Here is a 94,459-nt window from a genome sequence, read left to right on the forward strand (position 1 = left end):
GACACGACGTCGTTCAGCACATGCGTCGCCACGCGCGCCGCATGCTGCTCGGCCACATTGGTCACGACCGGGAACAGCTTATGCAGCCGCTGCTTCGTCATGGCCGACAAAAACACGACGGGAGCATAGGTCATAAACAAAAAATGATCGCGGATTTTTTGCGTGAATTGAAGCATCGTTTTATCGTCTTTTTCCACGATATCCCATTTGTTCACAACGAAGATCGCCGCTTTGCCCGCCTCGTGCGCATACCCTGCGACATGCTTATCCTGCTCGATGATGCCTTCTTCGCCGTCGATGACGACCAGCACGACGTCCGCCCGCTCGATCGCCTTCATGGCGCGCATGACGCTGTATTTCTCCGTCGTCTCGTATACTTTGCCGCGCTTGCGCATCCCCGCCGTATCAATAATGACGTACTTTTGTCCGTCCTTCTCAAAAGGCGTATCGATCGCGTCACGCGTCGTCCCGGCGACATTGCTGACGATGACGCGCTCTTCTCCCAAGATGGCGTTGACGAGCGACGATTTCCCGACGTTCGGCCGGCCGATCAAAGCAACCTTGATCACGTCCTCGCCGTACTCTTCCTCGCTCGTGTCCGGAAAATGCTTGATCACCTCGTCGAGCAAGTCGCCGATTCCCGTACCGTGAGAGCCGGAGATGCCGACGACTTCGCCGAAGCCGAGGCTGTAGAACTCGTAAATATCGTCCATCCGCTTCAGATTGTCCACCTTGTTGACGGCGACGATAACCGGCTTTTTCGCCCGGAACAGCATTTCTGCGACTTCGCTGTCTGCCGGCGTAATGCCCGCTTTGGCATCCACCATAAACACGATGACGTCCGCTTCCTCGATGGCAAGCTCCGCTTGAACGCGTACGGACTTCATGATCTGATCTTCCCCGTCGATCTCAATCCCGCCGGTGTCGATGACGCTGAACTCGGTGTCCAGCCATTCTCCCCTGCCGTACAGCCGGTCCCGGGTAACTCCCGGTTTATCTTCCACAATAGCCAGCTTATCGCCGATAATACGGTTAAATACCGTAGATTTGCCCACATTCGGACGGCCGACAATCGCTATGATTGGTCTTGCCATGCACTTCATTCCCTTCTTCGACTACCGCAATGTTGCTTCATGTCTCCCTCCGCCCGTTCGGCCAAGGGACGTTATGTACAAAGACAAGCCTGTATTCAAGGCTTGCAAGCTCTGATATTATATCAAAATCGAATTCACAAGTAAATGAACGAAACGTTAGCGGGCAGCCTTCCAACCGTTAATGCTTCACTAAAATAACGATCCCGTTCTCCAAATCGTGAGCCGCCGAATCCAAAATTTTTTCCAGCTTAAAGGCTACTTGCTGCTGCTGATTGGCATCGTCCGCGATAAAGATCGGAGCTCCGCCCGCCACCGTTTGCCGGTTTGCTTCCGTTGCCACTACCGCCATAATTTGTCCCATAACGCGCTATCCTCCCGCTTTTCCGCCATTTTGCACATGAGCTTCGCTCGGCATCCGCACGGCGCTTTCCAGCACCGGCGAGTTCATCGCGACTTGCCGGGCCTTCTCCGGATCGTGCTCCTGCGGAAGCAGCAGCACCGCGAGCCGTCCGTCATTCATGTTCAGCTTGGCCAACGGAACAAGCGCCGGTTCGCCTTGGTCTCGATGGACGCCCATGATCGTAGACACGTCATGGAGCAGCGCTTGCCGCTGTCCCGGGTTAGCCAAGGTAACCCGGGCATTTTTGTTTTTGGGTACAAGCACGATGCCGATGGCATTCGTCCGGATGACGTTTTGTGTATCGCTTAATCCGACGTTCATGATATAAATGTCGTCTACGAACAGATTGGGCCCGTCCAGCCGCACCTGGCCGATGTTTACATTTGCAATCGCCGACAAGGTTTTGCCTGTCTTAAATATATTGGTGACCAAAATTGCGGCAATACCGGCCACAAACCCCCAGTACCAGGGGAACACGATGCTGAAGAACGCCGTAGCGAACGCGGTAAAAATGACCAAATAGTTGCGGCCTTCAAACACCATCGCAATCCCTTCGATATAGGTCGCGCCACGCGGCACCAGCTCCAGGCCGTCGATCTTGCTCAGCGTCTGGCGCTCCATATTGCGGACGTCCCGGAACTGCTGCGCCGCCATAGCCAAGAACGTCATGGCCGTATAGTTCTTATCCAGCAGCGAAGGGACGGCGACCGAGCCGAGCCCCGCCGCGATGACGCCCAAGGAAAGATGAATGATTTTGCCGTGAGGATAAGTCGGATATTGCCGGTAATCGGTCCGCAGCATCGTCAGCCGTGCCAGCACACCGAACATGACGCCCAATATGATTCCTACGGTATATTTTTGCTCCACCAGCCAAATCCACACGTCGATCGCGTCTCCTTCCTTCCAGAGTGATAGCTTCCATCTGTCAATCGTTCTCCGGCTCACTGTCCGCCCTAATCCTTTGCCGCGCACGCTTAAATGCCCGTTTGGTCCCAGCGACCATCCCTTCCAGCAGTAGAGAACAACCTCGGGCTGCAAAGGCCGTCAGCCACCACGCGTCTTGAAATTCCGCTTGCCCGAGCGTCATCCCCATCTGTTCCCGGTGCGCGCAGGCCAACATGACATCGCCGATCAGCAGTCCGAGCGACAGTCCTGCGATCTGCAGCAGCGGCCATCGCAGCAGCGCCGCTGCCAAAAAACCGACGCTTGCGGCAATGGTCCATTCTGAGCTGAACCAGATGACCGCGGGCATCAGATGCAGCGTCTCCCTCAGGAAGAAATAGACCGACCCGAGCAGCAGGGCGATGGAGAGCAAATGGAACCGATACAAAAAACTTGGCGTGCGGACCATGACCCCGAGCGAAACAGCCAGCAGCAGCAGCGTGCAGCCGTATACCCGAATCCCGCCCCAGTCCGTGCTCCACCGCATAAACAATATCCAAAGCATAAAAAAAAGAAGTAGACTCGTAGGAGTAATACCTCTTAATATGACGTTCTTCCAGCCACTCGCGAACAAAATCAGCGCAACGACGATTAGCAATAAGGACACGTAACCCGCATTCATTCGCTCTCACCCGCAGAAAAAAGCTTGTTCCTCTTTTTCCTTAGTATGGCTTTCTTTATTTAGTTTTAGTCAAGCCTTAAGCATAACCCGATCGCCTTGCGTAGACAGAGACATCGATTCCCCGTACTGAGCACCACTCTGCCGTTTCCGATGTAATGACGACCGGAAGTTCGTGCAAAGCTTCAATTCGGGATGCGCCCAACGCCGTCATCAGCAGCCGGAGCTCGTGATGCCATGACGCGATTTGTCCGATCAACGCTTCGGTCCCCAATGTACGAAGCACGCGCAGCACGGCTCCAGCCATACCGACCGCGGAGGCTCCGAGCGTTAAAGCTTTGCAAATCTCAAGCGCGCCTGTAATGCCGCCTGTCGCCACGACTGCCACGTCCGGCCGCTTCATACGACGTTTAGCCTCCAATACTTCCAACAGCGCGATGCTGGTCTTGCAGCCCCAATCGTTCAGCCAGTCCATCGGAAGATCGCGCCGGGCATTCTCGATTGCGGCGAAATTAGTACCGCCCGCTCCCCCGACATCGATACCTCCAACCCCGCAGCCAATCAGCTTCTCGGCGCTCTCCCGCACCATGCCGAAGCCGACCTCCTTGACGATAACGGGGACGCCCGCCCGTTCGACAATCGTCCGGATTCGTTCGAGCATTCCCTGGAAATCCCGGTCCCCTTCGGGCATGATCAGCTCCTGCATCACGTTGAGGTGGATTTGAAGCGCATCGGCTTGCAGCATATCCACTGCTTTTAACGCCTGCTCCAGCGTCGCTTCGCTGCCGAGATTGCCAAACACGACGCCGTGTGGGTTCGTCTTTCTTACGATACGGTAGCTTGCGTCTGTCTCCGGGTTTTTGATCGCAGCCATCTGCGAGCCTACGGCCATTGCCAGCCCCGTCTCACGAGCGGCGACGGCAAGCTCCCGGTTAATTTCTTCGGTCTCCCGGGCTCCTCCGGTCATCGCATTAATAACAATCGGCGAGCTCAATAGGAGTTCGCCGATTCGGGTATGCAATACTATGGATTCCGAAGAAATACCGGGGAGACAATTATGGACCAGCTTAATGTCGCGGAAGCCCTGCTCGCCGCTTTGCCCAAGCCGGAGCGCATGATGAACATGCTCCATTTTTCGCGGTATGCGCACCCCTGATTCCTCTTTTCGTCTATAGACAGCGGTTTACTTGAATTTGCTCAGCTTGTCGCCAAAACGCTCGCCGAGCGTCAGGTTCAGGCCTTGGAGTTCTTCGTGGGAAACGGATTCCCGTTTCGGTGCACGCTCTCTTTCGGCTCTCGGTTCGCGGGCCGGCGCTTCTTCCGTTTCTTTGATGCTGAGCGAAATGCGCTTCTCGTCCGGGTTCATATCCAACACTTTCACTTGAACCTCTTGACCCTCTTTCAGCACTTCGAACGGCGTTGCGATGTGGCGGTGTGCGATTTGGGAAATATGAACCAAGCCCTCAACACCCGGAGCCACTTCGATGAATGCGCCGAATTGCACGATCCGTTTAACCGTACCGGTAACGATATCTCCGATATTGATCTTGTTTTTCACGGACTCCCAAGGTCCCGGCTGCGTTGCTTTGATGCTCAAGGAGATGCGCTCGTTGGCCGGGTCCAATTTCAGAACTTGAACGCGGACTTGGTCGCCTTCTTTCACAACTTCGGACGCGTGCTCGACATGATGCCAAGCCATCTCGGAGATATGAACGAGTCCGTCCACGCCGCCGACATCGACAAAAGCGCCGAATTGCGTCAAACGTTGAACCGTACCCGTCAGTTCTTGACCGACCGACAGTTTCGCAATCGTCTCTTGCTTTTTCGCTTCGATTTCTTCATCCAGCACGTCTTTTTGAGAAAGAATGACCTTGTTTTTCTCGCGGTCCATTTCTTTTACGCGCAGACGCAGCGTGCGACCTTTGTAATCGCTGAAATCTTCGACGAACGTGCGCTCAACCATGGAAGCCGGAACGAATCCGCGCAGACCTACATCAACGACAAGACCGCCTTTCACCACTTCGGCGACTTTCGCTTCAAGGATCGTTTTGTTTTCCATGTCCGCCGCAAGCTTCTCCCACGATTTCTCGCTGTCGATGGCGCGTTTGGAAAGCACGAGCTTTTCCTTGTTGTCATCGATGGTAAGAACTTTCAGTTCGACGTCTTGACCGACTTGTACGATCTCTTCCGCATTGTCCAATTGGACGGACGAAAGCTCGCGCACAGACACGATGCCGTCGTATTTGTAGCCTACGTCGACAACCGCTTGATCCGCATCCACTTTAATGACTTTGCCGGTAACGATGTCACCTTTTTTAATGATGGTGACATTCGCCATGGACTCTTCCTGAGATACCTCTGCGGATTGAACTTCTTGATCAAATTTCATTTCTTCTGACATGTCCAATTACCCTCCTTAAACAACCTGACAACGTGTAATGTATTTGGATAAAAAATTTACTTCATCATTTTCTTAAGTATGCCACAATTTATCATTTCGATTCGTGCTGCTTGACCATGCTTCGGATCGTGCTCATGATTTTGTCGGTCGCCTGTTCCAAGCCTTCCGAACCGCTGTTCTCAAATTCGCTCAAATCGACTGGCGGACCATACACGACCTTCATTTGCCGAAAAGGCTTATAATTGCCGATAATGGCTGCCGGAATGACTACAGCCCCGGACTTCAATGCCAGGCTGGCCGCTCCCTTTTTACCCATGCCTCCCGCGTTGCTGCGCGTTCCTTCCGGGAAAATGCCCATAACCTCGCCGTCTTTAAGCATCTGCAGCGACAAGCGGATCGACTCTTTGCTGACACCGCCGCGTTTGACGGGAAATGCCGCGATTCTCGGCAAAATGTACCCCAAAACGGGAACGTCGAACAGCTCGGCCTTGGCCATGTAATGCACCTTTCGCTTCAGCGGGCTGCCCATCAGCGGCGGGTCCCAGTTGCTGGTGTGGTTGCCACACAGAACGACGGCGCCTTCGGCGGGAATGTTCTCAAGCCCTTCCGCCCGCAAAAAATACACGGTGCGGAACAAGACCCGAAAAATTCCTCGAAAAAAGACGTACAACATGCTACTGCCCCCCACCGACCTGGAGCTTGCAAAGCTCCAAAATGCGATCCACTACTTGCGGTATCGTCATATCGGTCGTATCCAGCAGCACGGCATCCGGCGCTTTCACAAGCGGCGAAGCCTCGCGCTGCTCGTCCATCCGGTCCCGCTCCGCAATATCGCGCTCCAATCTCTCAAGCGTGATATCCGGCTGCGCATCGCAAATTTCTTTGAACCGGCGCTGGGCGCGGACACTGACGCTTGCGGTCAAAAACACCTTGACCTCGGCGTCCGGCAACACTTGACTGCCGATATCCCGGCCGTCCATGACAATTCCTTTGCTTCGGGCAAATTCCTGCTGTTTGGCGGTAAGGATATTGCGAATTTCAGCGATGGAAGCGATTCTGGAGACGTTTCCGGTCACTTCCGCACGGCGAATCATGCCCGTCGCGTCTTCGCCATCGACAAAGACCATTTGGCCATCGCTGCCCGGTACTAAGCGAATGTCCATACGGCCTGTGAGCGCAATCATGTCCGAGATTTGTTCCGCTTGAAGGCCTTCCCGTAAAATCTTCCAAGTCACGGCTCGGTACATGGCTCCCGTATCGACATAGACGAAGCCGAGCGCACCGGCGACCAGACGAGCGATGGTGCTTTTCCCCGCTCCCGCCGGACCGTCGATTGCGATGTTAAACTTTTCCAAAATGCGGCCTCCTTACAAAATGAAGCGGACGAGCAACCTGAAAAAAAAACAGGCCGAAGCCTCGAACGAAGAAAATTATACCATAGTTTTACCGCGGATTGCAAAGCTCACGTCTCGCCATTATTTTCCTTCCGTGGTCCGAAGCAGGGAGATGGAATAAGGCAGTCCCTCCAGCTGCTCTACCTTGACTAAAGCATAGCGGATTCGCGGGTTAAGAAGCAGCAATTGGGAGAAGACCAAAGCAATGGCGCACCCGGCCAATGCCCAGGAAATCCATCGTTCCGCCCGATGGGCAAACTGCAAAAATAATTCTTCGTACCTACCGTCCGCTTCATTTTGATTCTTTGTATTCATCCGCGGCCACCCGTCCCCTCCAATATTTGGGGGATAGTGTGCCCGTCATGCTAAGTTGCTATGTATTATTTTTTGCGGATTATTTTTTGCGGATATCAAACTGCCGCTCAAAGCAGTACCGGATAATTTTTTGGCGCTCGCGGTCCGTGATCTCCGAAAAGCGCATCATGACCTGCTTTTTCCCCGTCTCCAGCTCTTTGACGCGCACGATTTCGCTCTTGAACGGCACGTGCTCGATCAGACCGCTTTTGAACGGGACAAGCAGCCAGCACTCGACTGTGCAGCCGGTCTCGGCAGGCACGTATTCTTCGCAAAGAAAGGAAATGCCTCCGCCCCCGACATCGTCAGTCTGCGATACGAACTGCAGCTGCTCCGAGAATTTAACGGCAATTTCGAGCACGGCCGGCACTCGCAGAAAGTTGCGCCGCTGCACTTTCGTAATCGATTCCGGTTCGGGCTTTTTGATCAGGACAAGCCGGATCACATCGTCTGAAAATCCGAGTACGGACGAGTTGAAGTAGTTTTTCATGCCGCCCTCGGTTATAAAATAAACGGAAAGCTCGTCGCCCGGATACAAACGCTTCAGCTTCCCCGATTTGTCGTTCATTGGAACTTCCATGCTGATATACGTGTCCGAGACGTCTGCGATCCTCGATTTATACTCCTGCCTCGCCTCTTCGTCATCGATGGAATTGATTTGGATAAAAAGCATCTGGTTTACTTTCGGCAGCAATCGGCTCACCTCCCCGGAGTGTAAACTTCGATAAGTCCAAGCTTTATTATAGCACGTGCAGAGAATATGGGAAGGGGTGAGCGCGTAGCGTTCGGAGTTTCTTCTTTGGAGCGTTGTGGGACGGTGAGAGGAACGGTAGCGCGGCCTGCGGCTCATCACCAAGTACCACCCCGAAACAAAAGAAGCAAAAATGCAAAAAAGCCCGAACGCTTCGGGCTTGGGAGAGGACTAGAAAAAACATAAAACATCAGGTTGGCGTGACGGCGGCGGCTTCTTCCGTGCCCAAGCGGTCGATTTTCTCTTGCGCACCGCTCTCGGCATTAACGTAGATCCGGTACTGCCCGCCGTTGACGCGGCCGATATATTGGTAACAGAGCACCTCTTCGTCGATATCGTTCTTGATCAGCGCCTGATTGACGCTATCTGCTTTAAAATCGGCATTTAGCGTTTTACGGGCTTCGTCCGCCGTCAGCTTCGGCGCTTTGATCTGGCGATCCTTCTTGCCATACACGTAATCGCCCGCTTCCAGTCCCGTCACTTCGCCGTTGTCGAGCGCCACCTGAACCGCAACCTTTTCCACGTAATTGATCACGTTGTTCGTGCGCGGTGCAAACGTCATATGGGCGACGTTGCTGTATTCGTCGTAGCTGACAGCGGTCATGTTCTTGTAGCCGTGCTCATCCAGGAACTGCGCTCCGATGTCACGCGCTTGCCGTAAGTCGAGCTTCTTTTCGGGCACATTGCGGGAAGCCGCGAACCATAGAAGCTGACCGCCTTTTTTCGAATAATCCATATGAGCGCCGTCCGCCGTGCCTTGTTTAGGCGCCGTTACGCTAAAGGACTGGTACTCGGTCCCGGGTCCGTTTTCTACGACCTGAAGCCCGGACGGGTCCTGGAGGCCAAGAAACTGCGCGGCCTTTTGCTTAATTTCGTCGGCATTCGTCTCAGGGCCGGAGAGCATATGCATGTCCCGCTTCTGATACATGCTCATGACCGCCGGACTCCAGTTGATTTCCGGATATTCGCGCACCTTTTTATCTACCGTAGTGAACCCGTCGACGATGACGTTGTCATGCGGCTCCTTCTGCGTAGCCAGCGCCAGCTCGACATCCATCCAGCGCAAGTTGTTCTGGATGACCTTGCTTTGAACCCCGCGCAAATCTTTGGAAACTTCCGCCGAGCGCTCGTACAGCGTATTGAGCGTCTTCATTTCGTTACCGTCCAGCGGATTTTTGGAAAGATCACGGACCGCCGCACGATAGGCAAAATTCGAAATATTAGCCAAAAACTCCTCCGTTTTGTTGAAAGGCAGCAAAGTCAGCGGCAATTGACTGATTTCGTTCTGGGCTTCGCTCGTGATCCGCCAAACGTTGATCAGCCCTTTTTTGTAGGCGTCCTGCGACGTTGAATTCACCGCGAGCGTATTACCAAGCTCCGTATGCAGCTTGTCCACGTGAAACGACAAATCGTGGAACGCCCGTTGATAATGGTTTTCCGCCTTGATCAAGACGGCGTTTTTCTCTTGATGCTCCAAGTAGCCCCAGACCCCGGTGCCGATGAGCGCCACCAAAAGAATCGGAAACATGACGATGCTCAGTCTTTTGTACATGTTCGAGAAATCTCCCTTCATCAGCAAAACTTGGGCTTAGTTTTCGCCTGAAGCGAGGGGGATTATTCACGAAGCGAAGGACATCGCAATCGAGCCGTTCAAAAAAAGAAAAAAGCCGGCGCTTGGCCGACTCTTTCCCCGGACTAGAAATCGAGGGTTTCGATATCGAAATCTTTTTCATTGTTGCATATGCACTGCTTGAACCCGGTATCGATCTTTTCCTTTTCTTTCCGGCCCTTTAAAACGAACTTCTCGCCGCAATGCTTGCAGCGGATGGCGACTTTCACCCGCGGACTAACGACATTCATCATATCCCTCCGGTATGACCTATGGTATCATCATATCCATTATGGTCATTCCGGCTAAATTTTAACCTGATCCTCCCGCGTGGCGACCCTGAGCGGCGATTTGGCATTGGCCCGGTTCACTTTGCGCAGGCTGCGCAGCCACAAGAAGCACATGAGGGGCACCATAAACCATACCCAGTACGCTTGACTTATGAGCAGCGTATAGTCGAACACCCCATGCCAAAATACCGGCAGCGCCAACGCCAATATCAGATGCTTGCGGGTGTGCTTCGGCGTAAACTTGGCTTTTCCAAAATGGTAACCCATCATGACGCCGAACATGGCGTGACCGGATACCGGCAGGAACGCCCGAATCATAAGCGAGGAAAAGCTCGATCCGTTCAAAAACGCATAGAACACGTTTTCGAGCGTGGCGAATCCGAGCGAAACCGCTACCGCGTACACGATGCCATCATATGGTTCGTCAAATGACGCATGCTTGTAGGTAACGAAATAGACCAGAAACCACTTGAAAAATTCCTCCGGCAAAGAAGACGTCAGGAACGAAAAAACGAACGGGTCCTCGCCGAGCCCGTGTACCAGAGCCCGCTGCAGCACCATGACCGGGAATACGATCAGAACGCCGAACAAGAACAGCTTGATTACCAAGGAGATAGGCTCTGTATCGTATCGGTCTTTTAAATAAAAATAAGCCAGCAGAGCGACACCCGGCGCTATAGCCGCCGTCAGGACAGTTAAGACGCTCAAAGTGTCTCCCCTCCATCACAATAAGTTAAACCCGCCCGCAGCAACGGCCAGCCCCCGCAACATTGCGGATGCCGACCGTGATACGGGCAGGCGCTTGTCGATATTTCTTAATCCTATGAATATTATAGACATTTTGAATGGCTTTTTCCATCATTTCTTGGATTCCGGCATTCATTTCCGCTTTCACTCGGCATAAGACGCTTCATTCTTCCGCAAAACGCGCCTGCTGGTCGTAAAACCGGAGCGGAATGGTCGCCAGCGTCCCATTGCGGTGTTTCAGAAGCTGCAAACTTGAGCGTATTCCGTTAGCGGACGTTCCGTTAGACTCCGGCTTCAGCCGCATAATGACGTCGGCTGACGCTTCCGCCCCTTCCGGTAGACGCTCCTCCCCGATATCCGAAGGAACGGCCGCAATAACAGGGCCACCCCATTCCTTGGACCAATGCTTCAGCATATATGCAATCGTCGTCTGATGCTCGGCGGACGAGCGGGGCGGATTGGGCAGTCCGCCTGTCGGGATACGGTTAATATGGTCGATGAATACGACGGGCGTTTTGCCGGACATCCCTGCAATCCGCTCGACATTGGTCATGACGCGGTCGATCGTGGAATCGAGCGAGCATTCGATCGTCCAAAGCATATGGCTGATGGGCATATAACGTTTATTGGCTTCGGCCACTTGCCGCGGCTCGATCTTCCCGCTGAGCACATTCTGCGGCTCGGTGCCGATGAGCCTGGCAATGCTTCGCGCCCAGAGCTCGAATCCCGTCATGTCCCAGGATACGTAAACGACCGGCGTCTGGTGCAAAGCGATATGGTCCGCTATTTGCTTCATCAGCATCGTTTTGCCCGAAGAAGCGGCCCCGGCCAGCAGATACAGCCCGCTTCGAAGCCCGCCGAACAACGCTTCGTCCAGCGCGGCGAAACCGGTCGGGACACCCGATGCTTGTCCGCGATGCCGCTTCATGAATTCTTCGGTATATATGGAAACATTTTTCGTATCGGGAGCAATCGGAAGCAGCATCGTCTCTTCCATCGTTTCATTCAACAGCCGCATGAACGAATCCAGCGGATTTTGCACCCGCACGAAGAAATCGTTGACGTCCCGGATCGACTCGGGCAGCTGCATGATAAACGTTTGCTTTGCCGTCGATTGCAGCAGCGCTTGGATTCTGACGCTTTCCCGCCGCCCTGCCTCATCATTGCCCAGACAGATGAACACCCGCTTGTCCCGCAGCTTGTCCGCATGAATTTCTTTAAAAGACATCCAGATCGGCACACATACTGCCGGCAGGTGCGCCTGAGCCAAGCTGAGCACATCGAACACCCCGCCGCACACGATGACATCCTCCGTCTGCTCCAGGATCTGCTCGTTGAATAAATAGTCAACCACTCCGAGCAGCGATTTGTATTTCGGCTCGCGCTGATCGACCGATCGTCCGATTAAATCGACCGTGACCCCGTCTGCGTTCGTAATCGGAATAATAATACGGTTCTCAAAAAAATCACCCAGCTTGCCCGAGTTGATGTAAAACCCAAACTTGCCCGGTTCAAAGCCGATTCGATAATGCTCCGCCGTCTCCTGATGAATGCCCCGCCGCTCCAAATAAGCATAAGCTTCTTCCTTAAGCTGTTTATGGTAATGGGTGACAAGCTCCTCCAAATCAAACGCGGTCTTGGCTGCGCCAAGGTGTTGTACTTCGCTCATGACGTTCTTCCCCCCGCAAAAAAAGCATTCCGCAAAAACAATGCTGTTTTTGAGAATGCTTACGATTCGTTAAGCTCAACAAGCCTCAATTAAAACTTGGAACAAAGCACCTTCACGGCATCGGATTCAATGACGACCTTTCCGTATTCCTCCAGAACCGCTTGCGTGACGGATGTGGCTTCTCCGAACTCGGACAAGACAGCCACGACCGATTGAAGCCGCTTTTCTTCCATCTCAACGGCATCCAGCAGCAGGACCCATTTATTTTTATAGGAATACAACGTTCCACCGTCCATCAGGAGCGGATTGATGACTTTGGCAAGCCGGAGCAGGTCCTCAAAATCATGAAAAGCGTAAATGATTTCATCGGTCTCATCCATCGTCACTTCAAGCTCGTACACTTCTTCCATTTCGTCCTCTAGCGTATCGTCGCCTTGGCTGAAATTCATTCGGCCGCGTGTGACGATCACCATCATCCCTTGCGCCGGCATGGCGAGGACTTCCACGGCAAGCGGTCCGGTTGCGTCGAAGCCAAGCTCGGCATAGGCTTGGTCCATCATCTCGCTGAACAGCTCGTGAACCTTGGGGATTTCTCTCCACATGTCATCCTTGTGAATCCCGCGCTCCGTTAAGTCATCGAATGTGAGGAAAATCCGTATCTTGTCTTGACTTAAACGCTCCATTTTCATACTGGATTCCTCCCTTGCCGACTAATAATAAATAGCTTATGAAGTTTGGTAAACAAAGGTGAGCCGCGTTCGTTCCGCTATATAAAGGATTCGAAAACGCGTTCAAATGTGCGTCTTCCAGCCTTTCCCCTCGGAAACGGTACAGCTTGTTTGCCATGCTACGTCTATTATATCACAAACTGTGAAGAAAAGAACGGTTGTTGCCTGAAAAAATGCCCTTTTCATACAAAAAGACACATACGCCGCCTTTTGGAGGAGGCGTATGTGTCTTTGCGCGCAAACCGAACGCTTAATGCGCCCGAATTTCGGATTTTTTCCCGTTGCCGGCCAAAATGTCGTCGACTGCGGCCTTAAGCCCCGAATCCTGATTAATCAGCTCCTGAACCTTGCCGAGACCCGCGGCGGAAGTCGCCACGTCGGCCGCGCTCTTGCCGTAATCGGCGTTCGGCTCGGCCGAATCCGTCGGAGCCTTTTCTTTTTTGTCGGACCGATCCGTGACCTGATTCAGGAAACTTCCAATGGCGTCGCTATTCGTCACTGCGGAGAACAGCATCGGTTTTCTTTTGCCCGTTAGTACGACCGCTGCGGTCGCCCCGACAAGCCCGCCAAGCAGAAAAGCACCCCATCTCATGCCAATCCCTCCCGTATTGTTTTCTAATTCGTTGCTATTTTTCGCTATATCCTATGAATCATGCATGATAAAATAAGGAAAAGCCAAAAGATTCAATACCAAACCTAACGAGGGGATTACACATGTCTAAACAATGGATTGCTATTCTGGCCGCACTCCTTCTTCTGACTTCCTGCGGCGCCAAACCGGATGCGTCGCCTGACGCCTCGGCCAAAACGGAGCCGCCTGCTTCGCAGACGGTCTCAGGGGGCGAGAAAACGAAAACCGCAGACGGCGCCTCCGCTTCGAATCAGCCTGCACCGACTCCTGCCAAGGAAGGCAAAGAACCTGCTGCCGCGGACGGTGTCAAAAAACAAGCAAAGCGCTATACGATGAATCCGAAAACGTACGATATCATGCCGATCGATCCGAACGGGGCGCCCAAAAAAGTCGTTCTCCTGACATTCGATGACGGTCCGAAGGACCTTGAGATGAATAAAGCGCTGCTTGATACGCTGCAAAAGCATAAAGCGAAAGCCGTCTTTTTCCTGAACGGCTACCGCGTCAAGCAGAAGCCCGAGCTCGTCGAGCTGCTTGCCTCCAGCGGTCAAACGATCGGCAATCATTCCTGGGATCATATCGATTTGAAAAAGGAAACCAAAGAAAAGGTAAATCAACAAATCGGAGATGTGCAAAAAGCGATCAAAGAGGTGACGGGCAAAGCGCCGGTCTTTTTCCGTCCGCCGTTCGGGTCCGGCAGCGATGACGTTCGGGCCAAGGCCAAGGAGGAGGGACTGCTGTTCATGACCTGGTCCAACGGATCGAAGGATTGGGAAATGACGGTGAAGAAAAACAGCCCCGAGCAAGTGATCAGCAACGTGCTGAGTCAGCTTCACCCGGGGAGCAACATTTTAATGCATGAACTGCCGTGGACCGTGGAGGCGCTGGACAAACTTTTGACACAACTTGAGGAAAAAGGCTACGGATTCGTTGATCCGGAAGACATTGAAATCACATCATGACGAGTTTCCAGCCCCAAACGGAAAGTCCTGCAACAAGGAGTACAAAAATCCATAGCAACGACCGATAAAAATAAGGCAGCCACTTTTCTTTCTCTGTCGAATGCACAGTTTTACGGGGAGGCAGGTAATGATCGTCGAGTCCCTCTTCCTTCGCCGGGTCGGGTTGATGATCGGCCTCTTCCTTCGGTCGGTACAGAGGTTGCAGATACTTGTTGTTCATGATTCTTCTCTCCTGTAACGAAGAATGCAGCCCATGACGAAATCAATCAGGAAATGGGCAATAATCGGTGTTAACAAGGACCCGGTCCGAATATAAATCCAGCCGAGCCCGTAGCTGATGCTGAAGACAAGTCCCGTCATCAGCCAGTGCTGCAAATAGCGAACATGAATGGCCGCGAACAGGATGCTGGTCCAGTACGGTCCCCACCAGGCTTGGATCGCACCGCGGAACAGCAGCTCTTCGCAAAATGCGACAATGAGCGAGATGAGTGCAATATGCCAAAGCGGCCTGTTTTTAAACAGCTTTTCGTTAATGCCCCCGTCGTCCGTTACTTCGGGAGGCACCCATCTGGAAACGAGCAGATCGACGAGCAGAACAGCGACGGCCAAGCCCGCTCCCCATAGTAGGATCGTATAGCCCGACCCCGGGGAAAACATCGCCCGCAGATCCGGTTTCTGAAAAAGCATCAGAACGACGGCTGCAAGGAAGACGAGAAGCTGAGTCACATACAAGTTAATGAGCAGTAAACGCTCGTCGATTTCGTCCGGATTGATTTTTTGCAGCTTGATCCGCTTAAAGTTAATTTTTTTCATACTGATTCCCTTTTTCGACAATTTCACCTATACTATCAGCATAGAATTAAGAAATCTGAGGTGCTCGATCATGGAAAAACGGCTTACCCGAACGGACTACTTATTCGCCGTTACCTTCATTTTCATGCTTGTCCTGGCTACGGGGACCTTCTTCTTCGGTTTAAAAATGGGACAGGATCGTTCTTCGCTGAAATACGAAGATCTGCTCAACAAGCAAAACGAAACGGCCAAGAGCTTTACCGCCTACCATCAGCAGTATCTGGTGTCTTTCTATCATACCATTTATCAGCCATACAGGGAATTTCATAAAAAGTGGTTTGAGAAAACCGATGAGCTGCTGACGAATCGTACGGCCGACGCTTCCTTGATTCTCAAGGAAATGAGCAAGCTCGCGCAGGAAAGCTACGACAGTCTCGGTTCCAAATCGATGCCGGGCTCCTCTCCGCTGCTGCAGGAAGCGCATAAAGACTACATGAAGAGCTTAAAGCTGTTCAGCGAGGGCCTGAAAAGCTATTCGGCCAAGGCAAACGGCATTCCGGCAGCCGAGCTGATCGCGGAGCTTCAAGCTGACCCTTATCTCGGCGAAGCGAAGACATTTGCGCTCAAGGCTGAAAAAAGCTACTACGAATCGATCGACAGATGGTATGCTACGATCAACCCACAATTTAAGCCTGTCGATGTAACCAAGCCGCTCTCTCTGAACGATTGGACGGGCCTGAGCCTGAATATGAAAAACGAATATGTCGCCCAAGTGATGCTTGGCAAAAAGCTGTTTAAGCCGTTCACCCCGCAAGATCTGACCAGTCGGATCGACGAAATGATTCAGTCCGGTCAAACGCAAAAAATGAATTTGAACGATGTGGGGCAAGTCGTTGATGTGCTGATGGCTACCGATGCCGTTCGCAAAAGCGATTTTATCCGCAACAAAGACAAGTATTACGGCAAAGAAACGTTGCCGCAGCTTCCGTTTTTCACTGCCAATTAATACGCAGGCTTCCGAAGCCACGATGTCCGGTCTCGTACTCGTGGCTTTTTGCCGCGCCTGTTAATCGTACTGGAATCCGCGAAGGGCTGCGAGCGCAGCCATGCCGCCCTCGACATTAATGACATCGTCGAAGCCGTTCTGCTTCAAATAGTAGCACACGTTAGCGCTTCGCACGCCGTGGGCGCAAACGACATAAATCGTCCGGTCCAACGGAAGCTCGGCCAGCCTTCCCGGTATGCTGTTCATCGGCATCAGCTGCGCTTGTTCCCAATGATAATACTCCCATTCGTACGGTTCCCGGACGTCGAGCATCAGCGCGTCCCCGAGCTCTCCGTTGTCCATTTTTGCCCGAAACGCCTCGGGCTCTATATTTTCGAACATGATGAATTCCCCTTTCGCTGTACGATAATTTCATGCAGGTCGCACGGTTTATTTTAGCACGGCGAATTTAGGTTTCACAAATATTTCGGATTTGCAAATCGGCGGGCTGCCTATTGACAATGTCGAAATGGTCATGGTACGCTAATGAAAAATTTCACCTGTAACAAACGTTGACGGAGCCAAGCATAACCTGAATCGATCAGAGAGCCGGTGGTCGGTGCGAACCGGACGAATTCGATATGCGGAGCACTCCTGAGTTGTTGTGCCGAACATTACAGTAGGCGCAGCCGGCCGGAAACCGTTATTTTTCCCGGTCTGTCCATCGCAGACCTCATGAGGCTGTTGCGTGTGAGCGCACAGCGAATTAGGGTGGTACCACGAGAATCAGCTCCTCGTCCCTTGTATACGCTAGTCGTGTCGGGGCGGGGAGTTTTTTGTGTTTTTTCGTAATTTACTTCATGGAGGTCTGGGAAAATGTTCAAAGTGCTAGTTATGGATGGAATCAGCGACATGGGGATTCAACTGCTGTATGACGCGCCGGATGTCGAGGTGGAGAAAAAGAACGGATTGTCCGAAGACGAGCTTGTGGCGATCATTGCAGACTATGACGCTTTATTGGTGCGCAGCGCCACGAAGGTAACCGAACGCATTATGGGCGCCAGCAGCAAATTGAAAGTTGTCGGGCGCGCCGGTGTTGGCGTCGACAATATCGATCTGGAGGCGGCGACGAAGCGCGGCATCGTCGTCATCAATGCGCCGGACGGCAATACGATTGCCACTTGCGAATTGACATTCGCGATGATGATGTCCGTCGCTCGTTTGATTCCGCAAGCATACAAGAAAACCGTCGGCGGCGAGTGGGACCGCAAAACGTTCGTCGGCGTGGAGCTTCGCAACAAGGTGCTCGGCGTGCTCGGCATGGGCCGCATCGGCAGCGAGGTTGCCAAACGTGCCAAAGCGTTCGGCATGGAAGTGCTCGGCTATGACCCCTTCCTGACCGAAGAGCGTGCGGAAAAGCTCGGCGTGAAGCTCGGCACCGTCAACGACATTTGTGCCGCAGCGGATTTCATTACGGTTCATACGCCGCTGACCAACGAAACCCGCCACATGATCAGCAAGCCGCAATTTGAGCTGATGAAAAAAGGCGCGCGCATCATCAACTGTGCACGTGGCGGCATTATCGACGAAATGGCGCTTGTCGAAGCTATCGATGCAGGGATCGTCGCCGGAGCGGCGTTCGACGTATTCGAGAAGGAACCTCCGGCTGCCGATCATCCGTTCCTGAACCATCCGAAAATCGTCGTCACACCGCACCTCGGCGCATCGACGGTCGAAGCGCAGGAAAACGTCGCGATCGACGTATCCGAGGAAGTGCTTCACGTTTTGCGCGACCAGCCGTTCAAGAACGCCGTCAACATGCCGCCGGTACCGGCTAACGTGCTCCATGCGCTGCAGCCTTATTTCAATCTCGGTGAGAAGCTCGGCGTCTTCCTCGGTCAGACGATCGACGGGCCGGTCAGCGAAATCGTGGTCAACTATTCCGGCGATTTGACCGACGTCGATACGACGCCGCTCACCCGCTACATCGTCAAAGGCATTCTCGCCAATCAATTGGAAGGCGTGAATATCGTCAATGCGATGCATCTGGCCAAAACGCGCGGGCTCAACGTCGTCATTCAAAAGTCGTCCACAGCGAAGAGCTTTACGAACCTCGTTTCCGTTACGCTGAAAACGAAGCAAGAAGAACGTGTGCTTGCGGGCACTCTGCTTTCCGGCTACGGCGAGCGGATCGTTCAAATCGACCAGTTTCCCGTCGATATCGCGCCGTCCGGCCATCTGCTTCTGATCTCGCATAACGATAAGCCGGGCATCATCGGTAAAGTCGGAACGCTGCTTGGCGACAACGGCGTCAATATCGCGACGATGCAGGTCGGACGTAAAGTGGTCGGCGGCTCGGCGATCATGGTGCTGACTACCGATAAAGAAACGCCGAAGGAAGTGCTCGACCGCCTCATTCAGCTTCCGGAATTGACCCATGCTCGCGAGTTGACGCTCTAACCGGAGATTGAACGTTTCACGATTGTTTCACGAACAACAATAAAAAAGACGTTCGTTCTACAAAAAGAAAGAAGCCTCCGATGACGAATCGGAGGCTTTTGTCTGGGTTTACACCGTTTTGCAGGGAAGCGTGATGGAAAATGTCGTCCCCTGCCCCGGCTGGCTTTTGACATGAACGGTGCCCTCGTGGGCTTCTATAATATTTTTTACGATGGACAGCCCCAATCCCGTTCCGCCGGTAGCTCCGCGTGTACGGGCTTTGTCCGCCTTGTAGAAACGTTCGAAGATGAAGGGCAGGTCTTCCGCCGGAATGCCGTAGCCTTGGTCCGCCACCTCGATCAATACCGCTTCTTCCCCTTTGTACCGCGTCCGTGCCGCGCTCAGCTGAATAACCGATTGCGGCGGCGTATGCCGGATCGCATTGTCCAGCAGATTGGTCAGCACCTGCTCCATTCGGTCTTCATCGGCCTGGTACAGCACCAGCTCTTCCTCGGGCAGGACGCAGGTCATCGTAATGCCGTGTTCCTTGGACAAGCCGGCGAATTTACGGTGTACCCGCTTTAAGAACGTATTCACTTCCAGCTCGCGGAAGTTCAATTCCACATTGCCCGTCTCCATCTTCGCGAGGTCAAGCAAATCCTTGACCAGTCGGCCCATACGAAGCGACTCATCGTGAATGACCTGCGCCAAATCCTTGCGTTCTTCCGGTGTAGCCGCGATGTCGTCGATCAACGCCTCGCTGTAGCCTTGCAGCATCGAAAGCGGCGTGCGCAGCTCGTGAGATACGTTGGCAACAAAATCTTTGCGCAGCTTGTCGAGCCGGAATTCCTCCGTGACGTCCCGCATAACGGCGACAACCCCGCGCACAAGCTCGCGCGAATACAACGGCGCCATCACGATGGACCATACCTCACTCTGGACATGCAGCTTCGCCGTCATTTCCTTCGCCTCGGAGATGACCCCTTGGAACAACGGTTGAAGCGGCTCGGGGACCGTTTCCGCCTTCCGCAACATCTGTCTTTCTTCCTGACCGGACCAGTCGTCCGTCCAATGGATCTCGTTCCAATCCCGTACGACCTTTTCTCCCGGAGGATTGGTCAAAATGACTTTCCCGTCGGCGTCGAACGTAATCACCGCATCCCCCATGCTTCGCAGCACGCTCGCCAAGTGCTCTTTTTCGTGACTTAGCGCTTTGATCGTATCCGACAGCTTCTCTCCCATATGGTTGAACGTTTTGCCCAGCTCGCCCAGTTCGTCGGAAGACGTGATCGGCACGCGGGTATCGTATTCGCCCATCGAGATCAGATCCGCTGCCTTCTTAAGCTGGAGCAGCGGCTGCGTGATTTTGGTCAGCAGGAAGAAGGCGAAGAACGTCGTCATCAGGAAGCCGGCGACGCCGACGACGACGAACAGCTTTTTGACATAAGCCTGCGTCTCCTCCGCCGATTGCGTGAGCTGATATAGGATCAGCGCTCCGGCGGTTTGTGTCTGGCCTTCATTCATATAAGGCACGGCTACGGCCGTGTATTGATTGCTCAAAGGCGCGCGCGGCAGGCCCGAGCTCGTATTGCGGTTATCGACCGACTGCCCGGCGAACGCCTTCTGCATGTCCGCTTTCGTGAAGAAATCGGTATAACGGAACGTCTTGTCCTGCGTCTGCGCAAACGGCGGATCGATCTGCTCGAAATTGGCAGTTACCATCAGAATGCTCGCCCCTTGGGCGCTAAGCAGTTCATTAACAACTTGCAAATACCGCCGTTCTTCCTTGTGCAAGGAAATTTCATTGGCCACCTTGACCGCCAGCCTCGTGAGCGTTTCCGCCTGATCCTTCGACTTGGGGAACGACGTTTCGATATATCGGAACAAAAAAAGGCTGAGCGTCAATAAAACGACAACAACCAGCCCAATAATGGTAATCCACAGTTTACCGACAACGCTTTTTAAAATAAACACGTTATTTCGGGACCTCGAGCTTATAGCCTACGCCCCAAACAGTCGTAATCATGGAGGCGGCGTCCGGCGACACTTTATTCAGCTTCTCGCGCAGCCGTTTCACATGGGTGTCGACCGTGCGCAAATCACCGAAAAACTCGTAGTTCCATACGTCCTTGAGCAACTCCTCCCGAGAAAATACCTTATCCGGCGATACCGCCAAATAATGAAGCAGCTCGTATTCTTTCGGAGTCAATGCCACTTCCTGTCCTCCGGCCGTAACGCGGTGAGCATCGTGCTCGATCACCAGATTGGGGAACACGATATTGTTGCTCGAATTCACTTCTTTGGACAAATACGCGGTGACCGAAGACCTCCGCAAGATCGCCTTCACGCGGTAAATAACCTCGCGGGGACTGAACGGCTTCACCACATAGTCGTCCGCTCCCGACTCGAAGCCTTGGACGCGGTTCGTTTCTTCGCCTTTGGCCGTCAGCATTATGACCGGCGTCGATTTCACCTGGCGCAGCCGGGCGCATACCTCGTTTCCGTCAATGCCCGGCAGCATCACGTCGAGCAGAATCAGGTCGTAATCCTGATCCAGCGCTTTGCGCAGCGCCGATTCGCCGTCCTCGGCTTCGTCAATGCTGTAATTTTCTTTCTCCAAATACATCCGCAGCAGGCGGCGAATCCGTTCCTCATCATCGACAACCAATATGTTCAACTTCGTCTCGATCATGGCTGAACCTCTTTCCAATTGAGATTAACGACCGTTTATTGAAACTCGGCATGCTGTCGCTGTACCGGTTTACGTGCCGGAATACGAATGCAAGCCGGCGATCACCAGGTTTACGCCGATGAGCGTAAACATGACGACGAGAAACCCGATCACGGACATCCAGGCGGATTTTTTGCCCTGCCAGCCGCGGGAAAGACGAAGATGCAGGTACACCGCATAAAACAGCCAGACAATCAGCGCCCACACTTCCTTCGGGTCCCAGCCCCAGAAGCGTCCCCATGCTTCATGCGCCCAAATCATTGCAAAGACGAGCGCTCCCAGCGTGAAGATCGGATAGCCGATGGCGATCGCCCTGTAGCCGATTTCATCCACATCCTCCGAGTCGATCCCTCGGATCGTCGGCTGAAGCGCCCGGCCTAACGGCTTGCGGATCACAAGACGAATCAGCGCGTACAACAAGGCGCCCAGAAGGACCGACCATATTACCGTATTGAGCTTCCGCCCGGCATTCGCGCCCTCCATCCACGACGGAGCTTCGAAGAGCGGCCCGGTCATCCCGAGAAAGGGCTTCATTTCCACCTGCTCGCTCTGATACGGTTTTACAATCGGAGGCAAAACGTACTCAACGTTTTGCTTTACGACCTGTTCGACGTTATTGGTATCGGTCGTCTTAACGTCGCTAACGAATTTTGCTTTATATCCGGCTGCACTAAAGCCGAAAATGGCAACGACGAACGCGATCGTCATAAGCAAGGTAAAAATCGTAAACTCAACCCCGCGCTGCTCTCTGCGGTCCGCTTTGGATGTTCCGGCGAAGTTGACGTTCTGGAGCAGATACATCAAGCCTGCGGCAAACCCGACAGCGAAAAACGCTTCTCCGAGAGCCGCAGTCGTCACGTGGATTTTGAGCCAGTAGCTTTGCAGCGCCGGAATGAGCGGCTGTACTTCGCGCGGGAACACCGAAGCGTAGGCGATGATGATGATCGATACGGGCATCGTAAATACGCCAAGCGTAGGCGTGCGGTAAATCAAGTAGACGACGATAAACGCGAGCACGATCATCATCCCGAGGAACGTCATGAATTCGTACATGTTGCTCGTCGGAATATGTCCGCCTTCCGCCCAGCGCGTAAAGAAAAACGTCACGTGACACAAAAATCCGATTACGGTCAGGATAAAGCTGATGAAGCCCCATCGTCTGGCGAACCCTTCAGGGTCCGCCTCCTGAACCGATTTTTTCCCGGTAACGGCTATGACGAAGCCGAGCAGAGCCAGGGCGTATACGATAAAAGCAATCAGCAAAAACGTGCTGCTCACGTTTCAATCACCTTTCTTTCCAGCGTCTTCGGATCGATGTCGATTCCCGTTTTCGACAAAACCTGGGCCACTTCCTTCCGGATGCCGTACCAGTTCTTGTTCGTATGAGCGCCGAGCGCAAGCTGTTCGTTATCGATGCGCAGCCAGATCCGGCGATGGTGCCAATAAAAGCCCATGATCAAGCCGATCATCGAAATGGCCGCGCCGACCCAGATATACGGCATTGCCCGGTCTACCCGGATATTCAAGTAACTGATATAGTCCGAGATGGCCACATCGGCCATCGAACCAACGGTCAGCTCCAGTTTGGTGCCAAGCGCTCCATTGATTTCGTCTTGACGGAAATTGACCTTATCCACCTGACGCGGGAAGTACATATAAGGCTCCCCTTCCGGCTTCAAGCCCGGTCCCGAAATGGCGAATACGAACGCAGGAGCTTTCGGTTCGTTGGACTTGGTCATCGGTACGCCCTTGTCGTCCAAAGCGAATTCGGGGAAATACGCTTTCAGCTTCAATTGGTAAGGACCTGCGCTATACGTTTCCGCGGGCTTGTGCATCGGCAGCTTGAAGCTTCCGAGCGTCTCGCCGGTTTGTTTGTTTTTCAGCGTCGGCTTGACGGAAATCAGCGTCGGAGACGGCTTGAAGTCGAATTGATACGCGAGTAATCCATTGTACTCCAGCGGCTTGTTCACGACAATATCCTGGCGGTGCACTTCTTCCAGCACCGGTTCCTTCGCCGGATCGTCGCAGTCCGCCTTGCACATGTAGAGCACCGCTTTCGTCTCGAACACCTTCGGAACGTCCTGTCCTTTGGAGCGGAAGCCCTCCGACATTTCTTCCGGCTTGTAAAACTCCAGCGTGAATTTTTCGTTCTTCAAATAATAAGGAGTATCCGGAATTTTGACAAGCTTGCCTTCCGGAAAAGCCATATGCTGATCCATGTGCCACCCAGGAATGCTTCGCATCAATACGGCGCCCAAAAAAATAATCAACCCGATATGATTGATATAAGGTCCCCAGCGGCTGAACCGGTTCTTCTCTGCCAGCAGAGCCGTGCCGTCCGTATGCACGCGATAGCGCTGCTTGCGGAACGCTTCCGCCGCCCGCTCCGTCCAAGCTTCCGGCGTTTGTACCGAGCCCTGGGCAGCGGCCGGAAGCGGTCCGGTAAAGGTCATCTTTTGACGCGTGATGAAGCTTAAATGCTTGCGAATCTGCTGCTTATTGAGCGCCCGGTATAATGGCAGCACGCGGTCCAGACTGCAAACGACGAGCGACGTGCCGATCATGAACAGCAGCGTAATGTACCACCAGGATTCGAACGTATGGGACAGCCCCAACAAATAATAAATGTACCCGATCGTTCCGTACGTTTCTTTATAATACACCGCGGGATCGATGTTTAGAAACGTATTTTCCTGCGGATATATAGTCCCCAGAATCGAGCCCAGCAGCGTAATTGCTATGAGATAAACGGCGATTTTGACGGACGAGAAAAAATTCCACACCCGATCCAGCATGCCGGGATTGGCGCGCTGGGATCGCCGGGCGACCCCGTCGTACCGCATCTCAAGCGGTTCGTTGCCGCCTTCGTCCGAAAGCGGCTTGCCACAGGACTCGCACAGTATGGTGCCGACATGATTCTGATGTCCGCATTCGCATTTCGTATTTTGAATCATGCCTGATCACCCTTGCTTTTGCGGTAATATCGATGTGATGGTCTTTTCAATATATGCCTCGTCCATTTCGCCGATCCGGATGACCTCGACCTTCCCTTCCGGTCCGATGAAGTACGTGGTCGGATATCGAGAAACGCCGTAACGCTTGCGGGTTTCCTCATTCTTATCGAGCAAAATCGGGAACGTAACCTTATATTGGCTGACGAAGTTTTCGACCGCGACTCTGGGCTCGTCCAGATTGAGACCGAGAATCTCGACATTTTTATCCTTCCACTTGGCATGCTGTCTTTCGAGCGCCGGCATCTCGTTGCGGCAGGGCTCGCAGAAGGTTCCCCAAAAGTTGACGACGACGACTTTGCCCCGGTAATCGGACAGCTTGCGAGTGGCGCCATCCAGGCTGAGCAGCTTAAAATCCGGCGCCTCCGACCCTTGCGTCGGTTTCTTGTCGCTCCCGAACAGGTTGCTCGCGAGCGTGAGCGCGCCGATGACGATAATGACAGCAAAAATGGAAATTTGGACCCATCGTCTATGTTTTCCCATATTCTCACACCTTTAAAACGAGAGTTGACTGACAAATGTCACATTTCCATTATATCGAAAATGGTCACTGTAATTATTCGCCTTTTTGAATTTTATGTGACTTGCCTTCTCCCGCTTTAAGCGCTTCCTGGCGAAGCTCGTTGATCTCCTGCGGGGTCAGGTGGCGGAACTTGCCCCGTGGGATGCCGGATAGCAGAAGCGGCCCGAATTGAACCCGTTTCAGCTTGATGACCGGATGATGGATCGCGTCGAACATCCGCCGCACCTGCCGGTTGCGTCCTTCGTAAATCGTTATTTTCACGACGCTTTCGTTGGTTTCCGGACGTACATCCTGATATTCCACCTCCGCGGGCGCGGTCATCCCGTCCTCCAGCTCAATTCCGTTCTTCAGCTTGTCCAGCAAGCTGCCGTGAGGCACGCCTTTGACCGTGGCCAAATAGGTACGCGGCACGTGGTGCTTCGGATGGGTCAGCAAATGGGCGAATTCGCCGTCGTTGGTGAGCAGCAGCAAGCCTTCCGTTTCGTAATCGAGCCTGCCGATCGGGTAGATGCGCTGCTTGATGTTTTTGAAAAACTCCGTCACCGTTTTGCGTCCTTCGGGATCTTGGGCGCTTGTGATGACGCCTTTCGGTTTGTTAAAGATCACATACACTTTCGATTGCCGGCGGATCGGCTTGCCGTCCACTTTAATAAAATCCTGGGAAGGGTCCACCTTCACCCCCAGGGTTGTTACTACCTTGTCATTGACTTCCACACGTCCTGCGGTAATCAATTCTTCACACTTGCGGCGGGAGGCCACACCCGCTTCGGCCAACACTTTTTGCAATCTGTCCATCTGTTGGATTCACCTCAAGCTAATGATACCTATCCTCGGGTGAAATCACAAGCTGCGCCCACGGAAAATCGCCGCCCGGGCACGTCATCGAATGCGGAAAAATATCGTCGGGCTGAAAACCGTACGTTTCCGACAGCCGAAGAATCAGCTTGTTCATCAAAAACAGCTGCTCTTTTTCCGCGGGAGTGCGGACGGTGCGCGGCCCGGAGAAGTCCCCTTCGAGACAAAGGTGGATGTAGAGCGGATCGGTTTGCTCGGAAGAAGGGATGATGTCGCCGTTTTTGGCGATGAAATAATCATACCCTTTTCCGTTAATGGAGGAGCAGACGGAGTGGTGGATGACAATGCCGTAATACTGCATGCGGTTCACCTCGTTAAGGCTGGACTGCTCACAGTATATGTGCGGAAAGGATGGGGGGTGATGCGTGGACCGGCGAATAAGCCGGAGCGGGCGGAAGACGGGTCCGCACGTATGCGGCCTGCAATTTACCGGCAGCGTTCAGGCAAATACCAGCGAGCAGATCGCAATCGAAGCGATAAATCCGACGGCGTCGGAAATAAGACCGACCTTAAGAGCGTAGCCGGCCTTGCGGATACCGATGGCGCCGAAATAAACCGTAATGACGTAAAGCGTCGTATCCGTGCTTCCTTGGATCGTGGAAGCGATCCGTCCGATCATTGAATCGGGGCCGAACTCCGAGATCAGGTCTGTCGTAAAGGCAAGCGAGCCGGCTCCCGTAATCGGGCGCAAAAAAGCGAGCGGAATAATATCGCCCGGAATGCCAAGCCGCTCGCAAATCGGCTTCAGCCAGCCGATCATCAGATCCATCGCCCCGGATGCGCGGAACACGCTGATCGCTACCATCATGCCGACCAGATGCGGAATAATACGGATCGTCGTATCGAAGCCTTCTTTAGCTCCTTCCACAAACGATTCGTAGACGGGAACTTTTCGGTAAGCGGCGTAAAGCGGAATGAAGACGATCACGACAGGGATGGCCCATGCCGAGATCCAATTGACCAAGTTATACACGCAGGTTCATCCTTTCCCCTGTCCGGGCGGCGTTGATCGCTGACGGTACCATCGGTCAACCATGATGGCCGCCAAGGTCGAGATAATGGTAGCCAGCAGCGTCGTACCGACGATTTCGGCCGGATTCGCCGAATTGTAATTCATGCGAATGGCGATCAGCGTTGTCGGAATCAGCGTGATGCTGGCTGTATTGAGTGCCAGGAGCGTGCACATGGCGGGGCTTGCTATGTCTTTATGCTTGTTCAGGAGCTGCAGCTCCTGCATCGCTTTAATGCCCATCGGTGTGGCGGCATTGCCCAATCCCAGGATGTTGGCGCTCATGTTCGACATAATGTACCCGAGCGCCGGATGATTTTTGGGCACACTGGGGAACAGCGCGCGCACGACCGGCGAGAGTAGTTTCGCCAGCTTTTTCAGCAAACCCGCGTCCTCGGCAATCCGCATGATGCCGAGCCAGAACACCATAATGCTGATGAGCCCGAAGCACACCGTCACTCCGCTCTTGGCGCCGTCAAATACCGCCTGGGTCACCAATTCGATTCTGCCCTGAAAAGCAGCGACGACAAACCCCGCAACAATGAAAAACAACCAGATCCAGTTGACCACGCCCGCCGCTCCCTTCCGCTTAATCCGCTTGCCCGGTAAACAGCACCCGGGTTAGCTCGGTCAAGATGTAGAGCCATTTGCGCGAATAGCCGCTGCCAAGCTCTTCCGCTTCCGCGAACGAATACGCGGACCGTTCTTTCTGCTTCAACCGAGGACTGTCCTTAGCAAGCAACGGGACCGAGCCGACCGGCTTGCCGTCCAGCAGAAATTGCAGCCTCCCCGCTTCCCCGAGCCGGGTCTCGACGGAAGCCGCATCGTATACAATCGGCTGACGCGCCAGCCGTCCGCGTTCCGCCTGCTCCGCCGGATATCGGAACGAGGCCCCGGCGACGAGCCCGGTCCCTTCAATCGTCTCCCCCTTCTCGGCCAAAGAAAGCAGGGGATAATGCTTGAAGCCGAAATCGAGCAGCCGGGTATGGTCGATCCAATCATCGGGATCGTTCAAGGTCACGACAGCGAGCTGCTGCCCGCCGCGAGTCGCCGAAGAGACAAGGCAGCGCTTCGCCAGCTTCGTATAGCCGGTTTTCACCCCATCTGCCCCGCCGTAGAGCGAAAGCATTTTATTTTTATTGATCCAGCTGTAGCCCCAGGATTCGTTCGGATTCGGCACTTTCTTCACTTTCGTTTTCACAATCTCCTGAAACACGGGATTTTTGAGCGCATAAGCGGTCAGCTTGGCCATATCGTTCGCAGTCGAATAATGCCCTTGCTCGTCCAAGCCGGAAGGATTTTTGAAGCTGGAGTTGGTCATCCCGACGACTTTCGCCTTCTCGTTCATCAAGAAGATGAAGCCTTCCACACTCCCGCCCACGTGCTCGGCAATCGTAACGGCCGCATCGTTCCCGGAACGGAGCATCAAGCCGTACAGCAAATCCTTAAGGTTCATTTCCTCGTCCAGCCTCAAGTAAATGGACGAACCTTCTTTGCCGAAAGCATTCTTGCTTACTTTCGCCCGGTCGCTCAAACGCCCATGTTCAATCGCGACAATCGCCGTCATGATCTTGGTCAGGCTGGCGATTCGCATCGGTTTGTCCCCTCTGGAACTGTAAAGCAGCCGCCCGGAAACGACGTCGATCAGCGCCACAGCCGCCGCGCCGGTCGATACGCCCGGAGCGGCGCTAACTCCCGCAGTCGGAAGCACGCCCATACAAACCAACAGCAAAGCGAGCAAAAGCAGACATCCTTTTCTCATCTTTTTCCTCCCACGCGCCATCCTACAGGAAAGGCCGACCGCCATCGGTCGGACAACTCCATGTCTTTGTATATGTATATGCTTGTCACCCCAGGTTATGAACGGCCTATGACAAGCAGCACTCTGGAAGCGTGTAAATAAAAAAGCCTTGCGCCTGTAGGGTATCTCCCTACAGGCTACAAGGCTAAAGGCTCTATGCAATCGGGCTCATTGTATGATACACGGCCGACCTTCGGATCGACCTCGTAATACCTCATCCGCTCGGCGGGATATGGCTGCAAAACAGGCAGCAGCTCCCTTTCGTCCTGCACGGTCCGGTTCAGCCACAAGCTCTCATGCTCTCGCGGCAAAATGACGGGCATCCGTTCATGAACCTCGGCCACCAATTCGTTGGCGGCTGTCGTCAGGACCGTGCAGGTGTGCAGTTTCGTTCCGTCCTCCGCCACCCAAGTGTCATACAATGCAGCCATGCCGAACAATTCTCCGTCCGCCAGCACAAAGCGAACCGGCTGCTTCTGCGAACCGATCCGTTTCCATTCGTAAAAGCCGTCAGCCGGAATGAGACAGCGTTTCCGCTTCAGCAGGCTGCGGAAGGCAGGCTTCTCGGCGGCGGTTTCGGCCCGCGCGTTTATCATGCGAGCGCCGGATTTGTCATCCTGCGCCCAGGAAGGAACGAGGCCCCAGCGAAGCTCACCAAGCCGGTTTGCCCCGTCTCCCGTCCCCCCGATCATCGCGGGAATCCATTGGCCCGGCGCCGCATTGTAGCGCGGCTGGTACGCCGACGGGCGACGGTCCAGCATAAAATGCAGCACTAGCTCTTCGAAGCTTACGGTAACGGTATAGCGTCCGCACATATCGGAGCGTCCCCCTTTCAGCTTACCGGGCTTGAGTTAGATTATCCGCATGTTGAATAAACACCGTCAGCTTATCGGCCAAATCGATTTCGCAAGGCTGCCCCATCACTTGGCCGTAGGCGTCGATCAGCACCCGGACGACAGGACGCTGCGGCACCGCAGGATTAATACTGACAACAACGCCCTGCTCCCCCGTACTTAGCGTGACGGTCAAGCCGAGCGGATAGATGGCGACGTTATCCCGGAAAATCGCTACTTTACGCTGGTCGTACAGCGTTCCGACGCCCGCAAACAGCACTTCCATCGCCTGATGTGGAAGCATCGCGAGCCGGTGCGGTCGGTGCGTCGTCATCGCGTCGTAGCTGTCGGCGACGGCGATCCACTTGGCGTATTCGTGAATGTCATTTCCCATGATCCCTCTCGGGTATCCGCTGCCATTTTCCCGTTCGTGATGCTGAAAGGCGCAGTGGGCGGAAAGCAGGGGCATATTCGGCTCGTCCTTGAGCAGGCGGAAGCCGATCTCCGTGTGCTTCTTCACCTCTTCGAATTCCTCCGCCGTGAGAGGTCCGGGCTTTTTAATCATGTCCAGATTGATCTTCGTCTTGCCGATGTCATGCAGCAGCGCGCCCAGTCCGAGCGCCATCAGTTCGTCGTTGTTGTAGCCGCTGACCATGCCGAGCATGGTCGCATAAATACAAACATTCAGTGAGTGCTGATACAAATAGTTGTTCAGAACGTTCATATTAAGCAGCATAATCGCGGTGCCCTGCTTTTCGTTCAAGTCGTCGATAATCATCTTCATGACATTTCCGAACGAACGCCCAAGCACGTGGTTTTTAGAAAATTTGGATCGGCTTTCGTTTTCCATGAAGCTGCGAAAATGAGTGCGGATTTCGGTTAGCGCCTTGATTCTCGTTTCATCTGAAAGCGGTTCCTCAATCGTAAGGTCCTCTGTCGCCTTATCGGCGATATATAAATAATCGATGCCGAGCCTCTCCAAACGCCCGAGTAATCCTCCCGTCAATTCCACTCCTTCGTTTAAAAGAATAACGCCATCTTCGTTATAAATGCACTTCCCGAGGCGCATACCCGGTTCGCACGATCTGGTGGGCAACAGCCGCATGAACGTATACCTCTTTCCCCATGTCTTCGGTCCTACAGTTACAAAATTAACTATAGTCCAACCTTCGGGAAAGAGCAATATATGTATCATGTTAATTAATTAACAGTTAAAATAGGCAAAGCTGCTCCTGGGAGCAGCTCGCCGAATGATACGATCTAACCTTTTTCATATCGTTTATGTTTCTTTGTCTACAGGCTTTATTATGCTCAAAAATGGGACGGGTGAAAAGGGATTGTTTCTGGAAAGGTAAGCAACTCTTTCCAAACGCCTACAAATCAGACAATAAAGTTCTGATTCTCGATGTTGTTCGTGACGTTCGTACCCCCGGTTCCTTCCTGCATCGCCCCCGCACCGGGTTTCATCCCGTTTTTGATCATCGTCTGTATGCGGTCGACGACATGCGGCGCCGAATCAATCAGGCGCTCCAGCAGGTGGGTCTGGTTATCGAGCGGCACGACCCTGACGCCATGCTTGCCTACGACCAGAAAAGCGATCGGTGTGATGGATACGCCACCGCCGCTGCCGCCGCCGAACGGCAAAGCCACATTGGCGTTGTGCGGATCGTTGCGGTTAATGCCTGCGGACGTAGCTTCGTCAGTCACAAATTCGCTGCCGCCGGCTGCAAAGCCGAAGCCTACTTTGCTGATCGGCATAATGACGCTGCCATCCGGGGTTTCGACCGGGTCGCCCACAATCGTATTGACGTCGACCATTTCTTTGATGTTTTCCATGGCCGTTTTCATGAGTCCTTGAATCGGATGCTCAGACATGAATGAAGATCCTCCTTTTCGAAAAGGCTTGAACGCTACAATTTTCGATTGCTTCTTTAGCATAACCCAAAGCGAAAAGCGGTATGCGGGAGACGCTCTTTAAATGCCGAAAAGCCGCCGCTTCTGCGCAATGCAGTTCACGACAGCTTCGTCAGGTGCGCAGCAGCACTTTCTTCCAGGCGCGCAGTCCGCCTTTTACTTTTAAAATCCGGAAAAGCAGTTGGAATCCCGCCGCGGCAAGATGCCAGAAGCGGATATGCAGCCGGCATATGCCTTCGGTAATAAACACGTTCTGATTAAACATAGGCATCACCTGAAGCTCCGGCTTCATCTCAAGCCGAACCGTCTGGAAAATATACCCCAGAAACGATGTTTTAAGCCCCCATAAGGTGCCTACGACAACGGCTGTCTCCGCCGCGTCCCCGATGCCGACCGATGTTTTCCAGTTCAATTCGGTACAATGAAAACGGCTGAGCAGCCGGCGAAACCACTGGTTAAACTTGAAACAGTTGTGCAGCAAAGTACGAAAGTTAGCGATCGCCTCTTTTATTTTATCGAAGTCGATTTTACGTCTAGGCTCGTCCTGAAAATGCCCCTTGTTCGGATTCGTCTTCTCCGACTTCAGTTCCAGCCCTTCCAGCCATCCCTGAAAGCGGAGCAGCGGCACGATGTACCTGTAGCGGATAAGCCCGAATAAAGAGCGGACATCGATTCGAATCTCGTCATTTTGTTCCATATGTACGAAAGACAGGCAAATTTTGATCTTGCTTTGCGCCACAGCAATAATCAAGACCGCAACCGCTCCGGCGATCCAGGCCCATATCATGCGATGCTCCTCCTCTACGGCCCGGACGTTTGCGGGAAGCACAAAATCTCCTGAGCCGGAAGCCTTCGGCTTCGTTTCCTCAGGAGTTAGTATAGCCCAGCATTGGAAAAACATGCGTACGTTACTTACCTTCCGGTTCCGCTACGTCCTCGAACATGATTTGCTTGCCTTCCATTTTCTCGAAAAGCAGCCGTGTTTCTTCTTCCAGATTATCGTCATTTTCGAACATCGTCGTCTCCGGAAGCTCTTCAATCGAGCTAAGTGCAAAGTAATCAAGAAACGGTTTGGTCGTCCCGTACAAAATCGGCCTTCCCGGCGCGTCCGCGCGGTCTACCTCTTGAATCAGATCTTTGGCCACCAGCGTTTGCAGCGGGCGTTCCGACTTCACCCCGCGAATCTCTTCGATCTCCACCCGCGTGATCGGCTGCTTGTACGCTACGATCGCGAGCGTCTCGAGAGCCGCTTGAGAAAGCGACGTCCGCGAGGGAGAGTAGGCCAGCCGCTCCAGATACGGTGCGTGCTCCGGCACGGTCGTAAGCAGATAGGTGCCCGCCAGCTCGATAATTTGAATCCCGCGGCCCTGACGCTTCAAGTCCTCCTGCAGATCCAGCACAAGATCGGTCACAAACTCGGCTCTGAGCTCCAGCACATCGGCCAGCTGTTTGGCGTCCAGCCCCTCGTCTCCCGCCACAAACAACAAGCCTTCAATAACTGATTTCATCTGCCCAAAATCCATCCGCCGTTCCTTCCTCTCTTGCCTGAATCACAATATCGTCAAAAAGTTTATGCTGGAAGCAGACGATTCGCTTGACTTTCATCAGCTCCAGCAGCGCCAAAAACGTAACGACAATCGCGTCTTTCGTCGCATCGTCGCTCAGCAGCTTCGAAAACATGACTTTGCCCCCGAACTTCTCGAGCGTACCGACCACCTCATACATGCGATCCTTCACCGAGATTTCGTCCTTGCGGATCTTGGCAATCGCCTGGCGGCTCTGCATTCGCCGCATCGCCTTGCGAAACGCGTTCACGAGGTCGGCCACATGCAGACCTTTGACCGGGTTTTCCTGTAACGCAGGCACATACGGGGTCAAGTCTTCGGGCTCTCTCGTATAAATGAGGCTGCGCTCCATCTCTTTGTCCCGCAGATGGTCCGCAATCGCCTTATACTTGCGGTATTCGATCAGCTTCGCTACGAGCTCGGCGCGGGGGTCGTATTCCTCGTCCATCATGTAATCGTCGAATTCCATATCCACAACGGGCGGCTTTGGCAAAAGCATCTTGCTTTTAATGGAAAGCAGCGTTGCCGCCATGACCAGGAACTCGCTCGTCACTTCGAGCTCCAGTTCCTGCATGGCGTCCAGGTACTCCATGTATTGATCCGTAATTTCTTTAATCGGAATGTCGTAAATATCGACTTCCGCTTTATCGATCAAGTGCAGCAGCAAATCAAGGGGGCCTTCAAAGGTTTCCAGCTTTACTGTGACTTTCACTTTCCTCTCGTTCCCCCTTAATCCTCATGCAGCTTTCGTTAGCTTGTCAGCTGTTTCGTCAAATTGGCCATCTCGATGGCGCTCGAAGCCGCTTCCCAGCCTTTGTTTCCGGCTTTGGTCCCCGCGCGCTCCACCGCCTGCTCGATCGAGTCGGTCGTCAGCACGCCGAAAATAACGGGAATGCCGGTTTTAAGCGAAATGGCAGCCACGCCTTTGGCCGTTTCATTGCAAACGTAGTCGAAATGCGGAGTAGAGCCGCGGATGACCGCACCAAGCGTGATCACGGCGTCGTACTTGCCGCTCTCGGCCATTTTCTGGGCGATCAACGGAATTTCGAAAGCGCCCGGTACCCAAGCAATCTCGACTTCGTCTTCCTGTACGCCGTGCCGCTTCAGCGCATCCAGCGCGCCGCCCAGCAGCTTGTTCGTAATAAATTCGTTGAACCGTCCGACCACGATCCCGTATTTTAATCCTTGCGAGACCAGATGTCCTTCGTATACTTTCGCCATTTGCCTTCAACTTCCCTTCATTTGATGAAATATTTTTTTAAACGGTAAAATCAAGCAGATGCCCCAGCTTCGCCTGCTTCGTATGCAGGTAGTTCGTATTGTCCTCATTTTCTTCCATTTGCAGCGGCACGCGCTCGTCCACCTCAAGCCCGTAGCCTTCCAGACCGCGAATTTTTCGCGGGTTGTTGGTCATGAGCCGGATACGGCCGATGCCGAGATCCTTCAAGATTTGTGCACCGATCCCATAATCACGCAGATCGGGGGCGAAGCCCAGCTTCAGGTTCGCATCGACGGTGTCGAGCCCCTGCTCCTGCAGCTTGTACGCCTTCAGCTTGTTGATCAAGCCGATGCCGCGTCCTTCCTGACGCATGTACAGCAGCACGCCGGAGCCCGCCTCTTCGATCTGCTTTAGCGCTGCCGCAAGCTGTGGTCCGCAATCGCAGCGGTGAGAGTGGAAGACGTCGCCGGTCAAGCATTCGGAGTGTACACGCACGAGCGTCGGACGTTCGCTGTCGATCTTGCCTTTGACCAGCGCGACATGCTCTTTGCGGTCCACGTCATTCGAGTAAGCGATGGCGGTAAATACGCCGAAGTCCGTCGGCATCCGCACCTCGACCTCGCGCTGCACCAGCTTCTCCTTCTGATTACGGTAACGGATCAGGTCCTGAATCGTGATGATCTTCAGATCATGCTTGCGGCTGATCTCCATCAACTCCGGAACGCGGGCCATTTCGCCGTCTTCCTTGATCACTTCGCAGATGACGGCAGCCGGGTAAGCGCCGCACATGCGCGCCAGATCGACCGCCGCTTCGGTATGTCCGGCGCGGCGCAGCACGCCGCCTTTCTTGGCCGTGAGCGGAAAAATATGTCCCGGCCGGCGGAAGCTCTGCGGCTTCGTCTGCGGATCGATCAGCGCTAGCACGGTCCGGGAACGCTCCGATGCGGAAATGCCGGTCGTCGTTTCGACGTGATCGACCGAAACCGTGAAGGCCGTGCCGTGGTAATCCGTATTGCGCGATACCATCTGCGGCAAGTCCAGCTCCTGGGCCCGCTCTTCGGTAATCGGAGCGCAGACGAGGCCTCGGCCTTCCTTGATCATAAAGTTAATGACCTCGGGCGTCGCTTTCTCGGCCAGAGCGATGAAGTCGCCTTCGTTCTCGCGGTCTTCGTCGTCCACGACGATAACGACCTTGCCCAGCATCAGATCGTATATCGCTTCTTCAATCGGATGAAACCGGATCGGTTCGTCCATTTCTCTCTCCTCCTTGTTGTCGGTGGGAGCCAGTTCCGAATTACAGGAACCCGTGCTCCGTTAAAAACGCTGCGCTCAGACCTCCGGGGGTTTTCCCTTGGGTTGCAGCGGCCCCTTCTCTCGATCGGAACGTCAGCAGCCGCTCGATGTATTTGCCGAGCACATCGGCTTCGAGATTGACTTCATCCCCTTGCTTTTTGTGCTGCAGCACCGTTTCCGCGAGCGTATGCGGGATGATGGATACGGTAAACGACGTTTCTCCCAGTTCGACGACCGTCAGGCTGATTCCGTCAATCGTAATCGAGCCGTGCGGAATGATATATTTTAAGATGCCCGGGTCGTGCGGCTCGACGCGGAAGACGACGGCGTTTTCTTCCGGTGTCCGCCCCCGGATGACGCCGGTCGAATCGACGTGTCCCTGCACGATATGACCGCCGAACCGGCCGCCTGTCGTCATCGCCCGCTCCAGGTTGACCGGAGACGCGCTCGACAGCCGGGATAGGTTCGACCGCCGAAACGTTTCCGGCATCACATCGACGGTGAAAGAAGACTCGTCATAAGCGATGACGGTTAAGCAGACGCCGTTCACCGCGATGCTGTCGCCAAGCTTCACATCGTCCAGGATACGCTTCGCCCCGATCGTCAGCACCATCGCCTGACCTTGCTTGGCTATGCGGCGCAGTGTGCCGATTTCTTCAATAATTCCCGTAAACATCGAATATCCCTCCTTATCCCTCTTTTCAGGAGCAGCCCGTCTATTCGCCGGGCTCCGCATACTTCGGGTACCCGATCAGGCACAGATCGTCACCGATCGTCTCGACCTGCATGCGCTCCAGCCGAATCGCCTCTCTCATTTGCCCGAAGCCGGCGAAGTCGAAGTTCGCCGGGGCCAGCGCGCCTCCGCCGATAATCTTCGGCGCGAGGAAGAGCACGAGCTTGTGGGCGAGCCTGCGCTCCAGCAGCGCGCCGCTCAGCTTGCCGCCGCCTTCCACGAGCAGCGAGCCGATCTCGCGCTCGCCAAGCCGCGCCATGGCGGCGTCCAAATCGACAGCGGGGCCCGGCCCGCAGTCGACGATCTCTACGCCGCGCGCTTCGAGCTCGCGGCGGCGCGCCGCCGGCGCCTGTTCGGTCGTGAGCACGACCGTCGGCGTAGCCCCGTCCCGCACGAGCTTCGCCTCGTGCGGCAGCCGCAGCGTCGAGTCGACGACGACGCGGATGGGGTGCAGACCCGGCACAGACAGCCGGGTCGTCAGGGACGGGTCGTCGGCCAGCACGGTGCCGATGCCGACCATAATCGCCTGATGGCGATGGCGCAGCGTATGAACATAGGCGCGGGACGCCTCGCCCGTAATCCACTTGCTGTCGCCCGTCCTGGCGGCGATTTTACCGTCCAGCGTGCTGGCCGATTTGACAGTGACGAACGGCCGCCGGGTGACGATGAACGCATTGAACGCTTCGTTCAAAGCGTTCGCCTCCCGCTCCAGCACTCCTTCCGTCACCTCGATGCCGCTCGCCCGAAGCCGGGCGATCCCGCTCCCGGCCACAAGCGGATTCGGGTCGGTCGCCGCAACGACGACCCGCTTGACCCCTTCGCGGATCAGTCGGTCGCTGCACGGCGGTGTCTTGCCGAAGTGGCTGCACGGCTCCAGCGTCACATAGGCGGTGGCGCCCGCCGCTTCGCTCCCTGCCATGTTCAGCGCATGAATTTCGGCATGCGCTTCGCCCCGCTTCAGGTGGGCGCCCATGCCGACAATGCGGCCGTCCTTGACGATGACGCAGCCGACGACCGGATTAATGCCCGTCTGTCCTACCGCCGAAGCGGCCAGCTGCAAAGCCAGATTCATGTAATACTCGTCGTTCAGCAGCCTCGCGGTCAATTGACGCAGCCTCCTTCTCTTGAAAATTAGTTTGCCGAAAAATGCGAAAAAGCCCTCTTTTTGCCTGGCAAAAAGGGGCTTGTGAGAAGTCTCGCGTTCAAGTAAACAAACGCAGGCGGAATTTTCTTTGCAGCGACAGGTCGCAATGCAATGCCGTGCATGGCGCTAAGTCCGCTTCGATGCATGCCTAAATAAACCTTGCTTTCATGTCCGAAGACACACGGCAAAAAGACATGCTCGAACAGACACGACTTAGGCCTGTTGAGTATGTGAAATAACGCACATATGCACGCAGACAGTCGATCCCGATTCCGCTTTCCCTTCTCCCATCCAGACTATACTGTCGGTCTCGGAATTGCACCGAGTCCACCGGCAACCAGAAGCTGGCTGCACGGGTCACGGACTGAGTTCGGCCGATAACAAACTAGCCGAAACATCACCGCCGGTAGGGAATTTCACCCTGCCCCGAAGGAAACGAATTATTTAGTTTGTTACCTATCGAAAAATCACCTAAGAAAATCATGTAACTTGAATGAAATACTACCATTATAAAATGAAAAAAGCAAGGATATTATCGCTGCTTAGTTGTTTACCCGTACATACTTCGCCATTCTGAATAACCTAAATTGGAGGTGAAAACGGATGGCTTAATATGCTTATACCGGATCGTTTAATTTTACGAACGCAGGCATAAAAACATTGTTTACCGTACCCAAAGAAATTAATGGAACTCTGGCGATTTCCAACAACAGCAATAAATCTTTTGTTTTGCTATTGAATAATACGGTGACCATTGCTGTAAAACCTTACAGTATTGCTAGAATTGGTTCTTCAGGCGGCGGTTTTTCTACAACAATCGCAATTAGAACTAAGGGCCCGACAAACGGGGCTTACATCTTTCAACAGACTTAACAACCTGGGCCTTTTTCCTTGTTGACTTACCGTAACAGGGAAACGAATTAAAAACGCCGAATCCCCTTGTTTTATCAGGGGATTCGGCTTGTATCGTCTTTCCGCTTATGATTTACTTATTTAAAATAGGTATTTCTCCAAGCATCTTCATTAAGTTAATAGAATCCCACGGTAAATGCTCTGTTATACCTAATCCAACCACATCTGTTTCTTCAGATAGCTCTTTAATCAGATTAAGGAGCCCGGGCATTTGCATGGTTCCAGCAGCAGAAAACTCATAGGGTGCTTCAGGGTTGGCGAATAATAAAGAACGAAATGCCTTAGGGTCAAGCACATCTAGATCAAGGTGAATCGCTAGGTACTTAATGTTTCTTTGTTTAATCCAACCCTTTATAGATTCAATGCTGTTCATTAACTCGTGGGTTCCAGCAGTTTTAATACCTAGTCGTTGAATGATTTCTGTATCTAAATCTGTTTGTACATTTATGCCTGCAATAAATACATTTTCAGGTTTTAGAGGAATTTTTACATGTTTGGCGAACTCTTCATCGCCTTCTCCCAACAAGTTCCCAAGAGGTAAGGTATGCCCACAATCATACCCGACAATTCTACCTAAATCGCTGTGAGCATCAATCCAAACCAATCCTAATTCCCCATAGTATCGTTCGTTTAAATAGGCGAATGGGGCTTGTTCGACTAAGCAGTCACCACCAAACATAACAATACGATCCGGTTTATAAGCATCAATGATATGATGAGCAGCCTCTAATTGCTCAAGCAACTGTTTTCTTCCATACGTACCGTTCTCGTTTTCAAGCGGAATTCCATCATATGCCTGAACAGGGATACGAATAAGGGGCTGATCATTGTCAGGCGCTAGCCAAGCAAGCAGTTCAGCTCCAAAAGAGTAGTTAGGGTTGTTTCCCCCTTGCCATTGTGGCATCAGCAGGCGTATTGTTTGTTTAGTCATTTTTTCCCCTCCTTTTTTAAGATAAATCTAATATAAAATGTAAGCACACAAATAAAAAGTACGCACTTTTTAGATAGGTACTTTCAGAAAGGGTAGTGTAAACATGAGTATGGCTGAATTTTAGAGGTAAAGTTAAGAATATTCAAGAACGCCTTTTGGTTATACATTGTCGGTTATTGGAGGGAAGTGGACGGTCTCGTGAAACGGATAGAGCGAAGAGCCATATTTGCAATTTTACAATTTGTATGAATTTGTATCCTTTATTTTTTTCCAATACTCCAATAAAATAGCTTCTTTTTTACTTTCTTGCATGTTGGTATTCATTTTGCTTTTCTTTTTCACGATAGACCTAATTAAATGTTCTCTCGCTTTATGAAAACAAAAAAGAGGCCCAATGGCCTCCAAATTATTCCTCCCAAACTTTAACTTCTTTCATTTTATCGCCTTGTCTTAGTTGATCAATATGTTCCATACCTTCTGTCACCTTACCAAATACGGTATGTTTTTTGTCTAAGTGAGATTGTGGTTCATAACAGATATAGAACTGGCTTCCACCAGTATCCTTCCCTGCGTGTGCCATTGCAAGCGTTCCGCGTTCATGTTTACTTGTGTTAGTTTCTGTTTCACATTTAATTGTATAACCGGGTCCACCAGTCCCATTTCCTCTTGGACAACCACCCTGAGCTACGAAGCTCGGAACGACACGATGAAATGCAAGTCCGTTGTAGAAGCCTTCGTTTGCAAGCTTTTCAAAGTTCGCTACCGTATTCGGTGCTTCTTCTGGAAAGAAGTCAATTAAAACTTTTCCACCTTTTTCTAATTCAATACTCCCTTTTTTAGCCATGATTGTTGCTCCTTATAGATTATTGTTTTGAAAAGAGTGTAACATAACTAGGCAAATACAAGCAAATTATAGGTACATTTTACTCTCTATTGGGGTTCCATGAGGGCAGCCGCCTTGCGCTACGAAGCCCGGAACGACGCGGTGAAACACGACTCCGTTGTAGAAGCCTTCGTTTGCAAGCTTTTCAAAGTTCGCTACCGTATTCGGCGCGTCTTTTCTCGAACAAATCAGAGCACGATCTCGTTGTCGTCAGTCATTTTAATAATCGCCTGTTTTGCCATAGGGCGTACACTCCTATAATTGCTTGTTCTGCCAGACGCATCCTTATGCGATGCCCCGGACAACCCTTCCCATTTTACTATGAAAAGCGGTTCCGCACAAATCGGCATCCCCCCTATCGATCACGCCGAGAATAAAAAAACGCCGGCCTCAGGGACCGGACGTTCGCTCTCGCTCATTTATAATGTTTTGACCGTCACTTGCCGCATCCGTTCGGGTACGACATCGTTGCCGAGCAAATGCTCGAACGATTCGCGTTTGATCACGATATCGGCTTCGCCGTCCTTCACGAAAACGACGGCCGGCCGGCGAATCCGGTTATAGTTGCTTGACATCGCGTAGTTATACGCCCCAGTGCAGGCGACGGCAAGCAAATCGCCCGAGCGCGCCAGAGGCAGACTGACGTCCCAAATGAGCATATCGCCGCTCTCGCAACACTTGCCTGCGATGGATACGACCTCTTCGTCCGCTTCACTCGCCCGGTTCGCGAGCATGGCCTCATACTGCGCTTCGTACAGCGCCGGACGCGGATTGTCCGTCATCCCGCCGTCGACGGCAACGTATTTGCGCACGCCGGGAATATCCTTGTACGTGCCGATCGTGTACAGCGTCGTCCCAGCGTCGCCGACGATACTCCGGCCCGGCTCCGTCCAGATTTCGGGCAGCGGATAGCCGTTTTGGCCGAATTTCGTTTGAATCGCTTCGGTGATCGCCTGCACGTACTCGGCGACGGGCAGCGGCGAATCGCCATTGACATAACGGATGCCGAAGCCTCCGCCCAGATTGATGACCGGGAACGTCAGACCTAGCTGTTCCCGAATATGGACTGCGAAATCGGCGACTTTATCGACCGCAAGCCGGAAGCCGCCGACCTCGAAAATTTGCGAGCCGATGTGCGAATGAACGCCGAGCAGCTCGATATTCGGCAGCTCCGACGCTTCCTTGACCGCCTGCTCGGCCGCGCCGTTGGCCAGATCGAAGCCGAACTTCGAATCGGTCTGACCTGTCGATATATATTCATGCGTGTGAGCATCCACCCCCGGGGTGATGCGCAGCAATACGTTGACTTTTTGCCGTTTATCTCCCGCAATGGCGTTCAGCATGTGCAGCTCGACGAAGTTATCGACGACGAAGCAGCCGATCTTGGCGTTAACCGCCATCTCAAGCTCTTGCGGCGTTTTGTTATTGCCGTGAAAATGAATCCGCTCGGCCGGAAATCCGGCTTCCAATGCGGTATACAATTCGCCGTCCGATACGACGTCCAGCGACATGCCCTCTTCCTCAACAATACGGCACATAGCCATAACGCAGAACGCTTTGCTGGCATATGCTACCTGAAACCGGAGGCCTGTAGCGCGAAAAGCTTGCACAAATTCGCGGCAGCGCTGACGGATCAATTGTTCGTCCATGACATACAGCGGTGTTCCGTAGCGCTCGGCTAAATCGACTGTGTCGCAGCCGCCGATTTCCAGATGTCCCCTGTCGTTAATCTTGCTGGTGCCGTGTAAATACATCTTGTTCGACTCCTTCTCCCCATGAAAAGACATTACTTTTAAAGTACCACAGACAAGCGCCAAAATACAATATGCAAAACACCCCTCCGAAGCTGGGCTTCAAAGGGGCGCAGGGAACGAAAATGCTCTTGTATGGTTAGCGCTGCGGCTGCCGGGTTCTATCCTTCGGCTTTGTCAGACTTAGGCGCGTTTTCATGGACAGAAACGGTGCTCTTACCAAAATATTCCCCATCGCGTTCACATTGAACGGAATAAACGGCCACAAATACGGGGTATTGTACGAGCGCTGCAGCGCCAGCATGAGCAGCAGTAAAGTGGAGCCGATGACGAAGCCCGGCACTTTGAAAACCGCAGCAATTACGAGCAAAACAAGTCGGCAAATGCGGTTCGCCAAGCTAAGCTCGTAGCTGGGGGTTGCAAACGTACCGACTGCGGCAACCGACAAGTACAAAATGATTTCGTTTGTAAACAACCCCGCCTTGACAGCCACTTCTCCTACCAAAATTGCCGCCACCAAGCCCATCGCGATCGCGAGCGGCGAAGGCGTATGTACGGCGGCCATCCGCATCAGGTCGATGCCGAGCTCCGCAACAAGAAACTGGCCGAGCAGCGGGATTCTCCCCGGCTTCTGCGGCCCGAGAAATTCAAGCCCCGCCGGCTTAAGCTCCGGCGATGTCACGATAAGCAGCCAAAGCGGCAGCAGAAAGAGCGACGCAGCGATGCCGATAAACCGCACCCATCGGAGATAGGTGCCCACAATCGGCGTCTGACGGTATTCTTCCGCATGCTGCACATGGTGGAAAAACGTCGTCGGCAAAATCATAACCGAAGGGGACGTATCGACAAACACGATGACATGGCCTTCCAGCAGGTGAGCCGCCACCACATCGGGACGCTCCGAATACCGGACCGACGGATACGGATTCCAGCTTTTTCCGACGATCGCTTCTTCCAGCTGTTTCTCGGCGAGCGGCACCCCGTCCACTTTCACTGCTTTGATTTTATCGCGGACGGATTCCACCAGCTTCATGTCGCAGATGTCTTGAATGTAACCAATGCAAACGTCGGTCTGCGTCCGTTTGCCGACCTGTGTAATCTCCAGCTTCAGCCGCGGGTCCCGCACTCTTCGGCGTACTAACGTAACATTGGTAAGCAGCGTCTCGACAAAGCCGTCGCGAGAGCCCCGTACGACCCGTTCGAGCTCGGGCTCTTCGGTCGTGCGGGCAGGAAAGCTCTTGGCATCGACCAGCACGGCTTCGCGTTGACCCTCAAAGAAAAAGGCCGTGCCGCCCATCGCGACATTATCGATCGCTTCCTTCAGCTTGCAGGTCCGCTTCACCTGCACATGAGGAATCAGCGCCTCGTCGAACAAGCCGATAATATTGCGGCGCTTGCCCCCCTCCTGTCGATCGGACGGCTCTTCCTCATGGTCCGTTCTCCAGTTCCGGTAAGGTTTCCGGCGCTCCTCTGCCGGTTCCTGATGCTCCGCATCCCGGCGCACTTGGTCGACATAAGAAAGCCGTTCCAGAACTTCGGTCAGCACATAATCTTTAATGAACCCGTTATAGTAGAAAATCCCCGTTTTTTGTCCACCGAACACCATTTCGCGAAAGATGACGTCGAAGCTTTTGTTCAAGCCTACTTGCTCTTCCAACTGCCGCTTCAGACGGTCGAAATCCTCGGAAATTTCCGTGCTCTCCTTGAGCTCCCGCTCTTCCGCCGTCAACTGCGTTTCCTGACGCATCTTGCGCGACATTCCTGTTTCCGAATCGCCCGATTCGGTATCACGTTCCCTTCCGTCCTTCGCAGATGGCTCCTCTGGCTCGTCTGCCGACAAGCTGCCGATAATATTGCCTTCCCGGTCAACGATCAATTTATCTTCATCCGGCGACTTGAAGCTGCGGAGCTTTTTCGTTTTCCCGCTTATTAATTTCGCGCGTTTGATTTGCTTGTTCACGCCCCTTCACCTCCCAGTGAATTTTACTGCGGCGCAGCTTCTGGCCTTACTGCACCAGCCCGAGCCAATCGATCAGCGAGCCGAGCACTTTCCCGAAAATCATCGCCATCAGCAGCCAGATCATGTACTCTTCCATCCGGATTCTTTTCGCCAAAATCGGCAGCACATTGATCACCTCGGTCAGCGCTGCCGCAAGCATTCCGACAAAGCAACCGGCGAACAGGCCGAGCAGCGAGGCGGATAACGGAAACAGCCGGAATTTCCATTGAAAGAAATCCGTCACCGTAAAAAAAACCGCACCGAGCACGACAGCGGCTTCGTATAAGCGGATCGACCGGTACGATCTGCTGATTTGCGCCAGCCTCGGTATGATGTCCAGCACCACCAGAAAGGCAACCATGCCGCTTCCCACCGCAATGCCTCCGGCCAAACCGACAAAAGCAAGCAGAAACCCGCTCAGCAGTCCGGTCAAGGCGATGGCTCCCGGTCCGGCGAGCGATTGATTTTGGCGTATTCCTCGGCGATGACATACTGGTTGACGTTTTCCTGGTACATGAACATTTCCACCTCCAACGGGCTCGGCTCCTCGTTGAATTTTTTCTTGAACAAATGATTGAAAAAGACGATCATCCCGATCCCGATGCCAAACGAATACGGAATTTGCAGCAGCAGCGGGCGCTCGGTCTGTTGGCCGGTGAGCAGCTTATAGATGCTCCGGTGAACTTCGGCCATACTGACGTCGGCGTGAAAGTTCATAATGGCCAGACCCGATCCGACAAAAAGCAGCAGCCACACCAGAATGATGAGAACCTTGCTGGGAGGGCGCGTTTTGTCCGAAATTTCAACCAGCGTGTGCGGTTCGCCGAAATGCTCGATGGTCATGAACGGAAACCGCTCTTTGATTTTGCGCACGACCAGTATCATATCGATAAGCAGCAAGCTGCCGTCATGCTCTTTGGGGTGATACAATTCCAGCCCAAGCAGTTCGGCCTCGTATTCGGGCTCCGTCAGAAACACGGCAATGTGCCCGAGCCGAATCGGATCGCCGCGGCTGGCCCGCATCCGTTTGCGCAATCGGATGTACAGGGACGGAGCGGAAGCACGGTTCATCTCCGAATCCTCCCTTACCATGCATTTAACGGTAGTATGAATATTTACGCATGACGGTAAACGTCCCGGACTTTGGCAAAAATTTCACTGGGAGCCGAAGAATAAAGGAAAGCGACTTGACAAACAGTAAGAGAAAGAACAAGATCACCCAAACTTTTCTTAGAGGAAGGTGTCGAGCAGATGAGAAAAACGGCTTTAACGCTCGTGATTATCGGGGCTTTAAACTGGCTGTTGGTCGGTTTGTTTCAATGGGACTTGGTTGCCGCCCTGTTCGGAGGCGATGCCCATCGGGTATCTTCCGGCTTAAGCCGAATTATCTATACCTTGGTCGGTTTGGCGGGGCTGTACTGCATCGCCTTGCTGTTCCGCGACAACGATAGAGCCCGCGCCCAGTAACGGCAAACTGTCCTCAAGAACGCGCCAAGAGGACGAGAGGGTTCGCTCGTTCTCTTTTTAGGTCGTAATGAAAACAGCTCCCCGTCGATTCCCGCAAGAGGAATCTCGGAGAGCTTATTTAGGCAGGGTAGTTTATTGGGCAATTTGATCCTTGATCGACTGCAAGATTTTTTTCTCCAGCCGCGAGACCTGCACCTGGGAAATGCCAAGCCTGCTGGCCACCTCGGACTGCGTCTGATCCCTGAAATAACGAAGATATACGATCAAGCGCTCCCGTTCGTTCAACGCGCCGATCGCCTCATTGAGCGCCAGCTTGTCGAACCACTTGTCTCCGCCCTCGTCCGCGATCTGGTCCATCAAGGTGATCGGGTCGCCATCGTTTTCAAAAACGGTTTCATGGATCGAGGACAAAGGCTTGTTCGCTTCTTGAGCGAAGACGACCTCCTCCGGCGTGATTTGAAGCTCCTCCGCCACTTCCTTGATCGTCGGCAGCCGGCCATTCCGTTTCGAAAGCTCGTCCTTCGTCTTGCGGATTTTGTTGGCCAGCTCCTTAAGCGAACGGCTAACCTTAAGCGTTCCGTCATCGCGCAGAAAACGCTGGATCTCCCCGATGATCATCGGGACCGCATACGTTGAAAACTTCACATCATACGACAAGTCAAACTTATCCACCGACTTGAGCAGTCCGATGCAGCCGATCTGAAACAAGTCCTCGGCTTCGTAGCCCCGGTTAAGAAACCGCTGCACCACCGACCAGACCAGACGGATGTTGCATTGCACCAGCGTATCTCTCGCCACGGTGTCGCCGGACTGGCTAAGCGCAATCAATCGTTTGACTTCGCTATCATCCAAATAGCTGTGTGAGGCGTGCTTCAAATCTACATCCATGAGATCAGACCCCTAATTGAAAAGAGCTTTTTTCGATTCGATTCGCTTCTTCATTCTAATCGTGGTGCCTGTGCCTAAGGTTGTCGTCACTTCGATCGCATCCATGAAATTTTCCATAATCGTAAAACCCATGCCGGACCGCTCCAGCTCCGGCTTCGACGTATAAAGCGGCTGCTTGGCCAAATCCAGATCCTCGATCCCCGCTCCATCGTCCGTCACGGTAATAAAAACCGTATCCCCTTCGAGCTCGGCTGTAATCGTGACCATCCCGTTCGGGCGGTTGTCGTAGCCGTGAATGATGGAGTTCGTTACCGCTTCGGACACGACCGTCTTGATATCCGTCAATTCATCAAGCGTCGGGTCCAACTGCGATACGAAAGCGGCGACGGTGACACGGGCGAACGATTCGTTCTCGGAGCGGCTGGCAAACTTCAGCGTCATAATGTTTCGTTCACTCATAGGGCGACCTCCAGACTTTGCAGCGCTTTTCTTTCGTTATCCTGAATCGATAAGATTTTGAACAGCCCGGACATTTCAAGAAGCCGGTACACGGCGGGATTCAGGTCGCAGACGACCATTTTGCCGCCGCGCGCCGTAATCTGCTTGTAGCGGCCCAGAATGACGCCGAGGCCGGAGCTGTCCATGAAGGTCAGCTCCTTGAAGCTCATAATGATGTGGTTGACGTTTCCACGCATGACCGCCTCTTCCATCCGCGTTTTGACCGTGTCCGCCGTATGATGGTCCAGCTCTCCCTGAAGCCTGACGATCAGCGTTTGGCGGTAATGTTCGAGTTCGATTTGCAGACTCAAGCTGCTCACTCCTTCCCGTTCATGCACACTCATTTCTACGTGAAGGAATCCTTTTCCTGCCCCCCGACAAAACTAGAAGAAATGCGCTATAACTAGAACAAAAGCGACAGAAAGCGCAGCGGAATAGCGCAAAATCCCCGCGGCGGCGTAGGCTGTATCTGCGGGGATCATGCTGTGTATGTCAGGCCGGCGGCTGTTCTTCAATCCAAGAACAACATCCGCTTCGCCGTTCGTTTCGTCAAGGTCCACCAGCCGGCTTTTTTCACATTCACGGGCGCTTCCAGCGCGAATTCGGTCAATACGTGATCGCCTTTGTACACGACGATTTTCCCGATCGAATCCCCGGCCGCAATCGGCGCTTTCAAATCCGTCCGCAGCTGGACTTCATGGCGGATTCCGTCAGCCGCTTCCCCTTTTTTGAGCAGCACGCTGTACGGATGTGTAGCCGTCAACGGTACGACCGGCACCTCGCCTTTGCCGATTCTCAATTCGCCAAGCGATTCTCCGGTCTTGTAGATCGGATGATTCGTATATTGCGAGAACGCATAATCGAACATCCGTGTGATTTCCGCATTGCGCGTTTTGGTATCCGGTTCGCCCATGACTACAGAAATGACGCGCAGATTGTCGCGTTTCGCCGTTGCCGACAAACAAAATTTCGCTTCACTCGTATAGCCGGTTTTCAAGCCGTCCGCCCCCGAATAGAAGCGCACAAGCTTGTTCGTATTGACGAGCCAAAACGGCTTAGGTGATTCCTTGCGCAAATAGTCTTGGTACAAGCCGGTATACTGGGTAATCTGTTCGTGCTTAAGCAATTCTTTGGACATCAGCGCAATATCGTAGGCGGAAGAGTAATGTTTTTCGGCAGGCAGTCCGTTCGGATTGACAAAATGGGTATTTTTCATTCCCAGCTGAGCGGCACGCTCGTTCATCATCTGAACGAACGCTTGCTCCGTACCTGCAATTTTCTCCGCCATCGCCACCGATGCGTCGTTGCCGGAAGCCATGGCGATGCCTTTCAGCATATCGCGCACCGTCATTTCCTCGCCGACTTCCAGAAAAATCTGCGAACCGCCCATGGAAGCGGCGTATTCGCTTGTCCGCACCTTCTCGTCCAGCTTGATTTTGCCTTGGTCCATCGCTTCCATAATAAGCAGCATCGTCATAATTTTCGTGATGCTGGCCGGGGGATGCCTGGCATCTTTGTTTTTGTCGTGAATGACCGTGCCGGAATCCGCGTCGATGATCACGGAAGATACGGCATTCGGAGCCAGCTCAACCGGCTGCGCCCTTTTCGCTTCCTCCGCCATCGCGGGCGGCAGCGCGACCAGCAGCAGAAGCTGGAGGCAAATCGACCACTTGATCACTTTGCTGATCATAACCCTATTCTCCCCTCCTGTCGGAGCTCGATTGTAGGTACTGGTATTCAGTGTTGACGAATCCGAAATAAAATATTCCAAAACAGGAAAACAACCAGCCGGGAAGCATGCTCAACCCCGGCTGGCAATGACATTCGCGCTGGAGGATGCGGCTCTAATGCGCGGTCGGGAACACGCGGCGCACCAAATCCGCAAACCCTTGCACAAATCCACCGACCGGACGTCCGGCACGCACATCCGCTATATACGTATTGACACGCCCGACAAAATCCGGATTGACGGATACGTAGACGCGCTGTACGTTCGCATCCACCGCTCGGACTTTCCCGCCGATGCGATTTTCAACATCCTGCGTCAGCGTCTGGTTAGGTTTCAGCACGGATGCTACATAAGCTGTACGGTCGGTAACAAGCACATTTGCCGAATGGACTTCCGGCACCTCGGAGACAATTTTGGTGGCTGCTGCATCTGCGATATCAATTTTTCCGGCGGTGCTTTGATACGGCTGAGCCCCCTGATTCGTTCCCTGCTGTGCGTGATGCGTTTGTTGTTGGGTTTGCTGTTGGGTTTGGGCAGCCTGCTGCTGCATGCGCGCCTGCTGCCTGTTCGTGCAGCCGACAGCCAGGACGGCGACGCAGCCAAGCACGACCGAGGCGCGGACCCATAGTTTCACGTTGTTCATCGTTGTTTCAGCCTCCTGTGGGTGATTATCCGTCTTTAGTATGCTTACTCCCATCGTTTGGCATGCACGCAAAGAAGCCCGGGACGAAAATCCCGGGCATTCATGTAGCGATTACCAGCTTATTATAGCATGCGAACGCCGTCTTTCGTGATAACGGCATAAATCAACTTCAATTTTTCGGCAAGCGCCGAAGCGATCGTGAAAGCAGTGGCCGTCCGCTGCATCATTTCCGCCGTTTCTGCCGAATCCTCACGATTGATGTACAGTTCGGCAAGCGGCTCGCCCTTCTTCACCGGATCGCCGACACGCTTGAACAGCTTGATGCCGACGGCCAGATCAATCTGGTCTTCTTTGGTCGCGCGGCCCGCGCCTAGCAGCATGGCGGTAATCCCCAGCGCCTCTGCATCGATCGCAGCTATACAGCCTTCTTCCGGCGACGGAACGTCCACGCGGCGGGCAGCTTGGGGAAGCCGGGCGGGATCTTCCGCAATACCGGCGTCGCCTCCCTGTGCGGCAATGAACTGCTTCAGCTTTGCGAGCGCCTCGCCGTTTTCTAGCAAGCGGGTGACGAGCTCCTTCGCTTCGGCTTCGCCGTCCGCTTTGCCTCCAAGGCGCACCATATGCGCCGCCAGCTCCAGACAAAGCTCCGTCAGCTCGGCCGGTCCCCGGCCGCTGAGCGTATCAATGGCTTCCAGCACTTCAAGCGAGTTACCGATCGAAGGACCGAGCGGCTCATCCATGTTGGTGATGACCGCAACCGTCTCCCGGCCGACCTCCGTCCCGATATCGACCATCGCTTGAGCCAGCTTGATCGAATCGTCCAGCGACTTCATAAACGCGCCGCGGCCTGTCTTGACATCGAGGACGATGGAGTCCGCACCGGAAGCGATTTTTTTGCTCATGATCGAGCTGGCAATCAGAGGAATCGATTCGACCGTCGCCGTCACGTCCCGCAAGCCGTACAGCTTCTTGTCCGCCGGCGTCAGGTTGCCGGTTTGCCCGACCACCGCAAGCCCGATCTCCCGCACCTGCGCCAAAAACTGCTCCGTTGTCCGCTCGACGGCAAAGCCCGGAATCGCTTCCAGCTTATCGATCGTCCCGCCCGTATGGCCGAGACCCCGACCCGACATTTTCGCCACAGGAATACCGGCCGCCGCCACCAACGGCCCTACGATGAGCGTCGTCGTATCTCCGACACCGCCTGTGCTGTGCTTATCGACCTTGATGCCAGGAATCGAGCTTAGATCGACCTGATCTCCCGAACGCGCCATCGCCAGCGTTAAATCCGCCGTTTCCCGCGCAGACATGCCGTTAAAATATACTGCCATCGCCCAAGCGGACATTTGGTAATCGGGAATTTCCCCTTTTGTGTAACCTTCGATCAAAAAAGCGATTTCTTCGGAAGACAGCTCCTTGCCGTCCCGTTTGCTATGTATGATATCCACCGTTCTCATCCAGACCAACTCCCCTGTCACGTAGTCTCCCCCGTATTATATTCCCTCCGTGGCAAAAAGAAAAGAAAGCCCCGGGAGACGGCTCCCGAGACTTCCTTGGCACATGGGTTAAACGATATATTGCTTTTAGGATACGACGATCTTGGTTTTCATATCCGCATGACCCGGACCGCAAGGCAGCGTGCAGTGCACTTCATACGTACCCGGTTTGTCGAAGGTCACTTCCATCGACTTGTTGTTGTTGTCCAGCTTCACGTTCGTACCTACGATCTCAAGCGCGTGAAGCCCTTCCTTGTTCATCAAAGAAACGGTCATCTTCTCGCCAGCTTTCGCCGTGTATTCCGGCTTATCGAACTGGTAGTTCGTGGCTACGAATTTAATCGAAGGGCCTGCCGATTCCTCTTTTGCCATTTCCGCTTGACGGGCAGAGATGTTTTGGAGTAAAATGCCCCCGCCAAGGAGACAGGCGATGATGAACAGTGAAAACATAGCCCACTTTTGCATAGATAATCCCCCCTTACTGTTTGGCCGTAAAGACGTATAGTCTTATTGTACAAAATACGCGCGTCTTTACACATGCCCTTTCATACCATTCCCGTGAAAAATTTGTGAACAAATTAAGGCCGACATGCCACGGAATTTACTCTTTACATGAGATAATGCTTATGCCAAAATACGTAAACTTCCTTGCATGCAAAAAAACTCTGCTATGGCGGCAGAGCATTTATAATTAGATTCAATGGCTGAGGCGATCGCGAATTTGGAAGCCGACACCCCGCTCTTTCCGCTTCGCTTCCTGCTGGTTCATCTTATGAATATCATTCACGATGCGAATCCGGCAGGAATTGCATAAATGATGCTGCTTGATCGGCGAGCCGCAGCTATTGCACGGGTAAGTTAATCCGGAATAATAAGCGACCGGCAGCCGGTTTGATACGATGAATTCGGCGATACGCTTAGCGGAGACCCCCGTAGCTCTGCTCAGCTCTTCAGTCGTCGCCTTCCGGTTGCCGCGCAAATAAGCTTCGCACCGGTCGAAATCGCCGTGAACCTGATCGATACAATCCTGACACAGATTGCGTAAATTTTTTTGAAATACTTTTCCACAGTTCGGGCAGTTGGCTACTTTCAGCATCGTCATGGCGGCACGCCCCTCTTTTCCCTACCTTCGCATCGGTTCCGGATAGTTCCAACGAATCATCGAAAGTAGTTCTATATGCCCAATTTTAGCATAGTTGCTTTGGTCCGAACAGAGGGAGGCCACAATTTTTTTGAGGAGTGCCTCTAAAAGTAATATGTCTGAATAACCGCATCCCGGATTGTCATACTATAAAGGACCCATTCATTCGAGAAGCAAGAAACGGGAGGTGCCGCACATGTCCGACAAGCAGCAAGGCCACGGAAATCAGAACACGACGACCCGTACCAGTGACAAAGGCGCGAAGAAATCGAAATAACGAGCTACGATAAAAAAAATGGAGTACTTTTTCCATAGCTATGCGATCGGCGTCCCGTTCGGAGCCGTCTGGTTCGGCCCGAGCAAAATGACATCTCCGTGCTCAGGCACCCCGCCGAGAACCAGCACCTCGGATACGTATCCAGCAATGCGTCTGGGCGGAAAATTAACAACGGCTACAACCTGTCTGCCGATAAGATCGTCCGGCATATACCGCTTCGTTATCTGCGCGCTGGAGCGCTTGATCCCGAGCTCCCCGAAGTCGATCTGCAGCTTGATGGCCGGAACGCGCGCTTCCGGGAAAGGCTCGGCGGCAACCACCGTTCCGATCCGCAGGTCCAGCTTATGAAAATCGTCGATTGTTGCTTCCATTCTGCTTCCTCCCGAAGTGATTCGTGCTTTAAGAACCATGATAGCGCAGCATAGAAGGACAATGCAACGAACCGTTTCGTTATAATGTTATTTTACCATTTGGGTTCGTCATACAGTTGCCTTGCGAAGCATGGCATACGACGCAAGCGCATAGACAACCATTAGCGCAAACAACCAGCCTGCCCATTCGGACACGGTTATAACCGCTATCCATTGAAACAAAATGCCCCACCATTGGTAATAGTTTAAAGAAATGACGAGGACACTGACAACCGCTGTGATAACACCCGAAAACGCGATCATACCGAACCCGCCATATCGCCGCTGGACACTCGAAATAGCAAATCCAAGGAAGAACAGGTGCAGCAGTAGCACGAAGTTTCTCGTCACTTGCCCAATCGCCGTACCGTCGCCCCAATAGGGCATACGGAAGAAGTGGAGCCCTACTCCCCAGCCGCCGCTCCAGCCTTCAAGCAGGGAGAAAAGCAGTATCAGGATGGATGTACTCAGGCTGATCAGAGCGAAGTTCATAGCGGTTCCGGCAAAATAATCTTTTCTCCGGACACCCATGCCAAGTGCAAAGACGAACGTTTGAGGCAGAGCAACCATCCCGATAACAAGCATATATACGTAAAGGGAAGTAATGCCACCGGTATACATTCCATCTTTCCCGCCAATCGAAAACCGGATGGTAAGATGTAAGATGAGATTGAGCAAGAGAATGATCCAAGGCATGAATATCCAGGAGAGCTTATCTCTCAAATACATTTTTGTTACGCTCGCAACGCGGTTCATAGAGCACTTCCCGCCTTTCTATCCGATGTATGCTTCGTTAAATGGACGACTAACTGCTGTAAGGAAACGGGGGAGAATTCGAGCCCAAGCGCTTCCCCTTCCTTCCGCTCTTTCTCGCTCAGCTCATCCATTACCGTCGCCGAAATCAGTCCCCCGAACGCTTCCTGATGGATGATTTCCCGGGCTCGAATGAATTTTTCCACGGTACGGGCCGTTCCTATGATGGCAAAAGCCCGCCCCCGAAGCGCCTCCGTATCCTCATTCACAATCAGTTTGCCGCCATCAATCACAATCACATGCTCCAGAAGCCGGCTAACCTCATCGATCAAGTGCGTCGACAAAATGACGGTTCTCGGATGGGCCGAGTAATCCTCAAGCAGCTTTTCGTAGAATATCCCTCTGGCTACCGCATCGAGGCCCAAATACGGCTCGTCAAATATTGTAAGCGGCGCTCGGCTGGCAAGACCGACAACGATTCCCGCGGCCGACAACATGCCCCGTGACAGCTTCTTCATTCTCCTTTTCAGCGGAAGCCCGAATGTCTCAATCAGCTCGTAGGCGAACTCCCGATCCCACTGCGGAAACAACGATTCCGCCACCTCCAACACATCGATAACCTGGAAGTTGTCCGGGTACTTTTGACTTTCTTTGATAAAGCACATTCTGCTAAGAACATTATTGTTCTCGTACGGTTTTTCACCGAACACTTTAATTTCTCCACTGGTAGGAAAAATCTGAGCCGTGAGCATATGCATGACCGTCGTCTTGCCCGCTCCATTTCTCCCAAGAAGCCCGTAAATTTTGTTCGGCTCGATGGAAAAGGTGATGCCGTCCACCGCTGTTACGTTCCCGTACGACTTCGTCAGCTGAGTTACTTCGACGATCGGATTCATTTGCCCCCATCTCCTCTCCGGATCATATCCATGAGCTGCTCCGATGTGATCCCGAGCTTCTCGGCTTCCCGGACCATCGTCACCACATATTGCTCAAAAAACTGCTCTCTCCGCTTCTCCATCAATTGCGCGCGCGCGCCGGACGCTACAAACATGCCTATCCCCCGCTTCTTGTACAATATGCCTTGGTCCACCAACAGATTGACTCCCTTGGCCGCCGTTGCCGGGTTGATCTGATAAAATGCCGCGAATTGATTCGTCGAAGGTACTTGTGATTCTTCGGGCATGCCGCCTTCGATGATGTCATTTTCAATCCGTTCGGCGATCTGAACAAAAATCGGACGGCTATCGTCTATTAAGGTCATTTGTTCACCACCAAACTGGTTAATTACTCATGTAACTAACTATATATCCAAACCAATTCATTGTCAATCGTATTTGAGCCATGCACAAAAAAAATCCCCGAAAGCCTAGAAATGAAGGTACTAAGGGATCTATATTCATTGCCGAGCAGAACAAAAAACCGCTTCGAAGGAAAGCGGTTCTTTCAAAATCCTTGTTTTATTTATACTTGCCACAATTGGCACATAGCTTTGCATTGGGTGTTCTTAGTGGTTTACCGCAATATTCACATGGTTCTCCAAAAAGCGATAGTCTATGGTGCATTATTACATTGTGATGAACCCCTGCAACCCCTGTTATATTCTCATACTCCTTTACAACAGGACTAAATCTTTCATTCATTGTAATCATTTCAAGTGGTAACCTATGTTCTTGTCTAAATTTCTTTGTTGCCTCAACACACTGACCATAAAGTTCATATATCCTTGCGTATTCATCTTCTTCTAACATGGGCATCTCGCACTTACATCGCCAACACCACATCATTTTCATAAATGTAACATCCCCAATTAAATAAAATTGCTCTTTCATTCGTATGCTTCTTTACAGTAATCAATAAAGTCACTAAACGTAGAAAAACAGGCGATCCGAGGATATTCTTCATTTTGATTGTTTGACCACGTTAAATGTACAAGCACAAGCTGATTCTTATCTATATCTTGGAATAAAACATCATCATTTGCTTCACATCTCGCCATCGTCTTTAAGATGCGACCGTACAACTGATGATGTTGGTTAATCTCCCTCATTAATTGCTTTTCCAAGGCTATCGCTGTCCTTGCATCAACTACTATCCAAGGGAGGATCAAATGCGAATTTTGCTCCACAACAACACCTCCAACCATAAAATCTTGCTTCATTGTTGGCTTTATGTAATCAACTCTTGAATAATATAGGCACATTATACCATGGTTCGCTATAAAGTGGGATGATACGACAATTCCCGCTCCTTCTCAATGCAGGAATCTAAAAAAAGCTAAAAATCAATTTTCAATAACAAAAAAAGACCACTCCCTCTCGATTTATTAAATCGACAGAGAGTAGTCGTCGTGTCTAAATCCGTTTTTAACCACCACTACTTGCTAAGGTGGGACTTATTAATACCTTCTCTACACCTACACTTCACGGACAAACCGACGCACCAGCTCGATGAAAATCGGCTTCGTGCGGTTTGCTACTGCCACGACTTGCTCATGCGTGAGCGGCTCCAATTCTTCGCCGATCGCCATGTCGGTGATGCAGGAGATGCCGAGCACCTTAAGGCCTGCGTGGCTTGCAGCGATCACTTCACCCACCGTAGACATGCCAATGGCGTCGCCGCCAAGGTTCGCGAGCATGGTCAGCTCGGCCGGAGGCAAGTAGTTCGGACCGCTGCTGCCCGTGTATACGCCTTCCTGTAGGCGGATCGCTTCGCCGCGCTCCTGTCCCATTTGGGCAGCAATCCGCTTGGCGAGATCGCGGAATTGCGGGGTATACGCCTGCGACATGTCCGGAAAACGGGGACCGAGCTCCGGATGATTGATACCGATGAGCGGGTTGTCCCCAGTCATGTTAAGCTGATCGGAGATCAGCATCAAATCGCCCGCCTGAAAACCGCGGTTCATGCCGCCTGCTGCGTTCGTAATGACAAGCGACCGAACGCCAAGCTGCTTCATGACGTAGATCGGGAAGACGACTTTTTTCATGGAGTAGCCTTCGTAATAATGAAACCGGCCCTGCATGACGATGACATTTTTGCCTTCCAGCTTGCCGATGACAAATTGCCCGGCATGGCCTTCCACCGTAGATACCGGAAAATGCGGAATTCTATCGTAAGGAATGGCGATCGCATCCTCGACCTGAGCGGCCATATCGCCAAGGCCGGAGCCCAACACCAAGCCCATATCTAAAGACCTTCGTTCGATGCGGTCGCTGATCCATTGAGCCGCTTCTTGAATATGTTCAACGTAATTCGGTTCCATCTCTTCTCCCTCTTTCGAATCGAATTCGGCAGCCGCCGCTTGAAAGCGGACCCCGTTCCAATCACCATGACATTCTAGATTCGCGAGATGATTCCGAGCACCAGCTTAAGAAATTTCGGCTTCACGCGCTCCGTCGTTTCCATAACCTCCGCATGGGACAACGGCTGGTCCAGGATGCCCGCCGCCATATTGCTGATGCAGGAAAAACCGAGCACTTCCATACCCGCGTGCCGCGCAACAAGCACTTCCGGCACGGTGGACATGCCCACGGCGTCGCCACCGAGCGTCCGCATCATGCGGATTTCCGCAGGCGTTTCGTACGACGGTCCGAGCAGCCCAATGTATACGCCCTCCTGCACCTTCAGCCCCTGCTCTGCAGCTACCTCCTTCGCCGTCTCGCGCAAACGGCGGCTGTACGCTTCGGACATGTCCGGGAAACGAACGCCCAGCTCGTTGTGGTTCGGTCCAATGAGCGGGTTGCGGAACGTAAAGTTAATATGATCGCGGATCAGCATCAGGTCACCGACCTCGAACGACGTGTTGATGCCTCCGGCGGCGTTAGTCACCAGCAGCTTCTCCACGCCAAGCTCCTTCATGACACGGACCGGAAACGATACCGTTTCGACGCCGTATCCTTCATACATATGAAAACGACCTTTCATCATCAGCACGTGCTTGCCTTCCACCTTGCCGAGCAGCAGCTCGCCGGCATGGCCTTCTACCGTAGATACCGGAAAATGCGGAATATCCTCATAAGGAATCGTTACCCCGCCTTCCACCAAATCGGCCAGCACGCCGAGGCCGGAGCCCAGAATCAGGCTAATTTCCGGCTTCTCCGGATACTTCCCGCGGATATATTCCGCAGCTTCCTTAATGTTCTTCAACAGCGTCGTTTGATCGCTCATTCGATTCGTCCTCCCCGGCAATATGTACTTGTTATTTCAATTCATTCAAAAAACTGGTGCCGTTGCCCGTTCCCTTTACGCCGAAGTTTTCGGCAACTGTCGCGCCGAGATCCGCAAACGTGCTGCGGACTCCGACCGTCCCCGTCGTTTCGAACGCCGGGCTGTACACGAGAAGCGGTACATACTCGCGGGTATGGTCCGTCCCGTGATGAATCGGATCATTACCGTGATCGGCTGTCAAAATAAGCAGGTCGTCCTTGCCGACCCGTTCCATCAGCTTAGGCAGCCATTCGTCGAATTCGTTCAGCGCCATGGCGTACCCTTCGGGGTCACGGCGGTGCCCGTACAGCGAGTCAAAATCGACGAGGTTCGTAAACAGCAGCCCTTGGAACGACTCTCCCATAACGTCAATCGTCTTATGAATCCCGTCGAGATTGCTTTTGGTCGGAAGCGCACGGGTCACGCCTTCGCCGTCAAAAATATCGTTGATCTTCCCGACAGCGATGCAATCGAATCCCGCATCCTTCAACTGGTTCATGACCGTCGGAGCCGGCGGCTTCACCGCGTAATCGTGACGGTTTGGCGTACGCTTGAACGCCTCAGGCGTTCCGACATAAGGCCGCGCAATGACGCGACCGACCGTATACGGATCTTCGAGCGTCAGCTTGCGGGCAATCTCGCAGGCGCGGTACAGCTCCTCCAGCGGGATAATCTCTTCATGCGCCGCAAGCTGGAATACGCTGTCCGCCGAAGTATAGACGATCCAAGCCCCGGTTTTCATCTGCTCCTCGCCTAGTTCATCCAGTATTTCCGTTCCGGAGGCCGGCTTGTTGCCAATGACCTTGCGCCCGGTTTCCTGTTCGAAACGGGCGATCAGCTCCGGCGGGAAGCCGTCCGGGAATACATTGAACGGGACGGACACATTCAGCCCCATGATTTCCCAGTGGCCGGTCATTGTATCTTTACCTACCGATACCTCGGCCATTTTGCCGTAATAGCTGCCTGGGCGTTCAACCGGATCAACGCCCTGCAGCCCGGCAATATTCCCAAGGCCGAGCTGCTGCATATGAGGCACGCGCAGCGACGGCACGCGCTCAGCTATGTGGCCGAGCGTATGGGCGCCCGTATCGTTAAAACGCGCGGCATCCGGCAGTTCTCCGATCCCTACGCTATCAAGCACAATCAAGCAGACTCGTTTAAATTTCATGGATGTCCCTCCTCCGGGCATTGCGGAGCAATGCCATCTTCGTAAGCACAAACTTGAGCATTGCGCAGCAATGCTTTCTTCGTAAGCACAGGCTTGGGCATTGCGGAGCAATGCCTTCTTCGTAAGCATAGGCTTGCGTATTGCACAGCAATGCTTTCTTCTCAAGCGCCGATTCGGGCATTGCGCAGCAACGCAACAATGAAATCATAACCTTGAGTATTGTGAGTCAATGCCATCCTTGCAGGCGGTTCCTTTCGACAAGTCTACCTTTATTATCGCAAAAGCGGACATGGTTTGCAAAAGCCGCAATACGAAAAACCCCGTTTCTCAGGCGCGGAGGAACGGGCTCGCGGAAGACTATTCGATTTTGGCCCGGGGATGGGTCCGATCATAAACCTCCTTCATTTTGCTCCGTGTAACTTGTGTATAGATCTGCGTTGTCGAGATGTCCGCATGACCGAGCATTTCCTGAACGGACCGGAGGTCGGCTCCGTTCTCCAGCAGGTGCGCGGCAAACGAGTGCCGAAGCGTGTGCGGGGTGATTTCCATCTGAATGTCGGATTCCGCAGCGTAACGTTTAATGATTTTCCAGAAGCCCTGACGCGTCATCCGGGTCCCCAAATGGCTGACAAACAGCGCCTCCTCGGCTTTGGACGGCTTGAGCAGCTTCGCACGCGTCGTTTGGATGTAAGCCTCCACGTACTCCGAAGCGATTCTCCCGAGCGGAACAATACGTTCTTTGCCTTTGCCGACACAACGGATAAAGCCCATACTCGGATTGACGCTGTCTACGTCAAGCGAGATGAGCTCCGATACCCGGATTCCCGTCGCGTACAGCACCTCCAGCATGGCCTTATCCCGCATCCCGTTGGGCGTCGTCGTCAGGGGGGCTTGCAGCAGCTTGCCAACCTCTTGAACCGACAGTACCTTCGGAATACGTTTCTCGAGTCTCGGCGTCTCCAAGTGCAGCGACGGATCGCTGTCCAGCAGACGCTCCTTCACGAGGAATTGGTAAAAGGCGCGGATGGAAACCACGTTCCGGGAAACTGTGGCGGTAGCCCTTCCCCGCTGCTTTAAGTCCAGCATATAGCCGGAAATGTTCAGCTTCCCGCTGTCGCCCAGCGAAGAAATGCCGGAGCTTTCCAAAAAATCTATATACTGAGACAAATCGCGTCGGTACGAGTCCTGCGTATTCTGAGCAAGGCCCCGATCCTCCGCCAAAAAACGGATAAACGAATTGAGTTCCTGTTTCATGCGCAATTGATCCCCTTTTATGTCTTGCATCGGCGCTTTTAAAACAATTCCACATGCGGGACCCATTTTCCTTCCTCATCGGGAAGCTTTTTTACTCGCCGATCCGGTAAAACAGCTTCAGCCGTTCGCTCATCGTGATCTTGTCCGAAGCCGCAGCCACCGGATCGTTCTGGAACACTTTGACGGCGCGGCCTGTGGGCTCCTTGTACTTCGGCTCCGGCTCCAGCCATCGCGTAACGACAAGCAGCATGTGATAAAGCGCGAACGTAAACACCACGAACAAGAGCGCGAAGCGAAAACGACCGAGCCATTTTCGCGCCCGAACATGAACAATCACAGCTTGTCCCCTCCTCCCCTGCTCCCAGCCGCCGGCTTAACGCCGGACCACGGGAGTTCAGACAGGTTCTAAAAGTACACTATGACCGGACCGGCCAAAATATGCGTACTCGGACGATGGACGGGGACGAAATGTGCCGCCAGCACGAGCCGCCGCCTTGATCAGCTGATCGGCAGCAGCGAATCCAAGCCCGTATAAGGCAGACCGACGGCTTCGGCTACCGCGGGATACGTGACGTGGCCCTGATAGGTGTTCACGCCGAGCTTCAGCGGCGGATTGCCGTAGAGCGCACGGGTTACCCCTTTACCAGCCAATTCGAGGGCGTAGCCGATGGTCACGTTCGTGAGCGCCAGCGTAGAGGTTCGCGGCACAGCTCCCGGCATGTTGGCGACCGCATAATGAAGGACGCCGTACTTCTCGTACGTCGGCGCACTGTGCGTCGTTACGCGATCCACCGTCGCGATTGATCCGCCCTGATCGACGGCCACGTCCACGATCACGGCCCCCGGCTTCATCTGCCGCACCATCTCCTCGCTGACGAGCTTCGGCGCTTTCGCTCCGGGAATGAGGACGGCCCCGATCAGCAGATCCGCCTTTTGTACCGCGTTGGCAATATTGTAAGGATTGGACATCAACGTGCGGATGCGGCCGTGGAACACATCGTCCAAATACCGGAGCCGTTCCGCGCTGCGTTCGATGACGACGACGTTGGCGCCGAGTCCGAGCGCCATTTTCGCGGCGTTGGTTCCGACGATGCCTCCGCCCAAAATGATCACGTCCGCCGGAGGCACGCCGGGTACGCCGCCGAGCAGAATGCCGCGCCCGCCGTAATTTTTCTCCAGAAACTGCGCGCCGACCTGTACGGACATGCGTCCGGCCACTTCGCTCATCGGAGTAAGCAGCGGCAGCCCCCCGCCAGGAAGCTGGATGGTCTCGTACGCGATGGCGGTTACTTTATGCTGCACGAGCGCCTCGGTCAGCTTCGGCTCGGCAGCCAGATGGAGATAGGTAAACAGCGTAAGCCCTTCGCGGAAATAACCGAATTCCGCAGGGAGCGGCTCCTTCACCTTCATAATCATTTCCGCCTTGCCCCAAACCTCGGCGGCCGAAGGAAGCAGCTCGACGCCTTCCTTGGCATACTCGTCGTCGGAAAATCCGCTGCCCGCGCCGGCTCCCGCTTCCACCATAACGCGATGCCCGGCTTCTCTCAGGACCGCTGCGCCGCCGGGGGTTAAGGCGACGCGGTTTTCGTTGTTTTTGATTTCCTTCGGTATCCCGATGATCATCGTTCCATGCCTCCTATTCCCGTTTTTCGACCAAAGCATGTGATATAGCGTTTGCCTTTTCGGTGTGAATATGTGACAAAATGCAAAAAACCTTCATACTTGATCAAGCATCAAGCCGAAGGTTTTGTCTTTACGTTTTGTTCTTATCGCGGCAGCGGTGGCAAATGCCCTGAAAATCGAGCCGGTGGTCGAGCACTTGAAACCGATATTCCCGCTCCAGCCGTTCTTCCAGCGCGCCCAGCCAGTCTTCCATAATTTCGTCGACGGCGCCGCACTGCACGCAGATGAGGTGATGATGATGGTGATGAGAGCTGTCGTTGCGCAAGTCGTAGCGGGCTACGCCGTCGCCGAAGTTCATTTTCTCAAGGACGTGCAGCTCACTGAGCAGTTCCAGCGTACGATAGACGGTGGCAAGTCCGATTTCGGGCGCTTTATCTTTGACGAGCATAAATACGTCTTCCGCGCTCAGATGATCCTCTTCGTTCTCTAGCAAAACCCTGACGGTCGCTTCCCGTTGAGGCGTCAGCTTGTAGCCTTGCGATTGCAGCTGTTGTTTGATTTTTTCGATGCGAGATTCCATGCTTCTCCCCCACAGGGTTTTGCACCGAAGCAAAACCTTTCTCGTAAGCTTAAGCTTTCTTCATGCTTACATTATAGGAGGAGGACTTAGGGAAAGTCAAACCTTTTAAGACCCGGACATCGTTACCAGCATAGGCGTTACCCATTTCATCATGACCGGAGAGAGGTAAGCCTCGAATACCGCTACTCCAAGCAGCAGCGCACCGGAAGCCAGAATGACGCCCGAAAATCGCATAAACGGTTCATATAGAGCGCCTTTGCGGTTGATAAACCGGTTTTTGACCAGATAAATCGTGAAAGCCATCGCCGTGACGCTGCATACGAGCAGCAAAGGGATAACCACCAGATTCGTCGGCACGACCGAAACAAGCGCGAACAGTAGCCCTTTCCAGGATAAGGTGCCGACCAGATAGCCGACGGTAAAGCCGACCAGCACGCCCTTCAAAAAATCCAAAATAAGGATGAGCGGCAGGCCGATGACGGACAGGCCCAGCACCCAAATAATTAAAAACCATTTGATATGCATGGAAAACGAATCCTTGAACGAACCCGTAACATCGCCTTCCAGCCCGCCTTGATGGACGGACGCAAAAAAACTGCCCAAATAGCGGCTCAGCTCCTGCTTCTGCTCCAGCGACAGGGCGTTCACCATAACCGCACCGAAAACGACGCCCGTGACGAAGACGACGCCTACGAATAAATAGAACGACAAATGCTCCTTCATATACTGTTCCAGCGTACGGTTCCGCATCATGCCGGCGCGCCCCCCTTGTCCGAATAGTACAGAATATGAGGGGGCGCACAGGTTTATGACTCCGTCCTTTTATCGCGTTATTGCTGCCGTGCGGATACTTTGCCGTATTTGCCGCCGCCGCCCGTATCGAGCTGCAGCGTGCCCGCGCGCGCTTCCATAATATAACGGGCAATCGTTTCGCCCGCCGCATCTGTGAGCTCTTCGAACGATACGCGGTGCAGCAGGTTCATTTCAGAGCCGAACCGCTCGATGAGACGGTTGAACGTTTTCGGCCCAAGGCCGGGAATGTACTCAAGCGGCACTTGGTAGCAGTAAGGTGGACGATCCGGGGCAACCCAAGACTCCTCCCGGTCCGCAAGGCTCGAAATACGGTCCATGACGCCGCGGACAATCCGCAGGCTGCCGCAGTACAAGCAGCGCTCCACGGCCGTCTGCTCCTGCTCGTCGAGAATCGAGCTGCAATCGCCGCAGTACGTGCGGTGGTATTTGCCGAGCCGCGGGTTGAGTCCGTAATTAGCCAGCACACGACGTCCGTCCTTCTGCGACAAAGCCTTCCGCAGTTCCTCGAACGTCGGCGCCTCAAGCGCCAGCTTATTGTATTCTCGTCCGATCTTCGGGAGCGAATGGGCATCGGAGTTGGTCAGAAACGTGTAGCGGTCCAGCTCGCTGATGTATCCGGCCATGACGGAGTCGGCACTGAGACCGAGCTCTACGGCCGCGATTCCGTCCAAGTCGAGCAAATGCTCCATCCGTGTCGAGCAGCTTCCATAGACGCTTTTATGCGGGGTGAAAATATGCGCGGGAATCAGAATGCCTCCGCGCGCAATTACCTCCCGCTGAAGCTCCCGAGTCGTGACATAGATGCGCTGCGAGCTGAGCTGCACATTTTTCATATGCTTGCGCAGCCAATCCGTGAAGCTCTGCATGTCGCCAAGCTTAGGCAGATAAGCGAGCAAATGGGCGGTCCCCAAGCCGGGGTCGCGCACCTCGATCTCGCAGCCCAGCAGGACGGTCGTCTGGTGGTAACGGATGCCTCCGCCTTCCAGCTCTTCCATCTCGCCTGAATCCAAATAATGCAGCATTTCCCGCTGCACGCCCGGCGAATGGCAGTCAATGATGCCGATCATGTCGATCCCTTTGCGCTCCGACGCCTCCCGCGCGATGTTGTAGAACGTCAGGTTGTTCGCAGCGCTGATTTTGACCGCTTCGCCCGCTTCCGTTCGCCCGATGTGGATGTGCAGGTCGGCGTAGCACGCGTTCGTGCTCATGTCGGGAACGAGCCAGTAAGCTTGTACAGCTGCCATGCGTATACAGCCATAATCGTCTTGGCGTCGCTGATCCGCTGCTCCCGGATGTATGCTTGCGCCTGCTCCAGCGTAAGCTCTTCGATTTCGAGGAATTCGTCTTCGTCGGGATTCGCTTGTCCCTTCACCAGCTGCTCGGCGGCATACAGATGAAGAATTTCGTCGGCGAAGCCGGGCGATGTATAGAAAGAGCTGATATGGCGGATCGAGCCGGCGGTATAACCGGTTTCCTCCTCCAGCTCGCGCTTAGCGGCATCCAGCGGATTCTCGCCGGCGTCCAGCTTCCCTGCCGGAATTTCCACCTGGCTTTTCTCCAGCGGCTTGCGGTATTGCTCGACAACAATCATCCGGTCATCCGGGGTAAGGGCCAGAACCGCGACCGCACCGGGATGCTTGACGATCTCGCGGGTCGCTTCCCCGCCATTGGGCAGCTTTACGGTATCCACTTGCAAAGAAATGATTTTGCCTTGAAAAATCGGCTGCGTGGAGACGGTCACTTCTTCGAATTTTTTATGCGTCTTATGCGGCATGGAAGATTCCTCTCTTCTCTTTACGGGTATGGTAAGAATAAGACCAAGGCTCATTATATCACATCCGGCGGCTGCTGGCCGTCCGACGAAGGACATAATCGTGTCGTCTCCCGCATAAGGTGAAATATATAAACCTATCGAAGCAGGAGGGTACTCTATGAAAACGTATGTCAATGCAGGACAGCTTCGTCTGGTAGGAAAAGGCTGGGAAATCCGCAACTATTTGAAAATGGCGCTGGATCGCGTCCCGCCCGATGTGCCGCTTACGGCCTTTCTGGACGGGACGCGGACCGGCCAAGCGGCTACGGCTTATCCGGCCCCTCGTTCCGAAGAAGCCGGTATGCCGCTCCTGCCGCCATACAAATGGCCGCAAAAAACGCCGGATCGTCCTGCCAAGCTCGCCCCATGGAAGTAATCGGCTGCCCGTACGCTTCCAGTGCGGCGGCCATTTGCTCCAAGGGCGGCGGCTCCTCCCACAGCAGCCGGTGACGCCGGGCGAGCCCGCTCTGCCGGACCTGCTCGCGCAGCAGCGCGGCTTCCGCTTCGGCGGGCAGCAGCGGCAGCGAGACGCAGGCCGGCGCGAGCGCGGCTTGGCCCAGCGCCACCGCCGTATGGCGGCTGAGCCCGCGGTGCTGCGGCCGCGGATCGGCGAAGCTGATGCGGGCTATCGCCACAGGCACGCCCCCAAGGGCATGCGCCGCCCCCACAAGCTCGCCCGCCTCGATACCGCTGAAGCCGTATGGCGTGCCGGTGCCTACGATGCCGGGGCCCATGCAAACGACGGCCAGATCGGCTTCCAGCACATGCCTCGCGGCAAGGAGCGCCGTGTATTTGTTGACGGCTTCGACGTCGCCGCCGTAGGCGTGGCCATACGTGACCGTCCCGGCCAGCCAGCCGAGCTCCCTTAGCCGACGCACATGTCCGCTGACCGCCAGGGGCAGGGCCCCCCCGTCGGTCATGACATAAGCGATGCGCGGTACCGGCGCTCCCGCCTCGCGCGCAAGCTCCCGGAGCCAGCAGACGGCGGCAGGCAGCATGCTATGGAGCTCACCGATGAGCACCGGCATCCCGCTGAGCGTACGCGATTCGGCAAATAGAGCGTGATGCGGACTTGACGGCTCCTCGACCGAGCGCACGGCCCGCTGCAAAGACGTGTAACGCAGCTTCATAATGTGCCCTTCCTGCAGCCCGGTGGGCCGCTTCCTATCTTGCGTCTCTGGCTCCCGCAGGATTGTACCTACTGGAACCTCCGGGCTGTCGACGCTCTCGTCCGACCTGCCAAGTCTTGCGTGAACAAAATGCACGCCGCCCGTACCGAGCCCCAAACGAACGGCGGTCGTATTCAGCAGCACCTTGTCCCCCTGCCGAAGCGACGTCCCTACGGCAAGATCGTGCAGCGCAGCGGCCGTTTCTCCGTTTCCAAGCCGTACCCGGACCTCCTGCAGACCATGTGAAGACAAAGGTTCCTCCACCGTTTCCGTAACGACAGCCGTTTCCCATTGGATCATCCTCATGCTCCGTTTCCTCCCGTTTTCACACAAAAAAATCGCCGCTTACCCAAAAGAGATAAGCAGCGATTAAACAACCTGTATGTTAATACTTTATGCCGGAAGGCCAAGCATTATGCCTTGGCAACTTCATTGATGATCGAAACGACCACTTCGGCCGTTTTGACGAGGTCCGAGATCGCAATCCGTTCTTTTGTCGTGTGAATGTCCAGATAGCCGACAGCCAGATTGACGGTCGGTACGCCCATGCCGTTAAACATATTGGCGTCACTGCCTCCGCCGGAATGAAAGGTACGCGGTGTGCAGCCGACCTTCGTCAGCGCGTTCATCGCTAGCTTCACGACCGGAGCGGACTCGTCGTACATAAACGCGGGGTAAATCACTTCGCTTTTGAAATCAAGCTTCGCGCCCATTTCCTCCGCCGCTTCCTCGCACGCTTGACGCATTTTCTCAACTTGCTCGTACATTTTGGCCTGCCCGAGACTGCGCGCCTCGCCTTCGAGCGTTACCCGCTCAACGACGATGTTCGTTGCGCCTTCCACGCCGCCTTCGAAGCGTCCGATGTTCGCGGTCGTTTCTTTGTCGATGCGGCCGAGCGGCATGCGCGCAACCGCTTTGCTCGCAACGGTAATCGCGCTGACGCCCGCTTCGGGATTCACGCCCGCATGAGCCGATCGGCCCCAGAACGTGATGTACACCTTCGCCTGCGTCGGACCCGCTACGGCGATGTCCCCGATGGTGCCGTTGGAGTCCAGCGCGAAGCCGAGATCCGCATCGACCCATTTAGCCTCCATCGCCCGGGTACCCATCAAGCCGGATTCCTCGCCCGCCGTAATAATAAACTGAATCTGCCCGTGCTCGATGTTGTTCTCTTTCAGGACGCGAATCGCTTCGAACATGGCGGCAAGACCCGCTTTGTCGTCCGCCCCGAGAATCGTCGTTCCGTCGCTGCGGATATAACCGTCTTCGCCGATCTGCGGCTTGATGCCTTTCCCCGGAGTAACCGTATCCATATGCGAAGTGAAGAACAGCTTCGGCAGCGGCTTCGTGGATGTCGCCGGCAGCGTGCAGATGAGATTGCCCGAGCCGTGGCCGGTTTTCGCTGCGGAATCGTCCTCTTCCACCTTCAAGCCGAGCTCGGTGAATTTTGCCTTCAGCACGCGGCTGATTTCCTGCTCATGCTTCGTTTCGCTGTCGATTTGAACCAACTCGATAAATTCGTCTACCAATCGCTTTTGTTGAATCATAGCTTTCCTCCATTAGGCCACTTGGGTTATTATAGGAATAGTATTCCCTTGATAAGGAGCTGAACTCGTTGCGAAATAAATGGATTTTCAAAATCATCGTCTACACGATGATCATCTCGATGCTGTTGTCTACGCTGTTGTTTACGGTAAGCAACTTCTTCTAAGCTGGTCGGCAGGCGACAGGTTAGGGACAAGCCTCCCCAAGCTGCCGCCAACCTTTTTAGTACAGCTTCGTATCCTGATTGTATGCTTCCAGGTTCTCTTTCACCCGCTGCAGGAAGCGTCCGCAGATAACCCCGTCCAAAATGCGGTGGTCCAAGGACAAGCATAGGTTGACCATCGAACGGACGGCAATCATGTCCTGAATGACGACCGGCTTTTTCACGATCGATTCGAAGGACAATATGGCGGCTTGCGGGTAGTTGATGATCGGATACGACAAAATCGATCCGAACGAGCCCGTATTGTTCACGGTAAACGTACCGCCTTGCAAATCGTTAAGCGTCAGCTTGCCGGCTCTTGCTTTCCGGGTTAAAGAATCGATCTCCCGGGCGAGGCCGGCAATATTCATTTGGTCGGCCTTTTGGATGACCGGAGTGACGACGAAGTCCTCGGTTCCTACGGCCAGCGCAAGGTTGATATCCCGCTTAACGATAATTTTGTCAACCGCCCAGACCGAGTTCATGATCGGATAATCCTTGATCGCACCGACGACCGCTTTGAGCAGGAAGGCCAGGTAGGTGATGTTGATCCCTTCCTGTTTCATGAATTCGCCCTTCACTTTGTTCCGCAGCAGTACAAGATTCGTCACGTCTACCTCGATCATCGTCCAGGCATGCGGAATTTCCGTCACGCTCTGACGCATGCGGCTGGCAATCGTATTGCGGATCGGCGTCACGTCGATCAAATACTCGCCACGGCCGTCAAGCGGCTGACCTTCCACTTCGATTTTCGGCAGCGGCGGGTTTTCCGACAAATGGATACCGGTCGAACGAACCGGCCCCTTCGGCGGCACCGGGAGGAATACGCCGGCAGTCGCAGCTTCCGCCGCGGCTTCTGCATTGACAGCGGCGACCGGTTTTCCCGCTTCGACCGAAGCAGGCTTGCCGCTCGCGACGTAAGCTTCCACGTCTTTCCGCGTAATGCGTCCGCCAAGGCCCGTTCCCTTCACTTCCGACAGCGCGATCCCGTGTTCTGCGGCAAGCTTAAGCACCGCAGGCGAATAACGGCCGCTCATGCCCGCTTCATCACCGGCAGCTTGAGCTTCACGGCGGGCTTGTCCGCCTTGAACGCGCTGCGGCTGAGAAGCGGCTTCTGCGGCTTCCGCTGCGCCGCCGCCTGCCTGATGCGGCTCCTCGATCAAACAAATTTCTTCTCCGACCGCCGCCGTGTATCCTTCTTCCGCCAGCAGCTTGACCAGCCGGCCTTCGATCGGCGACGGCATCTCCACCGTCACCTTGTCCGTGATCAGCTCGCACAGCGCGTCGTACTGCTCGATATAATCGCCCGGCTGCTTGAGCCATTTGCCAATCGTCGCCGATACCAAACTCTCGGCCAGATGAGGAACCTTGACGCCGGTTCCTTTCGTCGCTTGATCGTTCATGTAACGGTTCCTCCTAGAACAAAGCCAGCTTCCGCATGGCTTCCATGATCTTATCCGTATTGAGAAGGAAAAACTTCTCCATCGGCGGGTTCATTCCGACGGCCGGAACGTCCGGCGCGCAGAGGCGCATAATCGGCGCGTCCAGCTCGAACAGCATCTCCTCGGCAATGATCGCGGACACTTCCGCCCCGACGCCTCCGGTCTTGTTATCCTCGTGGATGATCAGCACTTTGCTGGTTTTGGCTGCCGCTTTGAGAATCGCCTCCGTATCCAAAGGCTGCAGCGTTCTCAGATCGAGCACATGAGCCTGAATACCTTCTTTGGCCAGCTCTTCCGCCGCACGCAGCGCATATTGCACGGTGATGCCGTACGAGATGACGGTGATGTCCGAGCCTTCCCGCTTCACGGCCGCTTTGCCGATCGGCACGATGTAATCTTCCTCGGGCACCTCGCCCGTGACCGACAAATAGCATTTCTTATGCTCGAAGTACAGCACCGGGTCCGGATTGCGGATCGCGGCCTTCAGCAGTCCTTTCGCATCATACGGATCCGAAGGAGCGACGATGACAAGCCCCGGCGTACCGAAAAAGACGGATTCTGGACACTGGGAATGATAAAGCGCGCCGCCGCCGGTCGCCCCGTACGGAGCGCGGATCACGATGGGACAGCTCCAGTCGTTGTTTGAACGGTACCGGATGAGGGCCGCCTCGCTAAGGATCTGATTCGTCGCCGGAAAAATAAAGTCCGCGTACTGCATCTCCGCCACCGGCTTCATCCCGTACATGGCTGCGCCGATCGCTACGCCCGCAATTGCCGATTCAGCGAGCGGCGTATCCATGATCCGCTCTTCCCCGAACTGCTCCTTCAGCCCTTTCGTCGCATTCATGACGCCGCCCTTGCCGACGTCCTCGCCCAGAACGAACACGTCCTCGTCCCGCTCCAGCTCTTCCTTCATTGCCGTGCGAATCGCTTCTAAATACGTAATGACCGCCACGAATTAGCCCTCCCTCTGTTCCGCGTACACATGCTTGAGCGTATCTTCCGGCTTCGGAAAAGGCGCATCGTCCGCGTAATTCGTCGCTTCGACCAATTCCCGCTTGATGGCCGCCGCAAGCTCGGCGTCCTGCGTCTCGCTCCAAAGGCCGCAGTCAATCAGATACTGCTTGAATCGCGGCAAGCCGTCCTTCGCACGGTTTTCTTCGACTTCCTCCGGGGTGCGGTAGAGCAAATCGTTGTCGGACGTCGAATGCGGAGAAATCCGGTACATGACCGCTTCGATCAAGGTCGGACCTTCGCCGCGCAGGGCACGCTCGCGCGCTTCCTTCACGACGCGGTACACTTCAAGCGCATCCCGGCCGTCCACCTTAACACCCGGAAAGCCGTAGCCGTGGGCACGCTCGGCGATGCTGCCGCCTACCTGCTTGTGCAGCGGGATGGAGATCGCGTACTGGTTATTTTCGCACATGAAAATGACCGGCAGCTTGTGAACGCCCGCAAAGTTGCAGCCTTCGTGGAAATCGCCCTGATTGCTCGATCCGTCGCCGAAGGTCGTGAACGCCACGAAGTTTTTCCGTTTCATCTTCGCTGCCAGCGCAAATCCGACCGCATGAGGCACTTGGGTCGTTACCGGGGAAGAGCCGGTCACAATATTCAGCTTTTTATGGCTGAAATGGCCCGGCATTTGACGACCGCCGCTGTTCGGGTCCTCCGCCTTGGCGAAGACGGACAGCATCAATTCTTTTAACGTCATGCCGACTGAAAGCACGAAGCCGTAATCCCGGTAATACGGTAAAAAGTAGTCCTCTCCGCGCGAAAGCGCGAAGGCTGCGGCCACTTGCGCCGTTTCCTGGCCGATGCCGGACACGTGGAACGCAATTTTGCCCGAACGCTGCAGCAGGAAGCACCGCTCGTCAAACATGCGGGCTTTCAGCATGTATGTATACATCTCCAGAGCCTGACCGTCCGTCAATCCGAGCTGCTGATGTTTTGTTATTTGACCGATGGACATGGAGTATAGACGCCTCCTTTTAGAAAAACAAGAGATTATTTAATACCTGGTGCTAATACCAGACATTATAACTATATTATAAACCGTTTGGTTTACGAATACAATTTTATTGATAAAGAGGCGCTCTCCCTGCCCACCGTCAGCAATCTACATATTGATGGACCGCCCGTCGACGGCCAGCATCGCCTCACCCAGCAGCTCGGAGAGGGTCGGATGCGGATGAATCGTCTGCCCGATTTCCCATGGAGTCGCATCCAGGAGCTGAGCGAGCGCCGCTTCGGAGATATAATCGGTCACATGCGGTCCGATCATATGGACGCCGAGCAAATCGTTCGTTTCTTTATCGGCCACGACTTTGATAAAACCGTCGGTCTCTCCGAGCACGATCGCTTTCCCAAGCGCCCGGAAATGAACCTTGGACACCCTGACGTCGCGTCCGCGTTCCTTGGCTTCCCGTTCCGTCCAGCCGATGCTTGCCGTCTCCGGACGGGAATATACGCACCGCGGCACCCGATGCGGCTCCACCTTGTGCGGCTGCAGGCCCCAGGCATGCTCCGTCGCAGTCAATCCTTCGTGGGCGGCGGCGTGCGCGAGCTGAAGTCCGCCGATGCAATCTCCGACCGCATAAATGTGCAGCTCGGCCGTCTGCATCGAATCGTTGACGCGAACGAAGCCGCCTTCGACTTTTACATCGGTATTTTCTAAGCCGATGCCTTCGACGTTGGCTTGACGCCCTACGCACACCAGCGCGATTTCGGCCGACAGTTCGGCTTGTTCCTCGCGATATTCCACATTCAGCGTCACGCCTTCCTCCTGCTTGCGGACGGATTCCGTGAGCACCTTGGTGCCTGTACGCACGCTAACCCCGCGTTTTTTCAGCAGCCTTTCCAGTTCGCGCGACACGTCCTCATCCTCGCTCGGAAGCAATCTGGGCGCAAATTCCACGACGGTCACCTGCACGCCAAAATCGCTAAGCAGCGAAGCCCATTCGACGCCAATGACGCCGCCGCCGATAATGATCGCCGAAGCCGGCAGCTTCTCCAGGCGAAGCGCCTCGTCGCTGTTCAGGATCGTCACGCCGTCGGTTTCCAGGCCCGGCAGGCTTCTCGGGCGGGAGCCCGTCGCGATGACCACCTTCTCCGGCACCAGCGTCAAGATCTTGTCCTCGCCTTGATCGACGGATACCGTACCGCTCCGCGGCGAAAAGATGGAAGGACCGATTAATCTGCCCTTCCCCTGGAATACGGTGATTTTGTTTTTTTTCATCAAATATTGCAGTCCGCTGTATAGTTGCTCGACCACCGCGTCTTTGCGGCTTGCGACTTTAGAGTAATCTAGGGTGACTGCCTCGGCTCCGACGCCGAATTTGTCGCTGTCTTTCATGAGGGCAAATATTTCCGCGCTTCGCAGCAGCGCCTTGCTTGGAATACAACCACGGTGCAGACATGTTCCTCCGAGCTTGTCCTGCTCGACGATGGCCACGCTTTTTCCAAGCTGAGCGGCCCGAATGGCTGCCGTATAACCGCCGATGCCCCCGCCAAGAACAACCATATCAAAAGTATGCGTCATCAATGATTCCTCCTTATACTTAAGATTCTCTTATTGTAACTCTATCGTGCGGCAGAAATATAGTCCAAAATGTGAAATGACATGAATTCTTGATAAATATATGATAACGTAGAGGGTAATGATTTTGAAGCCATAGAAGGAGCCAAGCATGAAGCCCGTTATTTCTCGTTTCATCGCCATCCTGCTGCTGGTCGTGCCCGGACTCATGGCAACTTATGGATTTTTGGCCATGAAGGACGCCTGGTTCGCCCAATTCGATCCGGCGATGGGCTTCCTGTGGTGGAAGTTTGCGCTGGGATTGCTGCTATTTGCCGCAGGAGTCGCCTTTATCGGGGGATGGATTTTTTTCCGGGACCGCAAACGCAATTATGTCGCGCCACGCTTTCGTAAGAAACGCAAAAAGGGATAGGCCAGCAATGCGCCTGTCCCTTTTTTTGACGTTGCTTAGCTTCGTCCGCGGCCGGCTTGATCCAGCCAACGCAGCAGCGCGTAACGCTCAATAATGACGCTGAGCGACCGCCGCCAGGTGATGGCGTGCAATCCGGCGAGTAAGGCTAATGCGGCAGCCTGCACCGAAACGGGTGTCAGCAGCGAGAACCCGACGCCGAGCACAAACCCCAGCATATTGGCTCCCGTATCGCCCAGCATGGCCTTGCCGCGCAAGTCCGCGCCTGCGAACATCCCCGCTCCAATCGTTAGCGGAACCAACAGGCGCCATACATTCCAATCGGCTTCCGTTCCACTCTCCTTCCAAGAAGCAAGCCATACGAGCAGAAGCACCGAAACAAAAAAGCCCTTCAAGGCCCGTCCGGGCCGGACGTCAAGCAGATTCACCGCATTGGTGGCAAGCAGAATAAGAAGCAGCTTGAAGGGCAAATACCACAGCGTACGGCTATCCGCCGTGAGAGTCGTCCCGGTCCCGCTGCGAAGCGTCTCCACTTCCGGCAGCAGGATAAGCATTCCGGCCACTAACGTCGTCCCCGCTTTGATGAACCCGGTCGTTATCCTCCGCTGCTCGATCCAAGCCTTCCAATGATTGTGGAGCCCTTTGACCTCCCGCTCCCCGAGCACATCGTCAAGTAGTCCTGCAAAACCAACCATCGTGACCGCCAGCATCCATCGGTCAGTATTGGGCCAAGAGGGAGGCACTACGCACAGCCCGTACAGATACCATAGCAGAAGCAGAAGCCACAGAAGCACGCCTCCGGCCGTCGGAACAAGACGTCCCCGGTAGTTCGTTTCCGAGAGTCCGTGCTCCTGCGAAAAACGAATCGTTCCCGGAAACAAAACGGCTCCTGCACCGATCTGCAGGCCCGACGGAACCGCCCATTCCCACAGCCAACCGGTCACGGTCAGCATGCCGGTTTCCGCCAGCACTGCCACAAGGTAAGTCCGACCTCGCAGAGCTGCTTGCCGCGATGGAGCCAACCCTGCCAGGTCCGCCCGGTCTCCCGGTGCCGGAATGGAACCTCCAGTTCGACGATTCGAAAGCCGAGCCTGACGGCATCGACCATCATACCTACCTCGGCGCCGAAGCCTTGGTATTTCCTTTCGCAGCACCGCAGCACTTCGCTTCGCATCGCCCGTTGCCCGGATAACGGGGCCCCCGAGTCGTAGCCGCTAAGCAGACGAACGCCGCGGCCGGCCAAGCCTCTGACCAGCCCGAAGCCTCCCGGGATGCTTGCCGGCGGAAGCTTCGCCACGGTCAAATCCGCTTCCCCCCGCAGCACAGGCTCTAGAAGCAGAGGGAACTTTTCGGCGGTGCTGCCGAGATCGGCGTCCAGAAATACGACAATCTCACCGGACGCCGCTTGCCAGCCTGCGAACATCGCCGCTCCTTTGCCCGAATTCACGGGAAAACGCAATACGACGTCAGCCCACGCGCAGGCAACGTCTCCCGTACCGTCACGGCTTCCGTCATCCACCACGATGAGCTGCATATCGAATGAAAATTCCGCTGACGCGTGCGCCTTCGAGACCGCTTCCAGCGTCGAAGCCAGCAGCCGGGACTCGTTCCACGCCGGAATAATGACGGATATGAGCGGAACCATTGGCGTTCTCTCCCTTCTCTCAATGCAAAAATCGGACAAATGAGAACCATGCCGCTCCCGGGCTTGCCGGCTTACGCCGTTCGGATGCAGGGTATAGGCGACTGATTCCCCGTGCATCGACAAGTCTGCTCCCGATCTTCATCCGCACCAGCCAGGTGCTGCCCATGCCTTTGCGTCCTTTCTCCATAAAATCCTGCATATGGCTGTGCAGCCCAACGGTCACAATCTGCTCGCAGCCTTGTTCGAAAGCCAGCAGGAGCGCCGCATCCTCGCTCGTCCCTCCCGTCGGCAGCGAAGCCGCCGTAAGCCCGAGCCGCCGAAGGCGTTCCATCCCCGGAGCCGCCCCGTTCCGATAGCTATGTACGATTAATTCGGCCCCGCTGAATAAAGCAATATCCGATACGCTGTCCATATCCCCTATAATGATGTCGGGCTTGTACCCCGCCTCCAAAATGGCGTCGGCCCCTCCGTCCACACCGATCAGCGCCGGACGGACTCTTCGTATGTACCGTTTCAGAGCAGCGAAATCTTCCCGGTACCCGCTTCCCCGCACCACCACAAGCGCATGCCTTCCGGGCAGCTCCGTCCGCAGCGTTACGGGCGGAAGCGGTTCTAGCAGCTGCTCCTTTTCTTCGGCAGCGTATTTTAACGTATTGTCGATAAACCTGGAGAGCTGCGTCGGCTCCGAAGCTTGTGCAGCCCGGTATCCGGCGAGCCAGCTTTGCCGGGTAAACCGGCGGCAGGGTACCCACGACGTTCCCGTATCGATCCCATCGTCGGTCACGGTAACGGTGCGGGAAGCCTGCAGCAGCTCAAAGGCATCCGGAGACGTCTCCACAAGCGGCGTACCCGCCTCCAGAAGCTCTAAAACCGCCCGGGAGGCAATCGTCCCGGTCATCGTCCGGCCTGTGTTCACGACGGCCGACACCCGTGCCCGGAGCAGACCGCGCACGGCCAACTCGTCCAAATCATCGTGCGCCAGCACGGCGATTCGTCCCGGTCCCAATCGTTGCAGCAGCCGCTTGGTGCTTCGGTCGCTTTCCGTTATCCCGGTGATGGGCAAAAGCCCCGTTTTCGATCTCCATCTCATAGCTTCATCCCCAATCACGTCAAGGAATCCAGCGCCTGCTCCACCCTCGTTACGCCTTGCGACATGATATGTCCGCTGGCCACCGCCGACGCCACAGCCGTCGCCTCGAGAATTTCTTGCCGGGATGCTCCTTTTGCCAGCGCTTCTTGAACGTGATACAGCGTACACACCTCGTTATTTGCAAACAAGCCGATGCCAAGGGCAATCAGCTGCTTTTGCTTTTCATCCAGTGCTCCGGGGGCAAAACAAGCGGCTGTAAAATGGTGGTATGCTTCTACCATCGTCGGCATAAGCTCTTTCATGTGGCCGACACCGACCTTATAAGAGTCGACTTTTTGCAAGCTGTCTGCTTGATGCATCGCGGCGCCTCCTTCCTGTTTTCCTTGGTTTAGCTTCCCCTCGTTCCAAAGCCATATGCAAAAAAAATGAATATCTTGTCCAAAAAATAATCAAAAATTAACAAAGCACTTACAATATTCTACAAAAATCGATTTTATCGTATGGTATAATTAGTTTTATCCTAGGGTAAGGAGTAGATTCAATGCAAAAAACATGTCAGAAAATTGTTCGTGTTCAGGATGGTCTGATTACGGAAATTTATGATGGCTTGGTTTACCGAGACTTCAGTGACAATGAAAGCGCATTGAAGGAATTGCTGATGGACGATATCGGTCTGGATTTTGGTTCCATACTCCATACTTACGAGCAGCTCATTTACGAGTTGGCTTGCTCCAGTTCGGAACTCCGTTCCTCCATCATGAAGCGTTTGCCCGAAGGCTGGCTGGATTGGGCACACGATTTGTATTCCGACAATAACGCCGAAGATAAGGCTATGCTGCCCATCACTCAGTCGATCCTATAATTGCCTGACGTCAGTCGTATACTTGGATATGCACGTTCCATACTAAGCTTGAACTCACTTAGGCGGAGGTGCTTCTTGAAATGGTTGACAATCTCGAAAGCAATTACGACTGCTCCAATGCAGGCGACGATCTTCAAGAGCTGCAGCAGCAGTTGGCCGGGATGCAAATTACCGAGCTGGACGAACAATCCCGGCAAACGGTCAACCGTCTGGAAAACCAGATTCGGTTCATCAAGAACAAGTGCGACATTCGCCCTTAATCCAAGCTTTTGAAGAGAAAAGCCAGCCCTTCGGATATTCATCCACGGCTGGCTTGCTTGCATTTGAGAGATAAAAAACGATGGGTAATGCTATTTTTTAGTCTTCGCGCAGCAGTCCGATGTCGCTTACATTATGAATGACATGGAAGTTCAATAGTTGATAGGCCGTCATCGCGTTTAGTTTTTCATGCAAATCGTAAATGGCGACATCGCCGCGTGCCGTTTCGCCCAGCTTGATCGACACGTGGCATTCAACATAGACACGTTCAACTTGCGTACGGGCAGCCATCGTATAGTTGACGATACCATCGGAAACAAAGTAGGCATGGTTCTTATCGGGCGTCAGAAAAGCGTCAACGATTTCGAAGTCACCGTTGCCCTTATCAATGACGAGCTTGATTCTTTTTAACACCGCATGCAGCCCCTTTCGTTTGTATTCCTCTCAATAAAGAAACATAACACACAAAATTCAGATGATAACTTGGAATTAAGAAATGGTCAATATAACGTCTCTGTTCGTAAGAATGACATCCCCCTATTCGTGAATTGAAAGTGATGAAACTTTTTGTTAAGATGTACATAAATCAAAGTCAATATTTCGATATGTCAACATGTTGTGCATAAAATTATATTACCTCTTGTTAACCAAAATGTCAACATGTTGTGCAAACGTTTTAGGAGGATTCTCATGTCCGTTCGGTGTAAACTTGGAGACATTATGAAGCAGCGTGGGCTTTCAAATAAAGAAGTCGTAGAGTTAACAGGAGTCAGCCGAAACACTATTACTTCGTTGGCCGCTAATGCCACAAAGAGAATTGATTACGACACCCTAGAGGGTCTCTGTCGAGGACTTGGTATCACGCCGGGAGATTTGATTGAATATGTACCGAACGATAACCCAAAGACCCCGTAACAGCAACATGCTGACATGGGGTTTTAGTTACGATGCGACATTTCGGAAATCGTTAAGATTCACGAAACGTCATACTATCAAGGATATCTTGAAATTGTTTGCTGGAGCTTTTGTAAGTATCCTCGCAGGAGGAATTTAAAATTGTATAAAAATTGGAGTCCGATTCGAATACTAAAAGAGTATCTATTCTTTTATCCCAGTCATTCCTATTTATATATTTGATCTGAAGAGCGTCGAATCCGAATAGCTTTGTCCGCTTTTCCTCGATAATCTCCTTTTTGGCAATATTCCTTCCCTTTTTAACCTGTTCAAGATATTTAGCTAGCTTTAGATTTTTGAAGCTGTCAGCAGTCTTGGGATCAGAATAGATAAGCAGCAATGTGTAATTGAAATACCGGATAGCAAGTTGGGCACCGGATACGTCCATTTGTCCGGTATCGACTGATTTGGTGATGTCAGCGATATTTTTCCATAGGCCATACGCGGTAAAATGGAACTTCCCGTCTTTGCTTGCAAATTGTCTTTTACTCTCGATGATAACGGTACGGCTTTTTTCATCCCACTCAACTTTTGCATCGACGGATTCGGAGATGAAACGAATAGGAACAAATGTATTCCATCAACAATAGTTGGAGTAACAGGTAGGACGACCGCCTTACCGTTTACATTTGCATTAGGGTTTCCAATTTGCAGTTGGATTTGTGTCCCTTTCTTTTGTCCAATTATAATTTGGTTTTGCTCATTCCAACGGATTTAAAGCCCCGAAAATGTTCCGCATACTAGAGAACTACTAGAGAATGTTCGTTCGCATAGGGACAGCACTCCACGAAAATTAAAACGCCGAGCCCGTTAGGACCCGACGTAGGAATGCTTACTTATTTCACGAAACCTTATGCTCGATCCGCAGCTTATCCGCCACCATCGCGATAAATTCGCTGTTCGTCGGCTTCGCTTTGCTAATATTGATCGTATAGCCGAACAAATGCGAGATGCTGTCGATGTTGCCTCGTGTCCAAGCGACTTCGATCGCATGGCGGATCGCTCGTTCGACGCGGCTTGGCGTAGTTTTATATTTTTCTGCGATAGCCGGATACAGCGTTTTCGTAATCGCCCCAAGAATTTCGATGTTGTTATAAACCATCGTGATCGCTTCACGTAAATATTGGTACCCTTTAATGTGAGCGGGCACACCAATTTCGTGAATGATGGTTGTGATGTTGGCATCCAGGTTTTTGCCTTTAGGCAATTGAACGATGTTCGCTTTCTGTGACGACGAAGAGGAAGTCACTGGCGCTGTGCCGATCATCTGCCGAATCCGGTTCGTCAAAATTTCCATATCGAACGGTTTCAAAATGTAATACGAGGCGCCGAGCTGGACCGCTTTTTGGGTAATGTTTTCTTGACCGAAAGCAGTGAGCATGATGATTTTCGGCTGCGGATTCAAATCGATTTCCCGCAGCTTCTCGAGCACGCCAAGACCGTCCAGATGAGGCATAATAATGTCCAAAATCAATACGTCCGGCACTCGGGGGCCTTGCTCGATTAAACGAAGCACATCATTTCCATTGTAAGCAACGCCGGTCACTTGCATATCGGCCTGATCATCGATGAATTCGGAAAGAAGATTCGTAAATTCTCGGTTGTCGTCTGCTAAAAGAACTTCAATGGTTTGCAATGGTAAGCGCCTCCTTCATTTGCGGCAATTCGCTTTAGCAATATTTACCTGAAATACAATTTCGACATGCACTTTAAAATTCCTTCTGTCGAATATTATTTTTCTGGATTTTTTCTGACTTTTATTTTATAATTAATAATTTACTCCACCATTATACATTTTTCGACAAAGAACGATGAAATGCTACATATCGTATGCCCCAACCAAGAAATATCCACACTTCGTTCTTAAACGATTCGAACCGTAGCAAATATACGTACTTCGCACAAAAAAAACTGAAGACCATTAACTGGCCTTCAGTTCCGTTGTTTCCGTATTGGAAGGACGAAGCATAATACCTGCATCCTGCAGCATCCATTCGATAAAGCATCCGTAGCCGCTCGTCGGGTCATTGACGAAGACGTGAGTCACCGCTCCGATCACTTTTCCGTTCTGAATAATCGGACTTCCGCTCATGCCTTGCACGATCCCTCCGGTCTTGTCCAACAGGCGGGAGTCGGTAATTTTAATGACCATCCCTTTGGTAGCGGGGTACTCTTGCTTCGCCACATGAACGACCTCGATATCGAATTTCTCGACCTTCTGACCGTTGACCACCGTATAAATCTGCGCAGGACCTTCCTTCACCTCTTCGGCGAAGGCGACGGGCAATGCCTTGTCGCTATAGCTATGCCCCGGCGTATCAAACATTTTACCGAAAATGCCGAACTGCGTATTTTTCTCAATGTTGCCAATGGATCTGCTTTCCTTGGAGAACTGGGCGCGCTTTTCCCCGGGCTCCCCGTTCTGGCTCTTCGAAATCGAGGTGACGTTCGAATGCACGATCTCTCCGTTGCCTACCCTAATCGGGACTTGGGTATCCATATCGGTAATGACGTGGCCGAGCGCTCCGTATACGCCTTGATCCGGAGCATAGAAGGTTAGCGTCCCGACTCCGGCAGCCGAATCGCGAATGTACAGTCCAAGCCTGTACGCCTTGTCCACGATATCATACGAAGGAGTTATCGGAATGTCGAGCGTTTCGTTTCCGCGGCGGATCGTCAGCATAATCGGCTTTTTGCCTTCTCCCGCCGCTTTGACGAGATCCGCTACCCGGCTTACGTCGCTTACGGCTTTGCCGTTCATTTTGACGATGAGATCGCCGAGCTGTACCTTGGCTTCTTCGCCCGGAGACGTTTTGCGGTCATCCGTGATCGCCACCAAATGATGCCCGACAATCATAATCCCGGCTGATTTCAGCTTCACGCCGATCGTCTGACCGCCGGGAATCACTTTTAAATCCGGGACGACATTGACTTTAACCGTCTTAAAAGGAATTTTACCGAATAGCTTCAGCTTCATTTCAGCTTGTCCGGCTTGATAAGATTCAAGTGCGATAGGATGATGAAGATCCACTTGGAATGAGTGCCTTGCCGAGCCGTTGACCTTGAGCACTTCCGGATGGTTGACCGTCACTTGCGCGCTGACGGGCATCGCCAGCTTCAGTTGGGTTTGCTGTCCGGTAAAAAGCCGGAGCTCCTCGGGGAATGAGGCAAAACTGCGGAAAGGGGTGGTGAGGCTACCCAAACAAACGAAGAGGACGAGCAGTAATCCAATCAATCTTTTCCTATGGTTGGAACCCAATTCGCTCACACTCCCTTGCTTCCTTTGCTTTGCGGCACGCGGCTTGCGACTTCCGGCTTCCAAGCTGGCTGCATCGCCGTTTGTGTACCTTTAAGGTAACCCCCGCCCTTTTCTTTTATAACTCCAAAATGCTCCCTTGGCTAGCTCATTTTCGCTTTCATGTTATCGGCAAGGACGAGCATTTCCTGCGCGTGCTGGAGCGTTTTGTCGGTCACTTCAACGCCTCCCAGCATCCGGGCCAGCTCGTGAATGCGTTCTTCCGTATTCAAGTCGTCAATATTTGTATAAGTGCGGTCTCCATCCGTCGTTTTATGAATGCGGTAATGCACGTCCGCCATGCAGGCGACCTGCGGCAGATGCGTTATGGAAAAAATTTGACAGCTTCGGGACAGCTTGGACATCTTTTCGGCTATGGCTTGCGCCGCGCGTCCGCTTACCCCGGTATCCACTTCGTCGAAGACGAGCACCGGAATACTGTCCACCCGGGCAAAAATCGATTTAAGCGCCAGCATGACGCGGGAGATTTCTCCGCCGGAAGCGATTTTGCTGAGCGCGCGCATCGGTTCTCCGGGATTGGCCGAAATCAGAAACTCGACCTGGTCGGCGCCTTCGCGCGTCAGCTTCTTCTCCCCATTCACGGCAAAATGCACCCGGAATTGCGTCCGCTCCATCTGCAGCTCGCGGAGCTCCTCCACGATTTCCGCCGCGAGCTTGTCGGCTACGATCATACGCTGCTCGGTCAGAACCGAAGCCAGCCGCTGTACCTGTTCGAGGGCCGCCGCTTCCTCTTTTTGCAGCTGCTGAAGCTTTTCGTCCTTGTTCTCGATCAGGTCCAATTCCTTTTCGATCTTTTCAACATAAGCAAGGATATCCGAAACCGATTCTCCATATTTTCTGCGGAGCGACGTAATCGTATCCAGCCTTTGCTCGATAAAATCGAGTCTGGAAGGGTTGAACTCCACTTCATCGCGGTAATCGCGAACTTGGTAAGCGGCGTCTTCCAATTGATAGAAGGCCCCTTGCACCTGCTCCAGCAGCGGCTGAAGCTTAGCGGGATCGAGTGTGGCGATATCCTGAAGCTTCTGGACGGCGCGTCCGACGGCATCCAGCCCTTTGCTTCCTCCATACAGCAGATCGTAAGCGTCGGAGGCGTTCTGGAACAGCCGTTCCGCATTGACCAGCTTTCGTTTCTCATCGGCCAGCGCCTCGTCTTCTCCCGCTTTCAGCTTGGCCGAACGAATCTCCTCGACCTGAAACCGGTACAAATCCATCATTTGCAGCGCTTGCTTGCTCGTTTCCTGCAGCTCCTTGAGCTGCTTGCGGATTCCCTGGTACACATCGTACGCTCCCTGATAAGCAAGCTTGGCAGGCAAAATCTGCGGCTCACCGAACATGTCTAGCCACCGGATATGCTCCTCCACCCGGAACAACGATTGATGCTCATGCTGGCCGTGAATATTGACCAGATAATCGCCAATTTGCCTAAGCACGGCGCGGTTGACCAACTGTCCGTTCACGCGGCTGGTGCTTTTGCCTTGAGCCGTTATTTCTCTGCGAATAATAAGATGCTCCTCCGGGTCGGCTTCTATTCCCACGCTGGACAAAATATTCCAAACAGGATGATCCTTCCCGATCTGATACAGCGCTTCGATCGACGCTTTGTCGCTTCCGTAGCGAACCAGATCCGATGAACTGCGGCCTCCCGCAATCAGACCAAGCGCGTCGATGATGATCGATTTGCCCGCACCCGTTTCCCCTGTCAAGACGTGGAATCCGGATTTGCAATGCAATTCGACATGTTCGATTACCGCCAGATGGCGAATGGATAGTTCCAGCAGCATAGACTACACCTCTCTGATATTAACTAAGCATTCCCAAGATTTGATTAACGATATGTGAGCTGTGATCCTTGGTCCGGCAAATGATCAGAATCGTGTCGTCGCCGCTGATCGTCCCCATAATTTCATTCCATTCCAGACTGTCAATGAGCGCCGCAATCGCGCTGGCCGTCCCCGGCAAGCTTTTGAGCACCACGAGATTCTCGGCATGGTCAATATGCACAAAATGATCGTTGAGCGCCCGCCGCAAACGTTGTAGCGGATTGTAACGCTGTTCGGCCGGCATGGAATATTTATACCTTCCGTCGTCCAGCGTCACTTTGATCAAGTGCATTTCTTTGATATCTCTGGAAATCGTCGCCTGCGTCACATGAAAGCCCGCTTTGCGAAGCTGCTCGACGAGCTCGTCCTGCGTTTCGATTTCATTGTTGGTGATGATTTCGCGTATTCTAACATGTCGTTGGCCTTTCATGGCATCCTCCCTGGTTATGGGGTCTCGGTATCGTCATCTTCGGCTTGCATCTCGAACACATAGCAATCCACCGTTTGTTCAGGTACATTTACATATAATACTCCTGCTGTTTTCGGGTATAGCAGTTGATACACGAGCAGATGGTCGCGGACACCGGTTCCGGTCCTCTCCATCGGTTTACGCTCTTTTGCTGTCTTGACGATGTAATACCGGCCGTTTTTCTCCACGGTGTAATCGACGAACAGCCGGCTTTGAAGCGTTTCGCTGCGGTTGACTTTGATGTGTACGGGAATGCGTTTCTTCCCGCTAAGGACCGAATAGCCGCGCGCCTCGAGAAGCTCCGTCGCTTCATCCTCCGGCGCCTCCGCGTCGGCGAGAAATTCGAACGGAGGTCCGTCCTCTACGGTTTCCTTCAGCTTGCTCCGGGCGTAAAGATACACCCATGCCCCCAGTGCCAGCGCCACCAAAAACACGATCAAGCCGTCCCCGCTTTGCATGGAATCACCTCGAAGGAATATTCGAGAAACCGTATCCAAATTCCTGTATAAAGGCAAAAAAACTCATCCGTCAAGATGAGCTCTGCATGCTTTGCGACTCTTGGGTGACCTCTCGGATCAACCGGTCCAGCTCGGGACCGGACAACCCCGGCTCGTCCGTATGGAGAAGATGTACTAAAAATTCAATGTTGCCCTCGCCACCCTTGATCGGGGAGTAAGTCAACCCCCGAATGGCATAACCGATTTCCTGGGCAAAATGAAGGATATCCTCCAGCACTTCTTGATGGACCCGGGAGTCACGGATGACGCCGGATTTGCCAACCTTCTCCCGGCCCGCCTCGAATTGCGGCTTAATTAACGCAACGACTTGCCCTTTCGGCGCAAGCAGCTGCTTCAGCGGAGGTAAAATGAGCTTTAAAGAAATGAAGGACACGTCGATCGAGGCAAATGCCGGCTCTGGTCCCTGCAAGTCACCCGGCTGCATATAGCGGAAATTGGTCCGCTCCATGACGCTGACCCTGGGGTCCTTGCGCAGCGACCAATCCAGCTGGTTGTAGCCGACATCGACCGCATAGACGTGAACCGCCCCGTTCTGCAGCGCGCAATCGGTAAATCCTCCGGTCGAAGCGCCGATGTCCAGCATCGTAACGCCTTGCAGGTTGATGCCAAACGTATGGATCGCCTTCTCCAGCTTCAACCCGCCGCGGCTAACGTAAGGATGCACCGCACCCTTGACAATCAGCCGGGACGTGCGGGCAATCTTCGTTCCAGCTTTGTCGACCGGAACGTCGTCAACCAGCACCAATCCAGCCATGATGGCCGCCTTGGCCTTTTCTCTTGTTTCATAATAGCCCTGCTCAACGAGCAGGACATCAAGTCGTTCTTTTTCCGCTTTGTCCGCAGCCATGAATTGCTCCTACCTCGTATTGTTAGGCCCGCTGCCGTCTGCGCGGAACGAGCGCCTGCAGTTCCGATACGAGCCGCTCGGCTGTAAATCCGACCTCTTTGCGCTGTTCCTTGAAGGAGCCGTGCTCGACGAAATAATCCGGCACGCCGATAATTTTGATTCGCAGACCGTACACATTTTGTTGCGAGTAATGCTCCAGTACGCCGCTGCCGAAGCCTCCGAGCTCCGCCCCTTCCTCCAGAGTCAGGATCGGGATGTCTTCCTTCGCCAGCTGGAGAAGCATCGCCTCGTCCATCGGCTTGATAAACCGCGCGTTGACGACGCGAACTTGAACGCCTTCCTTGCTCATCACCTCGGCCGCTTCCAGCGCCAGCGGGATCATCGGACCGACGGCCAGAATCACCGCATCATTCCCCGGACGAAGCACTTCCCATGTACCGATCGGAATCGGCTGAAGCGTCTCGTCGATCGGCACCCCAAGTCCATTTTCCCGCGGATAACGGTAAGCGATCGGGCCTTCGTTATATTCGAAAGCCGTCTTCATCATATGCCGCAGCTCGTTCTCATCCTTCGGCATCATCAGCACCATATTGGGGATGCTGCGCAAGTACGCCATATCGTATACCCCTTGATGCGTCTCGCCGTCCGGACCGACAAAGCCCGCACGATCTATGGCAAATACCACGTTCAGGTTGGCGCGGCAAATATCGTGCACGACCTGGTCATAAGCACGCTGAAGGAAGGTCGAATAGACCGCGAACACCGGCTTCAACCCTTCCTCCGCCAAACCGGCCGAAAACGTAGCGGCATGCTGCTCCGCAATCCCTACGTCGAACATCCGGCTTGGAAACGCCTTTGCAAAACCAAGCAGCCCCGAACCGCCGGGCATCGCCGGGGTAATCGCTACAATACGCTCGTCCTGCTTCGCCAGCTCAATCAGCGTGCTTCCGAACACTTCCGTATACATCGGAGGCCCGACCGTCTTCAGGACTTGGCCGGATTCGATTTTGTATGGGCTGATGCCGTGCCATTTGTGGGAGTCCGCCTCGGCCGGCGAATAGCCCTTGCCTTTCGTCGTAATCACATGCACAAGGACAGGCCCATTGACTTTATCGGCTTGTTTCATGGTATCGAGCAGCAGCGGCAAGTTGTGGCCGTCCACAGGTCCCAGGTACGTAAGGCCGAGCTCTTCGAACAAAACGCCGGGGACAACCAAATATTTGAACGAGTCCTTCACCCGTTCCGCCGTCTTCGCCAACGTGCCGCCGATGGCCGGAATCTTTTTGATCAGGTGCTCGAATTCTTCCTTGGCCTTCACATAGTGCCGGTCCGAACGAATGCGCGCCAAATAATGGCTGAGCGCTCCGACATTAGGAGCGATGGACATTTCGTTATCGTTCAGAATGACCATCAGCTTCCGCTTCTCGTGGCCGATATGATTTATAGCCTCCAGAGCCATACCGCCGGTAAGCGCTCCGTCGCCGATCATGGCAATGATCCGATTCGTCTCGCCCTTCAAATCGCGGGCGACGGCCATCCCCATCGCTGCGGACAGCGAAGTGCTGCTGTGGCCGGCTTCCCAGACGTCATGCTCGCTTTCGGAACGTTTCACGAAGCCGCACAGGCCTTTATATTTGCGCAATGTATCGAACTTGTCTTTTCGACCGGTTAAAATCTTGTGGACATACGACTGATGACCGACATCGAAAATAAATTTATCCTTCGGACTGTCGAACAAATAGTGCATAGCAATCGTTAACTCGACAACGCCAAGGTTGGGCGCGAGGTGACCGCCGGTGACCGAAAGCTTCTCGACAAGAAAATGTCTCGTTTCCGCAGCCACTTGCTCCAACTGTTCCACAGTCAGATGTTTCAAGTCCTCAGGCTGATGAATGTGATCGAGCAGCATGCTTGTTCCCTCGCTTTCCATAGTTGGAGTATGCCTAACGAATGGCAGGTAAGAGTCGATAACGATCCGCTTCCTTGCATAGGCTATGTAATGTGCTTGAATACGATGTCATTATAGCACAGGACCGTCACGCGCTCAAACGGAACCGGTGCAAAAACAGCCGCCGCCACGGGCGTCTGAACAGGGTAAAGCGCTAATGATCGCGCTTCATTAAATAATCCGCAAGCTCCAGCAGCCGCTCCGGGCGCGGGAAATCCGCCGCCAAGATCGCTTGCTTCGCCTCGCGCGTCAGCTCACCGACCTTCGCAATCGACGCTTCAATCCCGATAAAATAAGGGTAGGTCACTTTCTGCTGCTTGACATCGCTCTGTACAGGTTTGCCGAGCTTGCTTTCGTCCCCGATCAGATCGAGCACGTCGTCCTGAATCTGAAACGCCAGTCCGATGCACGTGCCGAACCGCTCCAAGGCGGCAAGCTGGGCTTCGGCTGCCCCTGCGATCCGGCCGCCGGCTTTCAAGGAAAAGACGACCAAGTCGCTCGTCTTGTGCAGATGAATGTACTCCAGCTCTTCCAGCTTCGTTACCCCTTGCTCTCCGAGCATGTCCGCCGCTTGACCGCCGACCATGCCGGGGGCTCCGGACAGCCGGGACAGCTCTTCGACGATGTCGATCACCCGGTCGGCCGGAATGTTGTGCTTCCTCGCGGATTGAACGACCGAGAAGAACGCATGGGTCAGCAAGGCATCCCCGGCCAAAATCGCCATTGCTTCGCCGTAAACCTTATGGTTCGTCGGTTTGCCCCGCCGAAAGTCGTCGTTGTCCATGGCGGGAAGATCGTCATGAATCAGCGAATAGGTGTGGATCATCTCCACGGCCAGCGCTGCGGGCACGGCCGCTTCCGGGCGGCCGCCCAGCGCTTCGGCCGCAGCCAGCACCAGAATCGGGCGCAGTCGCTTGCCGCCGGCCATCAAGGAGTACATCATCGATTCGCGAAGCGGAGCGGGAATCGCCCACGATGACGGAATCGATTGCTGCAGCTCCCGCTCTATGAGCGAAGCCATGTCTTGAATGTATTCACGGATGCCGGATGACTCGTTCATCGGTTATCCCCTTTATCGGTTTCCTGCGGCTGAAAAGGCTTTTTCGTCAGACCGCCCTCTTCTTCCAGCAAAATTTCGATTTTTCGTTCCACCTGCTCCAGCTTTTGTCCGCATAATTGAGACAGCTTCATTCCTTCTTGAAACAGCTCTATCGCCTTCTCCAGCGGAATATCGCCGCTTTCGAGCTGTGCCACAATGCGCTCAAGCTGGTCCATCGCCTGCTCGAAGCTAGGCGTCGCTTTCTGATTTGACATCGCTTTTCTCCTCCGTCTTCTCCTCCATCGACCAAACATGACAATCGACCCGTCCGTCCATCAGGCGCAGCTTCAAAATATCCCCAATTTGCACCTGCTGAATCGATTTCACGAGCTGTTTCTCTTTCTCGTCATAGACAAGGCCATATCCCCGCTGCATGATCTTGAGCGGGCTAAGCGCATCCAACTGGCGAATGGACGATACGAGCTCCTGCTGCTTGCGCCTCAGCACCGCCTGCATCGTCTGGCGAAGCAGACGGGCGGACGAGTCCAGCCGCTTCCGGGAGTAGACGACCTGCTCCTTCGGATTAAACGAAGCGAGCTGCCGGTCGGCTTTCATCAGCCGCTCGTGACTTTTCGTCAGGCGGCCTCGCATTTTGTAGCCAAGCTGCTCGCGCATGCGGTCGAGACGCTCTGCAGGCTGCAGCAGCAGCTGCCGGCGGGGATTCGTCAGGTAAGGCGACCGCTGGAGCCGCTGGAGCCGCTCTTTGCTTCGCTCCAACTGCTGCGTCAACCCGCCGTACAATTGCTGGCGCAAGTAGCCGAGCTGCTGCTTCAGCTCCAGATGATGCGGAACGGCCAGCTCGGCAGCCGCCGTCGGTGTCGGAGCGCGCAGGTCGGCGACGAAATCGGCGATCGTGAAATCCGTTTCGTGGCCGACCGCTGAAATAATCGGCAGACTTGAAGCGAAGATCGCCCGGGCAACCGCTTCTTCATTGAAAGCCCACAGCTCCTCAAGCGATCCGCCGCCGCGGCCGACGATCAGCACGTCGACTTCGTTCCTTGCATTCATCTCCTCAATCGCTCTCACAATCGAAGGAGCCGCCTGCTTCCCTTGCACAAGCGCCGGATACAGCAGAATGGGAACGGTAGGATGACGGCGCTGCAGGGTAATAATAATATCGCGAACCGCCGCGCCCGTCGGCGACGTGATGACCCCGATCGCCCGCGGAAAACGCGGAATCGGCTTCTTAACCGCAGGCGCGAACAGCCCTTCGGATTCCAGCTTTTTCTTCAACTGCTCGAATGCCAGATACAAGCTCCCAATACCGTCCGGCTGCATTTGCGTAACATAGAATTGATACTGCCCGTCCCGTTCGTACACCGAGATGTTTCCGCAGGCGATCACCTTCGTCCCTTCCCGGGGAAGGAACGGAAGCCGCTGGTTGTAGGAGGCGAACATAATGCTTTTTAACCGGCTGTCCGCGTCTTTTAACGTAAAATACATATGTCCGCTGGAATGGTGGGTAAAATTAGATATCTCGCCCCGTACCCAAACGTCCTGCAGCCGGTCGGTGCCCTCAAGCAGCATCTTAATGTATCGATTCAGCTCTTTGATCGATAAAATTTGTTTTTCTTTCATAACTGCGCCCGTTTCCGCTAACTGGTTGCCGAAGCCGCACGCTGTGCCGCTTCAAGCGTATTGCGAAGCAGGATTGTAATCGTCATCGGACCGACGCAGCCCGGCACCGGCGTTACATAGCTTGCCGTTTCCAGAACGTCGTCAAAATCGACGTCTCCCGCCAGCTTGCCGGTATCGAGCCGGTTGATGCCTACGTCGACGACAACGGCTCCCGGCTTGATATGGCTGCGGTTGATCATTTTGGCTTTGCCCACTGCCGCGATCAAAATATCCGCCTGCCGCGTAATTTCTTCCATATTTTTCGTACGCGAGTGACACACCGTTACCGTCGCGTTCTCGCGAAGCAGCAGAATCGCCATCGGCTTGCCGACGATGTTGCTGCGGCCGATCACGACGGCATGCTTGCCTGCAATTTCAAGGCCGACTTTCTTGAGAATCTCAATGACGCCCGCAGGCGTGCAAGGAGCCGGCCCTTCCTTGCCGATCATCAGGTTGCCCACGTTGAACGGATGGAAGCAGTCGACGTCTTTTTCGACCGCAATCGCTTCGACTATCCGTTCCTCCGAGATATGTCCCGGCAGCGGCGACTGGACAAGAATGCCGTGAATCGCCCGATCGCCGTTCAGCTTGGAGATGAGATCCAGCACATCCGCCTCCGGCGTATGTTCCGGAAGCTTGTACACTTCGGAATGCATGCCCGCTTCTTCACAGGCTTTCGCTTTATTGCGCACGTAGACGTGCGAGGCCGGATCGTCTCCGACGATGACCACCGCAAGTCCTGGCTGTACCCCTTGCTGCTTCAACTGCTCGACTTGCTGCTTAATATCGGCGCGGTAAACGCTGACGATTTCTTTGCCGTTAATGATTTGCGCGGACATGCTTGTTATCCCCTTTCGCTAGGTAGCTTCTACGCTTCGGACGAACGGCTGCGGATCGTCTCCAGGTCTTTGATCATTTTGCCGAGCACGCCGTTGACGAACTTTCCCGATTCCTCCGTGCCAAAATTTTTGGCCATTTCGATCGCTTCGTTCACGACGACCTTCGGCGGCACATCTTCCCGAAATACCATTTCATACGTGGCAAGCCGCATAATTTCCCGGTCTACCTTGGACAGCCTGTCCATCTGCCAGCCCTTCAAATAATCGGAAAGCAGGCCGTCGATTTGCCGCTTGTGCTGCATCGTGCCTTCCACGAGCTCAAGCACCTCATGAGGCGCAATCTGATCGCGTTCCCGCGTAAGCTGCGCCTCGTCCTCCGTCCGCGCTTCTTCGATGACGTGCGCGATGGCATCGGCCGCTGTCGCTTCGTTCATTTCGATCTGATATAAGCTTTGCACCGCAAGCTCCCTTGCCAATCTTCGTCTCATCCGATCAAATCCTCCTGTGGGTTCGCACTTGCTTCACCAGAATAAACCGGCTGCGTCTTCCTTGTCTTAAGTTGAAGACTTAACCATTGTTATCAACCGAAAAAAAATCCTTGGGCGTCATCCAAGGATTTTAGCGGAACGGTCTCCATTTGTCCATTAGCCAGCGCCAAGTGTCTTCTGCAGGAAACACCGGCTCGTTCCGGTCCAACCTTTTCCCTATGTAGTATCCAGTATATACGATCAGGCCAAAGATTAACATACGCCAGAAGCCGAAGAACAAATAAATGAGGCCAAGGGCGCTCCCGGCCAGAACGCCGATTGTCTTACCCCTGTGCTGTTCCCATAGCTGCTCCCAAATTCGCATCCACATCCGGGGGCTCACCTCTATTCCACTCGACTTTTGAAGGTCGGGGACGATTGTTGAATATTCGCGATAAATACCGTGACGAAAGCCACGGGAATCCCGGTGATTTCCTCAATATGCCGCTTCACGTTCGCCTGCATCTCTTCGGTCATCGACGGAATGGAAGTTTCGCCGTCCACGATCGCGCGAATGACGATCTCAAGTCCGGATTGATTCACTTTGACACGGGCGCGCAAATCTTGAACCCCGCGCGTCCGGCCTGCCGCCTTCAACGACAAATTTTCCACCGTATCCAGCGAAATCCGGATATCCCCGAATTCGGTGCGCTGATCGATCGATGGCGATGAAGATTTGCTGCGCCTTACGGACAAATACAGTAAGCGAAAGCTTAGCAGAGCAGCCACCACCGTGGAGCTGATGAAAATAATCGCCGTTCTTAAATCGTAATACACGTCGTGAACGAAGTTGCCCGCCGTGTCGAAGGAAATCAGGCCGAATGCAGCGAACAACAGAATGAACGTTGCGATCAGCACGGCCAAGCTGAAAATAAAGAGCAGCAGTCTGTCGAGAATTTTTACCACGAATCCTGACTCCTTCCTAAGATGGAGGAAACCCCCAAACGGTGAAGGATGGGGGTTCAACCGGGGTATTTATAAATTATTTTACGCGCTGTGCGGGAGTTTCCGGCTCTTCGACTTTGTCCGCACCTTTGAAAACGACGTCATGAATGTGAACGTTCACTTGCACGACGTTAAGTCCGGTCATCGATTCGATGGCCTGCTTGACATTATGCTGAATCCCGCTTGCAACCTCCGGAATCCGCATGCCGAATTCGATGACGACAGACACGTCAACCGACGCTTCGCGCTGGCCTACTTCGACTTTTACGCCTTTGGCCATATTTTTGCGTCCGAGAAACTCGGCGATATCTCCGGCAAATCCGCCGCTCATGCTTGCGACGCCGGGTACTTCCGCGGCCGCCATACCGGCGATAATCTCGATTACCTCCGGAGCGATCTGAATCGTGCCCATCTCGGTCTTCTCATAATCCTCTGCCAATATACTCATGGTCAGAACCTCCTAAATTTGGCTTGCCCACAACTAATGTTATTGTATACTATACCATTCCCTTTACTATATGACAACGCAGTGAACCTGCTTACGAATCCGGATCGTTCACGTCATGCTCTTCCAAAAATTTAATATCGAAGTCGCCGGCCAAAAACTTTTTATGCTCCAGCAGCTTCAGGTGGAACGGGATCGTCGAATGAATGCCTTCGATCGTAAATTCGGCCAGAGCGCGCTTCATTCGCTGGATCGCTTCGTTGCGGTCCGCTCCCCACACGATCAGCTTCGCGATCATCGAATCGTAATGAGGCGAAATCGTGTAGCCCGGGTATGCGGCGCTGTCGACACGGACGCCGAAGCCGCCGGGCGGCAAATAAAACTTGATTTGACCCGCGGACGGCATAAAGTTGCGATCCGGGTCTTCCGCGTTGATCCGGCATTCGATCGCCCAGCCGTCGATGCGGACCTCGTCCTGCGTGAACGAAAGCGGCTCGCCTTCCGCGACGCGGATCATTTCTTTAATAATATCGATGCCCGTAATCAGCTCCGTAACCGGATGCTCTACCTGAATCCGGGTGTTCATCTCCATAAAGTAAAACTGTCCGTCCGATCCGAGCAAAAACTCGAGCGTTCCGGCGCCGGAATAATCGACGGCTTTGGCCGCGCGAACGGCCGCTTCGCCCATCCGGTCGCGGATTTCCTGCGTCAGAATCGGGCAAGGCGCTTCCTCCACCAGCTTCTGGCGGCGGCGCTGCACCGAACAGTCGCGCTCGCCCAAATGCACCACGTTGCCGTGCTTGTCGGCCAGTATTTGAATTTCGACGTGCTTCATTCCCGTCAAAAATTTTTCCAAATAGACTCCCGCATTGCCGAAAGCTTTTTGCGCTTCCTGCTGGGCGGTCGTAATTTGCTGAATCAGCATCTCTTCGTTCTCGGCCAGACGAATGCCTTTGCCTCCGCCTCCGGCCGTCGCTTTAATAATGACCGGGTAGCCGATCTCGCGGGCCAGCCGGACCGCTTCATCCATATCTTCGACAAGGCCGTCGGAGCCGGGGATGACGGGAACGCCCGCTTCCTTCATCGTCCGCTTCGCAACGGATTTGTCGCCCATCTTGCTGATCGCTTCCGGCGAAGGACCGATGAACGTAATGTTGCAGCTCTCGCAAATTTCGGCGAAGTCGGCGTTCTCCGCCAAAAAGCCGTATCCCGGATGAATCGCGTCGGTCTCCGTCAACGTCGCGACGCTCATCAGATTCATGTAATTCAAATAGCTGTCTTTGGAAGCTGTAGGTCCGATACAATAGGCCTCGTCCGCCAAACGGACATGCAGCGCTTCTTGGTCCGCTTCCGAGTAAACCGCGACCGTAGAAATGCCGAGCTCACGGCATGCGCGAATAATGCGCACGGCGATTTCCCCACGGTTGGCGATCAATACTTTTTGAAACTTCAATGATTTCTCCTCCTAGCGGATTATTCCGGTTTCACCAGGAACAACGGTTGGCCGTATTCCACCAACTGCCCGTTCTCGACAAGCACTTCGACGATCTGGCCTTTGACTTCGGCTTCGATCTCGTTCATCAGCTTCATCGCTTCGATGATGCAGACGATCGTCGTTTCCTTCACGCTAGTGCCCTTGGAAACGAACGATGCCGCTCCCGGAGAAGGGGCTTCGTAAAAGGTGCCGACCATAGGGGAAACAATCGTATGTAAATTGGATTGGGCTGCTGCCGGAGGCTCGGCTGCAGGTATGTTGACCGCCGCGGATGTCTGAACGACGGCTTGAGGAACAGGCTGCTGGGCGACGAGGCTGGCCGCAGGCTGTGCAGCGGTGACGATGACTTGCTCGGTTTTATTCGGTTTACGGATTAAAAGGCGGGAGCCTTCGTTTTCGATCTCAAGTTCTTGCAATGATGTTTGATCCACCAGCTTGATCAATTCTTTAATTTCGCTTAACTTAAACACGGAATTCACTCCTTTAGGCATCTTGTTGACAACTGCTCATGCAAGCTGCGGCACGCCCCCGGCCAAGCGGCGCGCGAACCGATAACTTGTCCCGCAGCAGCGGTCAACACCGTAAAACAAACGACGTTGTTATTATATCACAATATATTTTGATTGGAAGATTTTCTTCCTACCTTGTTACACTCCTTGTTTTGTACTTAGCTATTATTTATTTGTAACTATTCAGGTACACATTCAACACAAATAGGGGTGCGAAGCACCCCGGCAGGAATCGAAAATGAATTATTGTATGATCGGTTGTTCTCGGAAAGCTCGTTCAAGAG

At 53.8% G+C, this 94,459-nt stretch carries 110 protein-coding genes, 3 pseudogenes, 1 riboswitch and 1 other annotated feature (1 of these 115 only partly in view); of the genes and pseudogenes, 12 read left to right on the plus strand and 101 right to left on the minus strand.

The window, feature by feature from the left end; all coding sequences use genetic code 11:
* The 17 genes from der to NLX71_RS04025 form a co-directional block, all read right to left on the minus strand.
* Positions 1-1,094 carry the 5' portion of a ribosome biogenesis GTPase Der gene (gene der / locus NLX71_RS03945; RefSeq protein WP_254362188.1) on the minus strand. 229 nt of this gene lie to the left of the window's left edge, so 1,094 of the gene's 1,323 nt are visible here — the first part of the coding sequence; its start codon is at positions 1,092-1,094; its stop codon lies off the left edge, out of view.
* Positions 1,095-1,272: 178 nt separating this feature from the next.
* Positions 1,273-1,455 carry a capping complex subunit for YIEGIA gene (locus NLX71_RS03950; RefSeq protein WP_254362189.1) on the minus strand — a complete coding sequence of 61 codons (183 nt, stop codon included), beginning with the start codon at positions 1,453-1,455 and terminating at the stop codon, positions 1,273-1,275.
* Positions 1,456-1,461: 6 nt separating this feature from the next.
* A complete protein-coding gene (locus tag NLX71_RS03955; RefSeq protein ID WP_254362295.1) occupies positions 1,462-2,376 on the minus strand; it encodes a YIEGIA family protein in 915 nt (304 codons plus the stop codon).
* 43 nt (positions 2,377-2,419) lie between these two features.
* On the minus strand, positions 2,420-3,058 hold the full coding sequence (locus NLX71_RS03960; protein ID WP_483874622.1) for a YphA family membrane protein: 639 nt from the start codon (positions 3,056-3,058) through the stop codon (positions 2,420-2,422).
* A gap of 76 nt (positions 3,059-3,134) precedes the next feature.
* Complete coding sequence (fni, locus tag NLX71_RS03965; protein WP_254362296.1) at positions 3,135-4,187, minus strand: type 2 isopentenyl-diphosphate Delta-isomerase; 1,053 nt, start codon at positions 4,185-4,187, stop codon at positions 3,135-3,137.
* A gap of 51 nt (positions 4,188-4,238) precedes the next feature.
* Complete coding sequence (gene rpsA / locus NLX71_RS03970; RefSeq protein ID WP_254362191.1) at positions 4,239-5,456, minus strand: 30S ribosomal protein S1; 1,218 nt, start codon at positions 5,454-5,456, stop codon at positions 4,239-4,241.
* Positions 5,457-5,547: 91 nt separating this feature from the next.
* Complete coding sequence (locus NLX71_RS03975) at positions 5,548-6,129, minus strand: lysophospholipid acyltransferase family protein (protein WP_254362192.1); 582 nt, start codon at positions 6,127-6,129, stop codon at positions 5,548-5,550.
* Between the two features lies 1 nt (position 6,130).
* Entirely contained in the window at positions 6,131-6,811 is a 681-nt protein-coding gene (gene cmk / locus NLX71_RS03980; RefSeq protein ID WP_254362193.1) for a (d)CMP kinase, read from the minus strand.
* Between the two features lie 120 nt (positions 6,812-6,931).
* Positions 6,932-7,165 (minus strand): hypothetical protein, encoded by a 234-nt coding sequence (locus NLX71_RS03985; RefSeq protein ID WP_254362194.1) that lies wholly within the window; start codon positions 7,163-7,165, stop codon positions 6,932-6,934.
* A gap of 79 nt (positions 7,166-7,244) precedes the next feature.
* On the minus strand, positions 7,245-7,898 hold the full coding sequence (locus NLX71_RS03990; RefSeq protein ID WP_254362195.1) for a flagellar brake protein: 654 nt from the start codon (positions 7,896-7,898) through the stop codon (positions 7,245-7,247).
* A 247-nt stretch (positions 7,899-8,145) separates the two neighbouring features.
* Positions 8,146-9,507, minus strand: a complete 1,362-nt coding sequence (gene ypeB / locus NLX71_RS03995; RefSeq protein WP_254362196.1) for a germination protein YpeB — start codon at positions 9,505-9,507, stop codon at positions 8,146-8,148.
* Between the two features lie 143 nt (positions 9,508-9,650).
* Positions 9,651-9,815 carry a hypothetical protein gene (locus NLX71_RS04000; RefSeq protein WP_167670066.1) on the minus strand — a complete coding sequence of 55 codons (165 nt, stop codon included), beginning with the start codon at positions 9,813-9,815 and terminating at the stop codon, positions 9,651-9,653.
* Between the two features lie 54 nt (positions 9,816-9,869).
* A complete protein-coding gene (prsW, locus tag NLX71_RS04005) occupies positions 9,870-10,562 on the minus strand; it encodes a glutamic-type intramembrane protease PrsW (RefSeq protein WP_254362197.1) in 693 nt (230 codons plus the stop codon).
* Positions 10,563-10,587: 25 nt separating this feature from the next.
* Positions 10,588-10,749 carry a hypothetical protein gene (locus NLX71_RS04010; protein WP_254362198.1) on the minus strand — a complete coding sequence of 54 codons (162 nt, stop codon included), beginning with the start codon at positions 10,747-10,749 and terminating at the stop codon, positions 10,588-10,590.
* A 15-nt stretch (positions 10,750-10,764) separates the two neighbouring features.
* Positions 10,765-12,270 (minus strand): DnaB-like helicase C-terminal domain-containing protein, encoded by a 1,506-nt coding sequence (locus tag NLX71_RS04015; protein ID WP_254362199.1) that lies wholly within the window; start codon positions 12,268-12,270, stop codon positions 10,765-10,767.
* Between the two features lie 89 nt (positions 12,271-12,359).
* Positions 12,360-12,959, minus strand: coding sequence for a genetic competence negative regulator (locus NLX71_RS04020; RefSeq protein WP_254362200.1), 600 nt, complete (start codon positions 12,957-12,959; stop codon positions 12,360-12,362).
* A 289-nt stretch (positions 12,960-13,248) separates the two neighbouring features.
* Positions 13,249-13,590 carry a hypothetical protein gene (locus tag NLX71_RS04025; RefSeq protein ID WP_254362201.1) on the minus strand — a complete coding sequence of 114 codons (342 nt, stop codon included), beginning with the start codon at positions 13,588-13,590 and terminating at the stop codon, positions 13,249-13,251.
* 122 nt (positions 13,591-13,712) lie between these two features.
* Between NLX71_RS04025 and NLX71_RS04030 the strand changes: the two genes are divergently transcribed.
* Entirely contained in the window at positions 13,713-14,591 is an 879-nt protein-coding gene (locus NLX71_RS04030) for a polysaccharide deacetylase family protein (protein WP_254362202.1), read from the plus strand.
* Here NLX71_RS04030 and NLX71_RS04035 read toward each other — a convergent pair.
* A complete protein-coding gene (locus NLX71_RS04035) occupies positions 14,581-14,811 on the minus strand; it encodes a hypothetical protein (RefSeq protein WP_254362203.1) in 231 nt (76 codons plus the stop codon). The genes NLX71_RS04030 and NLX71_RS04035 overlap by 11 nt on opposite strands.
* Positions 14,808-15,404, minus strand: coding sequence for a CPBP family intramembrane glutamic endopeptidase (locus tag NLX71_RS04040; protein ID WP_254362204.1), 597 nt, complete (start codon positions 15,402-15,404; stop codon positions 14,808-14,810). Before NLX71_RS04040 ends, NLX71_RS04035 begins: the two co-directional genes overlap by 4 nt.
* A gap of 70 nt (positions 15,405-15,474) precedes the next feature.
* Here NLX71_RS04040 and NLX71_RS04045 point away from each other — a divergent pair, with 70 nt between their 5' ends.
* Positions 15,475-16,389 carry a hypothetical protein gene (locus NLX71_RS04045; RefSeq protein WP_254362205.1) on the plus strand — a complete coding sequence of 305 codons (915 nt, stop codon included), beginning with the start codon at positions 15,475-15,477 and terminating at the stop codon, positions 16,387-16,389.
* 60 nt (positions 16,390-16,449) lie between these two features.
* Here the strand turns inward: NLX71_RS04045 and NLX71_RS04050 are convergent, their stop codons facing one another.
* A complete protein-coding gene (locus tag NLX71_RS04050; protein WP_254362206.1) occupies positions 16,450-16,770 on the minus strand; it encodes a rhodanese-like domain-containing protein in 321 nt (106 codons plus the stop codon).
* A gap of 161 nt (positions 16,771-16,931) precedes the next feature.
* Positions 16,932-17,173, plus strand: a binding site (T-box leader).
* Positions 17,174-17,244: 71 nt separating this feature from the next.
* Here NLX71_RS04050 and serA point away from each other — a divergent pair.
* The gene (serA, locus tag NLX71_RS04055; protein WP_254362207.1) at positions 17,245-18,828 is read left to right on the plus strand and encodes a phosphoglycerate dehydrogenase; all 1,584 of its coding nucleotides are present in this window, start codon (positions 17,245-17,247) and stop codon (positions 18,826-18,828) included.
* 108 nt (positions 18,829-18,936) lie between these two features.
* Here the strand turns inward: serA and NLX71_RS04060 are convergent, their stop codons facing one another.
* The 20 genes from NLX71_RS04060 to ribD all read right to left on the minus strand — a co-directional run bounded on the left by NLX71_RS04060 (position 18,937) and on the right by ribD (position 37,399).
* Entirely contained in the window at positions 18,937-20,781 is a 1,845-nt protein-coding gene (locus tag NLX71_RS04060; protein WP_254362208.1) for an ATP-binding protein, read from the minus strand.
* Between the two features lies 1 nt (position 20,782).
* Positions 20,783-21,499, minus strand: coding sequence for a response regulator transcription factor (locus NLX71_RS04065; protein ID WP_254362209.1), 717 nt, complete (start codon positions 21,497-21,499; stop codon positions 20,783-20,785).
* A gap of 69 nt (positions 21,500-21,568) precedes the next feature.
* Complete coding sequence (gene ccsA, locus NLX71_RS04070) at positions 21,569-22,816, minus strand: cytochrome c biogenesis protein CcsA (protein WP_254362210.1); 1,248 nt, start codon at positions 22,814-22,816, stop codon at positions 21,569-21,571.
* Positions 22,813-24,492, minus strand: coding sequence for a cytochrome c biogenesis protein ResB (resB, locus tag NLX71_RS04075; RefSeq protein WP_254362211.1), 1,680 nt, complete (start codon positions 24,490-24,492; stop codon positions 22,813-22,815). Before resB ends, ccsA begins: the two co-directional genes overlap by 4 nt.
* Before the next feature lie 6 nt (positions 24,493-24,498).
* Positions 24,499-25,032, minus strand: a complete 534-nt coding sequence (gene resA, locus NLX71_RS04080; RefSeq protein WP_254362212.1) for a thiol-disulfide oxidoreductase ResA — start codon at positions 25,030-25,032, stop codon at positions 24,499-24,501.
* 73 nt (positions 25,033-25,105) lie between these two features.
* Positions 25,106-25,867 (minus strand): pseudouridine synthase, encoded by a 762-nt coding sequence (locus tag NLX71_RS04085; RefSeq protein ID WP_254362213.1) that lies wholly within the window; start codon positions 25,865-25,867, stop codon positions 25,106-25,108.
* A gap of 19 nt (positions 25,868-25,886) precedes the next feature.
* A complete protein-coding gene (locus NLX71_RS04090) occupies positions 25,887-26,228 on the minus strand; it encodes a peptidoglycan recognition protein family protein (protein ID WP_254362214.1) in 342 nt (113 codons plus the stop codon).
* 138 nt (positions 26,229-26,366) lie between these two features.
* Positions 26,367-26,900 carry a spore maturation protein gene (locus NLX71_RS04095; protein WP_054977572.1) on the minus strand — a complete coding sequence of 178 codons (534 nt, stop codon included), beginning with the start codon at positions 26,898-26,900 and terminating at the stop codon, positions 26,367-26,369.
* 6 nt (positions 26,901-26,906) lie between these two features.
* Complete coding sequence (locus tag NLX71_RS04100; RefSeq protein ID WP_254362215.1) at positions 26,907-27,506, minus strand: nucleoside recognition domain-containing protein; 600 nt, start codon at positions 27,504-27,506, stop codon at positions 26,907-26,909.
* Between the two features lie 19 nt (positions 27,507-27,525).
* Entirely contained in the window at positions 27,526-28,698 is a 1,173-nt protein-coding gene (locus NLX71_RS04105; protein ID WP_254362216.1) for a D-alanyl-D-alanine carboxypeptidase family protein, read from the minus strand.
* Between the two features lie 176 nt (positions 28,699-28,874).
* On the minus strand, positions 28,875-29,552 hold the full coding sequence (locus tag NLX71_RS04110; RefSeq protein WP_254362217.1) for an SOS response-associated peptidase: 678 nt from the start codon (positions 29,550-29,552) through the stop codon (positions 28,875-28,877).
* A 22-nt stretch (positions 29,553-29,574) separates the two neighbouring features.
* Positions 29,575-30,675, minus strand: a complete 1,101-nt coding sequence (locus NLX71_RS04115; RefSeq protein WP_254362218.1) for an HD-GYP domain-containing protein — start codon at positions 30,673-30,675, stop codon at positions 29,575-29,577.
* A 275-nt stretch (positions 30,676-30,950) separates the two neighbouring features.
* On the minus strand, positions 30,951-31,445 hold the full coding sequence (gene ytfJ, locus NLX71_RS04120) for a GerW family sporulation protein (protein ID WP_254362219.1): 495 nt from the start codon (positions 31,443-31,445) through the stop codon (positions 30,951-30,953).
* Between the two features lie 151 nt (positions 31,446-31,596).
* The gene (locus NLX71_RS04125; protein ID WP_254362220.1) at positions 31,597-32,271 is read right to left on the minus strand and encodes a DUF2953 domain-containing protein; all 675 of its coding nucleotides are present in this window, start codon (positions 32,269-32,271) and stop codon (positions 31,597-31,599) included.
* Positions 32,272-32,392: 121 nt separating this feature from the next.
* Positions 32,393-33,007: an SMC-Scp complex subunit ScpB gene (gene scpB / locus NLX71_RS04130; protein ID WP_254362221.1), complete on the minus strand. Its 615-nt coding sequence runs from the start codon at positions 33,005-33,007 to the stop codon at positions 32,393-32,395.
* Positions 32,976-33,761, minus strand: coding sequence for a segregation and condensation protein A (locus NLX71_RS04135; protein ID WP_254362222.1), 786 nt, complete (start codon positions 33,759-33,761; stop codon positions 32,976-32,978). Before NLX71_RS04135 ends, scpB begins: the two co-directional genes overlap by 32 nt.
* Before the next feature lie 38 nt (positions 33,762-33,799).
* On the minus strand, positions 33,800-34,270 hold the full coding sequence (gene ribH / locus NLX71_RS04140; RefSeq protein WP_090665720.1) for a 6,7-dimethyl-8-ribityllumazine synthase: 471 nt from the start codon (positions 34,268-34,270) through the stop codon (positions 33,800-33,802).
* A 37-nt stretch (positions 34,271-34,307) separates the two neighbouring features.
* Positions 34,308-35,522 (minus strand): bifunctional 3,4-dihydroxy-2-butanone-4-phosphate synthase/GTP cyclohydrolase II, encoded by a 1,215-nt coding sequence (locus NLX71_RS04145; protein ID WP_254362223.1) that lies wholly within the window; start codon positions 35,520-35,522, stop codon positions 34,308-34,310.
* Positions 35,523-35,562: 40 nt separating this feature from the next.
* Complete coding sequence (gene ribE / locus NLX71_RS04150) at positions 35,563-36,237, minus strand: riboflavin synthase (protein ID WP_254362224.1); 675 nt, start codon at positions 36,235-36,237, stop codon at positions 35,563-35,565.
* 40 nt (positions 36,238-36,277) lie between these two features.
* Positions 36,278-37,399 (minus strand): bifunctional diaminohydroxyphosphoribosylaminopyrimidine deaminase/5-amino-6-(5-phosphoribosylamino)uracil reductase RibD, encoded by a 1,122-nt coding sequence (ribD, locus tag NLX71_RS04155; protein WP_302058062.1) that lies wholly within the window; start codon positions 37,397-37,399, stop codon positions 36,278-36,280.
* A 314-nt stretch (positions 37,400-37,713) separates the two neighbouring features.
* A riboswitch (FMN riboswitch) is annotated at positions 37,714-37,876 on the minus strand.
* Positions 37,877-38,098: 222 nt separating this feature from the next.
* On the opposite strand from ribD, the gene NLX71_RS04160 reads away from it, so the two are divergent.
* On the plus strand, positions 38,099-38,311 hold the full coding sequence (locus tag NLX71_RS04160; RefSeq protein WP_254362225.1) for a hypothetical protein: 213 nt from the start codon (positions 38,099-38,101) through the stop codon (positions 38,309-38,311).
* A gap of 112 nt (positions 38,312-38,423) precedes the next feature.
* Here the strand turns inward: NLX71_RS04160 and NLX71_RS04165 are convergent, their stop codons facing one another.
* Positions 38,424-39,281 carry an arginase family protein gene (locus tag NLX71_RS04165; protein ID WP_254362226.1) on the minus strand — a complete coding sequence of 286 codons (858 nt, stop codon included), beginning with the start codon at positions 39,279-39,281 and terminating at the stop codon, positions 38,424-38,426.
* A 103-nt stretch (positions 39,282-39,384) separates the two neighbouring features.
* Here NLX71_RS04165 and NLX71_RS26975 point away from each other — a divergent pair.
* A pseudogene (locus tag NLX71_RS26975) lies at positions 39,385-39,471 on the plus strand (winged helix-turn-helix transcriptional regulator); the annotation flags it as partial.
* Between the two features lie 216 nt (positions 39,472-39,687).
* Here NLX71_RS26975 and NLX71_RS04170 read toward each other — a convergent pair.
* The 6 genes and pseudogenes from NLX71_RS04170 to NLX71_RS04195 form a co-directional block, all read right to left on the minus strand.
* Positions 39,688-40,125: a peptidylprolyl isomerase gene (locus NLX71_RS04170; protein WP_254362227.1), complete on the minus strand. Its 438-nt coding sequence runs from the start codon at positions 40,123-40,125 to the stop codon at positions 39,688-39,690.
* A gap of 93 nt (positions 40,126-40,218) precedes the next feature.
* Positions 40,219-40,406 (minus strand): annotated as a pseudogene (locus tag NLX71_RS04175) (peptidylprolyl isomerase); the annotation flags it as partial.
* A 177-nt stretch (positions 40,407-40,583) separates the two neighbouring features.
* Positions 40,584-41,918, minus strand: coding sequence for a diaminopimelate decarboxylase (lysA, locus tag NLX71_RS04180; protein ID WP_254362228.1), 1,335 nt, complete (start codon positions 41,916-41,918; stop codon positions 40,584-40,586).
* Between the two features lie 136 nt (positions 41,919-42,054).
* Positions 42,055-43,875, minus strand: coding sequence for a spore germination protein (locus NLX71_RS04185; RefSeq protein ID WP_254362229.1), 1,821 nt, complete (start codon positions 43,873-43,875; stop codon positions 42,055-42,057).
* A gap of 46 nt (positions 43,876-43,921) precedes the next feature.
* Positions 43,922-44,347 carry a stage V sporulation protein AB gene (locus tag NLX71_RS04190; RefSeq protein ID WP_254362230.1) on the minus strand — a complete coding sequence of 142 codons (426 nt, stop codon included), beginning with the start codon at positions 44,345-44,347 and terminating at the stop codon, positions 43,922-43,924.
* The gene (locus NLX71_RS04195) at positions 44,344-44,985 is read right to left on the minus strand and encodes a stage V sporulation protein AA (RefSeq protein WP_254362231.1); all 642 of its coding nucleotides are present in this window, start codon (positions 44,983-44,985) and stop codon (positions 44,344-44,346) included. The genes NLX71_RS04190 and NLX71_RS04195 overlap by 4 nt, the downstream gene beginning before the upstream one ends.
* Before the next feature lie 180 nt (positions 44,986-45,165).
* On the opposite strand from NLX71_RS04195, the gene NLX71_RS04200 reads away from it, so the two are divergent.
* Positions 45,166-45,381: a DUF378 domain-containing protein gene (locus tag NLX71_RS04200; protein WP_254362232.1), complete on the plus strand. Its 216-nt coding sequence runs from the start codon at positions 45,166-45,168 to the stop codon at positions 45,379-45,381.
* Positions 45,382-45,513: 132 nt separating this feature from the next.
* Here the strand turns inward: NLX71_RS04200 and sigF are convergent, their stop codons facing one another.
* From sigF to NLX71_RS04320, 24 genes are all read right to left on the minus strand, one after another.
* Positions 45,514-46,269 (minus strand): RNA polymerase sporulation sigma factor SigF, encoded by a 756-nt coding sequence (sigF, locus tag NLX71_RS04205; protein WP_025846479.1) that lies wholly within the window; start codon positions 46,267-46,269, stop codon positions 45,514-45,516.
* Positions 46,270-46,281: 12 nt separating this feature from the next.
* A complete protein-coding gene (gene spoIIAB / locus NLX71_RS04210) occupies positions 46,282-46,728 on the minus strand; it encodes an anti-sigma F factor (RefSeq protein ID WP_254362233.1) in 447 nt (148 codons plus the stop codon).
* On the minus strand, positions 46,725-47,078 hold the full coding sequence (gene spoIIAA / locus NLX71_RS04215) for an anti-sigma F factor antagonist (RefSeq protein WP_254362235.1): 354 nt from the start codon (positions 47,076-47,078) through the stop codon (positions 46,725-46,727). Before spoIIAA ends, spoIIAB begins: the two co-directional genes overlap by 4 nt.
* A 200-nt stretch (positions 47,079-47,278) precedes the next feature.
* On the minus strand, positions 47,279-48,457 hold the full coding sequence (locus NLX71_RS04220) for a D-alanyl-D-alanine carboxypeptidase family protein (protein WP_254362236.1): 1,179 nt from the start codon (positions 48,455-48,457) through the stop codon (positions 47,279-47,281).
* A 154-nt stretch (positions 48,458-48,611) separates the two neighbouring features.
* Positions 48,612-49,139, minus strand: coding sequence for a YhcN/YlaJ family sporulation lipoprotein (locus NLX71_RS04225; protein WP_254362237.1), 528 nt, complete (start codon positions 49,137-49,139; stop codon positions 48,612-48,614).
* Positions 49,140-49,261: 122 nt separating this feature from the next.
* A complete protein-coding gene (locus NLX71_RS04230; RefSeq protein ID WP_254362238.1) occupies positions 49,262-50,593 on the minus strand; it encodes a pyrimidine-nucleoside phosphorylase in 1,332 nt (443 codons plus the stop codon).
* A gap of 126 nt (positions 50,594-50,719) precedes the next feature.
* Positions 50,720-51,097, minus strand: coding sequence for a cupredoxin domain-containing protein (locus NLX71_RS04235; protein ID WP_254362239.1), 378 nt, complete (start codon positions 51,095-51,097; stop codon positions 50,720-50,722).
* Between the two features lie 232 nt (positions 51,098-51,329).
* Positions 51,330-51,734, minus strand: coding sequence for a flagellar protein (locus NLX71_RS04240; RefSeq protein WP_254362240.1), 405 nt, complete (start codon positions 51,732-51,734; stop codon positions 51,330-51,332).
* 354 nt (positions 51,735-52,088) lie between these two features.
* On the minus strand, positions 52,089-52,421 hold the full coding sequence (csaA, locus tag NLX71_RS04245; protein ID WP_254362241.1) for a chaperone CsaA: 333 nt from the start codon (positions 52,419-52,421) through the stop codon (positions 52,089-52,091).
* A 108-nt stretch (positions 52,422-52,529) separates the two neighbouring features.
* The gene (locus NLX71_RS04250; RefSeq protein WP_254362242.1) at positions 52,530-53,216 is read right to left on the minus strand and encodes a hypothetical protein; all 687 of its coding nucleotides are present in this window, start codon (positions 53,214-53,216) and stop codon (positions 52,530-52,532) included.
* Entirely contained in the window at positions 53,213-54,109 is an 897-nt protein-coding gene (locus NLX71_RS04255; protein ID WP_254362244.1) for an ABC transporter ATP-binding protein, read from the minus strand. The genes NLX71_RS04250 and NLX71_RS04255 overlap by 4 nt, the downstream gene beginning before the upstream one ends.
* Positions 54,106-54,474, minus strand: a complete 369-nt coding sequence (locus NLX71_RS04260) for a GntR family transcriptional regulator (RefSeq protein WP_254362245.1) — start codon at positions 54,472-54,474, stop codon at positions 54,106-54,108. The genes NLX71_RS04255 and NLX71_RS04260 overlap by 4 nt, the downstream gene beginning before the upstream one ends.
* Positions 54,475-54,670: 196 nt before the next feature.
* Complete coding sequence (locus tag NLX71_RS04265; protein WP_254362246.1) at positions 54,671-55,042, minus strand: hypothetical protein; 372 nt, start codon at positions 55,040-55,042, stop codon at positions 54,671-54,673.
* Positions 55,039-55,338 (minus strand): hypothetical protein, encoded by a 300-nt coding sequence (locus tag NLX71_RS04270; protein ID WP_254362247.1) that lies wholly within the window; start codon positions 55,336-55,338, stop codon positions 55,039-55,041. Before NLX71_RS04270 ends, NLX71_RS04265 begins: the two co-directional genes overlap by 4 nt.
* A 288-nt stretch (positions 55,339-55,626) precedes the next feature.
* Entirely contained in the window at positions 55,627-56,472 is an 846-nt protein-coding gene (locus tag NLX71_RS04275; RefSeq protein ID WP_254362248.1) for a purine-nucleoside phosphorylase, read from the minus strand.
* 74 nt (positions 56,473-56,546) lie between these two features.
* On the minus strand, positions 56,547-57,377 hold the full coding sequence (locus NLX71_RS04280) for a purine-nucleoside phosphorylase (RefSeq protein WP_254362249.1): 831 nt from the start codon (positions 57,375-57,377) through the stop codon (positions 56,547-56,549).
* Between the two features lie 31 nt (positions 57,378-57,408).
* A complete protein-coding gene (deoB, locus tag NLX71_RS04285; protein WP_254362250.1) occupies positions 57,409-58,584 on the minus strand; it encodes a phosphopentomutase in 1,176 nt (391 codons plus the stop codon).
* A 357-nt stretch (positions 58,585-58,941) separates the two neighbouring features.
* Positions 58,942-59,838: a site-specific tyrosine recombinase XerD gene (gene xerD / locus NLX71_RS04290; RefSeq protein WP_254362251.1), complete on the minus strand. Its 897-nt coding sequence runs from the start codon at positions 59,836-59,838 to the stop codon at positions 58,942-58,944.
* 91 nt (positions 59,839-59,929) lie between these two features.
* On the minus strand, positions 59,930-60,175 hold the full coding sequence (locus tag NLX71_RS04295) for a DUF4227 family protein (protein WP_254362252.1): 246 nt from the start codon (positions 60,173-60,175) through the stop codon (positions 59,930-59,932).
* 161 nt (positions 60,176-60,336) lie between these two features.
* A complete protein-coding gene (gene ald / locus NLX71_RS04300; RefSeq protein ID WP_254362253.1) occupies positions 60,337-61,461 on the minus strand; it encodes an alanine dehydrogenase in 1,125 nt (374 codons plus the stop codon).
* Between the two features lie 130 nt (positions 61,462-61,591).
* Positions 61,592-62,041, minus strand: coding sequence for a ferric iron uptake transcriptional regulator (fur, locus tag NLX71_RS04305; protein ID WP_010499013.1), 450 nt, complete (start codon positions 62,039-62,041; stop codon positions 61,592-61,594).
* A gap of 105 nt (positions 62,042-62,146) precedes the next feature.
* Positions 62,147-62,794, minus strand: coding sequence for a stage II sporulation protein M (gene spoIIM / locus NLX71_RS04310; protein ID WP_254362254.1), 648 nt, complete (start codon positions 62,792-62,794; stop codon positions 62,147-62,149).
* Positions 62,795-62,871: 77 nt separating this feature from the next.
* Positions 62,872-64,062, minus strand: coding sequence for an endonuclease Q family protein (locus NLX71_RS04315; protein ID WP_375377886.1), 1,191 nt, complete (start codon positions 64,060-64,062; stop codon positions 62,872-62,874).
* Positions 64,059-64,628: an NUDIX hydrolase gene (locus NLX71_RS04320; RefSeq protein WP_025846519.1), complete on the minus strand. Its 570-nt coding sequence runs from the start codon at positions 64,626-64,628 to the stop codon at positions 64,059-64,061. Before NLX71_RS04320 ends, NLX71_RS04315 begins: the two co-directional genes overlap by 4 nt.
* 157 nt (positions 64,629-64,785) lie before the next feature.
* Here NLX71_RS04320 and mciZ point away from each other — a divergent pair, with 157 nt between their 5' ends.
* The gene (mciZ, locus tag NLX71_RS04325) at positions 64,786-65,043 is read left to right on the plus strand and encodes a Z-ring formation inhibitor MciZ (RefSeq protein WP_254362256.1); all 258 of its coding nucleotides are present in this window, start codon (positions 64,786-64,788) and stop codon (positions 65,041-65,043) included.
* Here the strand turns inward: mciZ and NLX71_RS04330 are convergent.
* The gene (locus NLX71_RS04330) at positions 64,931-66,142 is read right to left on the minus strand and encodes a DUF3866 family protein (RefSeq protein WP_254362257.1); all 1,212 of its coding nucleotides are present in this window, start codon (positions 66,140-66,142) and stop codon (positions 64,931-64,933) included. The genes mciZ and NLX71_RS04330 overlap by 113 nt on opposite strands.
* Positions 66,143-66,249: 107 nt before the next feature.
* Positions 66,250-67,383, minus strand: coding sequence for a M20/M25/M40 family metallo-hydrolase (locus tag NLX71_RS04335; protein WP_254362258.1), 1,134 nt, complete (start codon positions 67,381-67,383; stop codon positions 66,250-66,252).
* A gap of 68 nt (positions 67,384-67,451) precedes the next feature.
* On the opposite strand from NLX71_RS04335, the gene prli42 reads away from it, so the two are divergent.
* Positions 67,452-67,547, plus strand: a complete 96-nt coding sequence (gene prli42 / locus NLX71_RS04340) for a stressosome-associated protein Prli42 (RefSeq protein ID WP_254362259.1) — start codon at positions 67,452-67,454, stop codon at positions 67,545-67,547.
* Positions 67,548-67,603: 56 nt separating this feature from the next.
* Here the strand turns inward: prli42 and NLX71_RS04345 are convergent, their stop codons facing one another.
* From NLX71_RS04345 to lpdA, 4 genes are all read right to left on the minus strand, one after another.
* Positions 67,604-68,986, minus strand: coding sequence for a dihydrolipoamide acetyltransferase family protein (locus tag NLX71_RS04345; RefSeq protein ID WP_254362260.1), 1,383 nt, complete (start codon positions 68,984-68,986; stop codon positions 67,604-67,606).
* A 13-nt stretch (positions 68,987-68,999) separates the two neighbouring features.
* Positions 69,000-69,980: an alpha-ketoacid dehydrogenase subunit beta gene (locus NLX71_RS04350; protein WP_254362261.1), complete on the minus strand. Its 981-nt coding sequence runs from the start codon at positions 69,978-69,980 to the stop codon at positions 69,000-69,002.
* 3 nt (positions 69,981-69,983) lie between these two features.
* A complete protein-coding gene (locus NLX71_RS04355) occupies positions 69,984-70,994 on the minus strand; it encodes a thiamine pyrophosphate-dependent dehydrogenase E1 component subunit alpha (RefSeq protein ID WP_254362262.1) in 1,011 nt (336 codons plus the stop codon).
* A 147-nt stretch (positions 70,995-71,141) separates the two neighbouring features.
* Complete coding sequence (lpdA, locus tag NLX71_RS04360) at positions 71,142-72,563, minus strand: dihydrolipoyl dehydrogenase (RefSeq protein ID WP_254362263.1); 1,422 nt, start codon at positions 72,561-72,563, stop codon at positions 71,142-71,144.
* A gap of 148 nt (positions 72,564-72,711) precedes the next feature.
* Here lpdA and NLX71_RS04365 point away from each other — a divergent pair, with 148 nt between their 5' ends.
* Positions 72,712-72,972: a DUF2627 domain-containing protein gene (locus NLX71_RS04365; protein WP_254362264.1), complete on the plus strand. Its 261-nt coding sequence runs from the start codon at positions 72,712-72,714 to the stop codon at positions 72,970-72,972.
* A gap of 35 nt (positions 72,973-73,007) precedes the next feature.
* Here the strand turns inward: NLX71_RS04365 and NLX71_RS04370 are convergent, their stop codons facing one another.
* The 4 genes from NLX71_RS04370 to NLX71_RS04385 are packed head-to-tail and all read right to left on the minus strand — an operon-like array spanning position 73,008 to position 76,063.
* On the minus strand, positions 73,008-73,946 hold the full coding sequence (locus NLX71_RS04370; RefSeq protein ID WP_254362265.1) for a hypothetical protein: 939 nt from the start codon (positions 73,944-73,946) through the stop codon (positions 73,008-73,010).
* On the minus strand, positions 73,916-74,614 hold the full coding sequence (locus NLX71_RS04375) for a glycosyltransferase family 2 protein (RefSeq protein WP_254362266.1): 699 nt from the start codon (positions 74,612-74,614) through the stop codon (positions 73,916-73,918). The genes NLX71_RS04370 and NLX71_RS04375 overlap by 31 nt, the downstream gene beginning before the upstream one ends.
* Before the next feature lie 19 nt (positions 74,615-74,633).
* Positions 74,634-75,704 carry a putative cytokinetic ring protein SteA gene (steA, locus tag NLX71_RS04380; RefSeq protein ID WP_254362267.1) on the minus strand — a complete coding sequence of 357 codons (1,071 nt, stop codon included), beginning with the start codon at positions 75,702-75,704 and terminating at the stop codon, positions 74,634-74,636.
* 14 nt (positions 75,705-75,718) lie between these two features.
* Entirely contained in the window at positions 75,719-76,063 is a 345-nt protein-coding gene (locus NLX71_RS04385; RefSeq protein ID WP_254362268.1) for a carboxymuconolactone decarboxylase family protein, read from the minus strand.
* A gap of 182 nt (positions 76,064-76,245) precedes the next feature.
* Here NLX71_RS04385 and NLX71_RS04390 point away from each other — a divergent pair, with 182 nt between their 5' ends.
* Positions 76,246-76,566 (plus strand): hypothetical protein, encoded by a 321-nt coding sequence (locus tag NLX71_RS04390; protein ID WP_254362269.1) that lies wholly within the window; start codon positions 76,246-76,248, stop codon positions 76,564-76,566.
* Positions 76,567-76,646: 80 nt separating this feature from the next.
* Positions 76,647-76,826: a DUF2524 domain-containing protein gene (locus NLX71_RS04395; protein WP_254362270.1), complete on the plus strand. Its 180-nt coding sequence runs from the start codon at positions 76,647-76,649 to the stop codon at positions 76,824-76,826.
* 97 nt (positions 76,827-76,923) lie between these two features.
* On the opposite strand, the gene NLX71_RS04400 is transcribed toward NLX71_RS04395, so the two are convergent.
* Positions 76,924-77,238, minus strand: coding sequence for a hypothetical protein (locus NLX71_RS04400; RefSeq protein WP_254362271.1), 315 nt, complete (start codon positions 77,236-77,238; stop codon positions 76,924-76,926).
* A gap of 276 nt (positions 77,239-77,514) precedes the next feature.
* On the opposite strand from NLX71_RS04400, the gene NLX71_RS04405 reads away from it, so the two are divergent.
* Positions 77,515-77,739, plus strand: coding sequence for a helix-turn-helix domain-containing protein (locus tag NLX71_RS04405; RefSeq protein ID WP_090665627.1), 225 nt, complete (start codon positions 77,515-77,517; stop codon positions 77,737-77,739).
* Positions 77,740-77,791: 52 nt separating this feature from the next.
* Here the strand turns inward: NLX71_RS04405 and NLX71_RS26980 are convergent, their stop codons facing one another.
* The 19 genes and pseudogenes from NLX71_RS26980 to accB form a co-directional block, all read right to left on the minus strand.
* Positions 77,792-78,340 (minus strand): stalk domain-containing protein, encoded by a 549-nt coding sequence (locus NLX71_RS26980; protein ID WP_375377887.1) that lies wholly within the window; start codon positions 78,338-78,340, stop codon positions 77,792-77,794.
* 26 nt (positions 78,341-78,366) lie between these two features.
* A pseudogene (locus NLX71_RS26985) lies at positions 78,367-78,492 on the minus strand (stalk domain-containing protein); the annotation flags it as partial.
* Positions 78,493-78,619: 127 nt separating this feature from the next.
* Entirely contained in the window at positions 78,620-79,414 is a 795-nt protein-coding gene (gene spo0A, locus NLX71_RS04410) for a sporulation transcription factor Spo0A (protein ID WP_254362272.1), read from the minus strand.
* Positions 79,415-79,699: 285 nt separating this feature from the next.
* Complete coding sequence (gene spoIVB, locus NLX71_RS04415) at positions 79,700-81,037, minus strand: SpoIVB peptidase (protein ID WP_254362298.1); 1,338 nt, start codon at positions 81,035-81,037, stop codon at positions 79,700-79,702.
* Between the two features lie 140 nt (positions 81,038-81,177).
* Positions 81,178-82,878, minus strand: a complete 1,701-nt coding sequence (recN, locus tag NLX71_RS04420) for a DNA repair protein RecN (protein ID WP_254362273.1) — start codon at positions 82,876-82,878, stop codon at positions 81,178-81,180.
* A 19-nt stretch (positions 82,879-82,897) separates the two neighbouring features.
* A complete protein-coding gene (gene ahrC / locus NLX71_RS04425; protein WP_254362274.1) occupies positions 82,898-83,347 on the minus strand; it encodes a transcriptional regulator AhrC/ArgR in 450 nt (149 codons plus the stop codon).
* 14 nt (positions 83,348-83,361) lie between these two features.
* Positions 83,362-83,844, minus strand: coding sequence for a hypothetical protein (locus NLX71_RS04430; protein WP_254362275.1), 483 nt, complete (start codon positions 83,842-83,844; stop codon positions 83,362-83,364).
* A gap of 70 nt (positions 83,845-83,914) precedes the next feature.
* Positions 83,915-84,751, minus strand: a complete 837-nt coding sequence (locus NLX71_RS04435; protein WP_254362276.1) for a TlyA family RNA methyltransferase — start codon at positions 84,749-84,751, stop codon at positions 83,915-83,917.
* 22 nt (positions 84,752-84,773) lie between these two features.
* A complete protein-coding gene (gene dxs / locus NLX71_RS04440; protein ID WP_254362277.1) occupies positions 84,774-86,660 on the minus strand; it encodes a 1-deoxy-D-xylulose-5-phosphate synthase in 1,887 nt (628 codons plus the stop codon).
* Between the two features lie 193 nt (positions 86,661-86,853).
* Positions 86,854-87,720, minus strand: coding sequence for a polyprenyl synthetase family protein (locus NLX71_RS04445; RefSeq protein ID WP_254362299.1), 867 nt, complete (start codon positions 87,718-87,720; stop codon positions 86,854-86,856).
* 35 nt (positions 87,721-87,755) lie between these two features.
* Positions 87,756-88,013, minus strand: a complete 258-nt coding sequence (gene xseB / locus NLX71_RS04450; RefSeq protein ID WP_254362278.1) for an exodeoxyribonuclease VII small subunit — start codon at positions 88,011-88,013, stop codon at positions 87,756-87,758.
* Positions 87,988-89,376 (minus strand): exodeoxyribonuclease VII large subunit, encoded by a 1,389-nt coding sequence (gene xseA, locus NLX71_RS04455; RefSeq protein WP_254362279.1) that lies wholly within the window; start codon positions 89,374-89,376, stop codon positions 87,988-87,990. Before xseA ends, xseB begins: the two co-directional genes overlap by 26 nt.
* A 17-nt stretch (positions 89,377-89,393) precedes the next feature.
* Positions 89,394-90,254, minus strand: coding sequence for a bifunctional methylenetetrahydrofolate dehydrogenase/methenyltetrahydrofolate cyclohydrolase FolD (folD, locus tag NLX71_RS04460; protein WP_254362280.1), 861 nt, complete (start codon positions 90,252-90,254; stop codon positions 89,394-89,396).
* Between the two features lie 29 nt (positions 90,255-90,283).
* Positions 90,284-90,742: a transcription antitermination factor NusB gene (nusB, locus tag NLX71_RS04465; protein WP_010499085.1), complete on the minus strand. Its 459-nt coding sequence runs from the start codon at positions 90,740-90,742 to the stop codon at positions 90,284-90,286.
* Between the two features lie 130 nt (positions 90,743-90,872).
* Complete coding sequence (locus NLX71_RS04470; protein WP_254362281.1) at positions 90,873-91,112, minus strand: DUF2273 domain-containing protein; 240 nt, start codon at positions 91,110-91,112, stop codon at positions 90,873-90,875.
* A gap of 14 nt (positions 91,113-91,126) precedes the next feature.
* The gene (gene amaP / locus NLX71_RS04475; RefSeq protein WP_254362282.1) at positions 91,127-91,687 is read right to left on the minus strand and encodes an alkaline shock response membrane anchor protein AmaP; all 561 of its coding nucleotides are present in this window, start codon (positions 91,685-91,687) and stop codon (positions 91,127-91,129) included.
* A 76-nt stretch (positions 91,688-91,763) separates the two neighbouring features.
* On the minus strand, positions 91,764-92,174 hold the full coding sequence (locus NLX71_RS04480; protein ID WP_254362283.1) for an Asp23/Gls24 family envelope stress response protein: 411 nt from the start codon (positions 92,172-92,174) through the stop codon (positions 91,764-91,766).
* A 91-nt stretch (positions 92,175-92,265) separates the two neighbouring features.
* Positions 92,266-93,624 carry an acetyl-CoA carboxylase biotin carboxylase subunit gene (gene accC / locus NLX71_RS04485; RefSeq protein WP_254362284.1) on the minus strand — a complete coding sequence of 453 codons (1,359 nt, stop codon included), beginning with the start codon at positions 93,622-93,624 and terminating at the stop codon, positions 92,266-92,268.
* Between the two features lie 20 nt (positions 93,625-93,644).
* Positions 93,645-94,136, minus strand: coding sequence for an acetyl-CoA carboxylase biotin carboxyl carrier protein (accB, locus tag NLX71_RS04490; protein WP_254362285.1), 492 nt, complete (start codon positions 94,134-94,136; stop codon positions 93,645-93,647).
* Between the last annotated feature and the right edge of the window lie 323 nt (positions 94,137-94,459).

Origin of the sequence: Paenibacillus sp. MZ04-78.2 (assembly GCF_024213375.1) — a bacterium.
Taxonomy (GTDB): domain Bacteria; phylum Bacillota; class Bacilli; order Paenibacillales; family NBRC-103111; genus Paenibacillus_G.

Excerpts from the sequence above, each read along its gene's own strand:
- NLX71_RS03950 (WP_254362189.1), bottom strand. The coding sequence starts at position 1,455 with ATGGGACAAATTATGGCGGTAGTGGCAACGGAAGCAAACCGGCAAACG.
- NLX71_RS03960 (WP_483874622.1), bottom strand. The coding sequence starts at position 3,058 with ATGAATGCGGGTTACGTGTCCTTATTGCTAATCGTCGTTGCGCTGATT.
- fni (WP_254362296.1), bottom strand. The coding sequence starts at position 4,187 with ATGGAGCATGTTCATCATGCGCTCCGGCTTGGGCAAAGCGGCGAGCAG.
- rpsA (WP_254362191.1), bottom strand. The coding sequence starts at position 5,456 with ATGTCAGAAGAAATGAAATTTGATCAAGAAGTTCAATCCGCAGAGGTA.
- NLX71_RS03975 (WP_254362192.1), bottom strand. The coding sequence starts at position 6,129 with ATGTTGTACGTCTTTTTTCGAGGAATTTTTCGGGTCTTGTTCCGCACC.
- NLX71_RS03985 (WP_254362194.1), bottom strand. The coding sequence starts at position 7,165 with ATGAATACAAAGAATCAAAATGAAGCGGACGGTAGGTACGAAGAATTA.
- ypeB (WP_254362196.1), bottom strand. The coding sequence starts at position 9,507 with ATGTACAAAAGACTGAGCATCGTCATGTTTCCGATTCTTTTGGTGGCG.
- NLX71_RS04000 (WP_167670066.1), bottom strand. The coding sequence starts at position 9,815 with ATGAATGTCGTTAGTCCGCGGGTGAAAGTCGCCATCCGCTGCAAGCAT.
- NLX71_RS04015 (WP_254362199.1), bottom strand. The coding sequence starts at position 12,270 with ATGAGCGAAGTACAACACCTTGGCGCAGCCAAGACCGCGTTTGATTTG.
- NLX71_RS04020 (WP_254362200.1), bottom strand. The coding sequence starts at position 12,959 with ATGAAAATGGAGCGTTTAAGTCAAGACAAGATACGGATTTTCCTCACA.
- NLX71_RS04025 (WP_254362201.1), bottom strand. The coding sequence starts at position 13,590 with ATGAGATGGGGTGCTTTTCTGCTTGGCGGGCTTGTCGGGGCGACCGCA.
- NLX71_RS04030 (WP_254362202.1), top strand. The coding sequence starts at position 13,713 with ATGTCTAAACAATGGATTGCTATTCTGGCCGCACTCCTTCTTCTGACT.
- NLX71_RS04035 (WP_254362203.1), bottom strand. The coding sequence starts at position 14,811 with ATGAACAACAAGTATCTGCAACCTCTGTACCGACCGAAGGAAGAGGCC.
- NLX71_RS04040 (WP_254362204.1), bottom strand. The coding sequence starts at position 15,404 with ATGAAAAAAATTAACTTTAAGCGGATCAAGCTGCAAAAAATCAATCCG.
- NLX71_RS04045 (WP_254362205.1), top strand. The coding sequence starts at position 15,475 with ATGGAAAAACGGCTTACCCGAACGGACTACTTATTCGCCGTTACCTTC.
- NLX71_RS04050 (WP_254362206.1), bottom strand. The coding sequence starts at position 16,770 with ATGTTCGAAAATATAGAGCCCGAGGCGTTTCGGGCAAAAATGGACAAC.
- serA (WP_254362207.1), top strand. The coding sequence starts at position 17,245 with ATGTTCAAAGTGCTAGTTATGGATGGAATCAGCGACATGGGGATTCAA.
- NLX71_RS04065 (WP_254362209.1), bottom strand. The coding sequence starts at position 21,499 with ATGATCGAGACGAAGTTGAACATATTGGTTGTCGATGATGAGGAACGG.
- resB (WP_254362211.1), bottom strand. The coding sequence starts at position 24,492 with ATGATTCAAAATACGAAATGCGAATGCGGACATCAGAATCATGTCGGC.
- resA (WP_254362212.1), bottom strand. The coding sequence starts at position 25,032 with ATGGGAAAACATAGACGATGGGTCCAAATTTCCATTTTTGCTGTCATT.
- NLX71_RS04085 (WP_254362213.1), bottom strand. The coding sequence starts at position 25,867 with ATGGACAGATTGCAAAAAGTGTTGGCCGAAGCGGGTGTGGCCTCCCGC.
- NLX71_RS04090 (WP_254362214.1), bottom strand. The coding sequence starts at position 26,228 with ATGCAGTATTACGGCATTGTCATCCACCACTCCGTCTGCTCCTCCATT.
- NLX71_RS04105 (WP_254362216.1), bottom strand. The coding sequence starts at position 28,698 with ATGAGAAAAGGATGTCTGCTTTTGCTCGCTTTGCTGTTGGTTTGTATG.
- NLX71_RS04110 (WP_254362217.1), bottom strand. The coding sequence starts at position 29,552 with ATGTGCGGACGCTATACCGTTACCGTAAGCTTCGAAGAGCTAGTGCTG.
- NLX71_RS04115 (WP_254362218.1), bottom strand. The coding sequence starts at position 30,675 with ATGCGGCTGTTGCCCACCAGATCGTGCGAACCGGGTATGCGCCTCGGG.
- ytfJ (WP_254362219.1), bottom strand. The coding sequence starts at position 31,445 with ATGTCTGAGCATCCGATTCAAGGACTCATGAAAACGGCCATGGAAAAC.
- NLX71_RS04125 (WP_254362220.1), bottom strand. The coding sequence starts at position 32,271 with ATGATATGGGCCTGGATCGCCGGAGCGGTTGCGGTCTTGATTATTGCT.
- scpB (WP_254362221.1), bottom strand. The coding sequence starts at position 33,007 with ATGGATTTTGGGCAGATGAAATCAGTTATTGAAGGCTTGTTGTTTGTG.
- ribH (WP_090665720.1), bottom strand. The coding sequence starts at position 34,270 with ATGGCGAAAGTATACGAAGGACATCTGGTCTCGCAAGGATTAAAATAC.
- NLX71_RS04145 (WP_254362223.1), bottom strand. The coding sequence starts at position 35,522 with ATGGACGAACCGATCCGGTTTCATCCGATTGAAGAAGCGATATACGAT.
- ribE (WP_254362224.1), bottom strand. The coding sequence starts at position 36,237 with ATGTTTACGGGAATTATTGAAGAAATCGGCACACTGCGCCGCATAGCC.
- NLX71_RS04165 (WP_254362226.1), bottom strand. The coding sequence starts at position 39,281 with ATGACTAAACAAACAATACGCCTGCTGATGCCACAATGGCAAGGGGGA.
- NLX71_RS04170 (WP_254362227.1), bottom strand. The coding sequence starts at position 40,125 with ATGGCTAAAAAAGGGAGTATTGAATTAGAAAAAGGTGGAAAAGTTTTA.
- lysA (WP_254362228.1), bottom strand. The coding sequence starts at position 41,918 with ATGTATTTACACGGCACCAGCAAGATTAACGACAGGGGACATCTGGAA.
- NLX71_RS04195 (WP_254362231.1), bottom strand. The coding sequence starts at position 44,985 with ATGAACCGTGCTTCCGCTCCGTCCCTGTACATCCGATTGCGCAAACGG.
- NLX71_RS04200 (WP_254362232.1), top strand. The coding sequence starts at position 45,166 with ATGAGAAAAACGGCTTTAACGCTCGTGATTATCGGGGCTTTAAACTGG.
- sigF (WP_025846479.1), bottom strand. The coding sequence starts at position 46,269 with ATGGATGTAGATTTGAAGCACGCCTCACACAGCTATTTGGATGATAGC.
- spoIIAB (WP_254362233.1), bottom strand. The coding sequence starts at position 46,728 with ATGAGTGAACGAAACATTATGACGCTGAAGTTTGCCAGCCGCTCCGAG.
- NLX71_RS04220 (WP_254362236.1), bottom strand. The coding sequence starts at position 48,457 with ATGATCAGCAAAGTGATCAAGTGGTCGATTTGCCTCCAGCTTCTGCTG.
- NLX71_RS04225 (WP_254362237.1), bottom strand. The coding sequence starts at position 49,139 with ATGAACAACGTGAAACTATGGGTCCGCGCCTCGGTCGTGCTTGGCTGC.
- NLX71_RS04230 (WP_254362238.1), bottom strand. The coding sequence starts at position 50,593 with ATGAGAACGGTGGATATCATACATAGCAAACGGGACGGCAAGGAGCTG.
- NLX71_RS04235 (WP_254362239.1), bottom strand. The coding sequence starts at position 51,097 with ATGCAAAAGTGGGCTATGTTTTCACTGTTCATCATCGCCTGTCTCCTT.
- NLX71_RS04240 (WP_254362240.1), bottom strand. The coding sequence starts at position 51,734 with ATGACGATGCTGAAAGTAGCCAACTGCCCGAACTGTGGAAAAGTATTT.
- csaA (WP_254362241.1), bottom strand. The coding sequence starts at position 52,421 with ATGGAAGCAACAATCGACGATTTTCATAAGCTGGACCTGCGGATCGGA.
- NLX71_RS04250 (WP_254362242.1), bottom strand. The coding sequence starts at position 53,216 with ATGAACCGCGTTGCGAGCGTAACAAAAATGTATTTGAGAGATAAGCTC.
- NLX71_RS04255 (WP_254362244.1), bottom strand. The coding sequence starts at position 54,109 with ATGAATCCGATCGTCGAAGTAACTCAGCTGACGAAGTCGTACGGGAAC.
- NLX71_RS04260 (WP_254362245.1), bottom strand. The coding sequence starts at position 54,474 with ATGACCTTAATAGACGATAGCCGTCCGATTTTTGTTCAGATCGCCGAA.
- NLX71_RS04265 (WP_254362246.1), bottom strand. The coding sequence starts at position 55,042 with ATGAAAGAGCAATTTTATTTAATTGGGGATGTTACATTTATGAAAATG.
- NLX71_RS04275 (WP_254362248.1), bottom strand. The coding sequence starts at position 56,472 with ATGGAACCGAATTACGTTGAACATATTCAAGAAGCGGCTCAATGGATC.
- NLX71_RS04280 (WP_254362249.1), bottom strand. The coding sequence starts at position 57,377 with ATGAGCGATCAAACGACGCTGTTGAAGAACATTAAGGAAGCTGCGGAA.
- deoB (WP_254362250.1), bottom strand. The coding sequence starts at position 58,584 with ATGAAATTTAAACGAGTCTGCTTGATTGTGCTTGATAGCGTAGGGATC.
- xerD (WP_254362251.1), bottom strand. The coding sequence starts at position 59,838 with ATGAAACAGGAACTCAATTCGTTTATCCGTTTTTTGGCGGAGGATCGG.
- ald (WP_254362253.1), bottom strand. The coding sequence starts at position 61,461 with ATGATCATCGGGATACCGAAGGAAATCAAAAACAACGAAAACCGCGTC.
- fur (WP_010499013.1), bottom strand. The coding sequence starts at position 62,041 with ATGGAATCTCGCATCGAAAAAATCAAACAACAGCTGCAATCGCAAGGC.
- spoIIM (WP_254362254.1), bottom strand. The coding sequence starts at position 62,794 with ATGATGCGGAACCGTACGCTGGAACAGTATATGAAGGAGCATTTGTCG.
- NLX71_RS04315 (WP_375377886.1), bottom strand. The coding sequence starts at position 64,062 with ATGAGCACGAACGCGTGCTACGCCGACCTGCACATCCACATCGGGCGA.
- NLX71_RS04320 (WP_025846519.1), bottom strand. The coding sequence starts at position 64,628 with ATGCCGCATAAGACGCATAAAAAATTCGAAGAAGTGACCGTCTCCACG.
- mciZ (WP_254362256.1), top strand. The coding sequence starts at position 64,786 with ATGAAAACGTATGTCAATGCAGGACAGCTTCGTCTGGTAGGAAAAGGC.
- NLX71_RS04330 (WP_254362257.1), bottom strand. The coding sequence starts at position 66,142 with ATGAGGATGATCCAATGGGAAACGGCTGTCGTTACGGAAACGGTGGAG.
- NLX71_RS04335 (WP_254362258.1), bottom strand. The coding sequence starts at position 67,383 with ATGATTCAACAAAAGCGATTGGTAGACGAATTTATCGAGTTGGTTCAA.
- NLX71_RS04345 (WP_254362260.1), bottom strand. The coding sequence starts at position 68,986 with ATGAACGATCAAGCGACGAAAGGAACCGGCGTCAAGGTTCCTCATCTG.
- NLX71_RS04355 (WP_254362262.1), bottom strand. The coding sequence starts at position 70,994 with ATGTCCATCGGTCAAATAACAAAACATCAGCAGCTCGGATTGACGGAC.
- lpdA (WP_254362263.1), bottom strand. The coding sequence starts at position 72,563 with ATGACGCATACTTTTGATATGGTTGTTCTTGGCGGGGGCATCGGCGGT.
- NLX71_RS04365 (WP_254362264.1), top strand. The coding sequence starts at position 72,712 with ATGAAGCCCGTTATTTCTCGTTTCATCGCCATCCTGCTGCTGGTCGTG.
- NLX71_RS04375 (WP_254362266.1), bottom strand. The coding sequence starts at position 74,614 with ATGGTTCCGCTCATATCCGTCATTATTCCGGCGTGGAACGAGTCCCGG.
- steA (WP_254362267.1), bottom strand. The coding sequence starts at position 75,704 with ATGAGATGGAGATCGAAAACGGGGCTTTTGCCCATCACCGGGATAACG.
- NLX71_RS04385 (WP_254362268.1), bottom strand. The coding sequence starts at position 76,063 with ATGCATCAAGCAGACAGCTTGCAAAAAGTCGACTCTTATAAGGTCGGT.
- NLX71_RS04390 (WP_254362269.1), top strand. The coding sequence starts at position 76,246 with ATGCAAAAAACATGTCAGAAAATTGTTCGTGTTCAGGATGGTCTGATT.
- NLX71_RS04395 (WP_254362270.1), top strand. The coding sequence starts at position 76,647 with ATGGTTGACAATCTCGAAAGCAATTACGACTGCTCCAATGCAGGCGAC.
- NLX71_RS04405 (WP_090665627.1), top strand. The coding sequence starts at position 77,515 with ATGTCCGTTCGGTGTAAACTTGGAGACATTATGAAGCAGCGTGGGCTT.
- recN (WP_254362273.1), bottom strand. The coding sequence starts at position 82,878 with ATGCTGCTGGAACTATCCATTCGCCATCTGGCGGTAATCGAACATGTC.
- ahrC (WP_254362274.1), bottom strand. The coding sequence starts at position 83,347 with ATGAAAGGCCAACGACATGTTAGAATACGCGAAATCATCACCAACAAT.
- NLX71_RS04430 (WP_254362275.1), bottom strand. The coding sequence starts at position 83,844 with ATGCAAAGCGGGGACGGCTTGATCGTGTTTTTGGTGGCGCTGGCACTG.
- NLX71_RS04435 (WP_254362276.1), bottom strand. The coding sequence starts at position 84,751 with ATGGCTGCGGACAAAGCGGAAAAAGAACGACTTGATGTCCTGCTCGTT.
- dxs (WP_254362277.1), bottom strand. The coding sequence starts at position 86,660 with ATGCTGCTCGATCACATTCATCAGCCTGAGGACTTGAAACATCTGACT.
- NLX71_RS04445 (WP_254362299.1), bottom strand. The coding sequence starts at position 87,720 with ATGGCTTCGCTCATAGAGCGGGAGCTGCAGCAATCGATTCCGTCATCG.
- xseB (WP_254362278.1), bottom strand. The coding sequence starts at position 88,013 with ATGTCAAATCAGAAAGCGACGCCTAGCTTCGAGCAGGCGATGGACCAG.
- xseA (WP_254362279.1), bottom strand. The coding sequence starts at position 89,376 with ATGAAAGAAAAACAAATTTTATCGATCAAAGAGCTGAATCGATACATT.
- folD (WP_254362280.1), bottom strand. The coding sequence starts at position 90,254 with ATGTCCGCGCAAATCATTAACGGCAAAGAAATCGTCAGCGTTTACCGC.
- nusB (WP_010499085.1), bottom strand. The coding sequence starts at position 90,742 with ATGAGACGAAGATTGGCAAGGGAGCTTGCGGTGCAAAGCTTATATCAG.
- NLX71_RS04470 (WP_254362281.1), bottom strand. The coding sequence starts at position 91,112 with ATGTGGATGCGAATTTGGGAGCAGCTATGGGAACAGCACAGGGGTAAG.
- NLX71_RS04480 (WP_254362283.1), bottom strand. The coding sequence starts at position 92,174 with ATGAGTATATTGGCAGAGGATTATGAGAAGACCGAGATGGGCACGATT.